Annotated in this window: 99 protein-coding genes and 10 pseudogenes (1 of these 109 running past the window's edge); 44 read left to right on the forward strand and 65 right to left on the reverse strand. The window is 69.7% G+C overall.

The annotated features are described in order from the left end of the window. Positions 1–524 precede the first annotated feature (524 nt). From OG933_RS00005 to OG933_RS00040, 8 genes are all read left to right on the forward strand, one after another. Positions 525–2,918: a Helicase associated domain protein gene (locus OG933_RS00005; RefSeq protein WP_405624693.1), complete on the forward strand. Its 2,394-nt coding sequence runs from the start codon at positions 525–527 to the stop codon at positions 2,916–2,918. Then, positions 2,915–3,418, forward strand: coding sequence for a hypothetical protein (locus OG933_RS00010; protein ID WP_405624694.1), 504 nt, complete (start codon positions 2,915–2,917; stop codon positions 3,416–3,418). The genes OG933_RS00005 and OG933_RS00010 overlap by 4 nt, the downstream gene beginning before the upstream one ends. A gap of 137 nt (positions 3,419–3,555) precedes the next feature. Continuing rightward, entirely contained in the window at positions 3,556–5,652 is a 2,097-nt protein-coding gene (gene tap / locus OG933_RS00015; protein ID WP_405624695.1) for a telomere-associated protein Tap, read from the forward strand. A 3-nt stretch (positions 5,653–5,655) separates the two neighbouring features. Then, positions 5,656–6,216: a telomere-protecting terminal protein Tpg gene (gene tpg, locus OG933_RS00020; protein ID WP_362533219.1), complete on the forward strand. Its 561-nt coding sequence runs from the start codon at positions 5,656–5,658 to the stop codon at positions 6,214–6,216. A 673-nt stretch (positions 6,217–6,889) separates the two neighbouring features. Continuing rightward, positions 6,890–7,471: a hypothetical protein gene (locus tag OG933_RS00025; protein ID WP_331739654.1), complete on the forward strand. Its 582-nt coding sequence runs from the start codon at positions 6,890–6,892 to the stop codon at positions 7,469–7,471. 387 nt (positions 7,472–7,858) lie between these two features. Beyond that, positions 7,859–7,987, forward strand: a complete 129-nt coding sequence (locus OG933_RS00030) for a helicase associated domain-containing protein (protein ID WP_405624696.1) — start codon at positions 7,859–7,861, stop codon at positions 7,985–7,987. A gap of 2 nt (positions 7,988–7,989) precedes the next feature. Further along, positions 7,990–8,292 carry a hypothetical protein gene (locus OG933_RS00035; protein ID WP_331739657.1) on the forward strand — a complete coding sequence of 101 codons (303 nt, stop codon included), beginning with the start codon at positions 7,990–7,992 and terminating at the stop codon, positions 8,290–8,292. Beyond that, entirely contained in the window at positions 8,289–9,059 is a 771-nt protein-coding gene (locus OG933_RS00040; protein ID WP_405624697.1) for a maleylpyruvate isomerase family mycothiol-dependent enzyme, read from the forward strand. Before OG933_RS00035 ends, OG933_RS00040 begins: the two co-directional genes overlap by 4 nt. Positions 9,060–9,700: 641 nt before the next feature. Here the strand turns inward: OG933_RS00040 and OG933_RS00045 are convergent. The 3 genes and pseudogenes from OG933_RS00045 to OG933_RS00055 all read right to left on the reverse strand — a co-directional run bounded on the left by OG933_RS00045 (position 9,701) and on the right by OG933_RS00055 (position 14,684). Then, positions 9,701–12,871, reverse strand: a complete 3,171-nt coding sequence (locus tag OG933_RS00045; protein ID WP_405624698.1) for an NACHT domain-containing protein — start codon at positions 12,869–12,871, stop codon at positions 9,701–9,703. A 149-nt stretch (positions 12,872–13,020) separates the two neighbouring features. Then, positions 13,021–13,170, reverse strand: a pseudogene (locus tag OG933_RS00050) (SAM-dependent methyltransferase); the annotation flags it as partial. Between the two features lie 485 nt (positions 13,171–13,655). After that, positions 13,656–14,684 (reverse strand): SDR family oxidoreductase, encoded by a 1,029-nt coding sequence (locus OG933_RS00055; protein WP_405624699.1) that lies wholly within the window; start codon positions 14,682–14,684, stop codon positions 13,656–13,658. 226 nt (positions 14,685–14,910) lie between these two features. Here OG933_RS00055 and OG933_RS00060 point away from each other — a divergent pair, with 226 nt between their 5' ends. Both OG933_RS00060 and OG933_RS00065 read left to right on the forward strand, forming a co-directional pair. After that, a complete protein-coding gene (locus OG933_RS00060; RefSeq protein WP_331739663.1) occupies positions 14,911–15,066 on the forward strand; it encodes a hypothetical protein in 156 nt (51 codons plus the stop codon). Positions 15,067–15,258: 192 nt separating this feature from the next. Then, complete coding sequence (locus OG933_RS00065; protein ID WP_331740754.1) at positions 15,259–16,041, forward strand: sulfite exporter TauE/SafE family protein; 783 nt, start codon at positions 15,259–15,261, stop codon at positions 16,039–16,041. A gap of 84 nt (positions 16,042–16,125) precedes the next feature. Here OG933_RS00065 and OG933_RS00070 read toward each other — a convergent pair. Further along, positions 16,126–16,718: pseudogene (locus tag OG933_RS00070) on the reverse strand (hypothetical protein); the annotation flags it as partial. Between the two features lie 38 nt (positions 16,719–16,756). Beyond that, positions 16,757–17,107 (reverse strand): hypothetical protein, encoded by a 351-nt coding sequence (locus OG933_RS00075; RefSeq protein ID WP_331739665.1) that lies wholly within the window; start codon positions 17,105–17,107, stop codon positions 16,757–16,759. Positions 17,108–18,090: 983 nt separating this feature from the next. Here OG933_RS00075 and OG933_RS00080 point away from each other — a divergent pair. From OG933_RS00080 to OG933_RS00095, 4 genes are all read left to right on the forward strand, one after another. Beyond that, positions 18,091–18,540 carry a sortase gene (locus tag OG933_RS00080; protein WP_405624700.1) on the forward strand — a complete coding sequence of 150 codons (450 nt, stop codon included), beginning with the start codon at positions 18,091–18,093 and terminating at the stop codon, positions 18,538–18,540. A 114-nt stretch (positions 18,541–18,654) separates the two neighbouring features. After that, the gene (locus tag OG933_RS00085; RefSeq protein ID WP_405624701.1) at positions 18,655–19,329 is read left to right on the forward strand and encodes a class F sortase; all 675 of its coding nucleotides are present in this window, start codon (positions 18,655–18,657) and stop codon (positions 19,327–19,329) included. Between the two features lie 203 nt (positions 19,330–19,532). Next, positions 19,533–20,042 (forward strand): hypothetical protein, encoded by a 510-nt coding sequence (locus tag OG933_RS00090; protein ID WP_405624702.1) that lies wholly within the window; start codon positions 19,533–19,535, stop codon positions 20,040–20,042. Positions 20,043–20,415: 373 nt separating this feature from the next. Next, positions 20,416–20,832: a hypothetical protein gene (locus tag OG933_RS00095; protein WP_405624703.1), complete on the forward strand. Its 417-nt coding sequence runs from the start codon at positions 20,416–20,418 to the stop codon at positions 20,830–20,832. Here OG933_RS00095 and OG933_RS00100 read toward each other — a convergent pair. From OG933_RS00100 to OG933_RS00115, 4 genes are all read right to left on the reverse strand, one after another. Further along, positions 20,826–21,239: a DUF6262 family protein gene (locus OG933_RS00100; protein WP_362533170.1), complete on the reverse strand. Its 414-nt coding sequence runs from the start codon at positions 21,237–21,239 to the stop codon at positions 20,826–20,828. The two genes, OG933_RS00095 and OG933_RS00100, sit on opposite strands and share 7 nt — an antisense overlap. Further along, entirely contained in the window at positions 21,239–22,594 is a 1,356-nt protein-coding gene (locus OG933_RS00105) for a tyrosine-type recombinase/integrase (RefSeq protein ID WP_405624704.1), read from the reverse strand. The genes OG933_RS00100 and OG933_RS00105 overlap by 1 nt, the downstream gene beginning before the upstream one ends. A gap of 375 nt (positions 22,595–22,969) precedes the next feature. Next, positions 22,970–24,436, reverse strand: coding sequence for a sensor histidine kinase (locus OG933_RS00110; RefSeq protein ID WP_405624705.1), 1,467 nt, complete (start codon positions 24,434–24,436; stop codon positions 22,970–22,972). Then, entirely contained in the window at positions 24,423–25,103 is a 681-nt protein-coding gene (locus OG933_RS00115) for a response regulator transcription factor (protein WP_327187359.1), read from the reverse strand. The genes OG933_RS00110 and OG933_RS00115 overlap by 14 nt, the downstream gene beginning before the upstream one ends. Before the next feature lie 128 nt (positions 25,104–25,231). Here OG933_RS00115 and OG933_RS00120 point away from each other — a divergent pair, with 128 nt between their 5' ends. Next, the gene (locus OG933_RS00120; RefSeq protein ID WP_405624706.1) at positions 25,232–26,758 is read left to right on the forward strand and encodes a hypothetical protein; all 1,527 of its coding nucleotides are present in this window, start codon (positions 25,232–25,234) and stop codon (positions 26,756–26,758) included. A 228-nt stretch (positions 26,759–26,986) separates the two neighbouring features. On the opposite strand, the gene OG933_RS00125 is transcribed toward OG933_RS00120, so the two are convergent. From OG933_RS00125 to OG933_RS00160, 8 genes and pseudogenes are all read right to left on the reverse strand, one after another. Further along, positions 26,987–27,826 (reverse strand): transposase family protein, encoded by an 840-nt coding sequence (locus OG933_RS00125; protein WP_405624707.1) that lies wholly within the window; start codon positions 27,824–27,826, stop codon positions 26,987–26,989. Positions 27,827–27,879: 53 nt separating this feature from the next. Then, the gene (locus OG933_RS00130) at positions 27,880–28,203 is read right to left on the reverse strand and encodes a hypothetical protein (protein WP_405624708.1); all 324 of its coding nucleotides are present in this window, start codon (positions 28,201–28,203) and stop codon (positions 27,880–27,882) included. After that, entirely contained in the window at positions 28,200–28,325 is a 126-nt protein-coding gene (locus OG933_RS00135) for a hypothetical protein (protein WP_405624709.1), read from the reverse strand. Before OG933_RS00135 ends, OG933_RS00130 begins: the two co-directional genes overlap by 4 nt. 522 nt (positions 28,326–28,847) lie before the next feature. Next, a pseudogene (locus OG933_RS00140) lies at positions 28,848–29,143 on the reverse strand (transposase); the annotation flags it as partial. A gap of 9 nt (positions 29,144–29,152) precedes the next feature. Continuing rightward, positions 29,153–30,832: a CocE/NonD family hydrolase gene (locus tag OG933_RS00145; RefSeq protein ID WP_405624710.1), complete on the reverse strand. Its 1,680-nt coding sequence runs from the start codon at positions 30,830–30,832 to the stop codon at positions 29,153–29,155. 86 nt (positions 30,833–30,918) lie between these two features. Then, entirely contained in the window at positions 30,919–31,797 is an 879-nt protein-coding gene (locus OG933_RS00150; protein WP_405624711.1) for an alpha/beta fold hydrolase, read from the reverse strand. 29 nt (positions 31,798–31,826) lie between these two features. Further along, positions 31,827–32,528, reverse strand: coding sequence for an SDR family oxidoreductase (locus OG933_RS00155; RefSeq protein ID WP_327180882.1), 702 nt, complete (start codon positions 32,526–32,528; stop codon positions 31,827–31,829). Between the two features lie 936 nt (positions 32,529–33,464). Further along, positions 33,465–33,626 carry a DUF6230 family protein gene (locus OG933_RS00160; RefSeq protein WP_405624712.1) on the reverse strand — a complete coding sequence of 54 codons (162 nt, stop codon included), beginning with the start codon at positions 33,624–33,626 and terminating at the stop codon, positions 33,465–33,467. An 11-nt stretch (positions 33,627–33,637) separates the two neighbouring features. On the opposite strand from OG933_RS00160, the pseudogene OG933_RS00165 reads away from it, so the two are divergent. Then, positions 33,638–33,979, forward strand: a pseudogene (locus OG933_RS00165) (DUF3533 domain-containing protein); the annotation flags it as partial. A gap of 186 nt (positions 33,980–34,165) precedes the next feature. Continuing rightward, positions 34,166–34,735 carry a TetR/AcrR family transcriptional regulator gene (locus OG933_RS00170; protein WP_405624713.1) on the forward strand — a complete coding sequence of 190 codons (570 nt, stop codon included), beginning with the start codon at positions 34,166–34,168 and terminating at the stop codon, positions 34,733–34,735. Positions 34,736–34,759: 24 nt separating this feature from the next. Here the strand turns inward: OG933_RS00170 and OG933_RS00175 are convergent, their stop codons facing one another. After that, positions 34,760–35,083 carry a hypothetical protein gene (locus tag OG933_RS00175; RefSeq protein WP_405624714.1) on the reverse strand — a complete coding sequence of 108 codons (324 nt, stop codon included), beginning with the start codon at positions 35,081–35,083 and terminating at the stop codon, positions 34,760–34,762. A gap of 1,687 nt (positions 35,084–36,770) precedes the next feature. Between OG933_RS00175 and OG933_RS00180 the strand changes: the two genes are divergently transcribed. Beyond that, positions 36,771–37,010, forward strand: a complete 240-nt coding sequence (locus OG933_RS00180; RefSeq protein WP_405624715.1) for a hypothetical protein — start codon at positions 36,771–36,773, stop codon at positions 37,008–37,010. Between the two features lie 217 nt (positions 37,011–37,227). Here the strand turns inward: OG933_RS00180 and OG933_RS00185 are convergent, their stop codons facing one another. Both OG933_RS00185 and OG933_RS00190 read right to left on the reverse strand, forming a co-directional pair. Beyond that, on the reverse strand, positions 37,228–37,968 hold the full coding sequence (locus OG933_RS00185; protein ID WP_405624716.1) for a VWA domain-containing protein: 741 nt from the start codon (positions 37,966–37,968) through the stop codon (positions 37,228–37,230). 211 nt (positions 37,969–38,179) lie between these two features. Next, positions 38,180–38,677 (reverse strand): SbcC/MukB-like Walker B domain-containing protein, encoded by a 498-nt coding sequence (locus OG933_RS00190; protein WP_405624717.1) that lies wholly within the window; start codon positions 38,675–38,677, stop codon positions 38,180–38,182. Between the two features lie 664 nt (positions 38,678–39,341). Here OG933_RS00190 and OG933_RS00195 point away from each other — a divergent pair. Then, entirely contained in the window at positions 39,342–41,063 is a 1,722-nt protein-coding gene (locus OG933_RS00195) for a BTAD domain-containing putative transcriptional regulator (RefSeq protein WP_362534053.1), read from the forward strand. A 74-nt stretch (positions 41,064–41,137) separates the two neighbouring features. Here OG933_RS00195 and OG933_RS00200 read toward each other — a convergent pair whose 3' ends face one another. From OG933_RS00200 to OG933_RS00225, 6 genes and pseudogenes are all read right to left on the reverse strand, one after another. After that, positions 41,138–41,689, reverse strand: a complete 552-nt coding sequence (locus OG933_RS00200; protein ID WP_405624718.1) for a GAF domain-containing protein — start codon at positions 41,687–41,689, stop codon at positions 41,138–41,140. 208 nt (positions 41,690–41,897) lie between these two features. Beyond that, positions 41,898–42,647: pseudogene (locus tag OG933_RS00205) on the reverse strand (S8 family peptidase); the annotation flags it as partial. A 65-nt stretch (positions 42,648–42,712) separates the two neighbouring features. Then, positions 42,713–45,832, reverse strand: a complete 3,120-nt coding sequence (locus OG933_RS00210) for an adenylate/guanylate cyclase domain-containing protein (protein WP_405624719.1) — start codon at positions 45,830–45,832, stop codon at positions 42,713–42,715. Between the two features lie 107 nt (positions 45,833–45,939). After that, positions 45,940–46,185 (reverse strand): aroma-sacti cluster domain-containing protein, encoded by a 246-nt coding sequence (locus OG933_RS00215; protein WP_362534060.1) that lies wholly within the window; start codon positions 46,183–46,185, stop codon positions 45,940–45,942. Between the two features lies 1 nt (position 46,186). Further along, on the reverse strand, positions 46,187–46,939 hold the full coding sequence (locus OG933_RS00220; RefSeq protein WP_362534063.1) for an iron-containing redox enzyme family protein: 753 nt from the start codon (positions 46,937–46,939) through the stop codon (positions 46,187–46,189). Then, positions 46,936–48,069: a radical SAM protein gene (locus OG933_RS00225; protein ID WP_362534066.1), complete on the reverse strand. Its 1,134-nt coding sequence runs from the start codon at positions 48,067–48,069 to the stop codon at positions 46,936–46,938. The genes OG933_RS00220 and OG933_RS00225 overlap by 4 nt, the downstream gene beginning before the upstream one ends. Positions 48,070–48,331: 262 nt before the next feature. On the opposite strand from OG933_RS00225, the gene OG933_RS00230 reads away from it, so the two are divergent. From OG933_RS00230 to OG933_RS00270, 9 genes are all read left to right on the forward strand, one after another. Then, positions 48,332–48,544 (forward strand): hypothetical protein, encoded by a 213-nt coding sequence (locus OG933_RS00230; protein WP_362534068.1) that lies wholly within the window; start codon positions 48,332–48,334, stop codon positions 48,542–48,544. A 96-nt stretch (positions 48,545–48,640) separates the two neighbouring features. Next, the gene (locus OG933_RS00235; protein WP_362534070.1) at positions 48,641–48,832 is read left to right on the forward strand and encodes a hypothetical protein; all 192 of its coding nucleotides are present in this window, start codon (positions 48,641–48,643) and stop codon (positions 48,830–48,832) included. 111 nt (positions 48,833–48,943) lie between these two features. Continuing rightward, positions 48,944–51,745, forward strand: coding sequence for a class III lanthionine synthetase LanKC (gene lanKC, locus OG933_RS00240; protein ID WP_405624720.1), 2,802 nt, complete (start codon positions 48,944–48,946; stop codon positions 51,743–51,745). Continuing rightward, positions 51,745–53,196 carry an MFS transporter gene (locus OG933_RS00245; protein ID WP_405624721.1) on the forward strand — a complete coding sequence of 484 codons (1,452 nt, stop codon included), beginning with the start codon at positions 51,745–51,747 and terminating at the stop codon, positions 53,194–53,196. The genes lanKC and OG933_RS00245 overlap by 1 nt, the downstream gene beginning before the upstream one ends. 38 nt (positions 53,197–53,234) lie before the next feature. Beyond that, positions 53,235–54,281, forward strand: a complete 1,047-nt coding sequence (locus OG933_RS00250) for an MsnO8 family LLM class oxidoreductase (protein ID WP_405624722.1) — start codon at positions 53,235–53,237, stop codon at positions 54,279–54,281. Positions 54,282–55,318: 1,037 nt separating this feature from the next. Beyond that, positions 55,319–58,078 carry an AAA family ATPase gene (locus tag OG933_RS00255; RefSeq protein ID WP_405624723.1) on the forward strand — a complete coding sequence of 920 codons (2,760 nt, stop codon included), beginning with the start codon at positions 55,319–55,321 and terminating at the stop codon, positions 58,076–58,078. A gap of 173 nt (positions 58,079–58,251) precedes the next feature. Next, the gene (locus OG933_RS00260) at positions 58,252–59,118 is read left to right on the forward strand and encodes a response regulator (RefSeq protein WP_405624724.1); all 867 of its coding nucleotides are present in this window, start codon (positions 58,252–58,254) and stop codon (positions 59,116–59,118) included. Then, on the forward strand, positions 59,093–59,515 hold the full coding sequence (locus OG933_RS00265; RefSeq protein ID WP_362534087.1) for a hypothetical protein: 423 nt from the start codon (positions 59,093–59,095) through the stop codon (positions 59,513–59,515). Before OG933_RS00260 ends, OG933_RS00265 begins: the two co-directional genes overlap by 26 nt. A gap of 19 nt (positions 59,516–59,534) precedes the next feature. Further along, a complete protein-coding gene (locus OG933_RS00270) occupies positions 59,535–60,737 on the forward strand; it encodes a heparin lyase I family protein (RefSeq protein WP_405624725.1) in 1,203 nt (400 codons plus the stop codon). A gap of 318 nt (positions 60,738–61,055) precedes the next feature. On the opposite strand, the gene OG933_RS00275 is transcribed toward OG933_RS00270, so the two are convergent. The 3 genes from OG933_RS00275 to OG933_RS00285 form a co-directional block, all read right to left on the reverse strand. Further along, on the reverse strand, positions 61,056–61,553 hold the full coding sequence (locus tag OG933_RS00275) for an HAD domain-containing protein (protein WP_405624726.1): 498 nt from the start codon (positions 61,551–61,553) through the stop codon (positions 61,056–61,058). A gap of 317 nt (positions 61,554–61,870) precedes the next feature. Next, on the reverse strand, positions 61,871–62,884 hold the full coding sequence (locus OG933_RS00280; RefSeq protein ID WP_405624727.1) for an HNH endonuclease: 1,014 nt from the start codon (positions 62,882–62,884) through the stop codon (positions 61,871–61,873). Further along, entirely contained in the window at positions 62,881–63,537 is a 657-nt protein-coding gene (locus OG933_RS00285) for a class I SAM-dependent methyltransferase (protein WP_362534098.1), read from the reverse strand. The genes OG933_RS00280 and OG933_RS00285 overlap by 4 nt, the downstream gene beginning before the upstream one ends. A gap of 937 nt (positions 63,538–64,474) precedes the next feature. Between OG933_RS00285 and OG933_RS00290 the strand changes: the two genes are divergently transcribed. Continuing rightward, positions 64,475–65,116 carry a hypothetical protein gene (locus tag OG933_RS00290; RefSeq protein ID WP_362534101.1) on the forward strand — a complete coding sequence of 214 codons (642 nt, stop codon included), beginning with the start codon at positions 64,475–64,477 and terminating at the stop codon, positions 65,114–65,116. Between the two features lie 275 nt (positions 65,117–65,391). Here the strand turns inward: OG933_RS00290 and OG933_RS00295 are convergent, their stop codons facing one another. The 6 genes and pseudogenes from OG933_RS00295 to OG933_RS00320 all read right to left on the reverse strand — a co-directional run bounded on the left by OG933_RS00295 (position 65,392) and on the right by OG933_RS00320 (position 71,687). Then, positions 65,392–65,682 carry a hypothetical protein gene (locus tag OG933_RS00295; RefSeq protein WP_405624728.1) on the reverse strand — a complete coding sequence of 97 codons (291 nt, stop codon included), beginning with the start codon at positions 65,680–65,682 and terminating at the stop codon, positions 65,392–65,394. A 564-nt stretch (positions 65,683–66,246) separates the two neighbouring features. After that, positions 66,247–66,858, reverse strand: a complete 612-nt coding sequence (locus OG933_RS00300) for a hypothetical protein (RefSeq protein ID WP_405624729.1) — start codon at positions 66,856–66,858, stop codon at positions 66,247–66,249. Between the two features lie 345 nt (positions 66,859–67,203). Next, positions 67,204–67,629: a hypothetical protein gene (locus OG933_RS00305; RefSeq protein WP_405624730.1), complete on the reverse strand. Its 426-nt coding sequence runs from the start codon at positions 67,627–67,629 to the stop codon at positions 67,204–67,206. 191 nt (positions 67,630–67,820) lie between these two features. Further along, the gene (locus OG933_RS00310; RefSeq protein WP_405624731.1) at positions 67,821–68,252 is read right to left on the reverse strand and encodes a cupin domain-containing protein; all 432 of its coding nucleotides are present in this window, start codon (positions 68,250–68,252) and stop codon (positions 67,821–67,823) included. A 1,290-nt stretch (positions 68,253–69,542) separates the two neighbouring features. Continuing rightward, positions 69,543–70,261, reverse strand: a pseudogene (locus OG933_RS00315) (response regulator); the annotation flags it as partial. Between the two features lie 1,033 nt (positions 70,262–71,294). Further along, on the reverse strand, positions 71,295–71,687 hold the full coding sequence (locus tag OG933_RS00320) for a hypothetical protein (protein ID WP_405624732.1): 393 nt from the start codon (positions 71,685–71,687) through the stop codon (positions 71,295–71,297). A gap of 251 nt (positions 71,688–71,938) precedes the next feature. Here OG933_RS00320 and OG933_RS00325 point away from each other — a divergent pair, with 251 nt between their 5' ends. Next, positions 71,939–72,133 carry a hypothetical protein gene (locus OG933_RS00325; RefSeq protein WP_405624733.1) on the forward strand — a complete coding sequence of 65 codons (195 nt, stop codon included), beginning with the start codon at positions 71,939–71,941 and terminating at the stop codon, positions 72,131–72,133. Between the two features lie 533 nt (positions 72,134–72,666). On the opposite strand, the gene OG933_RS00330 is transcribed toward OG933_RS00325, so the two are convergent. The 6 genes from OG933_RS00330 to OG933_RS00355 form a co-directional block, all read right to left on the reverse strand. Continuing rightward, positions 72,667–73,863: a hypothetical protein gene (locus OG933_RS00330; protein ID WP_405624734.1), complete on the reverse strand. Its 1,197-nt coding sequence runs from the start codon at positions 73,861–73,863 to the stop codon at positions 72,667–72,669. A gap of 568 nt (positions 73,864–74,431) precedes the next feature. Next, a complete protein-coding gene (locus OG933_RS00335) occupies positions 74,432–75,265 on the reverse strand; it encodes an NAD(P)H-binding protein (protein ID WP_405624735.1) in 834 nt (277 codons plus the stop codon). Positions 75,266–75,420: 155 nt separating this feature from the next. Then, positions 75,421–76,341, reverse strand: a complete 921-nt coding sequence (locus OG933_RS00340; RefSeq protein WP_405624736.1) for an RNA polymerase sigma-70 factor — start codon at positions 76,339–76,341, stop codon at positions 75,421–75,423. Positions 76,342–76,524: 183 nt separating this feature from the next. Then, complete coding sequence (locus tag OG933_RS00345; RefSeq protein WP_389061096.1) at positions 76,525–76,998, reverse strand: carboxymuconolactone decarboxylase family protein; 474 nt, start codon at positions 76,996–76,998, stop codon at positions 76,525–76,527. A gap of 992 nt (positions 76,999–77,990) precedes the next feature. Beyond that, the gene (locus tag OG933_RS00350) at positions 77,991–78,479 is read right to left on the reverse strand and encodes a hypothetical protein (protein WP_405624737.1); all 489 of its coding nucleotides are present in this window, start codon (positions 78,477–78,479) and stop codon (positions 77,991–77,993) included. A gap of 391 nt (positions 78,480–78,870) precedes the next feature. Then, positions 78,871–79,434, reverse strand: a complete 564-nt coding sequence (locus tag OG933_RS00355) for a tellurite resistance TerB family protein (protein ID WP_057604975.1) — start codon at positions 79,432–79,434, stop codon at positions 78,871–78,873. A 107-nt stretch (positions 79,435–79,541) separates the two neighbouring features. On the opposite strand from OG933_RS00355, the gene OG933_RS00360 reads away from it, so the two are divergent. Then, complete coding sequence (locus OG933_RS00360; RefSeq protein WP_405624738.1) at positions 79,542–80,072, forward strand: GNAT family N-acetyltransferase; 531 nt, start codon at positions 79,542–79,544, stop codon at positions 80,070–80,072. A gap of 299 nt (positions 80,073–80,371) precedes the next feature. Here the strand turns inward: OG933_RS00360 and OG933_RS00365 are convergent, their stop codons facing one another. The 3 genes from OG933_RS00365 to OG933_RS00375 all read right to left on the reverse strand — a co-directional run bounded on the left by OG933_RS00365 (position 80,372) and on the right by OG933_RS00375 (position 82,337). Next, positions 80,372–81,430 carry a hypothetical protein gene (locus OG933_RS00365; RefSeq protein WP_405624739.1) on the reverse strand — a complete coding sequence of 353 codons (1,059 nt, stop codon included), beginning with the start codon at positions 81,428–81,430 and terminating at the stop codon, positions 80,372–80,374. Further along, positions 81,427–81,777, reverse strand: a complete 351-nt coding sequence (locus OG933_RS00370; RefSeq protein WP_405624740.1) for a hypothetical protein — start codon at positions 81,775–81,777, stop codon at positions 81,427–81,429. The genes OG933_RS00365 and OG933_RS00370 overlap by 4 nt, the downstream gene beginning before the upstream one ends. Positions 81,778–82,058: 281 nt before the next feature. Next, a complete protein-coding gene (locus tag OG933_RS00375; RefSeq protein WP_362533539.1) occupies positions 82,059–82,337 on the reverse strand; it encodes a hypothetical protein in 279 nt (92 codons plus the stop codon). Between the two features lie 97 nt (positions 82,338–82,434). On the opposite strand from OG933_RS00375, the gene OG933_RS00380 reads away from it, so the two are divergent. From OG933_RS00380 to OG933_RS00390, 3 genes are all read left to right on the forward strand, one after another. Further along, positions 82,435–83,493, forward strand: coding sequence for a hypothetical protein (locus tag OG933_RS00380; protein WP_405624741.1), 1,059 nt, complete (start codon positions 82,435–82,437; stop codon positions 83,491–83,493). A gap of 1,604 nt (positions 83,494–85,097) precedes the next feature. Beyond that, positions 85,098–86,858 (forward strand): S8 family peptidase, encoded by a 1,761-nt coding sequence (locus tag OG933_RS00385; protein ID WP_405624742.1) that lies wholly within the window; start codon positions 85,098–85,100, stop codon positions 86,856–86,858. A 366-nt stretch (positions 86,859–87,224) separates the two neighbouring features. Continuing rightward, a complete protein-coding gene (locus tag OG933_RS00390; protein WP_405624743.1) occupies positions 87,225–87,638 on the forward strand; it encodes a hypothetical protein in 414 nt (137 codons plus the stop codon). A 206-nt stretch (positions 87,639–87,844) separates the two neighbouring features. Here the strand turns inward: OG933_RS00390 and OG933_RS00395 are convergent. From OG933_RS00395 to OG933_RS00410, 4 genes and pseudogenes are all read right to left on the reverse strand, one after another. Beyond that, positions 87,845–88,523: pseudogene (locus OG933_RS00395) on the reverse strand (IS5 family transposase); the annotation flags it as partial. 369 nt (positions 88,524–88,892) lie between these two features. Further along, positions 88,893–89,339 (reverse strand): hypothetical protein, encoded by a 447-nt coding sequence (locus OG933_RS00400; RefSeq protein ID WP_362533528.1) that lies wholly within the window; start codon positions 89,337–89,339, stop codon positions 88,893–88,895. Between the two features lie 253 nt (positions 89,340–89,592). After that, positions 89,593–90,237: an FMN-dependent NADH-azoreductase gene (locus OG933_RS00405; RefSeq protein WP_405624744.1), complete on the reverse strand. Its 645-nt coding sequence runs from the start codon at positions 90,235–90,237 to the stop codon at positions 89,593–89,595. A gap of 14 nt (positions 90,238–90,251) precedes the next feature. Next, positions 90,252–90,998 (reverse strand): DsbA family protein, encoded by a 747-nt coding sequence (locus OG933_RS00410; protein ID WP_405624746.1) that lies wholly within the window; start codon positions 90,996–90,998, stop codon positions 90,252–90,254. A 97-nt stretch (positions 90,999–91,095) separates the two neighbouring features. On the opposite strand from OG933_RS00410, the gene OG933_RS00415 reads away from it, so the two are divergent. After that, positions 91,096–91,512, forward strand: a complete 417-nt coding sequence (locus OG933_RS00415) for a helix-turn-helix domain-containing protein (protein ID WP_362533519.1) — start codon at positions 91,096–91,098, stop codon at positions 91,510–91,512. 325 nt (positions 91,513–91,837) lie between these two features. On the opposite strand, the gene OG933_RS00420 is transcribed toward OG933_RS00415, so the two are convergent. Further along, positions 91,838–91,993 carry a hypothetical protein gene (locus tag OG933_RS00420; protein ID WP_362533516.1) on the reverse strand — a complete coding sequence of 52 codons (156 nt, stop codon included), beginning with the start codon at positions 91,991–91,993 and terminating at the stop codon, positions 91,838–91,840. A 273-nt stretch (positions 91,994–92,266) separates the two neighbouring features. Between OG933_RS00420 and OG933_RS00425 the strand changes: the two genes are divergently transcribed. Beyond that, positions 92,267–92,554 carry an STAS domain-containing protein gene (locus tag OG933_RS00425; protein WP_405633176.1) on the forward strand — a complete coding sequence of 96 codons (288 nt, stop codon included), beginning with the start codon at positions 92,267–92,269 and terminating at the stop codon, positions 92,552–92,554. A gap of 5 nt (positions 92,555–92,559) precedes the next feature. Here OG933_RS00425 and OG933_RS00430 read toward each other — a convergent pair whose 3' ends face one another. Next, positions 92,560–92,904 carry an ANTAR domain-containing protein gene (locus OG933_RS00430; RefSeq protein ID WP_405624748.1) on the reverse strand — a complete coding sequence of 115 codons (345 nt, stop codon included), beginning with the start codon at positions 92,902–92,904 and terminating at the stop codon, positions 92,560–92,562. A gap of 730 nt (positions 92,905–93,634) precedes the next feature. Here OG933_RS00430 and OG933_RS00435 point away from each other — a divergent pair. The 3 genes and pseudogenes from OG933_RS00435 (at position 93,635) to OG933_RS00445 (ending at position 96,006) form a co-directional block, all read left to right on the forward strand. After that, positions 93,635–94,447: an amidohydrolase family protein gene (locus OG933_RS00435; RefSeq protein WP_405624749.1), complete on the forward strand. Its 813-nt coding sequence runs from the start codon at positions 93,635–93,637 to the stop codon at positions 94,445–94,447. Between the two features lie 279 nt (positions 94,448–94,726). Beyond that, a pseudogene (locus OG933_RS00440) lies at positions 94,727–95,640 on the forward strand (NADP-dependent oxidoreductase). 36 nt (positions 95,641–95,676) lie between these two features. Beyond that, positions 95,677–96,006, forward strand: coding sequence for a hypothetical protein (locus tag OG933_RS00445; RefSeq protein ID WP_405624750.1), 330 nt, complete (start codon positions 95,677–95,679; stop codon positions 96,004–96,006). A gap of 198 nt (positions 96,007–96,204) precedes the next feature. On the opposite strand, the gene OG933_RS00450 is transcribed toward OG933_RS00445, so the two are convergent. Then, a complete protein-coding gene (locus OG933_RS00450) occupies positions 96,205–96,345 on the reverse strand; it encodes a hypothetical protein (RefSeq protein ID WP_405624751.1) in 141 nt (46 codons plus the stop codon). Between the two features lie 105 nt (positions 96,346–96,450). On the opposite strand from OG933_RS00450, the gene OG933_RS00455 reads away from it, so the two are divergent. Next, entirely contained in the window at positions 96,451–96,858 is a 408-nt protein-coding gene (locus OG933_RS00455) for a gas vesicle structural protein GvpA (protein ID WP_405624752.1), read from the forward strand. A 306-nt stretch (positions 96,859–97,164) separates the two neighbouring features. Continuing rightward, positions 97,165–97,356 (forward strand): annotated as a pseudogene (locus OG933_RS00460) (fatty acid desaturase); the annotation flags it as partial. Between the two features lie 96 nt (positions 97,357–97,452). On the opposite strand, the gene OG933_RS00465 reads toward OG933_RS00460, so the two are convergent. The 8 genes from OG933_RS00465 to OG933_RS00500 form a co-directional block, all read right to left on the reverse strand. Next, positions 97,453–98,034 carry a hypothetical protein gene (locus OG933_RS00465; protein ID WP_405624754.1) on the reverse strand — a complete coding sequence of 194 codons (582 nt, stop codon included), beginning with the start codon at positions 98,032–98,034 and terminating at the stop codon, positions 97,453–97,455. A gap of 262 nt (positions 98,035–98,296) precedes the next feature. Then, positions 98,297–99,535 (reverse strand): PP2C family protein-serine/threonine phosphatase, encoded by a 1,239-nt coding sequence (locus tag OG933_RS00470; RefSeq protein WP_405633178.1) that lies wholly within the window; start codon positions 99,533–99,535, stop codon positions 98,297–98,299. A 261-nt stretch (positions 99,536–99,796) separates the two neighbouring features. Beyond that, a complete protein-coding gene (locus OG933_RS00475) occupies positions 99,797–100,069 on the reverse strand; it encodes a hemolysin III family protein (protein ID WP_405624755.1) in 273 nt (90 codons plus the stop codon). 134 nt (positions 100,070–100,203) lie between these two features. After that, a complete protein-coding gene (locus OG933_RS00480) occupies positions 100,204–100,536 on the reverse strand; it encodes a MerR family transcriptional regulator (protein ID WP_362523084.1) in 333 nt (110 codons plus the stop codon). A 1,325-nt stretch (positions 100,537–101,861) separates the two neighbouring features. Further along, positions 101,862–102,404, reverse strand: coding sequence for a DUF1360 domain-containing protein (locus tag OG933_RS00485; RefSeq protein WP_405624757.1), 543 nt, complete (start codon positions 102,402–102,404; stop codon positions 101,862–101,864). Further along, positions 102,388–103,311, reverse strand: coding sequence for a Rieske 2Fe-2S domain-containing protein (locus OG933_RS00490; RefSeq protein ID WP_405624758.1), 924 nt, complete (start codon positions 103,309–103,311; stop codon positions 102,388–102,390). Before OG933_RS00490 ends, OG933_RS00485 begins: the two co-directional genes overlap by 17 nt. A gap of 300 nt (positions 103,312–103,611) precedes the next feature. Next, entirely contained in the window at positions 103,612–104,286 is a 675-nt protein-coding gene (locus tag OG933_RS00495; protein ID WP_405624759.1) for a DUF3618 domain-containing protein, read from the reverse strand. Further along, positions 104,262–104,627, reverse strand: a complete 366-nt coding sequence (locus tag OG933_RS00500; RefSeq protein WP_405624760.1) for a phage holin family protein — start codon at positions 104,625–104,627, stop codon at positions 104,262–104,264. Before OG933_RS00500 ends, OG933_RS00495 begins: the two co-directional genes overlap by 25 nt. Before the next feature lie 265 nt (positions 104,628–104,892). Between OG933_RS00500 and ctaD the strand changes: the two genes are divergently transcribed. Further along, positions 104,893–106,599 carry a cytochrome c oxidase subunit I gene (gene ctaD, locus OG933_RS00505; protein WP_405624761.1) on the forward strand — a complete coding sequence of 569 codons (1,707 nt, stop codon included), beginning with the start codon at positions 104,893–104,895 and terminating at the stop codon, positions 106,597–106,599. A gap of 16 nt (positions 106,600–106,615) precedes the next feature. Beyond that, positions 106,616–106,960: a cytochrome C oxidase subunit I gene (locus OG933_RS00510; protein WP_405624762.1), complete on the forward strand. Its 345-nt coding sequence runs from the start codon at positions 106,616–106,618 to the stop codon at positions 106,958–106,960. Positions 106,961–107,175: 215 nt separating this feature from the next. Here OG933_RS00510 and OG933_RS00515 read toward each other — a convergent pair. Together OG933_RS00515 and OG933_RS00520 are read right to left on the reverse strand one after the other, a co-directional pair. Continuing rightward, positions 107,176–107,423: pseudogene (locus OG933_RS00515) on the reverse strand (hypothetical protein); the annotation flags it as partial. A 449-nt stretch (positions 107,424–107,872) separates the two neighbouring features. After that, the gene (locus OG933_RS00520) at positions 107,873–108,343 is read right to left on the reverse strand and encodes an SPW repeat protein (protein ID WP_405624763.1); all 471 of its coding nucleotides are present in this window, start codon (positions 108,341–108,343) and stop codon (positions 107,873–107,875) included. Between the two features lie 310 nt (positions 108,344–108,653). Here OG933_RS00520 and OG933_RS00525 point away from each other — a divergent pair, with 310 nt between their 5' ends. Continuing rightward, positions 108,654–109,079 (forward strand): SRPBCC family protein, encoded by a 426-nt coding sequence (locus tag OG933_RS00525; protein ID WP_405624765.1) that lies wholly within the window; start codon positions 108,654–108,656, stop codon positions 109,077–109,079. Positions 109,080–109,402: 323 nt separating this feature from the next. Here the strand turns inward: OG933_RS00525 and OG933_RS00530 are convergent, their stop codons facing one another. From OG933_RS00530 to OG933_RS00545, 4 genes are all read right to left on the reverse strand, one after another. Continuing rightward, the gene (locus OG933_RS00530; protein ID WP_405624766.1) at positions 109,403–110,275 is read right to left on the reverse strand and encodes an SDR family oxidoreductase; all 873 of its coding nucleotides are present in this window, start codon (positions 110,273–110,275) and stop codon (positions 109,403–109,405) included. Further along, positions 110,275–110,778 carry a DUF5133 domain-containing protein gene (locus OG933_RS00535; RefSeq protein ID WP_405624768.1) on the reverse strand — a complete coding sequence of 168 codons (504 nt, stop codon included), beginning with the start codon at positions 110,776–110,778 and terminating at the stop codon, positions 110,275–110,277. Before OG933_RS00535 ends, OG933_RS00530 begins: the two co-directional genes overlap by 1 nt. Beyond that, positions 110,775–111,614, reverse strand: a complete 840-nt coding sequence (locus OG933_RS00540; protein WP_405624770.1) for a SigB/SigF/SigG family RNA polymerase sigma factor — start codon at positions 111,612–111,614, stop codon at positions 110,775–110,777. Before OG933_RS00540 ends, OG933_RS00535 begins: the two co-directional genes overlap by 4 nt. A gap of 448 nt (positions 111,615–112,062) precedes the next feature. Then, positions 112,063–114,086: the 3' portion of a catalase gene (locus tag OG933_RS00545; protein WP_362533426.1), read on the reverse strand. It continues 250 nt past the right edge of the window; only the last 2,024 of its 2,274 coding nucleotides appear in the window; the start codon falls outside the window, past its right edge — the gene reads right to left on this strand; it ends in the stop codon at positions 112,063–112,065.

Consider the following 114,086-nt stretch of genomic DNA (forward strand, 5'->3'; position numbering starts at 1 on the left):
CGGCTCCGCTGACGCTCCGCCAGATTCCCGCGCAAGCGTGGAATCGAATTCCGCAAGCGGAATTCTAGGTGTGTGCCATTCGCGCAAGCGCGAATTGGGGGAATCCCGCAAGCGGGATTCCTGGGGCTGGCAGTAGGGGGGGTGCATCGCGCGCGGGACTGTGTAAGGCTTGGGATTCCCAGCCATCATCCCTGTAAAGGATGTGACGGACCGTCGACTGACGGGGTGCCGGCCTCGTTGTAGTGACGGGTTCCGCTGCGCTCCACCCTGAACCCCTCCCCCATCGTCTGACCGTCCCGGCATGTCCGCCAATGGCCTGTCAGCATACAGGGAAACGGCCGTTCGTGAGTGAGATTGAGTCACTGTGTCACCCTCGGGTGCGAAGTTGGTGTGCGGGTGATGCATCACAAGTTGTGACTGTGTAGAGTCTGGGATCAGATGCTACACCCCTAGCGCTGCGCACCTTACGCCTGGATTCCATTTTTTATTACGCGCTGCATTCCGCGAAAAGGAGAACATGGGGCATGGCCGTGAAGCTGCGTGATCACCAGATCGAGGCCGTTGCCGCCATTGTGCGGGGTCTTGATGTTCCGCCGGGTGGTATTCCCTGGAATGGTCTTCGTGGACAAGTGCACGCCGCGTGTGGGACGGGGAAAACCATCATGGCTGCCGCGTCGGCGAAACGGCTTGTGCCCAGGGGGCGTGTGCTCGTGCTGGTGCCGACGCTGGATCTGCTGGCGCAGACGGTGAGGGCGTGGCACGAGGCCGGGCACAAGGGGCCGGCGGTGGCCGTGTGTTCTCTCCAGGACGACCCGGAGCTGTGGTCGTTGAAGGTGCGCTCCACGACGAACCCGATCCAGTTGGCGCTGTGGCACGGCTCCGGGCCCGTGACCATCTACGCCACCTACGCGTCGCTGGGGGTGCTGGCGGAGGCGTTCGAGGGTGTCTACGGTCAGAAGCTTGATCCAGTAGACCTCGCGGTGGTTGATGAGGCCCACAGGACAAGTGGGTCGATGGGTAAGGCGTGGGCGGATATCCATGACCAGACCGTCATCCCGGCGTACAGGCGGCTGTACCTGACGGCGACGCCGCGAATCTGGGAGGAGCGGCTCAGCCGGGAGGTTGCTGAGGGGGTGCGGGATGCGCTGCCGAGGGAGATGGCGGCCTCCATGGATGACGAGAAGGTCTTCGGCCCCGTCCTGTACAAGCTCTCGCTCGCCTCTGCCGTCTCCCGAGGCTTGCTGGCGCGGTATCAGATCATCGTCCTGGAGCTGAAGGACCCCGTGGTCACCCCCGAACGGCTGATGGGCGAGGAGCGGCGCAGCGAAGAGGTACGCGGTCAGCGGCTGGGAGCCTTGCAGGCCGCGCTCCTGCACACCATGAGCCAGCACAACCTGCAGACGTGCATCACGTTCCATCATCGGACGATCGAGGCGCAGGCGTACGCGGAGGGCCTGGAGCGCGTCGCGGCGAAACTGCACGCCGACCAGCCCGAGACGTACCCCTCTCGGATTTGGGCGGACTGGCTGTGCGGCGAACACGTCCCCGAGCGCCGGCGGGAGGTCCTGGGTTCGTTCGGGTCGACGGCGCAGCGAGCTGTGCTGTCGAACTGTCGTGTTTTGGGCGAGGGTGTCGATATTCGAAGCGTGGATTCGGTTGCCCTACTTGACCCCAAGGGAGCGCCGCACGACATCGTCCAGGCCATCGGCCGGGCACTCCGGCAGAAGCCCGGACAAGGCAAGCTCGCCTCCCTGATCGTGCCCGTCTTCCTACAGCCCGGAGAGCAGCCTGAGGACATGTTCACCTCCGGCTCCTACCGGCCCCTGGTGAAAGTCCTGGAGGGCCTGCGCGCGCACGACGAAGAAGCCGTCGAATTGCTCGCGATCCCGCAGGAGCCGCAGAAAGACGTCGCACAGCCGTCCGTGAACATCGGTGTCGCGCCGGAGGAGGGCGAGGAAGAATCACGTTTGCTGCTCCGTTTTGCCGCCCCCAGGGATCCGGTGATGGTCGCGGAGTGGGTGTCGTTCAATGTGATCGACACCGAACGCCAGGACTGGGCACGCGGCTACGCGGCGCTGCGGCGGTACGTGGAGCGGGTCGGGAACGCTCGGGTGCCCTACGAGCACCGGGAGGGCGCGACACCGCTCGGGCAGTGGGTGGCAGAACAGCGACGGGCGTACGGAGCCGGGCAGATGACCTGCCAGCGCGCCCGCCGGCTCGAGCAACTCGGGATGGTGTGGTCGCCGGCCGATGAACGCTTCCAGGAGAACCTGGCGGCCGCGCGGGTCTACTACGAGCAGGCGTTCAGTCTCTGTGCTCCGCGGACAGCCACGGTGCTGGACCGGCCGTTGGGAATGTGGCTGGCGAACCTCCGACGGCCCGGGGCGCTGGACGGGCACCCGGAATGGGCGGCCGCGCTCGAGGCGATCGACCCGGACTGGAACCCCGCCTGGCCGGCCGACTGGCACCGCCACTACGCCGCCGTGCGCGAGCTGCTGCGCGACGAGACCGGAACGAAGCTCCTGCCGGGCGTCACCGTGGGAGGACAGGACGTCGGACGGTGGCTCCTTCGGCAGCGCCAACCGGGCGTGTGGGCAGGACTCATGGATGGCCAGCGCGAGCTCCTGGAGGAGCTCGGCATCACGCCGCTGGCGCTTGAGCCGGAGACGCCCGGCAAGGCCCCTCGCGGCGGTTCTGACGCCTTTGAGCGGGGTCTGGCGGCGCTGACTCAGTACAAGGACCGCACGGGCACGGTGGGGCCGATCAGCCGCTCCCACATCGAACGGATCGTGATCGACGGTGAGGAACACCCGATCAAGCTGGGAGTGTGGATCATGAACCTCAAGGGGCGCAGGGCGAAACTGCCCGGAGACCGGCTCGCGCAGCTTGCCGCGCTCGGACTCGACTGGGCCACGTGACCTCTGGTCTCCCAATTCGATTGCCGTCGGCGGACGGTGTCCGCCGATACTTCGGCATGAGCAGATTCGCGCAGGTCATCGTGTTGGCTCCGTACGCCGACGAGGTGATGAAACCACTGACACAGCCGGATGACTCGCGCAGCTGGGAGGGTCACTTCGAGCAGCTGGACCTGTTTGTTGGCGCGTGGGTGATCGAGTTCGAGCGGGTGCGTCCGCGTTCAGGTCTGCTCCGGCACCTGGAGTCCCTGGCGTGGCCGTATCCGGAGAGCGTGCAGGTGCTGATCCATGACGAGGACGACCACTGCTTCGGGCTGTGGATGATGCGCGACGGTGTACTGGCCGAACAGCCTGTGCCTGGCCACCGGCGCCTGCACGGGCCGGTGCTGACCATCGGTGAGTACCCGCCGTGCCCGCCGGACCCAGGTGTGCTGTGGCGGACGGAATCGCCTATGCCCACCGGCTTCTCCACTGCCCGCCAGGACATACGCCCCGCCTGGTAGACCCACCAGTCACCGGCCGGAGCTGCCGGCGTGTGGACCATGAATCTCAAGGGACACACCGCCGACAGCTCCAGAATGGGCGCATAAGGGTTAAGGAGTGGGATAAGTTTGTGGTTACGTGGAGTGGAGGTGCAGGGATGGCAACTGAGGAAGAGCTGTTCGCGTCCGTTGATGCTCTGCTGAACGAGGAGCCGCATCTGCCGCCTCCGGCGGAGCGTGCCCGACTGCGTGAGGCTGCCGGCATCACCCAGGCCCGTTTGGCCACCGCGCTGAAGACGACGACCCAGTCGGTGAAGAACTGGGAGAACGGCCGCAGCGAGCCGAAGTCGCCGCGTCTGGATGCCTACCAGCGGCTGCTGGACGGGTGGGCTGCGAAGTACCCGGCCCACGGTGTCGCCGCCGCTGCCGCGACGGCGCCGGCAGCCTCTGGTGAACCGACCGGATCCGCGACAGCAAACGCCCAGCAGACTCACGCCGTTGTGGCTGCGGAAGCACCGCATCCCGCCGCCCCCCGGCCCGCCGCGGCGTCGCGTCGCCCAGGCGTGAAGAAGGCGGCGAGGCCCGCGCTGGACCCGGGTTTCCCGCACGGGCCGCTCGCCGTGCTGGACGGTGACGGCTCCGCCTACGGCATCGACGGGATCGTGCTCGACTGCCCGGCGACAAGCGTGGTGGAGCTGGTGGAGTGGACGTTGCACGAGTCCGGCCTCGGCGCGCCGCGCCTGCACCGCAACGGCAAGGACAGCGACCCGCTGATCGTCCTCACCGGCGCGGCTGCCGTGAAACTCGGACTCCCGGAACGCCTGGAAGGCCACGAGCAGCGCCGATCGCTGCGTCTTCCCGAGGATCATCTGGTGGTCAAGCAGGTGGTGAAGGCGAAGTGGCGGCTCACCCAGCGCGGGTTCGGGCCGTGGGCAAGGATCTACCGCAAAGTCCAGGGGCGCGAGCGGCAGTGCGTGCAGTTGGCGATCCTGTCGTGGGACGCCCTCGATGAGCGGTCCTGGCCCGGGGTGGCGGAGATGGAGCCGGCCGACGTCGCCCGCGTCCTCGGTGTGTACGCGACCCGCGTCATCACCCCGCGCGGGTCGACGGCCGTCTCCGGGCTGGAGCTGATGACGGCGCTGCGCCCGCCCACCCGGGCCATGCGGGACGAAGCAAGCGGTAACTGGGTGCCCGGCCACAACCCCGGCTCGCTGGGGACGGAACCGATGGACCCGGCGCCGCCGGAGGCCACCCCCGAGCACCCCGTCGTCGTCGACAGCGGCTGGAGCGGCGGGTTCCTGAACGAGGAGGCGTACCAGTGGGTGCGCGACGTCAGCCTGCTGACGGATGAGGAATGCACGCTGCCGTACGCGGTGGGCCTGGACCTCAACACCGCGTTCCTTGCCGCCGCGGCCCGCCTGGTCGTCGGCCTTTCCGCCCCGGACCACTTCCACGCCCCGGCGTTCAACCCGAAGATCCCCGGGAGCTGGCTGGTCGACCTGTCCCACATCGAGGTGGACCCGCGCCTGCCCTCGCCGTTCACGCCGGACGGCACCCGGCCGACGGGACCTGCCTGGTATCAGACGCACACCGTCGCCTACGCCCAGGAACTCGGCTCCAACGTGACGCCGATCGAGGCGTATCTGCGCCGGGAGACCGGCGCGTACCTGGACCCGTGGCACGACCGTCTGAAGAACGCCTACGTCGACACCCTCGCCGACCTCGGCGTCACCAAGGACCTGGACGACCGCGCCTTCCTCACCGCGATGGAGCGGCACAAGGACGCCGACCCCGCGATGGCGGCCGTCCTCGCCGCCATCAAGGCCACCGTCAAGGGCGGCATCGGCAAACTCCGCGAGCGCCCCCAGGGCAAGAAGTACAAGGAGGGCGAACGGTGGCCGGCCCTCCAGCGCCCCACCTGGCGCCCCGACATCCGTGCCGCCGTCATCTCCAAGGCGCGGGTCAACATGCACCGCAAGCTCACCAACATGGCCAGGATGACGGGCCTGTACCCGCTCGCCGTGCTCTCCGACTGCGTCGTCTACCCCTCCCCCGGCGCCTCGCCACTGGACTTCCTGCCGTACGCCGCGTCGGGCAAGCCGCAGCCCGGAGGGTTCCGCCTCGGGCCCACGCCCGGCCTGGCCAAGTTGGAAGGCGTCCAGACGATGCTGTGGGCGGTCGACCTGATGGAGCAGGGCCACAACCCCGCCCGCCACATCAAGGGCGGCGACGCCGTCCTGGACGAAGGAGAGTAGGCCGTGGCCGGAGAGATCGACGACGCGATCGAACGGGCCGACCGGGAATCGTTCACCCGCCAGCCGCCGAAGACGCTGAAGGGTCAGATCGGCTACCTGATCAAGCAGTTGGGCAGTGCGAAGGCCGTCGCGCAGGAGATCGGGGTCACCGCCGACTCGGTGAACCGCTACCGGCGCGGTGCCCGCAAGCACGCCCGTGCCGACGTCGCCGCGAAGATCGACGACGCGGTACGGCAACGCTGGCAGCCACTGGTGCGCAAACGCCGACAGAAGCAGGCCGCCACTACCGGTGGGGTGACGGTGGAGACGCGGGCCCGGTTCGGCTACACCGCACCGGTCGGCACCACCGACGACGGACGCTTCCGACGGCTCACCGTGCACCTTCCCCCTGCGTACGCACAACGCCTGTTCGACGCCCGCAACACAGGCGCCAGCGACCGGGAGATGCGAGGGATCATCGCCGAGGGATTCAAAGAGATCTACTTCCAGGACGGCGGAGGCCGCGCCATGGGACTCTCCGACGTCACCCTCAACGACATCGACTACCTCGACCTCGACTACTAACCCCCACACCAACCGGGAGGCCGGACCTGCTCGTCGGGCTCCCGTTCCTCGTCTGTCCGCCCTGCTTGGCGAAAGAGCCGAGGCAGCAGCTTGCGAAGGGGACAGCCCTCTCCCAACCCTCCCGGGGATCCGGTGTGCTTGATCCGCTGGGCATCTGTTGCGAAGGCGCCCGCCCGGGACGGCGAACACGAGACCGTGAGGGAGTGACACATCACCTCGGCCTCCTGCGGCCCGCTCCCCTGCAGGGGGAGACGACCGCGTCGCTGGCGGACCGGGGGCGCGGTCGCCGGGCCGGTGTCGTTCGGCTGCCGCCTGTGCACGGACGTGCGGCTTCTGCCGGAGGTGACCGCTGCGCAGCGGCAGTGGACCGGGGTGGCGCGACGGGCGGTACGGGCCGGGGCCGAGCCGGAGAGGGTGTTCGCGCTGGCGCACGCGGTGGTGGCCCGGTGGTGGGAGCAGGCCCTCAACTGGATCGGGAGGCCGCGGCGCCTGCACCAGGTCGCGGGCGGTAACGCCAGCGGGGATCTGGAGCGGTGGCGGATCGTGGGGCGGGACGCGGTCGTCTTCCCCGAGGTCGTGGCCGTCGCCGGCGCGCTGCTGGACCCGGCCATGTGCCCAGCTGGCGTGGACCGACAGCGGGGCCGGGCGGCCGCGGCCGCTGCCCTCCGACGGGATGTTCTGCCGCCGGCTCGGCGAGCGGGTGGACCGCCCGTGGCTGGGGCCGCTGGCCGCGATCGACTACGGCGGCCCGCTGACCTCCTGGATGGGCAGCGTCATCCGCATCCGCCGCGGCGCCGGCGGACCACCCGGATACGGCAACGCCCCCTGGTGGCTGCGCCAGGAAAACCAGCCCTCCACGATGGCCGGACAACTGCGCGTGCTGGGCAAGGAGAAGAAAGCGCCGGGTTCGGGGACGATGTGGCGCTCGACCGTGCCCGCCGAGCAGCGCGCCCAGATCACCAGTCTCGTCGACGGCGCTCAGGAGCAGCTCATCCAGCTGCGCGGGGCGCAGACCGGTTCGAGTGCGGACGTGGCCCAGCATCTGTTGCGCATCCTCAGCCACAGCGCCGCCCTGCTCGAGAAGGCCCTGCAGCACACTGTCGTGGCGGCCGTGAACGCCGGAGTGCCGCCGCGGGATGTGGCCCCGCCCCCGGCCCGTTGGCGGACCCCTACACCGCCGACACCCAGACACCAGCCCAGGCCTATGACCAGCACAACACCCCTGACCAGCCAAAACACACCCCGGGACCATTAGACGCAGAAGCTACCCACACCCCGGAAATTCGGTGGCAGCGGTGCTTCCACCTGGTCCGGATGCGCCTGGACGCGGGTGAGGCGCTGCCCACCACGGCGGGCGAGGTTCTGCGCCAGGGCGAGGATCTCGGGCGGTGGGTGACGTCGGTGCGGCTCGGGTGGGCTCAGCTCACGACCGTGCAGCAGTGGATGTGCGAGCAGGTCCTCGGGATCAAGCCCGCCAGCGAGGACGAGAAGCCGAGACCTCGCCGTACGCAGGCCGGCAAGTGGGCGGTGAACTACGAGGCCGCCAAGCAGTTCCACGAGCGCGAGGGGCACCTTCAGGTCCCGAGGAAGCACGTCGAGCGGATCGTCGGCGAGGACCAGGAGGAGCGGGAGCTCAAGCTGGGTGGGCGAGGACCAGGAGGAGCGGGAGCTCAAGCTGGGTGCCTGGATCGGGAATCAGCGGAGCAGGGCCGCGACGCTGACGCCGGAGCGGATGGAGCAGCTGGCCGCCATCGGGATGCGGTGGTCCTGACGATGGGCGCGAACGTCTTGGTGGTTGCCGTCGCGGCGCTCGTGGTGGGCTACCTGGTGGGCCGGGTGCGGCCGTGGCTGCGGCTGGGCGACTGGGCTGAGGGTCAGGTGCGGTTCACCGGCGCGTGGGTGCGGGGCGGCGCGGCCCGCCAGGCCGTCGTCGTCCTGGTCCACGTCCTTGTCCGGCCGCGGCCCTTGTCCGGCCGCGCACAGCTGGCGCGGCCCGGGAAGCTGTGTACGGGCGGGGAGCGGGGTCGGCAGGGCACTGGACAGCAGGTCCGAGCACCGACACGATCGCGTTCATGACACCCGGGGATGCCATTGTCGTTACTGCCGACCGGATCGCGGAGCTGCTGGTGGGGGCCGACCCACGCACGCCGCTGCCGGGCGCGGAGTGGACGGTGGGAGAGGCGGCGGCGCACCTCGCGCTGGCGGGGAAACTGATGGCGGACATCGGGGCGGGCGAGGAGCGCCCCTACGGCGATGGGACGCCGAGCGGTCTCGCGGCGGCCAACCGTGCGGCTCTGGCCGTCTTCCCGCAGCGGGATCCGGCGGTCCTCGGTGCGCAGATCGCGGATACCGCCCGAGCCTTCGTTGTGGCCGCGGCCGGCCGCAGTTCGCGCGAGGCGTTGCTGACGCCGATGGGGCCGATGAACCTGGCCGCCCTGGGCTCGTACCTGCTCACGCACCTGCTCGGGCACGGATACGACATCGCGGTCGCGCTGCGCGGGCCCCACATGGTCAACCGGGAAGTGGTCGCGTTCACGCTGCCCTTCATGCGACTGGCCATGCCGCGTGCAGTGAACGCCGGCGCGGCCGGCCACCACGCGTGTTATCTGTTGCGGGTCGGCCGCGACCGCTTCGCCGTCACCTTCGCGGACGGCGTGCCCACGGTCTCCGACACCCCGCCCCGGCGGCCCGACTGCACGATAGCCATCGACCCCGTCGCCTTCCTCCTCCTCGCCCTGGGCCGCTGGACCGCCCCCACCGCCATGGCCCGCGCCAAGGTCGTCGTCTGGGGCCGCAAACCGTGGCTGGGCCTGCGCTTCCCGTTGCTCTTCACAGCGCCGTAGACGAGCGAGCAGGCTGCCGCCGGACGGCCTCTTTGACTCGTCCCCGGGCAAGACGTGACATGCGGCTTCGGGAGGCCGCCAAGGCCGGGAGCATGTCTGCGCTCTGCGACGCGAATCGCTCGGTCGGCTGCTGGATCGTGGTGGTGGCCGGCTTGTCACGGGCCACGTCGTCCCGCACTCCCGCACTCGTTGAGAAACCGATCAGGCTCCCTCGCTGTCAGTTCTGCGCCTGCTCGGCGCCGTCCGCGCCGCCGGGATGCGCGTACGGGTCACCGATCACCGCCGTGGCGGCGTCCAGGACCAGCACGTGGTCGCCACCATCCGCGTCGGCGAGCGGCGGCCGGATCAGCCGGGCGGACAGGGCCGTCCGGCTGATCCGGCCTCGACCGCGCCCTCTACGACCAGGTCGCGCACGGCATGGACGTCTCGATCGTGGCGCCGGAGACGGCATCGCCGACGAACGGCTCTGGGGCGTCCTCGACGACCCTGCTTGGGTGCGCCCGCAGCACTCCGGCGCGGTGCGCTCCCTGGAATCCTCGTCACGGTGCCGAGGGCCGCTCCACGCCGCGCGTCACCTTCCCGGGAGCAAGGGGATCGTCCGGGTGGCCAGCCGACTGCTCGCTGACCGCCACCTCGTCTGCTCACTCCGGCGGGCCGGTGGCCGGATCGTGGTGGCGTGCGATCAGGGCCCAGTTTTCCGTTGATACGAGGGCGCGCACCAAGGGTCGGTGGGACGCCAGCGCATGGGACAGTGCATCGGAGACGGTCACCGGCAATGGCTGTACCCTCTCGCTGTCACCGAACATGAGCTGAATGAGCTGTGTGAGAAACAGCAGGACGCCGTCGTGTGCGTCGCCGGGGACTCGCCGTCTGTCCTGGCCGAAGGCCGTGAGAAGGGCGTGCACGGCCGACACCAGCTGGGGGTGGCGCATGTCCATCAGCAGTCGCGTTCCCCGGAGCGCCCGGTTGTAGAGATCGCCGAGCTCCCTGTCGCTCATGGTCGTGCGATCGGCCAGCAGCAGTTCGAGCAGGTCGTGCGCGAGCGATGAGGCCGGAGCACCGTCGACCGGGCTGAACACAGTCACGGCTTGGCCGAGCCACCGGAATACCGGGTCCAGGGCGTGCCGCATCACCGAGTCATTGGTTCCGCCGGACACGGCTGTCTTGTGCCACAGCTCATCCCAGTACGACCGTGACCAGCCTGTGCCTTCGCTGCCTCGCGGGTAGCGGAAGTGCCAGTTCATGTCGAGCGGCTGCGGTGGGGTGCCTGGCTCGGAGCGAAGCGATATCTCCAGGGCCCGGCCCTCGTCGTCCCACGTGTGATGCACGTCGACGGAGAGAGCGAAGTCCGTCCACTGGCTCTCGTTCATCGCCGAGCGCCACAGCAGGCAGTGCCGGTGCCAGGCACCCGGCGGGTCAGCGGAGTCTGGGAACAGCTCGGCGGCGGTGCAACGCTCGGCGAACAGCACCGTCAGGAGGACGAGGTTGGAGCCGTACAGGCCGTGGCGTGTCGTGGTGCGCAGTAGGGCGGGCCGGTAGGTCGGGTACTGGTCTGCGGTGCGCGTCGTGTGCTGGGTCAGGGCCTGGATGAGGGTCCGGGTCAGCCGGCGCCGTTCCGGCGCGGACAGTCTGCCGGTGAGCGACCGCGCGAAGCGCAGCATCTGCCGGGACGCCAGGGAGGTGTAGGAGAGCAGTGCGTAGGCGAGGTCGTCGTCGATGCGGGTGTCCCCGAGGGAAAGCGTGGGGCGGGGTGCGAGCAGGTCGGTGAGCAGGTGCAGGGTGAGGCGTATGGCCAGATACTCGCCGAAGGTCGCGTGCAGGAACTCGTAGGTGGCCAGTACCTGGCCGTCGCGTACGGACTGGGCTCGCTGGACGAAGAAGAAGCGGCCGAGGGCCGTTTCGGCGGCGGTGAGCGGGGTGCGGAATCCCGGTGGTCGCACGGGCTGTCTGCCCAGTACGGCGTTGAGGTCCTGTTCGAGTTCGTCGGCCGACACCCACTGGCGGCCCCGGTTCAGCTGGGCGAAGGCCACGAGTGACAGACGTTGCAGTTCCTGCTCGACGAGGGCGGCCGTGTCCGCGTCGGGGAGGGCATGGAGTGTCGTCTTTCCGACCTCGCGCCGGGCGAAGGAGGACAGCAGCTGCTCGTACAACTCGGTGACGTCGAAGTCGTCGGCGCGCCGCAGAGCGCCCTCGGCTGCGTCGTACAGTGCGAGCATCGTCAACAGCAGTGGCTGGATGGCGAGTTCGGCGTGCCGTTCGAGGTGCTGCCAGGTGAGCGGGCCGCGGCGGTGCGCCGAGAATCCGACCGTGTTGGCTTCGTTCCACACGGCCAGCCAGGTCGTGATCTGCTCGGTGCGGAAGGGTTCCAGGCGTAGGACGACCATGCCGGTGGGGTATCGGGCGCGGTCGGCCACGGAGGTCCGGCTCGTCACCAACGCGAGCACGGGCCGCCCCTGATCCGCCTCACGCTGCTGGAACTGGGAGACGCGTTCCAGGAAGTTGGTCTGGTGGACGCCGGTCGTCTGCAGCAACTCGTCGAAGCCGTCCAGGAGCAGAACGGGGGTACTGCCGCCCGCCGCGCGCACCAATTCCGGCCAGCTGACCCGTTCGCCGGTGGAGGCGCGGATCGCCTGTTCGATCTGGTCCTGCAGTTCGTCCTCCACCCGGACGTCCCGCAGCGGCACGCGCACGGGGAGGAAACCGACGGAGGGGAGCCGTGCGGCGAGCACCCGGGTGAGGGCTGATTTGCCGGCGCCGGGCTGGCCCAGGATCAGCAGGGGGGCCTCGGCGAGGTGGGGAGAGGTGAGGGCCCCCGCCAGGTAGCGGGTGAGGTCTCGGCGGAGGGGCAATCGGCCCCACCATTCGTGGTCGGCGGGTGCGGCCTGTCCGGAGACGGCACTGACACGGAAGTCCGGGTCGAGGTAGAGGTCCTGAAGGGTGGGGATCCTGATGCCGTCCGGCGCCGACGCGGCGTCCAGCACTGGGTGAGCGAGCGCCGCCCGGTGTGCGCGCGCCAGCGCGGAGGCCACGTCGACCGGCGGGCGCAGCGCCTCGGCGGTGCGGGTGAGGAGGGTCTCGATCCCGGACAGGGCACGGCCGACGTCTGTGTGGATCGCCTGCTGCGCCACGTGTGTGACCCAGAAGCCGAATTCGGGCGCCGCCTTGGCAAGCTCGACGTAGAGACTCTGGTATCGGGCAAGAGCTGCGTGCGGCAGGTCATCGATGAGAGCCGCATGGGTCCGAAGGCGCTGCACCGCGTCCAGGTGCTCCCAAAGAGCAAGGCCTTGCAGGAAGTCGAAGAACCTGCGGGCGTACTCCGCGTAACTCCCGAGCAGCATCGCGGTGAGTGCGGAGGGCCGTATGTGCGGTGCCGGGCAGGGCAGGTCCGTGGCGAGCAGCAATGACACCAGGTCCGGCATCCGCGGGGTCGAGCCTGATTCCGTTCGGGCGAGGGCGAGTTGCTCGTCGCGGGTCAATCGCACCTCGGCGAGGGTGAACGGAAGCTCCACCTCCTCCATCGCCTCGAAGAAGGCCACCACGACGATGACCGTGTGCGCCGCGCGCAGCACATCGGTCCGCTCCGCACGTGCCTGGGTACGGTGCAGACGGGCGCCGACGCCGCGGAGCGCGTCGCGTCCGAGGCCGAGGAGGCGTCCGTTGGCGTCGGCCATGCCGATCACCGTGCCGCTGACCCCGGCGGTCGCCAGATTCAACGCCCCACCGAGCGCCCGATCCAACGCCGCCAGCCGCGGCGGCTCGGCACCGAGAAGCACCAGCGCGTCGGCGAACGCCAGGAGTCTGCGTGCCACCATTCCCTCACTCCCGTTTCTGTACAGGCTCGGCCGCGGCTGACGCTACCGTGCGCCGTTGGTCCCGTCGGGGGGATTGCACAGGACGCGGAGGACCGCGAAGCGGGGTGCTCAGCATTGGCTGCGGCGTCCACCGTCCGAGCACATCGGCACTGCAGGACGAAGAACAGGAAGCACAGGAAGCGCGGCTCGGTCGCCATAGCTGCTTCGGGGAGCAGCTCGCGGGCGGCTACGTCAGGCTCCGGCTCGCTGATGACCGTGATCCGGAAACCACCGGCCCCGGTGAATACCTCGTCCACGGCCACGCACCATAGCGCTCGCCTCCGACAGCCTCTCCGCCGTCACCGCCGTGTCCCACCGGTCCACGTCCGACCGGTACTCCTGCTGCCCGACTCGGCCGGGCCAGTCTTCCTGTCGGGAAGCAGGGCTCGCCGATTCGACGGGCCGGAAAGCTGGAGCCGGGCGGCCGCAGACGAGTCCCTGAACGCGATCGACACCGTCGCCGGGGCGCTGTCCGCGCGTCGGGCCGGGCGTCGCGGCCGCCCTCGCGCCGGTGACGGCTGGCGCCGCCAATGCACGCCGACAGCTCGGACTCGGCAACGACGAAAGCGCGGCGGCCACGGTGGAGGTGCCGGGCCTCCCTGCGTTCCGCACAGCGTTCCCGGCGGCGGGGGATGGGGTCTGGGGTCTGGGGGATCCGTACGGACGGCTGGCCGGAGGCGCGCAAGGTTGTTCATCGCGTGCATGGGCGCAGGCGGACAGGAGGATTCGGGTGGGCGCCGGGCGCTCAGCCCACCTTGCGCCCCCGCATCGGCTCGGTGGCCTCGCCCTCACCGGCCCGCAGTCCCAGGAGGAACTCTTCCAGCACCTCCGGCGCCGTGTGCTGCGGATGCCAGCCCAGCTCGACGCGGGCACGCGTGCAGTCCATCAGAGGGAGCCTGAGCACCGCGTCGAAGAGGTGCGGGGAGGACGGGAGGAGGCGCAGACCCCAGGCGGCAGCAATCGCCGATCGGGCCACCGTCCGGGGCAGGCGCACCGGACGGGCGTCGAACATCTCGCCGAGCAGCTCCGCGTCGAGGGCCGGCTCGGCGGCCAGGTTGAAGGGGCCGCGCACCTCGGTACGCAGCGCGAGCCGGTACGCCTCGGCCGCGTCGTCGGTGTGCAGCGCCTGGACGCGCAGTCCCGGAATGTCCGGCAGGAACGGCAGCAGTTCGGGGCGGGCGACCGGGCCGGGCAGGAACCGGCCGCCGAAGATGCGCCGCTGCTCGCTCGCCGACTGCCGCTTGAACAGGAACGCGGGCCGCATCCGCACCACCCGGATCCCGGGGTGGTCGCGCTCGAAGGTGTCCAGGGTCCGCTCGAGGTAGGCCTTCTCCCGGCAGTACGCGGCGTCCGGCCAGCCGTGCGTGGGCCAGGACTCGTCCACCGCGTGGTCCTTCGGTCCCGGCGAGTACGCGCCCACCGAGGACGCGTGCACGAGGACGGGCACCCGCGCGGCGGCCACGGCCTCGAAGACCCGGATGCTGCCCAAAACGTTCGTACGCCAGGTCGCCGCCGGATCGTGGGTCGGCTGGAACGCCCAGGCCAGGTGCACGACCGCGTCCGCGTCGACGAAGGCGGCGGCGAGATCGGCCCGGTCCGAGGCCAGGTCGACGGCCGTCCACTCGGTCTTCCGCGGCGACCAGTCCGGGATCCGCCGGGAGAGACCCCTTACCGAGGCCACGTCCGGGTCCTCCGAGAGAAGCCGCACCACGCTCGTGCCGACATTTCCGGTGGCACCCGTGACGACGACCTTGCTGCCCGTTGCGCTGCTCACCCTCGGCTCCTCTCGCCGGTCCTCGCAGGGACCGGCCGAGTACCCCGGCCCCGCCGGGCGCACGCGGGGCCCGCCCGGTGCGCCGGCCTGCGCGGCTGGGCCGCGCAGGGTGTTCACACCGGTCAGCCGTGCCGACAGCCCCCACAGCCGGGCCGCCTGATCCGGGTCCGTCGCCCAGTCCCTTCACGCCGGCCCGCTCGCCGTCCGTCGGGGCGGGCTCGGCGACGTGTCCGAGGAGGAGATCAAGGGCGCGCTCGCCCTGATGGAGTCGATGTCCCGCGACGACCTCGAAGGGGACGACTTCAAGGACCCCTACACCGAAGCCATGGACAAGATCATCGAAGCAAAACGGGGCAATCGGCGAGCAGGGCGCCGACTGTGACGCGGCCGCTCCTGCGGCTACGACAGCAGGACGGTGATCTCGCCGGACGGCCTTGCGGGCGGTGCGGCCGACACTGAGGAGGCTGGCCGACGCTGGGCCGGTCCAGTCGAGATGTGATCGCCGTGTTTCACGTTGGCTGTGCCGGGGCGCGCGCACCGATACTGGCTCGGACGATCTCAGGCGGGGGCAGTGGTGGAGTGGTGGCTTGGGCTGGGCGGGCTGACTGCGGGATTGCTGATAGCGGTGGTGACCGCGCCGGTCGGGGTGTCGGGAGCGGTGTTCCTTCTCCCCGTCCAGTTGAGCGTGTTCGCGGTGCCCAGCCCTACTGTCACGCCGACGAACCTTCTCTTCAACGTCGTCGCCGGTCCCGGATCGCTGTGGCGCCACCGCGCAACCGGCGCCGTGCGCGGCCCGCTCACCCGGCGTCTGCTCCTGGGCACCCTGCCGGGTGTGGTCATCGGTGCGGCCGTGCGGGTCTTCGCCCTCCCCGGCCCGGTCGTCTTCCGGTTGCTCATCGCCGGATTCCTGCTCCCTCTCGGGCTGTGGCTGTGTGCCCGCACCCTTTGTCGGCCACACGGCCGGCCCGCCGCCGAACCCTCCGACCGGACGGTCATCGCCCTCGCCGTGGCCGTGGGTGTCGTCGGCGGGATCTACGGCATCGGTGGCGGTTCCCTCCTCGGTCCGGTCCTCGTCGGCCGGGGTATGCCCGTCGCCCGTGTCGCCCCCGCCGCGCTCGCCGCCACCTTCGCGACCTCACTCGTCGGTGCCACCACCTTCGCGCTGCTCTCCCTGACCGGGCGAGGGAACATCTCACCCGACTGGTACCTGGGTGTGTCCTGCGGCCTCGGCGGACTCATCGGCGGATACCTCGGCGCCCGACTCCAGCCTCGCATCCCGGAAACCGCACTGCGCCTCCTGCTGGGCGCGCTGGCCGCCGCCATCGGCACCCTCTACGCCGTCCAGACCCTCACCTGAGCAAAGGGTCGGGGGAACAACCAGCCGTGCACACGTGGGCGCCCGGTCCGGTACCGAGGCCCTGGAGTGAGCGGGAGGGGTCAAGGAGCAGCAGTCGCAGCCGGGACGGCAGCCGCACGCGTCCAGCTCGGCGGACGGCACCGCCGCGGCCGTGGGGCGCAACAGCCCTTGCCCTGCCGGGCGTCGCGGCCCTCCTTCACCACGATGGCGGCGATCACGAGGGCGGCGGACGGGTAAGCGCACAGCGGCGTCTGCTTGGAGTCGGCGACCGCGGAGGCAGCGCCGAGTTCGCGTCCGGCCTTGCGTTAAGCGGCAGAGAGAGACGGCGTGATCGCCAGTGACAAGGCGACGACGATGCCGGGGATGGAAGGTTCGGCCTCGGCGGTGCCGGTGAGCGCGCGGACGGCGTCGACGGCGACAGGGGCGGCGAGCGCGAAGAACGACACCGCGATGATCCGCAGGGTGCGCTGCTCGCGTACTTCGCGGACTGTGTGGTCGCGGGCGGAGAACTGCCGGGCGACCGCGGCGGCGGAGGAGACCTCGATGACCGAGTCGAGGCCGAAGCCGATCAGCGCGGTGGAGGAGGCGATCGTGCCGGCAGTGAGGCAGGGCAACGTCACCGACCGCTGGGAGGACACGGCGGGACAACGCCTGCGGCCCCGGCCTGCCGTAGGGATTGCCCACCCATTTCCGGGCTGCGTACTCGGCTCGGCCTCTACTGGTAGGCCTGGTTCAGCGCCCAGATCGCCCAGACGATCACGGCCAGCGACAGCACAACCGCCGCCCCGCCGAGTGCGACTCCCACCCGCGCCCAGGAGGGCGCCGCCTCCTCCTGGCCCCGCGCCCTGTGCAGCACGACGAGGCCGGAGACGACCGCACCGATCCCCGTGGGCACGATGAAGTACACGGGAAAGAAGCGGAACCAGGGCGGGACCCAGGCAGGCAGAAACGGGCACATCATCATCGCGACGGCGGCAGCGCCCAGCACAAACGATGTCGCACCCCGCTCCTGCTGACGCTCCGTCAGCCCTTCACTCGACCCGACTGTCTGCTCAACAGAACTCATGCTCCGGATGCTAGGCAGCGGGCACCGTGCTCCGCTTGGGCGCGAGTACCTAGATCGTCCTGAGTAGCCCGCAGTCGACGATGCCCGGTCAGCGTTGGGCGCACCGGCGTGCGGCGGGCGGGGTTGAGGCCCTGTTCCATCAGGGCGACCGTCGGGGCGTACTCACGGGCGGCTACCCGAGCCAGAGGATGTCCAGGACGGACAGGCGCCGGGTCAGCCGGTTGATCACGTGGACGACGGACAGCTGTCCGATGGAGGCGGCGCGGACGGCCTCACCTTCCGGGTCGCCGGCGTTCCACTGAAGTCAGCCCCACGGGGAACGCCGGGCGAACACGCGGCGAGCGTTGCCGGACAGGCCACAAAGGTGCTCACCCGAGCTCCCCGCGCCCGCCAACGAGATGGTCCGCGACGTCCTGGACATCGCCCCGGTGCGTGCCCGCGGCCTCGACCGTAGGAGCGCCCGCGCAGGGGAGGGAGAGGAAGGTTCATCCATGGATCGGCGGTCTCTGCCTCGTGAAGCAGCCCCGCGCAGCGGATCCGGTGTCGTGGGCGGTGGAGGTGGCGGCGATGGTGACGTCGATGCCGAGGCGGTCGGCGTCGGATAAGGCGACGTCGAGCACGGTAACGGAGCCGCCCGGCGCATCCCTGATGCAGGGGGCCTATCGGTCCGCGGCCGCCTGGAACAGGTGAACACCGATCTGTGTCGATGACCTGCCCCGCCTATCACTAGCCTGTTTGCCGACCTGTGGCGAATCCCCCACCACTCCGGCTCCCATTTCTCTGACCCGCGTGAATGCCCGTTTTCAGGCAATCGATACGCCTGTCCGGGCGAGACATGTGCCGATCCGTCATGTTGCGGAGGTGACACAGCGTCGGTTGCCTCAGCAGTGATGCACAATTCAGGCTTAACGCAATAGAACGGACAATGCTGCGCTGGAGGGGTTCTTGTGGGCAATACACGTGTTGGCCTCAGTATCGGCCTGATGGCCGGTTTCCTAGCTCTTCAGATTCCAGTCGCCGCTGCCGCCGGTGACTCAGGTCTCGACATTCGCCCGCAGCTAACCTCCCACGGCTCCACGGTCACCGTCAGCACCACCGCATGCGGTGCGGACGTGACCTACGGCAAGGGCGAGTCCGAGGCGGCAGGGGCGTTCCACCTGTACGAAGGCGAGAGCAAGGGCGTACTCACCGGCGAGTTCACCGTGCCGGAAGGATCTTCGCCCGGTACCGACACCGTAACCGTCAAATGCCCGCCGCGGACCAGGATCACGGACTCGTACCAGCTCCCAACACGCCAGCCTGACGGTGCCGTCGAGGCCGGTTTCGGAGACACAGGAAGGGAAGCCCCGCAGCTCGCTCTGGGCGCGGCGCTGGTCGCCGCAGCCGCTGCCGGGGGGCTGGTGAGGATGCGCCGCCGCTCGAACCGAAACTGACTGCCTCTGCCCCACCGGCTCCCCCGGCCGGCTCCCGAGGCCTCCCTGGTCCCGGAAGCCGCCGGGAACCGATCGCCTCCCCTCTCCCCCGCTGCAGGCAAAGAACCCACCGCGATGGCCTCCAGGCGTACCACCGACTCTCCCTCATCCCCGTTCATCCCTTCGGCCAGGTCTTTGGCCTGGACGCTCGTGGCGGGGACCTTGCTGTTGGCCGGCGCGGTACACGACGAGCAGCCACCACAGCCTTCCGCCGGCCAGGCACTCTCTCCACTGCCAGGTGCCTCGGTCCACCGCACCGCCGCCCCAGCCGGCCCCGCCGTGTCCCCGCTCCCGCCCGCGGAACCGCTCTGGCTCCGGATCCCCGCCATCAACGTGAACACCCCCGTCACCAAGCTGCACCTCGACTCATCGGGGGCGCTCGAGCCCCCGCCCGCCGACGACCCCAACCGCGCCGGCTGGTACAGCGAGGGCACGGCACCAGGATCTGCCGGGACAGCCGTCACCGCGGGCCACGTGGACCTGCCCACCGGCAACGCGGGCGTCTTCTACGAACTCGGCGCCCTGACCAAGGGCAACACCATCGAGATCGACCGGGCGGACCGGCGCACAGCCGTATTCACCGTCGACGCCCTCGAGGTCTACGACAAGGAACGCTTCCCGAGCAAGAAGGTGTACGGCATCTCCGAGCGCGCCGAACTACGGGTGATCACCTGCGGCGGGGGCTACGCCAAGCACACCGGATACCAGGGCAACCTCGTGGTCTACGCGACACTCACCGCGGTCAGATGAGGCCATCGCTCGGCGTCAGTCCGGCACAGCCGCTGCCTCCTGAGCTGCTCCACCAGCGCCAACCAGGAGCCGACAGGTTGGACACACGCGTCGTTGGACTGCCGGGGGGACTGTCCAATCAACGGCTCTGTCTCACATCCAGTGGCGACGGAAAGTCATGGCGGCGACGAATAGACCACGCACCATGAAGGGATCATGGACGAGTGACGTCGACCGAAGCAGCAGCAATCGCTCTACAGGACCATGCCGCTCTCTGGAGCATGGGGGAAATCCGCGCGAGCGACGTGGTGAATGCCGCCTGTGATGCGCTCGTCGCCGGACTCGACGCCCCCGGCCTTCGAATGCTCGCCGCCTGCACGCGCGCCGAGGCGGATTACGACGTCCACGGCCTGCTTCCCGCAGCACTCGGAGAACTCGGCCTCTCCTTCTATCCAGTCGGCGGCGAGGCCGGTCAGGAAGCCGCCGCCCGAGCCCTCGCACGCCGCATGCTCGCCGGAGAGCTCACGCCTCGGGAGTTCACCTTCCGGATTCATCAGCGCCACGGACATGAGCTGCCCCTGACCGAGCGCCTCGCTGAGCTCGACGACGAGTACGGCATCCTCGAATACGGCGATAGGACCGTGGACCAGGTCAATGCCGAGGTCACCGCCGAAGCCCGCCGCCTCGCAGCCCACCCCACGGTTCCCGCCGAACCCACGGATTCGCCCAGCTGATGCACACCGACCGACCCGCGAGTTCCCGCTGAACAGACTCGGTTTCCCTGAACCCACGGGCCTCCATCGCTGGTAGGAACATCGGTACAGCGGTTATCGGTGAGAATGATCATGTCCGTGTAGCACAGTGATCCATTTCGCCGCTGGGGTTCGGTGAAACGCTTCCGGGCTTGCTCCGGGGCTGACTACGGTCCGGCTCGTACCGGTGGAATTTTTGAGCGATGAACAGGCCGTTATCTGGATTTCTTACGCTCGGCTGGCGTGATGAGCTGGTCCTTTGTGTGGCTGACAGTGTCAGCAACCTCTCCTAGAGTTGCTCAGTGTCACCGGAGCCGATCCGGCTGGCACTGCACGCATGGGAGGCCCCACCCGCATGACCACCTCGTCGTCCGAGCGACCCCTCACCTACGCTGAAGACCTCCGGCCCGAGGACGTTCACGCCCTGGAGACATTCCTCAACGTCCAGTTGGGGCGGGTGTACGAGGAGGTCGGCGAGACTGGTGAGACGTCCTTCGCGATGCGGTCTCTGCTCATCCTGGTCTGCGACTCGGCCGGGCTCCTGCACACGCTGCTCGCGGTGGAGCAGCCGGAGATGTGGCAGCGGGCCGCGATCGTGCGCGAGTGGCAGCGGCTACGCAGTACGGCCCACGAGTTCAACCACTGCGAGGGCTATGACCATGACCGCTGGTGGAACCAGGTACGGCACTTCGACGCCGCCGACGAGACCGCCGAACAGGACCGGATTCGCCGCTTCGCCGATGTCGGGCCTTACCCCGAGTCTGGTCACTGACCGCGTGGGGCGGGGATGCCTCGGCGAAGGTCGCGGAGCTGACCGAGAGCCATGGCGAGTTCGTTGCGGAGCCGTTCGTTCTCTTCGTTCAGTTTCCGGTTGGAGTCGCGCAGCGCTCGCACCACCGTCTCGTGGGACTTGGTGGTGATCCGCTGGTGGTCTGGCAGAGCGGGTCGGCCCGTGGCGGGTTGCTTGCTCGCGAGGTCGCGCAGCCTGGCCAGCAGCAAGGCCTGGGCTTCGTCGTAGAGAAAAGTGCGGGATACACCGGCCCGGGAGGCGACCCCGGCGACGGTGACCGGGCCGCCGTCGCGCTCCAGGCTGTTCAGGACTGCTTGGACGCGTTCAATGCAGTCCAGACGGCGCTGTTGAGCGGCTTCGGCCAGATGGGCCGAGTTGTCAGCCCGCATCAGATGTCCTCTCGGTCTCGTGGCGGACGGCTTCGCTGCCGGCCGGTGGCGGGGAACAGCTCGTCGTGTTCCTGGTCGGTGATGCTCGCGATGACATGCTCGACGGCGGTGGCGAGTCGCTCGTTGATGCCGGCAGCGCGAGGACGCTCCGCTGCCGTGGCGCTGATCTGCAGTTCGCGTGTGCGGGCGAGGGTGTCGCGGTGGATCGGCAGGAACTGCCGATCGGTTTGGAAGTCTTCGCAGAAGTAGCAGCCGTCGGCGGCGGTCTTCGGGCAGGGACGCGCGATGTGCCGTCCGCACCAGCCGCCGGCCACCGCGTGGAGCCGACGCCCGATCTTCTCGGCGAGCCACTCGACGCCGGCCAGGTCGGCGTCGCGGTGGACCTTGACAGCCTCGCCCTTGAGGTTGAAGCGGACCTCGTACTTCTCCTCGTACTCACGGCGAAGCGTGTCGTCCGCGATGCGCGAGTAGTGCTCCTGCATCGCCCACGAGGTGTGACCGAGGACCTCGCGGATGGTGCGTCCGGACACGCCCGCGTTCGCCATTCTGGTGCCCAGGGTGTGCCGGAACTGATGCCAGTTCACGATGGCGGCGTCGCCGTGGGAGTCGATGAGGCGAATGCGCTTCCGCCAGGCGTCGAAGCGGGTGTCGACCGTGCCGTAGGGCATCGGATACTTCCCGTCCGGGTTGCCGCTGACCTTGGGGAACAGCCAGTGGCAGCCGTCGCGGAAGCGTTCCCGGACGCGTCCGTGCTGCCCGCGGATAGCGTCCACCACCACGCGTGAGGCGGGGATGGCGCGGAAGCTCTTGTCCTTGTTCTTGTAGTGGACCAGGGCCCATCGGCCCGACGGGGTCTTCTTCAGACAGTCGGTCTTCAAAGTGAGTGCCTCGCCGATGCGGAGCCCCTCGTCGCGGCAGATCAACACCAGCGTGCGGGTCTCGGGATCGAGTAAGGCGAGGTTCTCCTCGGACTCGATCTGCTCCATCAGGTACTCGTCGATGAAGTTGGCCTTCAGCCCGCGCTGGCGCGGGTACTCGTCCCGATGGATCCGGGCATCGGGTGGCAGCACGGGCTGCCAGCCGTAGCGGCGCCACGTTTCGAGCATGGTGGAGATCACCGACAGCAGGCGGATGCGGCTGCCGGGGCTCACCGGCTGCCCGTAGTGGGGTCCCTTCTTCTCCACCGTCCTGCGGCCGACCCAGCCGATGTACGACTCCAGCAGTGCACGGTCCAGGACTGCCGGGTCGTTCTGCTGGGCGGGGCGGCTTTCGGCGATGAACCGGGAGAAAACAACGACGTCGTGGATGTTGCGCGCGACCGAGCGCAGTTCCGTGCGCGCGAGCCGCAGCCGCATGTACCCCTTGGTCCTCTCCCGTAGCCAGGGCTGGGTGATGCCGGTGAAGTCCAGTGAGTTGTGTTCATCTTGAACGTGCAGGTCACGGGGGTGGCATGGGTGGGTGAGGTCATGCTCGTGCTGGTCGGCGGCGGTTGTCTGCGGTGAAGATCGTCGGTCAGCGGGCGATCTCGTGCCAGTTGACGACCATCAGCGCGCGGACGAGCCGGGTTGCCCTTGAAAAGGGATTAGTTCTTCAGGTGTGCGAAGGCGTGTTCGCAGACGGCTCGTTCTGCGGCGATCAGCTGGTTGACCTGCTTCTTCGCGGGCGGGAGCTTCTTGGGCGTGGTCATCTGGTGGTCTTCCGGTTCCGAAGGGCTGCCGCGGTGAAGCGCGTCATTCCTCGGCCGGGGTGGAGGCTCGGGGAAGGCGTAGCTGGAAGCATGCTCCGAGGGGCCGGGGGGTGAGGGTGAGGGTGCCTCGGTGACGGTGGGCCAGGTCGCGGGCGATGGCGAGGCCCAGGCCGGTGCCGCCGTGGTCGCGGGAGCGGGCGTCGTCGAGCCGGACGAAGCGTTCGAAGATGCGCTCGGCGTCCTCGGTGGGCACGCCCGGTCCGTCGTCGTGCACCGTGAGGACGACCCAGGCGTCCTGGTTTCGGATGGTGATCTGGATGCGGTGTGCGGCGTGGCGGGCGGCGTTGTCGATGAGGTTGCGCAGCAGTCGTTCGTATTCGTCCGGGTTTCCGCGTGCGTGTGCGGGGGCGGTGCTGTCGCAGGTGAGGGTCAACGGCCGTTCGGTGAGGGGGTATTGCTCGGTCAGCCGGGAGGCGAGGGCTGTCAGGTCGACGGTTTCGGGGCCGGCTATGAGGGTGCGGGTGTCTAGGCGGGCCAGGAGCAGCAGGTCTTCGGCGAGGGCCTGGAGGCGGCGGGTCTGTCGTGCGGCGGTGGTGGCCGCGGCGGGCCAGTCGGTGCGTTCCGGGTAGGCGAGCGCGACTTCCAGGCTGGCCAGCAGTGTGGTGAGGGGGCTGCGTAGTTCGTGGGCGGCGTCCGCGACGAAGCGGCGTTGCTGGGCGGCGGCGTCGTCGAGGCGCTGGAGGGTGCTGTTGATGGTGGTGGCCAGGGCGGTGATCTCGTGTCCCGTGGCGGGGACGGTGACGCGTTCGCGGGGGTCGCTCGCGGTGACCGAGGCGGTGAGGACGCGGATGGCTTCGACCGGCCGCAGCGCGATTCGGACGGCGAAGTAGGCGGCGGCGATCAGTACGAGGCTCACGAGCCCGGCCCGCAGCAGCAGGAGGTCGGTGGTCTCGGTGATTGCCTCGGCTGTGTGCGGGAGCACCACCACATATACCCGCAGGTTGGCGTCGGCGGTGACGCCCAGAGCAGCGGCTTTGTCATCGCCCAGAACATCGGCCGGGATATTGGCCGTGATGACCTGATTGGTCCCGCCGGCCACAGAGGATTTGTCATGGGGGTCGTAGTCGGGGTTCGCAGGCAGGCGAACGGTAGTAATGAGCTCGGCCCTCAAGGCTTTCGGCGGGGCGGGCATCACGTGGTGGGTGCCGGGAGCGAAGTCGTCCATGCCTCCGCCGTAGGCGACAGCGGTGCGCCGACCGGTCGCGACGACCTCGTACGGCACAGTGCTTATGGAGTCAGGAATGACACCCTGTTGCAACTTGTCACAGAGAGACCAGAGTTGTTCCTTGGCTTGGTCTTCGGCGATCTGCGTGCTCTGGCGGTAGACGTCGTGGTGCAGCCACCAGCCGATGCCGACCAGGATGACGGCGGCGGCCGAGGCAGCGGCCAGGGCCGCGCGGGCCCGTACCGAACGCGGCCACCAACGGCGCCGCGGCTCAGTCGCGTTCACGGTCGTCCACCAGCCGGTAACCGGTACCCCGTACGGTCTGCAGGGACCGTCGGCCGAACGCGGAGTCCACCTTCTTGCGCAGTGCGCTGACGCGAGCCTCCACCAGGTTGGGATCCAGGGCTTCCTCGGGCCACGCGTGATAGAGCAGATCCGATTTGGAGACCGCCTGACCCGCCCGGCGGGCCAGCAGCTCCAGCACGGCGAACTCCCTGGGCGTGAGTTCCACCCGGGCCCCGGCCCGGCGGCAGACCCGGCCGGCGACATCCAACGAGAGGTCGCCCACAGCAAGGACGGGCGGGGCGACCGTGGCGGCCCGTCTGACCAGCGCTCGCAGCCGTGCGACGAGCACCACGTAGGAGAAGGGTTTGGCCAGGTAGTCGTCGGCCCCCGTGTCCAGGGCCTCTGCCTGATCCCACTCCCCGTCCTTGGCGGTGAGTACCAGGATGGGGGTCGCGTTGCCCTCCCGGCGCAACTGGGCGCAGACCTTGTAGCCGTTGAGTCCGGGCAGCATCAAGTCCAGTACGACAAGGGCGTATTCGCCGGTCCGGGCCATCCACAGTCCCTGCCGGCCGTCATGGGCGAGGTCGACGCTGTAGCCCTCGGCGGTCAGACCGGTGTGCAGGGTGTGGGCAAGGTCCACCTCGTCTTCGACCACCAGGATGCGCATGCGGTGCAGCCTCGCACAGCGCCGGCCCGCCTTCCTGATCGGCTGGTCAGGTTGGGTCAGCCTCCGGTCAACGAGGTCCGGGCACGCTGGCGGAGTTTCTTCGCCACTGCTGAAAGGCCCTGTCGCCGATGTCCGTTGATGAACGTGTCCCCGTCGCGGCCCAGACGGTTTCCCCTCCTGTGCCCGCCCGTCGACAAACACCGGGCCCGGCCAAGGCCGTTGTCGTCCTCGCGCCCTTGGCACTGACCATCGCTCTGGGGCTCTGGGGTATCCGCAGGAAGAACACCATGTGGGGGGACGAGTCCGTCACCTATCAGCTCGCGCACCGCGATCTTTCGCAGATATGGCTCACCGCCCAGCATGTTGATCTGGTTCATGCCCTCTACTACGCCGTGATGCACGAGATCTTCGGTCTCTTCGGCGGAGGGCTGCTGACGTTGCGGCTGCCGTCCGTGCTGGCGATGTCCGTGGCGGCGAGCGGAGTCGGGCTTCTGGCGCTACGCCTAGCGGGACCCCGTGCCGGGCTGGTGGCCGGGCTGGTGTTCCCGCTCCTTCCCCAGGTACAGAAGTACGCGCAGGAAGGCCGCTCGTATGCCATGGTCTGTGCCCTGCTCACTTGGGCCACCTATGCGCTCGTGGTCAGCGTCCCGCATCGCGCCCGGTGGCGGTGGGCGGTCTATGGCTCCACCATGCTGCTGGCCTGTCTGCTCCATGAGTTCGCGGTCCTCGCCCTGGTTGCACACGGCGTCACACTGGTCGTGTCCCGTGTTCCACGACCGGTGCTGAGGGCGTGGAGTGTGGCTGCCGCGGGCGTTGTGGCCGGGCTGTTGCCGCTGGCAATCTGCAGTGCGGGGCAGTCGGAGCAGGTGTCCTGGATCGGCGGACCGGTGCGGCCTGGTTATTTCCTGGTGGTGGCGGTCGTGGGCGTGGCGTGTGCCCTGGCGCCCCTGAGGGTGAGGGGGCCTGTGCGGCTTTCCGCGCTGGCTGTGCCGATTCTTGCGCTTCCGGGCCTTCTGCTGCTGATCGCCTCACTGGTCAAGCCCCTTTTCGTCGACCGGTATGTGCTCTACAGCAATATCGGAGTCGCCTTGCTGCTGGGTGCCTGGATGGATTACTTCCTCCGGCGGCAGCGGTCTTCCCGCTACGTGTGGATCGCGGCGGTTGCCGTACTGGCCGCGCTCGTCCAGCCGAGCCTTTCGCTGAGGACGCCCCAGGGCCGGAGCAATGACGTCACCGCCATCGGCGCCACCGTACGCAAGGAAGGCCGTCCCGGCGACGGGCTGCTCTATCTCTCCGGCCAGCACCGGATCTTGACTGCGGCCAACCCCGAGGACACCCGTTTCCTGACAGATCTCGCCCTGGCACAGGACCCCGTTTCGTCGAACACACTTGCAGGTGTCGAGTTTCCCGCCCAGGAAATTGCGGCACGCATGCTGGAATTCGACCGGATCGTCGTGGTCCGCGCGGCGGGTACGCACTCGACCAACCCGCAGGAGGAAGCGAAAACAAGCACCCTGCGGCGCCACTTCCGCGCGTACGGAACAACCCACGTCAACGGGGCGCGAGTCACCGTCTATGTCCGAGACCACGACCCGTCTCGGAAGGCCGGTCCTGGGTCCAACAGCCCGAGAGAGAGCGGTGGGGTGATGAGGTGACCGCGACTGGTGCCGGCCGGCCAGCACCACCGCCGTCACGCTGTCCCGACCCGGAAGCCATAGACCTCGGCTTGCCGATCGCTGCTGCCGTGGGAGGCTGCGGCTGTTCTCCGCCGCTGCCCAACGGGGAGGTGCGCAAGCTGAAGTTGCTGGTCACAGGGCTGGTGTGCGTGGGCATCGGGATGCTCGTGCTGGTCGCTGGCAGGTGACTTTGGTGAAGATCGTCGGTCATCGGGCGACTTCGCGGTTCGTGAGGACCAGCAAGGCCCTGACCAGGGAGGTCGCCCAGGAGGGGTCGGTGCGCACCTTGCCGAGGACGCGCCAGTTCTTGAGGTGGGCAAAGCCGTGCTCGACGGGTGCCCGGACGGCCGCCAGTGCCGTGTTGGACAGCTTCTGGCCTCGCGTCAGGGGCCGGTTCCGGGCGGCCTTGTAGCCGGTGATCACCGCCGGTTCGGCGTCGGGGCCGCCGTCGTCGAGGCCGACGAATCCCAGGTCGGCGATGGCGCCGAGCCCGACTTCCCGCAGTTTCCGGGTGAGCTGGTCGTGCCGGCAGGCGGTGATCTCCGAGGTGCGCCCTGGGCGGGCCGCCGAGATCCACAGCAGCCGGCCCTGGTCGTCGGTGAGGGCGATCACGAGCAGGCCGTGGCACTTGTTCTTGCCGGAGTAGTTCTTCCGGTTCTCCTTCCCGGTTCTGCGCCGGGTGCGGACCACCGATCCGTCCAGCAGTACCATGCCGCCACCCATTCGGGCGATCTTCTTCAGGGCCCGGTCCAGGCGTGGGGCGCGGGCGGCGAGCAAGCCGATGACCTCGCGGACCCACCGGGTAACGGTGGTGCGGTGTACTCCGTTGCCGCCGGCCAGGTCGCCGGGCCGCTGGTCACAGCGCAGCACTGCCAGCACGATGGTGGCGATCTTCCCTGCGGGCAGGGCGCGCCACCTGGAGCCGATCTTCTTGAGGTGGCCGCGTATTAGGTCGGCGAGCCAGTTCAGAGTGGCACTCGACAGCGGCAGGCGGGCAGTGTAGACGAGGCCGTCAGGGCCCTCGACGGAACTGTTGTTTTTCTTCACACCAAACTCAACTGCCGCCAAAGAGCCGTCAGTTACGCCCCCGCCCCGCACAGTTATGGGCGTGCGGTGAACTGCCCGTCAGGGCGTTTGTGCAGCCAGCCGCGGTCGGCGAGCTTGGTCATCTTTGCCCGCAGAGGCTCCAGCTTGCCGCGCACCGAGGCGTCCAGGCCCAGCCGCTCGCCGACCGCCCTGACCTGCACCGGGCCGTCGGCCTCCCGCACGATCGCCAGGATCTTGCGGTAGTCGCCGGGCAGCGCGCTCTCGTCGGCCGCGTCGCTGCGGTGCGGGATGAGCAGGACCGCCCGCCCGGCCACCTTCACCGACACCGGAGCGACAGCCCCGGCATCGGCCTGGGCCTGCTCGGCCAGGCGGTTCAACACCCGCTCCGCGATCGCCAGTTCATCCCGCTGTCCTGGACCTCCTGAAGCTGCTTGGCCAACTCCTCGGCGAGAGCGTCCAGTTCGCTCCGGCGGGCCGTGATCCACTGCCGCTCCTGCATCCCCGCGCCCCCCGCGCTCTCACAGCGTGTCGACCTGCTGACGGATCGTAGGCGGGGGCCGGTCGTGGGCGCAGCCGAACCCGGCATCCTGCCGGAGCCGAACCCGCCCGATGATCTACGCCATGGTCATCGGCCGCCGACCGGCACGAGTACCCAACTCGCCATTCACACCAGACCCGTGACCTGCGACTTCACGATGCACACCGCTCATTGAGTGCCATCGGGTCGGCGCGGTCGGCGGCCATGGCCTATGCGCACTCGGCCGAGGCGGTCGTCGCGGGTGTCCTCGTGCTGGACGAGCCGTTCAACGCGGCCGCCGCTGGGAGTAGCGCCGATCCGGCCGGGCAGCGCGCCGGCGGTCCGTCGGTCCTGTCATCAACTCCGGCTCAGCCGCCGCGCGATGGCCTCTAGCAGCTCATCCAGCGCGGCCTCGTGCATCCGCCCCTGAGGCCGGGCCAGCCCCACCCGGCTCGGTGAGACCCCGCGGACCGGACGGAACACCACGTCCGGGTGGGAGTAGAAACGGGCCGTAAGCCAGGCTCGGATGGCCTTGGAGCTGTAGCCCTTGTCGCCCAGGACGTGGTCGGGCCGGTTCCGTGGCCGTCCCGGGCCGAGGCGGGGCACCCGTATAGCGTCCATCACGGCGGTGAACTGGGTGCAGTCGTTGGTGTTCCCGCCCGTGACGGTGAAGCCGAGTGGTCGGCCGATGGCGTCGCAGGCTAGGTGGATCTTGCTGGTCAGACCACCTCGGGAGCGTCCGAGTCCGGGGCTGCGGAGCCCCCTTTTCGCGCCCCGGCGGCATGCTGGTGGGCGCGGACGACTGGTGCCTACGCTTCTTGGCGGGCCGGTACCACCGGCAGCACGATGCGGGAGGGCCGGGCGGGGGCGTGGAAGACCTGCTGGCGGGCCACTTGGGCCGTGGTCGCGCTCTCCTCGGGTTCGCCTGTGTTGAGGTTGCGGTCCCAGCGGGGGAAGTTGCTGAAGGTGACCTGGACCCGTATGCGGTGCCCTGCCCGGAAGACGATGCTGGTCGACCACAGGTCCACGACGTGCTCGGCCGGCTCACCCGGGGTCGCCCGTACCCGCACGATGCCGTCGGTCACATTGCGGGAGACGCCGTGCTCGTCGACGTCACACAGCCGTGCCACCCAGTCGGTCGAGGGCCCGTCCGTGGCGGCGAAGAGCACGGCCTTGACGCGGCCGGTCACCTCGATGTCCTCGGTGAGGGGTTCGGTGGTGAAGACCAGGACGTCCTCACGAGCCTCCACGTCCCTCTGGTCGAGAGGCCCGGGACGGAACTCGTCGGACATCAGCAACGCGCCGCCGGTGGTGGGCACCGGGTCCATGGGGTCGTAGGTGAACTCCTCGGCCTGCTCGGCGACAGCGGGCGGCTCCCGCGTCAGGCGCCCGTCGGCGCGCAGGTGGAAGTCCGTGTCCACGGCCCGCGACAGGGGCCATTCCGTCTCCTCGCGCCACTGGTTGACGCCCATGACGAACAGCAGCACCCTGCCCGTGTCCGGCTCCAGCGCCTCACCGTCGCCGATCGTACGCTGGAACCAGTCGAGCTGGAGGCCGTGCAGGGGTCCGCGCATGCCCATGAAGGCGGAGTTCGCGCCGAACCCGAAGTTGACGTCGCCGATGACGTGCTGCTGGTTGGCGTGACTCCACGGACCCATGATCAGCGTGGCGGGCCGGCCGGCGCGGCGCATGGCGGTGAAGTTGTCCAGCGTGCCCTGGCTGAAGATGTCGTACCAGCCGCCGACCTGGAAGGTGGGCAGGTCGACCTCGTCGTGCCGGCCCGCGACACGGGAGGAACGCGCCCAGTCGGGCTCCCGTCGGGAACGCTCGTAGCCCAGCTCGGGCAGGTCGTGCCGGGCGAACGCGGGAAATCGCCCGGCGGGCAGTTCGCCGTAGCCGCCGTCGGCCAGGCCGTCGAGATCCTGCACGAGCCTGCCGAGGCTGCCGCCGAGCGTGGCCGGGTCGGTGCTGTGACGGCGCAGCAGCGCGTCGGCGCCCATCATGAGGGACCAGGGCGCGGTGATGCCGAGTTCGATCGCGCCGCCGCGCGTCCACAGTCCGTCGTCCGGGTCGGACCACGTGACCATCGGCGCGATCGCCTTCAGCTCGGGCGGCTTGGACAGCGCCGCCGTCCACTGGGTGTTGCCGAAGTAGCTGGCGCCGATCATGCCGACGGAGCCGTTCGCTCCGGGAAGGGCAGCGGCCCACCGTACGGTGTCGTACCCGTCGCTCTCCTCGTACGTCAACGGCTCCCACTCCCCATCGGAGGCGAACCGGCCACGGGTGTCCTGGAGGACCACCATGAAGCCACGCCGAGCCGCCGCCAGAGGATCGAGGAGGGCGATCGCCAGGGCCGTCTGCTTGCCGTACGGCAGTCGGCTCAGCACCGGCCACGGCCCCGTGCCCCCGGGCCGGTAGACATCGGCGCGCAGAACGGTGCCGTCACGCACCTCGGCCGGAACATCGAACTCGATCTGAATCTCTGCCATGTGTTGCGCTGTCGGGGACATGGTCGAACCTGGTCCCGTCCCGCACTACACCCGAACGGGGGTGGCTACGGCGCTCCTCGGGGCGGTCACGCCACCGCGTTCAGCAGGTCGGCCAGCAGGTCGGGCCGTTCCAGGGCGATGAAGTGGCCTGCTCCCGGCACCTGCGTAAAGTCGGCGCCCGGCAGCAGCTCCTTGTCGGCTTGCCGGTCCGAAGGACGGGACCAGTCCTTCTCGCCGTAGACGAGGTGGACGGGTGCCTTGACCTCCGGGTAGCGCGAGCGGGCGGCGATGAGACTGGGCATGCTCTGGTATACGGCCCGGGCGACGTTCGGGTAGCCGGGGCGGCGGCCCACCTGGAGGAGTTCGTCGAGGTAGTCCTCCCGCAGCGCGGCCTTGTCGACCAGCCCGCCCTGCAAGATCCTGCGGACGACGGGCTTGGGCTCCACCCCGGCGACCACCGGGCCCACCCCCGGAGTGAGGACACCGCCGACCACCACACGGGCGAGAAGACTGGACCGGGCGATCCCGCCGCGGAAGTCGTACGCGTTCACCGCGACGACGCGCCGGACCCGCTCGGGCAGGTCGGCCGCGGCGGTCAGGGCGAGCACCGCCCCCATGGACTCCCCGACCAACGTCACGTCGTGGAGGTCGAGTTCGGTCAGGAGCCGCTCGACGCCCGCGCGCATGGCCGGCTCGTCGTACGACGCCCCGGGCACGATCTCCGAGTAGCCCATCCCCGGCAGGTCGAGCGCATACACGGTGTACTGGTCCGCGATCAGCGGGATGAGGACGCGGAAGTGCTCGGCCTGGGTGCGCACGGTGTGCAGCAGGACCAGGGGGGCGCCGGTGCCCGCCCTGAGGTAACGCAGGGTTCCCTCGCGGCCGGCGAGCCCCGCGCGCGGGGCGAGGGTGTGGCTGGTGGTTCCCGGAACGTGGATCGTGGGACGTGACTCGTGGCTGGGCATCTCGCCGACTCCTCGGGGTGTAAAGGGGGTTACTTCGCCAGCTGGGCGTACAGGCCGGCCAGCTCGCCGGCCAGGCCGGCCTTGACCTGCCGCGAGATGTCATCGGCGAGCACCTCGTACGCGCCCGTCTCGACGCCGTCGAGGGCGAGTGCGGCGACGTCACGCGGGTCGGACTTGGGCGCCTCGACGTCCGCCGCCAGGTCCGTGTCGACGTAGCCGACGTGAAGTCCGGTGACGGCGATGCCGCGCGGCTGCAGCTCCAGGCGCAGGGAGTTGGTCTGCGACCACAGGGCGGCCTTGGATGCGCTGTAGGAGCCGCCGAGGGCCAGCCAGGAGAGCACAGAGTGCACGTTGAGGAGGTGGCCGCCGCCGTTGCGCTCGATGAGGGGCACGAAGGCGCGTGTGAGAAGCAGCGGGCCGTAGAAGTTGGTCTCGAACTCCCGGCGTACGTCGTCGACCGGGGAGTCGAGGAACGACGCGCCGACCGAGGCACCGGCGTTGTTGATCAGCACAGTCACGTCTTGCGCCTGCGCGGCGGCGGCCGCCACGGAGGCCGGGTCGGTGACCTCCAGCGCCACCGGGACCGCGTCGGGGTGCGTCACCGTGCGCGGGTCGCGGGCCGTGGCGTAGACCTTGCCGGCACCGCGCGCGTACAGCTCTTCCACCAGGGCCTTGCCGATGCCTCGGCTGCCGCCGGTGACGAAGACGTTGGCGCCCTTGAGTGCGGTCATGACTGCCTCCACAGAATGAGAAACCGATCGGTTTCCATCACGGTAAACCGATCGGTTCCAAGACGCAAGCCCAACCGGATCCCCGGACTCACCGGGCGTTCCGTACCCGTGGATCCCCGGGATGACGAGCCCGCCACCTGTCTGACCGGCCTGGTCGATGTCGGCGTCGTCCAAGCCGAGTCGGAGCTTGAGGCCGAGGTTTCCGACCGTGTCGTAGAGCCACTCCGGGACGGTGTCGGGCGTGAGATGGAGGCGGAGGACTGGCGGCAGGGGGATGCCTTCGACGCCGGAGAGGGTGCCCGTCAGGCTCTCGACGTACATGGTGATGCGTCGCCTCGCAGCCTGGACGTCGAGCCGGGCGCTCCATCGATGTGCTGGATCTGCGGGCCGGGTGCCGGACTCCGCTGCTCGGTGTCGCCCTGGAGGAGGGAACCGAGGATGTCCGCGAGGCCGGGGGCGGCGGTCGGGCTCGGTGAGGCCGTCGGAGCCGGGACCAGGCCCGTTTCCTCGTCGGCCACGTGCTCCGACGGCTCGACGGGCTCGCCGCTCGTGGGGGCACTGGGCGTGCCGGGAGCAGCGGAGGAAGTGGGGGGCGTGGCAGGAGGTGCCGTGGCTGGGGCTGCTGTGTCGTCGGGGCGGGCACAGTCGACGCCGCCGGCGGGCGCCTCTTCGGGAGCGGAATGAGCCGCGGTGGCAGTCGCGTCGGCTGCGGGCGGACGCTGACTCGCCCGGACGAGGACGGTCGGCAGCGCAGTCAGTGCGAGAGCCTTCCCGAGCAGCAGGCGCAGGCGGGTCAGCGCGGACGTACGGGGAACGGCGTGGCAACCTTTCGTCGGCCGCGCGTAGTGGGGTCCCACGACCTCGCCGCGGAGGTCGGGCGACTGGTCGGTCATTCCCCGGCCCTCCCCGACGGCCCCTCAGTGTCATCGGGCGTGCTCACCGGGCCCCACGCCAGGGCCAGGAGTCCACCCTCGCCTGGAGATCGGTCATGTCGATGTACAGGTCCTTGGCCTTGACCGGCGTACCCGATCCGCCGGCCTTGAGCGTCATCGTGTAGGTCCCGAGGACGGGTATGTCCACCGGGACGGACTGGCACATGTCAGTGACCGCTCGCGGTCTTCGGTACGCCCGGCATGCTGGTGGCCACGCTGGTCTTCATCGGGATGGCGGTACCCACGACCGGCGCCACCACCTCCATCGAGGCGCTGCCCGGCTTCTACCGCTTCCTCGCGGAGTTCGAGCCGCTGCGGCAGATCACCGGCGGCATCCGCTCGATCCTCTACTACGACGCCCAGGGCGACGCGGGTCTGACCCGGTGCTGGGTCATGATGGCGGCCGCACTCGTGGCGGCCGCACTGTTCGGCTTCGGCGTACTGGGGTGGTACGACCGCGAGGAACTGCACCGCATCCCGGCGGAGACGAAGCCCGAGAAGACCGCCGTCCCGGCGTGACGGCAGGTCACCTAAGACGGGCCATTACTCGGAGTGGCCCCGGTGTGTCGCCCTGCCGTGGACGACAGGCGCGCACACCATCATGGCTCGGCGACGGACCTTCCCCAGGCCGTCGCCGAGCCTCTCTCCCGGACCCCCGGAAACCGATCGGTTTCTATTTCGTCCGCTTCGGGTTAACCTCGCGGTATGACCACCGAAGTGAAACTGAGCCCCAGGGAGCGGCTGCTGGAGGCGGCGGCCACGCTCACCTACCGAGACGGCGTCAGCATCGGCGTCGAGGCGCTGTGCAAGGCGGCGGGGGTGTCGAAGCGCTCCATGTACCAGCTGTTCGAGAGCAAGGACGAACTCCTGGCAGCAAGCCTGAAGGAGCGTTCCTCCGCCTACGTGGCGACCCTCCTGCCTGCGGCGGACGACAACCGTTCACCCCGCGAGCGGATCCTGCACGTCTTCGAGCAGGTGGAATCACAGTCCGGCACCCCCGAGTTCCACGGCTGCCGGTACCTGGCCGTACAGGTCGAACTCAAGGACCAGAGCCACCCGGCGAGCCGGGTCGCCCATCAGGTCAAGGCGAACCTGACCGCCTTCTTCCGCACCGAGGCCGAACAGGGCGGGGCGGGCGATCCCGATCTGCTGGCCCGGCAGCTCAGCCTGGTCTTCGACGGCGCGAGCGCCCGCGCGGGGATTCAGGCCGACAACCTGACCGGGCTCGTCGCGCCCACTGTGACGACCCTGCTCGACGCGGCAGGCGTGCGCTGACGCATCGCCGCCCAGAAGAATCCCTCACCTCCCGGCACCCACGGGAAGCCCGATGGCCGTAAGCGTGTTGCCGAGCATGCCGCAGGCGAAAGAGCTTGCGGTCTCGTCGGCATCAGCGCCCAGCGGCAGGTGCACGGTGTCCCAGATCCTCATCCAGCCGGCCCGGACTACCTCACCGATCAGGTCATCGCCCTGCGCCACGGCGGCATATCCCTGCATCTGCATCAGGAGCGTTTCGGGGCGCGTCGAGATCAGCCGCGCGTAAGCGGTCGTCATGGCCTGAAGAGCCCGCTCGCCGCCCTCCACCCCGTCGGCCGCCCTCTCGAAAGCCAGGCGGGTGTCCTCCATGCTCCGCACCAGAGCGGCGACGAAGATCGCCTTCTTGTCCGGGAAGAGCCGGAAGAGATAGGGCTGCGCCGCCTCGCACCCGCCGGGGTCTTCGACAAGCAGATCCGCAAGATGAACCAGCTGGCCGACTGACGCGCAGGCGCCGCCTGCGCACCAGGCTGCTCCCGATGGGGACCAAAGTCAGCATCACCGCCGAGGCTTTTTGTGACCTTCAGGACTCGGGCGCGGAAGGGGCCAGCCATCCATGTGCACACGCAACGGCTCCGCGCAGTCGGCCCTTGCACGGACCGACCCCGTGCAGAAAGTGGCCACTTCAGCGCGGCACCCGCCCGTCCTGGAGCGCCGTGCCCATAGCGTGCCCTTCAGAGCGGACAACCACGGTCAACAACAGGGCCATCAAGCCCCCACACCAGCGGCGGCCGAACGGATCTGTGCAGGTCAGACGGCGTAAGGCTCCCAAGCGCCGTCGCTTCCCAAGCTCAGAGCGCGAGTTCGATTCTCGTCACCCGCTCCAATATGAACCCCCAGGTCATTGACCCGGGGGTTGTTCTGGCGGGCGGGGAGCGCACCACATGCGCACCATAAGCCAGCCGGGAGGCGACGTGGGGAGTGCCTGCGAGGTGACAGTGGACATGTCCGGCAGGCCGTTTTGTCACGCCTCGGCAAACCTAGCAAAAGGAAGTGATGACTGTGTCGGGCACCTCTTGCTCCGTGCCGCGTCCGCCGAGCACGCACCTGGTCACCGGGAATGCCTCGAAGCGCGGTGAACTCCAGCCTCTGGCGGGCCGCGGACCGGGTCCGCTCCGCTCGGGGCGTGCGCCGGCGCTACGGGGCGGTGGGACGCGGGGCGGGTGAGGGCAAAGAGGTAGCCGCGTTCGTCGTCGAGACGCAGGGCGTGGGGGACGGAGGCCAGGACGGCTTCGGAGAGGTACGGGTGGCGGCGCAACCAGCCACTCGCGGCCGAGGTGCAGCAGCACGTCATGACGCTCTTCGAGCTTCTGGCCGGCCCGGCGCGCTGTCCGGTGACGGCGACCCGGCCGCATCGCTGCGTGTCCGACTAGCCATCACCGCACTGCACCTGGCCGGCGACGAGGCCGATCGAGCGGAAAACGGAGGCCCGGAGCTGATCGATGCGGCGCTCAGCATCGCCTGCGACTTGATCGATCCGCCGTCTCCCCGGCCAGCCGCCTAGTACCGTAGTTGCGGTGCTCCGCCCGTCCTGGTCAACAACCTGGCCTCGATTCTGATGGCTGAAGGACCTTGATGCCGACAGAGCCCGCCGCAGCACGAGGGCCAGGCACGGCGACGGCCGACCCTAGGTCGAGGCGCTTGTCCATGTCCAGGCGGAAGGTGCCGTACGGGTTGACGATGTCGCCGGGGTGGAGGCGGTGGGGGCCCAGGTGCCCGGTCCCAGCGATGTGTAGGCTCCCGCTCTTCTGAGGGCAAGTTCCTGGGTGTTTCAGTCCCCAACGGAGCACGCTGGCAAGCCACTCGCTGAGCGGGCCATGGACCGGATCACCGGCACCACCGTCTCGCCGTCGGAGCCGGCCCGCCGCCCGCTCAGCAGGGCCGTTGTCACAGGCAGCGGTTACCTTGCAGTTCGAGCTGTAGACCGGTCGGGGGCGCCGGGACGGGAGAGCAGGAACAGATGCCGGGGAGAGCTGTGGCAGCAGGGGTGTTACGGACCGTGCCACTGGCCGGGGAGCGGACCGCGTCACTGATCAGCCGGGCCGCAGCCCGCTACGGTCTGCCGGCCGCCGGCGTGCTGCGGCTGTGGACGTGCCGCAACTCCCCCGCCCGGAACGACGGCGGCGGCGTGCGGGCCGACGCGGAGATCGTCCTCAACGAAGCCGGGCGGGCGGTGCTCGCCGAGCGGATGTCTCCACGTCCACGACCGCCCACCCGGCAGCCCCGGACACGGCGTTGAGCACGTCATCGGCAAGCAGCACCCCGATTCATGCCGGTCAGATCCTTTGTCTCGCCCTATCGCTAAAATCGCCGGGCTGCGGCCATCAGCCCGGTGGGCCAGGCGGCTGCGCGGCGCGATCCGGGCCGTGCCCGAGAGGCAGACCGGGAGAACACTTTCCCCGCTCGCCCCGAAGCAAGGGATTTCGCTTCTCCGGGGGCCTGCCCAGTTCACGTATTCACTGCAGGACCTGAGCGGTGCGAGCCGACAACAGCCAGTCGGGGAACTCCTGCAGAAGCCGGTCGTAGAGGAGATCGTCGGGTATGGCGCGCGGATCGCGGCCGGCGTGGAAGAAGCCTGCGTTGTCGACGACGCGATGTGCCGGGACGGCCAGGGTGTCGAGACGACGGAGAAAGGCGAACTCGTTGTCATCCGGGTCGCCAAATCCGATGAACTGCCAGAACAGCGGCAGGCGGGCAGCTTTACACAGGTACCGTTCGGCGGCGAACTTGCTGGTGGGCCCGCCGTCGGTCTGGAAGATCACCAGTGCCGGGTCGTCACTGCCGGAAGCCAGGTAGTGGTCGATGACGTCGTCCATGGCCCAGTGGTAGTTCGTCCGCCCCATGTGACCGAGGTTCTCGTGCAGCTTGTTGATACGGCCACGGTGACCTCCGAGTTTGAGGTCGGTGGATCCGTCGACATCGGTGGAGAAGAACACCACCGGCACGATGCCGTCGTCGTCGAGGTGAGCGGACAAGGAGAGGACCTGCTCACCAAGGTATTGCATGGTGCCGTCCTTGTAGTAGGGCCGCATCGAGCCGGAGCGGTCCAGCACGAGATACACCGCAGCGTGCACCCCCTCGAGACCGTGCGCGCGCACGCTGGACCCAGCCGCCTTGTAGAGGCTCACCAGATCCGGGGCTTGCGCCTGCATCTTGGACAGACTGATTGCCGGGGCCTCGTTGTGGAGCCTGTCCATGGTCACCCCTCCTGTATCACGTGACATTCTCATCCTCGCGGTCGCGGTGGTACCACGAGGAGCAGCTCTCCTACGGGTCCTGATCACTGCTCTTCGGTGAATGGCACGGCCGACCCGATGGGGTAGCCGTGGGCAGTGGACGTTCGGGTCTGCTGCCTGCCCGGTTCGGCGCCCGCCCGCAGGTGCCGAACCGGTCAGGTCTCTTTCACAGCTATTCGGCTGCTGCCGTCAGGTGAGCGAAGGCCGATCCAGTGGGGTCTTTGCGGACGTGGAGGCGGTGGGTGATGCGGCGGCGCAGTTCGGGGACGTGACTGATGACCCCGACGGTACGGTCGTGGGCGCGCAAGGAGTCCAGGACGTCGAGGACCTTATGGAGGGTGTCTTCGTCGAGGGCGCCGAAGCCTTCGTCGATGAAGAGGGTGTCCAGAGGGTTGCCGCCGGCTTCGTGGGTGACGACGTCGGCCAGTCCGAGAGCCAGGGACAGGGAGGCGAAGAAGGATTCGCCTCCGGAGAGTGTGTCGGTCTTGCGGGGGCGGCCGGTCCAGGAGTCGGTGATCTGGAGGCCCAGGCCGGAGCGGGCGCCGCGGGCCGCTTGGTGGTCGGAGTGGGAGAGGGTGTAGCGGCCCTCGGACATGAGGTGCAGGCGGGTGTTGGCGGCGGTGACGACTTCTTCCAGGCGGGCGGCCAGGACGTAGGACTCCAGCTGCATGCGTACCCGGGCGCTGGGTGAGTTGCCGGTGACGAGTTCGGCTGGGTGGCGGGCGGTGAGGTGCGCTTGTTCGAGCGGTTGCAGACGTTGGACGGCGGCATCAAGGTCGGTTGCCAGGGCGGTGAGGGCGGCGCTGCGGGTGTGAGCGGCACTGGCGGCGGCGGCCGCCTCGGCGTGCTGGTCATCCGCGGCAGCCCGTGCAGCCGTGGCTGTGTCTAGGTCGGCGCGGGGCTGCGCGGCGGCTTGCTGCAGTGTCGGATTGTCGAGGACTGCGGTGTGTGCTGCGCAGGCCTCGCGCCACTGGGTGATCTCTTCTTCGATGGCGCGCAGGGGTGATCGTGACAGCTCGTTCAGGGCTCCCCGGGGCCGTTGCCCGCGGGAAGTGCCGGAGGACCGCTGCCCCGTGCCCTGCCCCGAGGTGAGGGAATGCGGCGTTCCGATATGGACAAAACGTGTGTGACGCCTTCATTCCTGATGTGTCTTTCGGGCGTAGTGGTGTCCGTGTCCGTCCTTCGCGGCTCCGCAGTCGCAGCATCGCAAAGCCGCTGCCGGTACGCGGCGGCTGAAGCGGTCTCGGCGTGCGCCGGGGTCATGCGTCTAAACAGCAGGAACTTGCTGGTCGGACCCTCCTGCGGGGAAGAAGGGCCTGTGGCAATGTCGATACATGAATCGGTTGATCACTGCATTCGGGGAATTATGCGTGCGGGGCGACGGGGGCGGGAGAGCCGATCTCGGCGGGCCGAAACCGCGTCTGTTACTGGCTGTTCTCGTCAGCCAGGCCAACAATGTGTTACCGGTCGGCGGCCTCATCGACGCCCTGTGGGACGGCCGGCCCCCGCGGACCGCGAGGAAGAACCTTCAGGTCTACGTCTCCCGTCTACGCCGCGTGCTGGGCGGCCGGCTGACTCACACGCCGGGCGGATATCTGCTGCGGCTCGACCCGTCGGAGTGCGATCTGCTGCGGTTCGAGGAACTGGCCCGGATCGGCAGGCGGCGCACTCGTGACGGGGACACGGACTCGGCGTGCGACGCGCTCGCCGAGGCCCTCGAACTCTGGCAGGGCCGGCCGCTGAGGGAGTTCGGTGACGTGCCGTATCTGACCGCAGCGGTCGACCGGCTCCAGGAGATGCAGGTGTCGGCGCTGGAGGAATGGGCCGAGCTGGAGAACGGCCGTGCCCGCCACGCGTTCGTGCTGGACCGGCTCCAGGAGCACGTCGTGTGCCATCTCCTGCGCGAGCGGCTCGCCGCCGCGTGGATCACGGCGCTCGCGGCGACCGGCCGGCAGAGCGAGGCCGCGGCGCACTTCGACACCGTACGGCGGGCGCTGGCAGGGGAGTTGGGCGTGACGCCGGGGCCGGCGCTGGCGGCGCTGCACCGTCGTCTCCTGGAGGCTCCCGCGCCCGAGCGCCGTCCAGGACCGGGCAATCAGCTGCCGCGTGATCTGCCGGACTTCGTGGGCCGTGCCGACGAGGTGCAGCGGGCGCTCGGGTACTTCCGTGCCCGCCGGGAGGGCGGGGTGATGGTCGTGTCCGGGCCGGTGGGGGTGGGCAAGTCCGCGCTGGCCGTCCGTGTGGCCCATCTTCTCGCCGACGCCTTCCCGGACGGGCTGATCATGACCGAGCTGGGCAACCGCTCGCTGGGGTCGGTGCTGCGGGCGCTGCTGGACAGTGTCGGTCTGCCCGGGACGCAGAATGTCGCGCAGGCTCTGGCCCGGTGGCGGACCTGGGTGGCGGGCCGGCGGATTCTGCTCGTGCTGGACGACGCCGTGGGGCAGCAGACCGTCCTGGCACTGCTGCCCGGGTCCGGTGCCAGCTGCACTCTCGTGACCAGCCGGTACCGGCTCAGCGGGCTGGAGGCGGTGGCGCGGGTGGAGCTTCCCCCGTTCCAGGGGGCGGAGGCGACCGAACTGCTGGGTCGGATCGTCGGGTTCGGGCGGGTGATGAGCGACCAGGCGTCGGCGCGGCGGATCGTCCAGTGCTGCGAGGGGCTTCCGCTGGCCATCCGTATCATCGCCGCGAAACTCGATTCGCTGCGCCATGTGCGGCTGGCCGACTACGCCGACCGGCTGAGCGTGGCACCTTCCCTGCTGGACGAGATGGCGGTCGGTGAACTCGTGCTGCGGGAACGGTACGAGTCGTTCTGGCGCGATCTGCCGCAGCAGCAGCGGCTGGCCTATCGGAGGCTGGCGTCGCTCACTCCGCCGTTCCGGTACGACCAGGTGATCTCCGAGGTGGAGGAGTTGCACGAGTGCAATCTGCTGATGCCGCCCGCCGGGGAGGTCAGTGCCCATATCGCCGCGTACGGCATGTCCGGGTTCACCCACGAGTTCGGCCGCCGGGTCACCGGCCCGGCGGCCGCGGATCTGCCGCCGGTGGCGGGCACGTGAGCGGCTTACGGCGTGCTGTCGTCCCGGACACCACCACTTGTCATGATCATGATTACGGTTCGCCGGGTTCGCGGTCAGCGGGAACGATCGCGCAGGAAGGCGCGGAAGGCGTCCGTCAGCTGCTCGTCGGTGGCGCCCCAGGCCGTTGTGCCGGCGCCGGGCGCGGAGCGGCCCGCGACCCGCAGGGCGATGGCCGCCTGCCCGGCGAACAGGGAGAGCAGGTCGAGGTCTTCGAGGCCCGCCCGGGGCCGGGGCGAGGGGTCGAGCACCTCCAGGACGCCCAGGACCCGCTGCTGCGACAGCAGCGGCGCGGCCATGAGGGCGTTGGGGACGTAGCCGGTGGACTCGGCGAGGTCCCGGGCGAAGGTCCGGGTCTTCGCCAGGTCGTCGGCGATCATCGCCTGGCCCGAGGAGGCCACCCAGCCGGCGATGCCCCGGTGGGCCGGGAACCGGGTGCCGACGAGCAGGTCCTCGCCTTCTCCGGAGACGGCCTCGAAGACCAGTTCGCCGGCCGTGTCGTCCAGCAGGAACACCGAGCTCGCGGCGGCGGCGAAGATGGCCCGGGCCACGTCGACCACGGACTGCAGCAGCGCGTGGGTGTCGTCAGAAGGAAGAATCGGGGACACCGCGGACCTCACTTCTCCGGTTGGGTTTCGGGGGCGGGGGCGATCCGGGCCGGCCGTCGGGGCGTTGCCCGTCATCCCCCGAGGCCTGCCGGCCGGCACCGTGCGCGGATACGAGGCCGTCACCCACCGGGTCCGCGCCGGACTCGGGCCGGGGCGGGGGTGCGGGGGTGATCACGGGAGCGGCGGGCATGTGCGTGGCCCCGTGGGCCGGGTCCGTCGCGCGGACGTTGGCCGACGTCAGGTAGAGCACCGTCTTGAGCTGGAAGACGGTCAGCGCCGGGTGCTTGGCCAAAATCAGCGCGCACAGTCCCGCGATGCGCGGGGTGGCGAAGCTGTTGCCCGTCGTGCGGGTGACGCAGTTGTCCAGCCACGCCACGCGTACGTCTTGGCCCTTGGCGTAGAACTCCACCGGCGGAGCCGGGTTGTACAGGTGCAGTCCGGTGTCGTCCTCCTGGTGGCTTCCGACCGACACGACGGAGCTGAACCGCCAGGGGAAGCTGACCACAGGGCTGTTGTGCGCCGACGCGACGATGACGGACCGGCGGAAATACGCCTCGTCGGCCAGTTCGTGCAGCTCGCGGATGAAGCGTTCGTGGGTGGTCGACAGGCTCATGTTGATGACGTCGAAGCCCTGCTCCACCGCCCACCGCAGACCGGCCAGCAGGAAGTCGCCGGTGCCGGTGAACCGTTCCCCGAGCACCTGCACGCTGTGCAGCTCGCAGTCGGGGGCGACCTCGCGGACGATCCCCGCGCAGGCGGTCCCGTGGCCGCACACGTCGCCGCTGCCGGAGGGCACCGTACGCGGGCGGCCGTCGTCCCCCTCGACGACCACGTGCGCCGATGCCACCCGCCCGACCATGGGGTGGTCGCGCTCCACCCCGCTGTCGACGATGCACACCCGTACGCTGCGGCCGGTGGAGCCGCCCCACGCCCATGCGGGGGTGACGGCGCCGCCCATGGCCGCCGCCGGGACCTGGATGTCGTCCGGCCGCCGGTCCCCCAGCCCCCAGCTCAGCGCGCGCGTCACCGGCCGTCCCCGCTCGCCGCGGTGCGGCCCCGGGCCGTCTCGGCTGCCCGGGCGGCCAGTTGCCCCGCGGCCGTCGCTCCCACGGCATGGCCCTTGGCCCGGAACAGACGACCCGCCCGGCCTGCGCTTCGGGCGGCGGCGTTCGGCCGTCCCGTCCTGTACAGGACCTGCGCCATGTCGAGCCGGGCGGTCGCGCGGCCGATCGGTGAATCCGTGGTGTCCGCCGCCGCCACCGCGCGGCGGGCCAGCCGCAGCGCGTTCACGCCATCCCCGGCCGCGGCGGCGGCCAGGGCACGCACCCCGAAGTCGTCGGCCGCGTCCGCCGGGGGCAGCGCCGCTGCCGGCGCCGGGACAGCCGTGCCGTGCCGGCCCGCATCGGCGGGCTCCAGGCCCGACGTCACGTCACGGACGTCGGCCGACGCCGCGTGCCAGGGCAGCCCGCGGGCGAGCAGCACCCGTGCGAGGTCCCGGCAGGCGGCCGCGTGCAGCTGCGGACCGCCCACCGTGCGGAACGTCTCCACGGCCTGCCGCAACAGCCGCTCCGCCTCCCGCGTCGATCCCGCGAGGACCTCCACCCCGGCGGCGAACAGCGGCCCGAACGCGGCCACTTCCGCGTAGCCGAGCCCGGCGGCGAACCGCTCCGCGTCCGTCAGGCAGCCGCGGGCCTCGCCGGTGCGGCCGCACAGGGCGAGCAGATTCGCCAGCGGGTAGTTCAGCGCGACCACCACGACGGGGTTGCCGGGGCCGTGCTCGGCGAGCAGGGCTCGGCAGCGCTCGATCGCTTCGCCGGCCGGGGTGGGTCCGTGCCACAGGGAGATGCCGAGCGCTCCGAGCGCCATCGCCCGCTCCGGGGCCGCCTCAGCGGCCAGTGCGTGGCCCAGCGCGACGGCCAGCAGATCGCTCGCGGCGCGATGCCGTCCGGCGTACTGCTGCTCCTGCGCGAGCCGCACATGGGCGCGCGCCAGGCCCAGCCGGTCGTCGAACTCCCCGAACACCGCGAGTGCGGCGCGTGCCGCGTCGGCAGCCGTCGTCGGCGAGGTATCGGGGTCCAGGGAGGCCAGTTGCAGGCCGGCGTGGGCGCCGGCGAGCCGGTCCTCGGCCGCGGACGCCGCGTCACGCACCTGTCTGAGCAGGTCGCCGCCCTCGCCCGTCCGGCCGAGTGCCAGCCAGGTCTCCCCCAGTCCCTGCGCGGCATGGCGCCACCGGGCCTCGCCGGGGGCGCAGCGGGACAGGGCACGGGCGTGCAGCTCCGCCGACCATGACAGGTCGGCGCGGGCGAGCGCGTACCGGCCTGCGCGGCTGAGTGCGTCGGCGGCCCGGCCCCGCAGGCCTTCGACGTGTTCGCCCCGCAGCCCGAGGTCGCGCCGGTGCAGGTAGGCCGCTTCCAGGTGGTGCGCGGCCAGGGCGGCCGCGGCGGAGGGGCGGGTCGCCAGTTGCTCGTGCCAGGCGGCCCGCCGGCTCTTGCTCAGGGACCGGTAGGTGACGTCGTGCAGCAGTCCGGAGCTGAACTGGTGGGTCGCCGGGGCCCCGGGAGCCGGTTCGACGAGGCCGCGTCGTACGAGGTCGTGCATCGCGCCTGTCACGAGCGCGTGCTCCGGGCAGGCGGTGTCGGCGGGCGGGTCGTCGAGGAGCCGGCGGACCTCCGCGACGGCGAACCGGCGGCCGATCACCGCGCCCGCGTCGAGCACCGCTCGTTGCGGCTGCGGCAGGACGTCGATGCGGGCGGCGAGAACGGCGGTGACGGTCACCGGCAGCCCGCCCGGGTCGGCGCCGTCCCTGACCATGGTCAGCAGCTGTTCCAGATGCAGTGGGTTGCCCTCGGCGCGCTCCACGACCGTGTGCAGTACGCCGTCGTCGAGGTCGCCGGCGGCCAGGGCGCGGGCCAGGCGCAGCGAGTCGGCGTGGGACAGCGGGCGCAGACGGATCTCGTCGGCGGTGGCGGGCTGCTCGTCCTCGCCGGTGCGCTGTGAGCAGATCAGCAGTACCGGTGATCCGGCCAGGATGTCGGTCAACCGGGCGATGCCTTCGAGGAGTTGAGGCCGGGCCCACTGGAGTTCGTCCAGGACGAGCGCGACCGGTCCTACGGCGGCCAGGCCGCGCAGCACCGCCGCGGCGGCCGCCCAGGTCGTCTCGGCGGACGGGCTCGGCGTGCCGTCCGCGAGCAGTCCGCCGCGCAGCACCTCGTACGCGGCACCGTCCCACGGCCGGGCCGGGGCGGGGCCCTGCGGTGGCCCGGAGCGTGCGGATGCCGGCGTCGTGCGGGCGGTCGCGGTGTCCAGCACTTCCCGGATCGCGGCCGCCAGGGGTGCCAGGCTGGCCTCGTCGCGGTAGGAGTGGCAGCGACCGGTGCCGACGAGGGAGCCCTCGGCGGACCGGACCGCGAGCCATTCGCGCAGCAGGCGTGTCTTGCCGATGCCGGCGTCGCCGGTGAGCCGGATCAGGCGGCCGGTGCCGTCCCGCGAAGCCCGCGTCCACGCCGTCGCGAGCCGGTCGTACTCCCGCGTCCGTGCGACGAGGGCGGCCGCGGGCCGCGCTGCTCCCGGCGGCCCGTCCTGGGCTGCCAGGCTCAGCAGCCGGAACGCGTCGACGGGGTCGCGCTTGCCCTTGAGGGTGAGCGGGCCGACGGCTTCGACGACCGCCGCGGGGCCCAGGAGCGTGCGGGTGGCGGGGCCGATGAGGATGTGTCCGGGCTGCGCCGCCTGTTCGAGCCGGGCGGCGACGTTGACCACCTCGCCGGAGACGACCGTGCCGTCCCCCTCCAGGTCCTGCGAGGTCACGGCCTCCCCGCTGTTCAGGCCGATGCGGACCGCGAGGGTGCTGCCGAAGTCCCGGTCGAGCTCGGCGTTGAGCCCGTCCAGGGCGGCGATCATCTCCAGGGCCGCCGAGGCGGCCCGGTGCGCGTCGTCCTCATGCACGTGCGGCACGCCGAACACCGCCATCACGGCGTCCCCGATGAACTTCTCCACCGTCCCCCCGTGCGACTCGATCCCGCCGCGCATCGCGTCGAAGTAGCGCAGTACCACGGAGCGCAGCGTCTCCGGCTCCAGCGCCCCCGACAGTTCGGTGGATCCGACCAGATCGCAGAAGAGCGCGGTGATCACCTTGCGTTGCTGCATGAGCGGTCCCCTCGCTACTCGCCGTCGGACGTCGTCGCAGGTACGGCCGGTCGTGTGCGGCCGGCCGGTCGTACGGCCCGTGGTGCACAGCCGCTCGTGCGAGCCGCTCAGAACAGCGCCGCGCCCGCGACGACGGTGTGCGCCTGCACTTCCGGCTCCACGGCGTCGAGGCGCGCCTTCAGGTCGAGGATCAGTTCGAGCTCCTGCGGTGTGAGCCCGGCGAAGACGGCACACTGCTCGCCGGTGAACGCCCGCACCGGGAAGCCGGCCTGCTCCAGGGCCCTCAATACGGATCCGGCGCCGCGCTCCCCCGCGCCGTCGACGGCGCCTTCCTCACCGCTGTCCGGTGTCATGTCAGTGGTCCTCTCGCTCCGGAGGACCGCCGGTGCGGTCCGTCACGTCGGTCAGGGAGTTCAGTACGTCGGCGAGCGCCTTCACGGTGTGCAGTGCGCTCAGCCTGACCGCCGCCCGTACCTGTGGCACCGCCGCACTCTCGTCGAGGGTGCTCAGCACTGCCGTACTGTGTCCGGCGTCGATCTCCGCGTGCAGGCGCAGGGTGTCGAAGGCGGCCGGGGGCAGACCCGTGCGGTCGGCCAGCAGGGGGATCAACGGCGCTGCGGGAGCGTTGAGTTCGAGTACCGCCACATAGCCGAGCAGGCACAGCGGGTGGAAGTGGTCGATCCAGTAGTACTGGGCGCCGACCAGCCGGGCGACCTCCGGCGAGGGGGGCCGGGCGAGTTCGTGGCCGGGGTGGAGTCCGGCGGCCTCCATGTCCCGCAGCAGCCAGGTGTCGTGGTGGCGTTCGCGCGGGATGTGCGCGGACAGGTAGCTGCCCAGCGGCCGGGCCGCCGAGTCGGTGGCGGGCGCGTCGCGGCAGTGGGCCCGGGCCCGTTCCATCAGCGGTACGGAGGCCCGGATGACCGTGTGCATCGTGACGAGGTAGCGCAGATAGCGTGCCCGCAGGCCCTGCGGCTGCCACAGCCGGGCGGCGCTGTGGTGCAGGACGGGGGCCACCAGACCGAGGACGGTGCGCAGCTCTGCTCCGAGGGGTGCCTGGGCGTGCCGCACGCCGGGTGCGGGGGCGAGGGGGCCGGATGGCGCCGTCACGGCGTGTGCTCCTGCCGGGGGCGGACGGCCGGGCCCTGGCCCGGGTCGACGAGGTGTGCGTGGCGCGCGGGGCCGTGGCGGGCCACGAGCGCCGCGGGGCCGCCCGTCTCGCCCCTGTGGACCGCGGCCGACTGGAGCAGCTCACCGGCCGGGCCGGTGCCCGCGCGGTCGGTCCAGTCCCGGGCGGCGTCCGAGCCGTCGAGGCGGTGGCAGGTGGCGCAGTAGCCGCCGGCGGGGAGGCCGGCGCGGGTGGCGATGTGGACGGGGCCCACCGTGCGGATCATCCGCAGCATCGGGCTGGCCTGCGCGCGCTCGCGCACGGTCTGCCAGGTCGTCGTACGGATGTCGCCGAGGCCGAGGTGGCCGGGGCGCACCCGGCGGTCGGCGACGTCCTGGTTGCAGCAGGCGGTGACGGTGCCGTCGGTGGTGACGACCGGCCAGGCGGCCATGTCGCAGGGGGCGGCCGCCCACGGGTCGGGGCCGGCCGGCGGGCGGGGAAGCGGGCGCAGTGTGCCGCCGCGGCCCACCGGGCGCACCTGCCCGACGAGCATCGGTACGTCCGTCCCGAAGCGGCGCCGGACCTGCGCGCCGACCTCGTCGGGGTAGGGGTCCGCCGGGCCGTCCGCGAGGAGATGCAGGCTGACCGCGACGCCGGTGCCGAGCAGCGCGTCGAGCACGTCGAACACGTTCCGGCGCGGGACCTGACGCTCGTGGAACGCGTCCAGGCTGAGCGAGAAGTGGTCGACGGCGCGGGCGACTTCACAGACGGTGGGCGGCAGCGAGCCGCCGTCGGCGAAGAACGCGCCGGAGAGCACCGCCGTGCGGGTGCCGCGGGCGCGGGCGGCGACGGCCGCCTCGATCACCAGACCGGGACGGAGCAGGGGCTCGCCGCCGGTCAGCATCAGCACGTCCGGGCGGTCCGCGGGCGTGAAGGTACGCAGGAAGCCGAGCAGCGCGGCGCTGTCGAGGTCGCGGCCGCGGCGGGTGGCGGCCGTGGAGCAGTGGGCGCAGCTCAGCGGGCAGCGCTCGGTGAGCGAGACCAGGGCGCCCGCCACGATCCTCTGGCGCAGCGCCATCAGCTCGGCCAGCCGCATGGCCACCCCCTTCTCGGTGAGGCCGTGGTCCGGCACGGATCGTCCTTCACCGGCCGAGTGTCGAACCTGTGGCTGCGAAGGGGTTCGAAAACGGTATATGTGCAGGTCAGGGCTGTGAAATGCGTGACGGTGGCGGCCGGTGCACGTCCGGATAAACCCTTCGGTGTCCCGCCGCAGGGGGCCGGAGCTGCGTATTCACCGTCCGTCAACCGCTCTTGTGGCAGGCGTTCCTACCGTCTGGGGCCAGCCGGACCGGAAGGGACGGACCGGCCTCATGCTCACGAGGGAGGGAGATCCCATGACGGAAGCGGACCAGGTACCCGTGCAGGGCGACGACGACTCCACCAAGGTCGAGAAGGCGGCCGAGGTGGCCCGCGCGGCGGAGGTGGCCGCCCACTCGCTCGCCGACGCCGTCCTGCAGTTGCAGCGGCTCGACCCGGAGAAGGAGGCCTCCATCGTCAGCGACCCCGCGGGAAGCGGGGGCTCCTGCCACAACATCAGCTGTTTCTAGAGGCCCGATGACCGGCGCCGGCTGTCCAGGGCCTGGCGGCCGGAGAACCACGGCAACGCCGTACACCCCGTACCCGTCGATGTGAGGAGTGACGCCATGTCCGAGGAGATCCGTCCCGACGCCGAGCCCGTCGAGGCCGCGGAGGCCGACGGCGACGTGGAGGCGCACCTGGCGGCCGGCCAGGACGCCGTCCTGGGTCTGCAAAAGCTCACCCCCGAGAGGGAGGCCTCCATCATCAGCGACCCCGCGGGAAGCGGGGGCTCCTGCCACAACATCAGCTGCTTCTGACAGCTGGCGTTCACGCGATCACGGCGTTCGGCCGGGCCGGGGACAGCGGTTCCCCGGCCCGGCCGGACGGCGCGTCATCAACTTCCGGTCTCGGCAGAGGGGATGGGCGGAATGCAGCTCGAGTGGGAAATCATCCAGACCTATATGACACACCACCCGCGCTGGTTCGAGGACTTCGAGCGCCGCGCGCCCGGCGGGGAGCATCTGCGCGAGTACCGGGCGGTGATGCCCGCGTCCTGGCTGCTGTGGCGGCGGGGTTACTGGCTGCTGACCGCTCCGCCGCAGGTGCCGGCCGTCGCCCAGGGGTGGAAGCTGCATGTGTCGGCAACCTCCGCGACGAGCGCCGCCACGCTGCGTGCCCTGCTGCCGCTGCTGCGTGACGCCGGCGTGCACTTCAAGTTCCTGATGGACCCGGTGGCGATGCTCGAGTCCAACGGCAAGTCTTTCCCCAGGGGCTCGAGCGGGAAGTTCATCACCGTGTACCCGGCCGACGAGCGGGAGTTCCGGGCGGTCGGCGACGCGCTGACCGAGGCCTTGGCCGGCTTCGACGGCCCGCACATCCTCTCCGACCGGCGCTATCCCGGATCGCGGGTGGTCCACTACCGTTACGGCGGCTTCGTGTCGATCTCCCGGATGCGGCCCTCCGGGATGAAGGAACTGCTGATCCGCACCCCGGACGGCGAGCCGGTCGTGGACATCCGGCACCCGTACTTCCATCTCCCGGCCTGGGTCACGGACCCCTTCACCGGGGAGTCCGCCCCGGAGCAGCCCGCGGCACCGGACACGGCCGGCGCCGAACCCGCGGGGACAAACGGGTCCGCCGGCGGTGACACCGGCATCACCCTCGCCGACGGGCGCTTCACGATCGTCAGCGCGATGAAGTTCTGCAACCGCGGCGGCATCTACCGCGGCATCGACAACGACACGGGCGCGGACGTGGTCATCCGCGAGGCGCGGCCGGGCGTGCAGATCGGACCGGAGGGAACGGACGCCGTCCAGCTGCTGCGGCACGAGTACGACATCCTCACGGAACTCGCCGACACAGGCCTGTTCGTGCGCCCGATCGCGTTCTTCACCGACTGGGAACACTCCTTCCTCGTCGAGGAGTTCATCGAGGGCACCCATCTCGGGCACCTCGGCATCGTCGAGAACCCCGTCTACAACCTCGACCTGAGCGCCGAGCGCCTCACCGACTACTACGAGCGGTTCCGCACCCTGTGGCTCCACGTCGCGGACGCGATCGCCGTCTGCCACGAACGCGGCATCGTGATGGGCGACCTGTCGCTGACGAACGTCATGGTCACCGGCGACGACCGGGTCGTGGTCATCGACATGGAGTCCGCCTTCCACGAGGACGCTCCCGCGGGCCCGGCGCGCGGGGCGCGGCTGTACACGCCCGGCATGGTGACCCGCCGCGCGAGGCTCGCCGCGCAGGGCGACCGGCGCACCGACCACTACGCCCTCGGCGGCCTGATCCTGGGCTGCGTCCTGCTCTGCCACCAGACCGACTTCATCGACTCCACGATGCCGCGCAGACTGCTGGCCGAAGCGGCCGCCGACCTCGAACTCCCGACGGAACTCGTCCGGTTGATCACCGACCTGTACGACGAGGACGCCGACCTGCCCGACCCTGCCGCCCTGCGTCGGCGGATCGAGGCGCTGCCCTTCGCGGACGCCTGGCGGCAGCCGCCCCCGCTGGGACTGCCCCCGGTGACGGACGCGACGGCACGCGCCGAGCTGCACAAGCGGGTGGAGGCCACCCTCCACGGTGTCGCCGACTTCTGGGCCAAGACCGCCGACCTCGACCGTCAGGACCGGCTCTTCCCGGCCGACGTCGCGGTGTTCCGGACCAATCCGCTCTCGCTCGCCCACGGGGCGTACGGTCCGCTGTACGTGCTGCACCGGCTGCGGGGCACGGTGCCCGACGATCTGCACGCCTGGGCGCTGCGGCACTCCACCGCGCACGACGTGATGCCGGCCGGCCTGTATTTCGGCGCGGCGGGCGTGGCCTGGGCGCAGTCGGCCATCGGCCACCTGGACATAGCCGTGCGGACGCTCCGGGACGCGCACGGCCACCCGCAGTCGCTGTCCGAGCCCGGTGTACTGACCGGGGCGGCCGGCTACGGCATGGCGTGCCTGCGGCTGTGGCGCGACTCAGGGCTCACGGAGTTCCTCGACCGTGCCGTCGCCGTCGGCGGTCACCTGACCGAAGCGGCGCACCGCGAGGACGGTCTGGCCCACTGGCCCGACGCGAGCCGGCCGACCCCGGTCGGCTACGCGGACGGTGCCTCCGGCATCGCCCTGTTCCTGCTCTCCCTGCACTGCGCCACCGGGGATCCGGCGGCGCTGGAACTGGGCCGGGCCGCACTGGACTTCGACCTGGCCCAGGTGGTCGCCGGGGCCGGCGGCCGGCTGTCGCTCCCGGCGACGGTGGCCACGGACGACAAACCCGTCATGGTCGTACGGCACTACTGGGACCACGGCACCGCCGGCGTCCTCACCACACTGCTGCGCTACCACCACGTCACCGGCGATCCCGTGCTGCGCGAGCGGATCACCGCGCTGCTGCCCGACGTCCGCCGCAAGTACACGGTGTTCCCGCAGCTGTTCCACGGGACGAGCGGGCTGGGCAACGTCCTGCTCGATGCCTACGAGTTCCTCGGCGACGCCGAGTTGCTGGCGGAGGCGGAGCGGGTGGCCGAGTCCGTGCTGTGCATGGCGATCGAGCGGCCCGAGGGCATCGTCTTCCCCGGTGAGCAGACCGTGCGGGAGAGCTGCGACCTCGCGAGCGGGTCGGCCGGGGTGGCGCTGTTCCTGGACCGCCTGCGCACGGCCCGCCCCGGCGGCCGTACCAACGGCAACTTCCTGCTGGACGACCTGCTGCCCGCCGCCGCGGGCCGGACCGGTGTGTGATGGAGGCGACCACGGCCGCCTCCCAGGCGGCTGTCGACGCCGTACCGCTGCGGGCCAACCGGGAGTTCCGGCTGCTGTGGGTGGGGCAGGCGCTGTCCGACTTCGGTACGTCCATGACCGCGCTGGTGCTGCCGCTCGCCCTGCTGAGCAGCGGGTACTCGACGTCGGCCACCAGCACCATCGGCACCGCCGTACTGGTGACCGCGATGGTGCTGCGGATGCCGGCCGGGTACCTCACCGATCACTACAGCCACCGGCGCCTGATGCTCGTAGCCGACCTGGCCCGCCTGGTCACGGTCGCCACCGTCGCCGTGTGGACGTACCTGGACCGGCTGCCGATTGCGCTGGCCGTGGTCACGGTGGTCGTGGCGCAGGTGGGGGTGGAACTGTTCCGGCCGAGTCAGAACGCCACCGTCCGCCGGGTCGTGCCAGCCGCGCAGCTGGGCACGGCCATCTCCCTGAACCAGGCGCGGGCCTACGCCGCCGGGATCATCGCCCCGGCCGTGGCCGGTGTGCTCATCGCGGCTTCGCTGTGGCTGCCGTTCGCCATCGACGCCGTCACCTACGCGGTGTCCGCGCTGTGCGTGCTGGCCCTGTACCGGCCGCTGCGCCGAGCCGAGGCCGCTCGGTCCGCCCGGCCCGACGCCGGCGCGGGCCGGACGGCCGGGCGGGCCGGGGCGCAGGAGGCGGAGGCAGACGGCGGGGCGAAGAAGGCAGAGGCGGGCGGCGGGGCGAAGAAGGCAGAGGCGGGCGGCGGGGCGAAGAAGGCAGAGGCGGGCGGCGGGGCGGAGGAGCCGGAGGCGGGCGGCGGGGCGAAGGCCGCGCCGCGCGAGCGCTTTCTGCACCGTCTGACCGCGGGGCTGCGCCATGTGGTCCGCGACCCCTTCCTGCGTACGCTCGCCGGGCTGGCCGCGGGCGACAACTTCGCGTTCCAGGCCCTCGCCTACGCCCTGTTGCTGGGCATCGGGCGGGAGCACAACGGCGCCGCGGCCGTGGGTCTCGCGATGAGCGCGGCGGCGGTGACCGGGTTGACCGGTTCGCTGATCGCGCCCTTCCTCCAGCACAGGCTGCGCATGCAGACGGTGATGGCGGCCGGTCCCGCGCTCGCCGGCGTCATGCTCGCCCTCGCCTGGTACACCGGCAGCGGCATCGCGTTCGCCGCCGGATACTCCGCGCTGTGCCTGCTGACTCCGGTCAACGGGGCTGTGTTCGGGACCATTCTGGCCACGACGGTGCCGGAGAACATCTACGGCCGCACCACGACGGCTCTGGGGTTCATCACGGAAATCCTCCAGCCGCTCGGCCCGCTGACGGCGGGCCTGCTGCTGACGTACCTGTCTCTGTCGGGCGCCGCCGCCGTGTTCGCCTTGGCCTTCACCGTGCTCGCGGTCGTCGCGCTGCTGATGCCGTCACCCCCGGCCGTGCCGGACACCGAAAAGGCCACGGCCTGACACCCACGAACGCCGCCCGACCCCTTCAGGGAGGTTCCATGGTTTCGCTGTCCGTGCTGGACGTCGCGCTGGTCGCGCCCGGCTGCACCGCCCGGCAGGCACTGCACGACGTCGTGCGCACGGCGGTGGCCGCCGACGCCTGCGGCTACCACCGCTTCTGGGTGGCAGAGCATCACAACTCCCCCCGGTGCGCCGGCAGTTCACCGGCGGTGCTGATCTCGCACATCGCGGCGGTGACGCACCGCATCCGGGTCGGCTCCGGCGGGGTGATGCTGACCAACCACGCGCCGCTCACCATCGCGGAGCAGTTCGCCGTGCTCCAGTCGCTGCACGACGACCGGATCGACCTCGGCGTCGGCCGCGCGACCGGTGGCACGGACAGCAGCACCCTCCTCGACCGTGCCCTGCGCCGGCCGCCGCAGGCACGCGCGGAGTTCCCTCTGCTGCTCGACGAACTCGTCGGTTTCCTCTACGGCCGCTGGCCGGGCGGGCACGCCTTCCAGGACCTGGAGCTCTCCCCCGCGCTGCCGGTGCCGCCCGGCGTGTTCGTCCTCGGCGCCTCGGAGAACGGCGCCCGCACCGCCGCCGCGCGCGGGCTGCCCTTCGCCTACGGCGCCCACCTCGGGCCCAAGTCACGCCCCGCGGCCCTGGACCGCTACCGGTCGGCCTTCTCCCCCGGCCCGCTCGGCACGAGTCCCCATGTCATCGCGTCCGTCAACGTCCAGTGCGCGGAGACCGACGAAGAGGCCGAGCGACTCGCCCACGACACCGCCGCCGCACGGTTCCGCCAAAAGCACACGGCGACGTCCCCGGGGGTCGCTCTGCCCGAGCCGCGGGAGCGGTACCTGATCGGCAGGATGCTGGAGGACCTGCAGCTCGTGCGCGGCGGCCCGGCCACCGTCTCCGCCGGCCTGCGGCGGCTGGCCGCCACGCTGGGCGCCGACGAGATCATGCTCGTCCCCTACGACATCACCGCCGCCGGCCGCGAGCGCACCCTGCGCCTGACAGCCGCGGCCTGGACTCCTCCCGCACAGCATGACCGGCCCCGCGCCGCCGGCAGACAGGGCCGGCCCGCAGTCTCCTGAGACGAGACCCGGACAACTGGTGAAGCCGCCGGCCTGACGCCGAGCGGGTTCGGCGGCGGTCGCGATCACACCGTCGTCCGATCCGCGAGCGGGGCATCGTCACCGCGCCGATGTGGCGCATCAGTTTGAAGGGCTGGGCTTGACTCGCCCTGTGGTAGAGCCCGCCCGGAACCTGACGGGGAGGCCGCCCGTGGCGTCGTAGTGGGAGTGGGAGCGGGAGGATCGTCGGAGGGGTGCATACTCCTCTCGACCGGGGGCAGCAGGCGAACATGAGCTCGACGCAGCGCCGTCCCCCCGGCGTTCGAGCGCATGCCGGCCCCACCCCCCTCCCCCCGGGGCAGTGGGGCCGGCATATCTCCCCCTCGCAGATCGAGCCGTTGATGCCGGTCGCGCGCGGGAATGCTTGCCGGCGGGTGTCCGGCCGGAGCCCCGGCGGTCGGCGGCCGGTCGGCGCGGGGTGGGGTGGGGTGGGGTGATCGGCTTGCGCGGAATGGTGCGTCCACGTCGGTCACGTCGTCGGGCTGGGCGGATTCCCGCCCCCGGCCGCTGATGCGAGCCGCAGCGGTGAGGCTTCCGCCGAATCCGGGGCTGCTGCGGGGGTAGGCAAGGATCGCTCTTTCGGGCCCCGCCAGGCCCTCACCCGGAGGAGCCGATCACCGCCCGCGATCAGTCCACTTTCTTCGCCGCCCGCAGCTTTTCCACCAGGACCGGGTGCAGTTCGTTCCAGAGGCCGGCCTCGTTCCACACGACCAGCCGCTCACTGAAAGCAGCCGGTTAATCCGGTACTTGGCCGCTTTAGCTGAAAAGAGATGGTCTTGTCCCCGGTTTTGATCTTCTCGCGCCCCGGTGGGTGTGGTTCGCCACCATGGTCGGACAGGACAGCAACAGGGGAGGCGGCATGCGGCACGAAGGGACAGCAGGAGTTCCCGCCGAGCTCTGGCGGCCAGTCGACGACCAGGCGAAACGGCCTCGCCGGATGGCGGGTGCGTGCTGGCGGGTGATCCCGCCGCAGTCGGGTTGCCCGGGGATGGAGGCTTGTGTCTGAGGCGCCCTTCTTCGGTCGGGCAGGCGCACTGGAGGAGCTGGGCGATCGGTTGGCCAGAGCCGCCCGGAGCGAGCCCCAGATCGTTCTCGTCGACGGGCCTGCGGGCATCGGCAAGACCTCGCTGGTCCGGCGCTTCCTCGCCTCAGCGCATGCGGGCTGCCAGGTCCTGCGTGCCAGCGGTGAGGAGATGGAGATGGACCTGCCGTACGGGGTGGCCGCCCAACTGCTGCTCCACGCGCGACGGGTGGTCGACGTCCCCGAGGGAGAGCTCGAGCACACCACACGCTCCGGCGGTCCTGTGCCGGACCCGATCGCGGTGGGCTCCTGCCTGCTGGACGCGCTGGGCCGGATCCAGGACCACGCCACGGGCGTCATGGTGATCGACGACGTCCACTGGGCCGACACCCCCTCCCTGCACGCACTCACGTTCGTACTGCGGCGCCTGCGGTTCGACCGGGTCCTCACGCTGCTGGTGACCCGCGACGCCGCCGACACCCGGCTGCCGCCAGGGCTGCGCCGGATCCTCCACGCCGACACCACGCTCGAAGTAACGCTGGCCGGCCTCGGTTTGCCGGAGCTCACGGCTCTCAACGCCGCCGTGGGGCCCTCTGCGCTTCCCCGCTGGGCCATCGCCCGCCTGAGAGAGCACACGGACGGCAATCCCTTGCACACCAGGGCGCTGCTCCAGCAGCTTCCCGCCGAGGTACTCGGCGGGGGCGGCGTGTCCCTTCCCGCACCGCGTGCCTACGAGCGGCTCATCGCCGAACGGTTGGAAGCCTGCGCGCCCGATACCCGCCGACTGGTCGGTGCCGTCAGCGTCCTGGGCACGTCCAGCCCAGTGCACCTGGCGGCACAGATTGGCACCGTGCCCGATCCCCTGGAGGCCCTGTCGGAGGCGATGGCGCGTGAGCTGCTGGAGGAGGGAACGGTCGGCTCCGTACCAAGGGCTGTCTTCCCTCATCCGCTACTGCGGGCCGCCGTGTACCACGCTCTCGAACCGGCCGAACGCTCCCGTCTGCATGGCCTGGCCGCGGGGGGCGTGCACGAGCCGGACATCGCACTGGGACACCGGGTGCATGCTGCTGTCGGACCCGACGAGGAGCTCGCGGACGACTTGGTCCGGTTCGCCGCCGGTCAGTGTGAGAAGGGGGCCTGGTCCACGGCTGCCTCCGCCTCCATGGCCGCCGCCCGCCTGTCTGCGGCCCCCTCCCGCGGAGCGCAGCAAACGCTGCGGGCCGTCGAATACCTGCTGCTCGCCGGCGACGTCAGCCAGGCCGCCGAACTGGAGCAGACCGTGCGGGAGATGCCGCCCGGCGCCGAACAGCACTACGTCCTCGGCCATCAGGCCCTCACTTCCGGCCGGCTTGACGAGGCGCGCCATGAACTGAACGCGTGCTGGGAGAGCGGCGGCGCTGCAACCGAAACGCTGCGCAGTGCCGCCGAGCAGATGGCCTGGCTGTGTCTCATCCAGGGTGATGCGCGAGGCATCGTGCACTGGGCGCGCCGCGGACTCGGCCTGCCGCCCGGCAAGCGGTCATCGTTCCTTCGGGACTCCCTGGCAATCGGACTGGCGATTTCCGGCGACTACGGGGAGGGCATGGCGTCCCTCGCCCACCTGCCCGGGTGCGGTCCCCGCAACAGCCCGGAGCAGCTGGACGGTCTGCTCGCGCGCGGCATGTTGCACCTGTGGAACGGGCAGCTCAGTGATGCCCGGCGAGATCTGGAGGACGCCTTCACCTCTCACCGGCGCGGCGGACTGCCTTACGCGGCTCTCGTGGCGCTGGGCTTCCTCACCGATGCCGAGTACCGCTCCGGCCGGTGGGACGAGGCGATCGCGCATGGCACGCAGGCGGTGTCGCTGGCCGAGGACACCGACCAGATCTCCATTCTTGCCGTCGTGCACGCCTTGGCTGCCTGTCCCCTCGCCGGCCGTGGCGACTTCCGCGCAGCCGAGAACCATGCCACCGCAGCGGCGGAGCACGCGCGCGTACTGGGGGATGTCAATGACGCCGCGTTCGCGGCCACGGCGCTCGCCTTGGTGCACACGGCGCGGGGCCACCACGAAGGGACGGTTGCCGCGCTCAGCCGGTTTCTGAGGCAGGACATTGTGCACCGGCACGGCATCGACGAAGTGGGGCTCGTTGCGTGGCGGCCCCTGCTCGTTGAGGCCCTGGTACGTACCGGTTGTATTGACACGGCGGAAGAGGTGCTGGTCCCGTACGAAGCCGGGGCCGCCGCTCGCCGGCGCTGGCTCGACCAAGCGGCGGCCGCCCGTTGCCGCGGCGTCCTGGAGGGGGCCCGCGGTGACGTTCAGGCCGCCGAACGCGCCTTTCGGACGGGGCTCGGCTACTGCGACCGTGGGGAGCCGTGCTGGGAGCAGGCACTGTTGCGCCTGTCCTACGGGGCGTTCCTGCGCCGCGCCGGAAGGCGCAGCAGCGCGGTGGCGGAGCTCGAAGCAGCCTGGGGGACCTTCCATCGTCTCCGGGCGGCTCCGTATCTGGAGCGGTGCGCCGCTGAGCTGGCGGCCTGCGGCCGTGTGTCCGCCCGCCCCCGGGAGGTAGTCCACCCGCTGTTGACCGCTCAGGAGCTCACCGTGGCCCAGATGGCAGCCCGCGGGCTGACCAATCGCCACATCGCACGGGAGCTGGTGCTCAGCGTCAAAACGATCGAGTACCACCTCGGCAACACCTACGCCAAGCTCGGCATCTCCTCCCGCACAGACCTGGTCGACAAGCTCGGCCCAAACGACTGATTACTCGTCATGTCAGCTGCTCCACCCCGTCCGTAGCCACACCTACCTTGTGTCCCGCCAGTGGCGTGCCTCGGGTACCACCCCAGGGCTGTCCCCGGGTCCGTCCCTGGGGCGCCTGGCACTGCCCCGGCCGTAGCGTCGGCAGCGAGCCGAATGAGCCAAGGGGGCGGCCCATGATGAATCCCATCCGACTGGTCCTGGTCGATGACCACCAGGTGTTCCGCAAAGGTCTGCGCGACTGCGCGGAGGCCGTCGGCATGCAGGTGGTGGCAGAGGCGGGCAACGGCCATGAAGCTCTCGCCGTCATCGCAGGCGTTCAGCCCGACGTGGTGGTGCTCGAACCGCAGACTTCAGACGGCGGAGGCCTCGGCAGCGTCCGTGCCGTGGCGGACAGCCAGCCCCGTACTCCCGTCCTGCTTGTCTCGGCGTGTGACGACGCGGCACTGGTGAGCGAGGCCTTGTGTGTCGGCGCGAGCGGCTACGCGTCGAAGAGGTGCTCTGCTGAGGCTCTGCTGGCCGCGATCACCGCCACCGCCCACGGGCTGACCGTCCTTGACGAACGCGTCCAGAACCATGTGCGAACCGCCGTCGCCGACTCCGCCGCCCGTCTGCTGGTGGACACGATTCCCTTCCCGTCACTGAGCAGGCGCGAACGCCAGGTCCTCGAACTGCTCGCCTGCGGCATGGGGCCCGCGCGCATTGCCCGCGAACTCACCCTGGAGCGCCACACCGTGCACAACTACGTGTCCTGCGTCGTACGAAAGCTCGGCGCGGAAAACCGCGAGAAAGCAGTGGCCCTGGCGCGCAGTCATGGTCTCGGACACCGCCCTCCCGACTGGCCACCCCAGGGTGCAGGACGATCCAGGAGCCGTTGGGCAGTGTTCCCGGGACACCTGGGAGATCAGCATGAAAAGCCACGGCCCGAGGGAGCCACCGCGGGGGCGAACACGGCTGCGGATGAGTCCCTTGGGCTTCGCGACATGGACCGCTTCACTGATCCGCGAAGGAGTCACCATGAACAAGCGATCGATCCGGCGTGACGCCGCGGCCATGGCCCTGGCCGTCGCCCTTGCGGGCGTCATGGGGGCCGGCATTGCCGGCCCCGCCCAAGCATCCACGCACCCCGCAGGATCCGTCGCCGCGCAAGGCGCACGGCCCGGCGTGCCTCTGCGGGCCGCTGTCACCGGACCGGCGGAGCTGCGCACCTACGGCAGCAGCGCGGACTTCCCCACCTGGGTCTTCGGCGGGACCCAGCTGTGCGTGAAGAACCAGGGCACGCAGTACGGCGAGGCACGCGTCCAGACCCGCCTGGGTGCGTCGCCCGAGTACATCCCCGTGCAGGCCGGCACGACACGATGCATCAACCGCTGGTGGGGCGGGGTTCCGATCAACGTCAGGAACAACGCGTACTCGCCGTTGTCCGTCACCGCGCGCTGAGCAAGGCGGGAGCTGAGACATGACACTCAAACGGCACAGGGCCCGAGCCATACTGGTTGCCGTGGCGCTGCTGGCGGCCGGCGCCGTGGGGGCGTCAGCCCCCACCGTGAGCGCGGACCCCGCAGGAGTGCAGCGCACGCTCGACTGGGAGAACTCGGCCGACCGAACCCTGCCGGCAGCGGCACCCAGCGGCTTCGGCAAGCAGTGGGCCACCTCCTACGGCGCCACGACCACCACCGCCCCGGTGCGTGATGGCTCCTACGCCGCGCGCTTCGAACTGCACAAGAGCGACCCGGTGGTGTCCAGCAGCAAACGGGCGGAGATCACCCAGCGCGACGATCAGCCCCTCAATGCCGAGCGCTGGTACGGCTTCAGCATCAACCTGCCGTCGTCCTGGACCTACGACAGGTCAGCCGAAATCGTCAGTCAGTGGCACCAGTGTGACACTCAGTGCCCCTCCGGTTCCCCTCCCCTGGCCCTGCTCACGGACGAGGGGCGGTGGAAGATCGACTTCAAGGGTCAGATCACGGACCTCGGTCCCTACACCACTGGCGCCTGGACCGACTGGGTCTTCCACGTCACGTGGCGTACCGACAGCACGGGCGTGCTCGAAGTCTGGCGGGACGGCGAACAGGTCATGCACCGTACCGGAGCCACGCACAGCGGCGGTCCACGATCGCCGTACTTCAAGTTCGGCATCTACAAATGGGACTGGAACACCGGGGCGCCCTCCGACACAACCCAGCGCGTGATGCACTACGACGCACTGCGGCTGGGAGACGAGCGGGCCACCTACGCGGACGTCAGCCCCGTACGCGCGTGCGGGAGGGCCATCTCACCGGCTGGCGTGACGGCGACAACCTATGAGCCGGCGAATCCACCGGGGAACGCCGTCGACGGCAACCTCACCACGCGCTGGTCGGGGCAGGGCCTGGGAGCCTCACTGATCCTCGACCTGGGCGTCCAGCGTCATCTATGCGCAGCCACGGTGGCCTGGCACCGCGGCGACCTGCGATGGAACGACTACACCGTCTACGTGTCCCAGGACAGCATCACCTACAGCAAGGTGTGGGAGGGGCGCAGTTCGGGAACCACGACCGCGCCCGAGAAGAAACTGTTCACCAGCGGGCCACGCGACGCCCGCTACGTCAAGATCACCTTCCGGGGCAACCCCGAGAACGACTGGGCGAGCATCACCGAAGCCACAGTCCTGGGCCTGTGAGACGGATGGCGGGAGGTCCGTGCAGGGCACCCCGCCATCCGCCATGACGGCTAGGACCTGTTCGATGCGTCGGGTAACCATCTGTCGGCCGGTCGGGGCCGTCCGGTGTGGGGCGGGGTGATCCTTCTGATGTCGAGACAGTCAGCCAGACTCTCTTCGGATTGACCGGCATCCGGGCGGCGGCGGTCTCCGTCGTGACGACCAGGGTGCCCTCTCGTGTCCCGGTGCGGCCGTTGTCGCGAGCAAAACGGTTGGCCTTGAGCGTAGGTCGGTATGTCTGGAGTAACTGTCAAATCCTGTGGATCATCGCGGAGAACCTCAGGCCAGCTGTAGCCATTGATCGAGGACTGCGAAGTCCTGGTCGGTAAGGCCGCGGGATGACGCGACGCGATGGAGCATCGCCTGGGCCGGGTGGTGGGTGGATACCCAGTCTCGGTCGGCGTCGGTGATCTCGTCGTCGACCCAGGCGAACGGGCGTCCGTCCGCCCACGCGACGAGGGTTCGGGTCTTCCAGTGGAGCCCGAACCACTGGTCTTCGCGTTCGTGGGCGGCTGAGGGCACTGGCCAGTTCACGACCGGCAGCTGCGGCAGGCCGAGTCGCGGTGCCAGCTCGATATTGGCCTCTTCTTCCCAGGTGGTGGCCCAGACCAGGTCGCATGGCAGCGCCGCGAGCCGCGGCCCGATCTGCGGGTTGAGCCGCGCCATGTGCGAGTTGGATGCGGTGCCCGCCAGATCGCGCTGCGGGCCGTCACCGAACGGCAGGAGCGGTCCGTCGACGTCCAGGAAGAGCAGTGGGCGGTTCCCGTGCCTGGTCATGCTGCGCTCACCTCGGGACGCTCGACTAGGTAGCCGTTGTGGAATGTGGCGCCGTTGCCAGGGTGATCACCGAACCAAGCAGCGTGCCGACGACGGCTATGCCGTTGGCGATGATGGTCTCCACCTCCTCAGTGGATGACGCAACGCCGCTTTGTGTAACCCGGCTCCGGGACGGCGCACTTGGCAACTGTGTCAGGCGTCGCAGGGAGTTGCGTTGACGGACGTTCGCCTGCCGGGTGGTCACGCCAAAGCGCTTCGGTCGGAGAGGGGCGAGGTCGCGGTGCGGCGTTGGTGCGGGGCTGTGAAGGGCGTGTGGTTCAGAGTGTCATCTGCACTGCCTGCAGGAACGTTACCCAGGACGATGCGCGCCCTGTGGTCGAGGTGCTGTCCAGGCTGATGTGCAGGGTGCGGCGTAGTGGGTGGGGGGAGGTCATGATGGCCTCGTTGCGAGCGGCCAGGCGGGCGAGTTCGGCTTGTGTGGGCAGCCGGTCGCTCTTGGCCAGGTTGCAGGCGGCATGAGCTGGGGCGAGATTCCACAGCGCGTCAAGGTCGGGGCCTTGCCAGGAGCCGATGCTGGCGTAGCGGTGCATGAGGGAGAACGGGAAGACGTGGTCGACAGCTGTGGCATCGGTGGGGGCAAGGATGTCGTCACAGATCAGGCAGCGGCCGTGCTGGAAGCCGATCGTGGCCTGGGTGAGGCCGGTGACCGGGCGGCGCCGCCGCTTGTCGGTGATCTTCAGGGTGTCCCAGTCGACGGTGACGCCTTCCTCGATCAGGCTGCGGCCCACTCCGGTGGCGAAGGAGCTTTCCACGATGCTCCAGCGGGCGTCCAGTTCGGCGGCCAGGCCGGCGGCCTGCTGTGAATGTGCCAGCGCGAGGGCGTCGGGTGCAAGGCGCACCGCGCGCTGCCGCCCGTTTCCGGTGAGCTGGTAGAAGGTGTGGGGTACTGCTGTGTTGCCGCGCAGGTTGTGGAATTTCTGCATCACCATGGCCGGCATCGAACGTACAGCTGCCGCCACCAGCCGCTCGGTGGGGTGGTCTGCGTCCAGGGTGGCGGCGCCTTCCTGATGGGCGATGGCGAGGAAGTCGTTGTCGCCGAGTTGTGTGGTCTGCGGCGCCTGCGGGCTCGTGGCCATGCGACGCACGATGCTCAGGCTGTAGGGGACGGCGAACTCGGCGAGCGGGACCGATCGGCGCCCGGCCCCTGCAAACTCCAGCAGGGCCTGGCCCAAGGCGAACTTGTAGGTGCGGGAGTTGGCGCCCATCAGCACCGCCAGCCGCCACGAGGCACGCGCCGAGGCGTCCTGGGCGTAGAACGCGCGCCCGTTCACTGCTGTCCCTTGCGCAGTGCGACGCTCTGCCACCACACCTCGGAGCGCCCGAGCCGGTCGGTGCCTTCCTCCACGACCCGGATCAGCTCCAGCCCCGCACGCTGTCCGTCGCCCGCGACTTCCTGTGCGGGCACGTCGAACATCACCCGGTCCGCCGGCGGCTCCCCGCGCCGCAGCGAGATCGCCAGGAGACCGCCCGGAGCCAGCAGCTCGGCCAGCCTCCGCATCGCCGGCCTGCGTTCGGCCAGCGGCAGGTGCATCCACACCGCCGACAGCAGCACCAGGTCGAAGGCTCCTTCCAGCCGCCCCAGGTCCGGCAGGGCGTCCTGCACCCACCGGACCCGCTCGTGAGGATTCAGCTCCTGTGCGACGTCTCGCAGTTCGCGCACGGGCTCGACTGCCACCACCTCGTAGCCGCGCCGTGCGAGCGCGTGGGCGTCGCGTCCGGTACCGGCGCCCACGTCCAGCGCCCGCGCCGGAGGCAGCGGCAACAAGTCCGCTACTCCCCCGTGCACCTCATCGAAAGAGACACTCCCGTATCGCTCCCCGAGCTGCTCGGCGTTGCGCGCGTAGTACGCCTGAACGCCCACAGCATGCTGCTCCGCCCCGGAGCCCGCGCCCGGGCAGGAAGAGTTCTCGCCTGCTTCGACCATGCCCTTCACGCTACGGGCATCCACTGACAATGCAGGAGGACGCAGGCTACGAACTGCGCTCACCGTCGCTGGATGGTTGGGTGACAGCAGGGGTGACGCGATGTGTGCGCAAGCGCGGTTGATGCCAGCAGACGTCGAACTGTGCGGGCTGGGGGTGTAGTTGGCCGTGTGGTCACTGTTCTGCTCGCCGGCCCCGGTCGGGCGCCCTCTCGGGCCGGCTGGGCAGGGCCGGAGCGGGCACCTTGGGCAGCCGACGGGCCCCGGGCGCGTCGGTGGTGAGGATGTAGGTGAACGGTCGGCGAACCGGGGGCCGGGCACCGGGATCTCCACACCGGGATGGCAGGCGTAGCCGCGGGTGACGGCGTTGGCGACGTAGTTGGTGATGGCGTCGGCCCGGTGGGGCAGACGTTCCGGTCCGGGGTGCTCAGGCTGCTCAGTATGCGCAAGACGGTGAGGACGGAGGCGTCGAAGCGGCAGTCGTTGTAGGGCGGGAGCCACCCCGTGCTGCGCCTGACTGCCCTGGTGCTGGCGGCACACCTGTCCAGCCGCGGCAGTCCCAACACTGGCATGGCCGTCCCAGCCCGCCTGTGCGGCCATTCCCCTCACCAGACAGGAGAGCTCCTGGACCGGCTGGTGGCTCAAGGCACGCTGGCCCCTGGCACCGGAACCAGGAGACCGATGAGGTGGTCTGGCAACTGCCCCCACAGCGCGCTCTCCCCCGGCCTGCCCTTCTGTGAAACAGGCCGCCGGATCACTGAAGACGGTTCACAGACATGCCCGAATGGAACAAGCAGCTCCGGATATCCGTACTATCCCTATGACAGGGCACTGCGCACTGGACGTTGCTGCCGCCCGCAGGCATCAGCCACCGGGCAGACACACATGTGTGGCAGGCCCTTCAACTCCGGCCCCAGGTCGAGGAAAGGCTGTGCACCTCATGTCTGAGAACACTACCGAACTGACATCGCAGTACACCGCCCAAGTAGGTGCCGACCTCGAACGCAACGCCAAAGAGCAGGAGCGGATCGGCGCGGAAATCGCCGCTCTGCAGGAGCAGTTGGCCGCGCATCAGCGTGACCGCGCCGTGCTGGTCGGCATCCAGCAGGCGATCGCCGCAGCACCGGCTGCGGCAGAGTCTTCGGTCCTGCCGGACAGCGCCGCTGTACCCGCCCCTCGAGCGGCAAGGAAGCAGGCTGAGCCCAGCGCGGGCAAGCATGCACGGCCGAAGAAGACCGCTCCCGCGCCGCGTCGGAGCGCTGCTGGCAAGCCGGCCGCCAAGAAGGCCTCCACCAAGTCCGACAAGGCTGAACCGGCGACAACCGCGCAGCCGACACTGGTCGACCTGATCCGTGGCCATCTCACCGAGCAGAGCGAGCCGCGCTCGGCGGCGGAGATCGCCGCAGCCCTCGGCAAGGCCCATCCCGACCGCAGCGTCAAGACGACCGTGGTACGCACCACGCTCGAGGGGCTAGTGGCCAAAAGCCAGGCGCAGCGCAGCAAGCAGGGCTCGTCCGTCTTCTACACGGCTACCGCAGTGCCGGAGCAGGCTGAGGAGCAGCCCGCAGCGGCCGGTGCATGACTCCGCTTCGGCACACCCGCCGCTGCGCCCCTACTGCTGTGCGACTGCCAGCGCATCGCAATGTCCTCTATGTCACCGCGCTTGTCGGTGGCTGCCGGTTCGCCCTTCGCTGTAAGGGGAGCGGCAAAGGAGGAGAAACTCATGGCAGATATCCACGAATCGGTCATGCGCGGATCTTACGAGGGTGCCCAGAACGATCGGCCACGTCTGAGGCGATGCGTGCCGTGATGCGATGGGCCAGCCTGTCCCCGGAGCAGGTCGCTTCGTGAGCATCCTCAGTGCTCACGGATCCTTGACCACCACCAGCCGCCCACCGTGAAGGCGTTCACCGGCCCAGGAATCGGCAGAGTGCGACGCTCGAACTCATCATCGATGCGAGCAATCAGCCGGCCGAGATCGCGCTGGGCACCGCGCGGGAGGTGAAGCATGACCTCTTCCAGATCGTCGCGGGCATACTCCACCTCCAGTCCGGGCTGCCAGACCTGGGATGCATTCAGATAACGGCCAGGTTGCCGGAACGCCCACTCGAAACGGGCGAGCGCGTCAGCAACCGCGCCAGGCCACATCCGCTCATCCTCGACGCGACGGACAGCTGCACGAGTCCTCGCGGAAACGCCCCCGATCCGCCGAACTACAACATGTCTGCGAGGCCGCCACAGCTCAGCACGGACGGCCTTCGGGCGCCTACGCGGCATCGCCCTTTCTGATCAACATGCCGTCATCCTGCCACGAACACAGCCGACATCGCACGCACGATCGATCCCCCGCCACCCGACGGTGCTCCTACTTCTCACCAACATTCACGCGCTCATCGGTCACTGCGTGATGCCGAAACCCACCAACAAGTGCTCTCGCTTGAAACCTACGCAGCCAATCGGGGCGATGTCCGCTGCGACACATGCCTGCAAGGCCGCCGTCCGTCCCACGTGGGACGGACGGCGGCCTTGCAGGATGCGGTCACACGGCGGGGCACCACTTCGGTGCCCCGCCGCCGGGACACATCAGTTCACGCACCGCTCCCCGCCCTTGGTGATGCCGTCGCTCTCGGCACAGGCACCTGCGGCGAAGCAGCGGTCGAGCGCCCTTTCTGCGATGGCGTGTGAGCACACCGCGTCCGAGCGGCGATCCGGTCAGCCCGCCCAGCGGGAGTCGAGCGCGATGGTCTGCAGGCGGTCGAGCGTGAGCGGGGGCTTCGGCCGCGTCACCGGGCCGCCCTCGGCGTAGGAGTTCACTTCCTGGACGATGACCCGGCGGCCGTCGGGGTGGAGGGTGTCGACCAGCCACACCACGGCGGAGCCGCCCTTCTCCGATGCACGCTTGGCCCGCTTCACCTGGGTGCCGTCGGCCAGGGTCAGGGCCTGGCACGCGATGTACTCGCCCTCGCAGCCCATGAGCCCGTCCATGACGTCGCCCATGTCGTGCTGGGCGTTCACCCCGATCATGCTCTTTCCGCGGCCGTCGTCCCAGACCAGGGCGGCGTAGCCTTCCTGGCTCTGCTCGTCGGAGATCTTCGCGCCCTTGGGCAGCAGGGACTTCAGCACCCGGACCATCTGGCGGCCGGACAGCGGCGCGCCCGAGTCGGACAGCGCGGTGGACGGGGCAGAAGCACTGACCGGGGCGCCGGCGGCTTGCGGAGCGGCGGAGGCCTGCGCCGCCGCACCGAGCCCGAGGGCCAGGACCAGGCCGGCGGCGACGGCCACCCGGCGGGCCGGACGACGGCGTGCGGGAGTGTTCCTCTTCATGTGGTGGCTTCCTTCTCAGATTCAGAGCGCGGGTGTTCCTGCGTCGTGGGGCGGCGGGTGGTGCGAGGCGCCGCACGCCGCCGGGCACAGGAGTGTCCCGGTGCACAAGCGCAGGGCGGTGGTCGTCGTGCTGCCGGCCGGGCGGTCGTGCCGCCTCGGCCGGTGCGACATCCACAGATTCCAGGACGCCGCAGACCTCCGGCAACAGCTGCCCCCATACCCGGGACAGTGGGACCGTCCCACCTGCGTTGACCTGCGCAAACAGGGAGGCCCGGGATGCCGTTCCGGGACGCGGGACGACCCGCGCCGCGCCGGCCGGCCATCGGATGCGGCCGACGTCGCCCGTCAGCCGCCGGTTTCCGCCTCGCCGTCGGCGGCGGTGGTCATGGGGACCCAGCCGGCGGGGCCGCGGTACCAGTAGTGGGGCAGCCCCTTGATGCTGGTGGTACGGAACGGGCGGCCGTGGTCGTCGATGCGCACCGTGCCGCTGCGGCCCTGCGAGGACCATTCGAGTTCGAGGTACCAGTCGCAGGTGCAGGACTCGGTGCCCGCCGAGACCAGCAGGACCTCCGGCTCCTGCAGGGACACCCGGTAGGGGAAGTCGACCGCGAAGCTCGGTGAGTCCGGGCGGCCGGCCCGCACGGCACGGGGCCGAGGTCGGTGCGCGTCGAGGTCGATGGAGAAGTAGCGGGGCTGGAGGGTGGCGCCGCAGCCATCGGCCGTGGAGTAGGCGATGCCCCGGCGGGTGGCGGGGACGGCGCGGCCGACCACGGGCTCCCCCTCAGCTCCTTGACCGGCGGCCTCAGCGGGATCGGCGGCGCCGGCGCTCCCTCCTGAGCAGTCACCCTGCGTGTGAAGAGGCCCCCGCCAGAATCTGGCGGGGGCCTCTCGACCGGTGTCCCGTCATGCTTCGCGCCGGTGCGGGACCGGGGCCATCCCAGGAAGGGGGTGCCGCTTGCGGCTCAGCCCGCCCCCACCGCCACAGGGCCGACCCGGTCCTCCAGCCACGCCGGCAGGTCCAGCAGCCGGACCCCCTCCTGTTCGTTCGGGTCGGTCCGCGCCACCAGGCACACCATCTCCTGCGTGCCGCTGTTCACCGGCATGTGCGGGACGTCCGCCGGGATGTGGATGTAGTCGCCCGCGCGCAGCACCACATGCTCGGCAAGCCCCTCCCCGTGCCACACCTCGACCTGTCCGGACTGGATGAAAATGGCCGATTCGTGACCCTCATGCAGGTGAGGCCGGCCCCGGCTGCCCGCGGCCATCACCAGCCGGTGCAGACACAACCCCTCCGCCCCCGCCGACTGCGCGCTGATGCCCGCCCCGAAGACACCGCCCTGAGCTCCCTCGTAATGCCCGGTCCGAACCACCGAGCACCGCTTCTGATCTGCCATAAACGCAGTACAACAGCGCGAACAAGACCGTTCGAGCGGTTCACGCCAGCCCCCATCCCACCGCATGCCGGCGAATCACGCGGCGCAGAGGAGTGCCCACTCGGCCGACGTCACCGAAAGGGAAAGGGAACATAGAAGGTGTTCACCTGCCGCCGTCGGCGGTCGCGACGGACAGGACGACCTTGCGCAGTACCGGGCCCGAACAGGCTCTGTGACAACCCTCAGGTGGAAACCGTGATGGTCGATGGTGCGGAGCACTGAAGCTGGAGGCCTTTCTCCCGAACAGCCGTTTTATGCAAGGGAGCTCACCGCTGAACGGCTCGCTGCACTCGCAGCTCCCGGACTGGACTGGGCAAGGCCATGAGCCTCCAAGGCGGGCGTGAACCTGGCCCTCAGGCCGTGGGCACCGGCTCTGCGGAGTGGGTGCTCCGCCACAGTCGCACCAGGGCGTCCCTCTCCTCCCCGGACGCCGCGGATCTGCCGACGCAGATCCGCACGGCGCCTGTGCAGCGCTGATCCGAGATAGGTCACCAGCCAGGCGGGGTGGGTTCTGCCCCGGCGCTGGGTTGTCGAACGCTCCCACACCTGGGTCATGCACGCCCGCCGGCACGCACGCGACGACGTCGGCGGGGTCGCGGCCTGGCTGGAGCTCCGGGGCCTCCGGGTGCGGCTGCTTGCCGTTGCGCATCCGGGTGACGGCACGCTTGAACTCCCAGCGGTCCTTCTCCACCTCCAGCAGGCGCGTGAGCAGGTCACGTTGAAAATCGATCCCGGCCTCCACCGACTCGCAGGCGCGGAGCTGTTGGATGAGCTGGACCAGGACCGGCTGCATCGCCTGATGGCGAGGGGTGCATCATCATGTCGTCGGGGCTGTAGGAGTCGGCGTGGAACAGGCTCATCCTGCAAGTGTGGCGATCACTGCGTTCCCCTGTTGTCGTTTTCCGAGCCGCCGAAACCATGTTCGAAAACCCTGAGCACCGAGTCCAGTTCGGCTGCCACGCTGCACAGGGAGCACAGCCGGGTCCCGGGGTGCTCCGCGGCGTCCAGCGCCTGGTCCAGGGTCAGCTTCGGCGCCCGGCTGGTGCTTCCTCGCAGTCGACGGCGTGGATGGCGCTGCGGCCGGAACCGCGACCGCCGTCCATCTCGAGCCAGTGGCGGCAAGGCATTCCAGACGTCCGGCTGTCAGACCTGGAAGCGACTTAGCTGAGTCCGCGACGAGGGGACCAATCCCGGAAGCCGAAAGCAAGACCACGTCCTGCACAGATCCGGTCCCAGCCCCGACTCGGTCCTCTAGCAGGTACTGATCTTGGCCAGGGCATCCACGATCCTGATCTGTACTTCGGGGCTGGTCGCCCGTTCGGCGAGGAAGAGGACCGTATCTCCCGACGCCAGCCGCGGCAGGTCCGCTAAGTCGACGGCGGCCGTGTAGACGACCAGCGGGGTGCGTTTGAGCTGGCCGTTCGCCCGCAGCCAGTCGAGAATCCCTGCCTGATGAAGGCGTACCTGCATCAGGTCCATCACGACCAGGTTGGGTCGCAGCTGCCCGGCGAGCGTGACGGCGTCCGCGTCGCTGGCCGCCCGCGCCACCTGCATCCCGCGCCGCTCCATCGTGGACGTCAGGGCGAGGGCGATCTCGGCGTGCTCCTCGATGAGCAGCACCCGCGGGGATGCTGTTCGCTGTCGCGCGGCGCGAGCGCCTTCAGCAGGACGGCGGGATCGGCGCCTACCGGGTTCTCGCGCGTCGTCTGTCCGAGCCCGGCGGTGACCAGCACCGGAATCTCGGCGGCCACCGCGGCCGTGCGCAGCGACTGCAACGCGGTACGGGTGATCGGCCCGGTCAGCGGGTCCACGAACAGCGCGGCCGGGAAGGCGGCGATCTGCGCGTCGACCTCCTCGCTCGAGCGCACGATCACCGGCCGGTAGCCGCGGTCGCTGAGCGCCTGCTGCGTACCGACGTCCGGCGCCGGCCAGACCAGCAGCCGACGCGGATCGTCCAGCGGCTCGGGCTCCTTTGCGGCGTTCCTCTCTGCATATAGGGCGTCCCACCCGCCCATCAGTTGCGTGAGCGGTATCTGCTGGGCAGGCAGGGGCTGTTCGGCTGTCGGGGAGGAGCTCGCTGCGCGTTCCGAAGCTGCGGGGGCGGTGTGCGTGGCAGCCCCCTCGGCAGGCAATGGCTGCACGCCCTGGGAGGTGACGTCCTGCGGCGGGGCCTGCGTAGGGGCCGACTGGCTGGCAGCCGCACGAAAACTTGCGACAACGGGCTGGTCCGGGGCAGTTTGCCCCATCGTCCGCTTCTGCGCCCCGAACCACACGGCTGGTGTCCAGGCAGGCTCGATGTCGTAGACGGGCCGTACTTCAAGCTGCTTCCCGGTCTGCACTGCCAGCTGCCCGCCGCCCTCCCAAAATGGCTGCGCAGAGGCCATGAGACGGGCATACAAGGTGCATTCCTTCGCACGAGGATCGGGCTGCTCCCCGTCAGCCTTGGTGGGAAGGGGTCCAGCCTTCCCGGTACGGGGCAGGGGGAAGCCGAGCCGTGTACTGGAAGCCTGCCGCCGGGCACGCTCAAGCGTCTGCCGGGCCGACTCGAGCATCTGCGCGACTTCTACTTCAGCCTCACCGCGCGCCTGCCTGATCTCCTCATCACACCGCTCACGAGCCTCCTCCGACTCCCGCGCAGCCTCCGCCCGCATCAACTTCGCCTGCGTCTGCGCCTGCTGCAGCTCAACCTGTGCCCTCAGCCGCAAGATGCTGGTCTGCTGTGCCTCGTGAAGGATCTGACGGGCCGATTCGTCGCGCTGCGTCTGAAGCTGTTGCTCTGCTTCCGCGGTCTCAAGGGCAAGTTGCCGCGCCTGGGTGGCGTGGAGGGCGGCGGCATCGTCCTTGGCCATGGCGGTGATGTCAGCGCTCCGGTCACGGGCATCGAGCAGCCGCTCAACGACGTCGGCACGCGCCCCGGCAACCAGAGCGTCTGCCTCCCGGTGGGCAGCCGAAACAAGATCCTCTGCCCGTTCGCGCTGCTGCTGCAGCTTGGCGGCGGCCTGGTCAGCTTCCCGCTTTTGCTTTTTGAGGTACGCAGCGGCCTGCTTTTTCTGGAATGCGAGTTTCTGCCATTTTTCCTCCCATTCCTTCCATAATTTTTTGTAGTCGCCGACTTCGGGACGGACTTGGACGCTGCATGATCAGCGCGGACAGGAACTCGTTGCCAGGAAACACGTGCCCATGGAGCACGGCGGACAGAGTGCTGGGGTTCAGGCGGAACTTGTCGTTTTGCTTCTTGGCGGCGTGCTTCGCCGCCGCATCGACCAAGGATTTCTGGGTGGGGTTGCCGCACTTGATGAGCAGGACCGTCAGATCCTCTGCGAACTCCTTGCGGGACCGCTCGAAGCGGGCTGCCGGGTCGGCCGGCTCGGCAGGGTCTGCTGCTTCGTCCGGCACTGGTCCCCCTGGATGTCGCTCACCGAGGAACGAATTCTAGCGATGGAGCACGAAGAAATGTGAAAGATCCGCACATCGCAGATCTTCACGAGCCTTCCATGATCATCTCTTTCTGACCTGCATATTCAACGGCTTACGAGTTAGCACCCGATTCCTGGAAGCACCCCCGGTGCAACCGGAACATGGACACCCAGCGCATCCCTGCCTGGCCGTTCCGGGCTCACCCAGGGGCGCTCGAGAAGGGGCAAGACGTGAGCGAGCAGCAGACCACCACGACCACCACGTCGGCGTCGGCGACCTGGCAGTTGAACCTGGGCCGGAAGGGCCTGCAGATCCACGCCGGCCGACACCTCAGCCTGAGCCTGTCGCTCCCCGTACTGGCATGGGGCGCCAGCGTCAGCGGTCTGATCAGCACCGCCGGCCACTGGATTCAATTCATCCCGTAGCCCACCCGCCGTGGCAGATGCTCCACCTCAGTCGCACCACCGAGGAATCCACAGCAGCCGAACAACAACTGCGCCCCCAACAGGCCGCGGGAGAGGAGCTGCCGGAGCAGTGTTGAGCCGGGAAGGCCCCGCGCGACACCGTCCGGCACCTGGACGACGGTCAGGCCGTCGTCCAGGTGCCGGAGAAGACAGCGGAGAAAGCGGGAGCCCCGGCTCAGCCGTCGGCCGGGTTCCCGTACGGGAAAGATTCGGAGCACGTGGCGTAGGTGTGGGCGGCGTGGCATGCCGAAGTGCGGCAGGTCGCCGCGCCGCTGGACCATCCGGCCATGTACAACCCGGTGCACTACACCGAGGGCAGGGCATCGCATGGGCCTCCCGAGAAGCTGTCGCTTCTGGAGAGGGAGACCACCTTGCGCCGCAAGGGAGGGCACCCCCTCGCCGGCGAGGGGGTGCCGGCGGGGCTACCCAGTGTCTGGTGCAGGGGCGTAGGCCCGCTGCCGCGACGGCAGCGGGCTGTATTCCCGGGGCCCGCTCTACTGCCTGCGCGCGGACGGAGGCAGTGCCATGTTCATCAGGCTCTCGGCGGTGCTGCGGCCGAGGCCGCTGTCGTTGAGGAATGACCTCCTGAGCATCTCTCCGACGCGTTCAGGGCCGATGTCGAAGCGTGTGCGTGCTTCCAGGCAGATTTCTCCAAGGATGCCCGCGGTGCGGTCAGGCTGATGGCGGAAGAACCAGACCAGCATGGTCACCGTGCTTTTGGGCAGCCACGTGAGAACTTTGGCTCCGTGCTCGCGTTGGGCGTCTTCCGCGAGGTGACCGAGAACTGCGTCCACCAGGACTTCGTGCAGAGCGCTGTGAGGAACCAGGCCGGAGTCGGAGCCGTACATCAGGCTGCTCGCGGCGGTCCATGCAAGGTCGTCGGCGGCTTGCCGGGCGTCCTCTCCCTTCAGGAAGGGCTTGCGACGCGTCCCGCTGGGCTTGGTGAGGTCTTCCAGGAAGTTGCCGCGGAGCCTGTTGTGGCTGTCGGTGAGGCCGGCCGGCTGTGTGGTGTTGTACGAGGTGGTCGCCGACAACAGGATCCTGGGGCCGTTCTTCTGGTGGAAGTTCTCAGCCCAGTCACGCGCGACGGGCAGCGACCAGCGCATCGCCTGGCCTGTTCCTTCCTGGGGTTCGGGAAGTTCCTTGGCGCCGCCGTAGCGGAGGTCGGGCATGTCGTCGGCAGGTACGGCGGTGATCTTCGTCAGCCCCGCCATGTCGACGAACGTGTCGGCTTCCAGCTCGGGTGCGTGCAGGTCGACGACGCAGGCCTCCAACGGCCGACTCCCACTGCCGGAGGAACGACGCTGTGCCCACAGGGCCAGGTGGTCCTGCCAGTTGGCGACCGGCGCCTCGGGAGCGGTGAAGCTGGCGATCGTGGCGATGCTGGCGTTATGCGCTTGGCAGGGGGATCGGAGCACATCGGCTGCGGTGATGGTGACCTGGCGTTCGACAGGGCGCTTGTCGCAGCGCTCGTAGGCGCCATCCCAGACCAGCGCGGGACGGTTCCACCGCTCACCGTCCCACCAGTATCCGCCGTGGCGGTACAAGATGCCCTTGGGCTCGTACATCCATGCGTGATGGAGACCGCCCAGATCGTCGTCGTGGATCAGCAGCACGGTCCGGCCGTGCACCGGGTCGTAGTGCACCGCCCAGGCGAAGTCGGAATTCTTGGGCTCGGTGGTGAACGCCACCCACCCCCCGCCCTGAAGCGGATCCGTCCTGCCCCACAACCCGTCGCCCTGCTTGCGTCCGGTCCGCTCGATCGCGTCAGGGTTGTCCAGGGGAAGACGACCGTCGTTGACGAACGGAAGCCCAGGGCTGGGATGGTCGGTACGGGTGCCGTTGGCCACCGGACGGATCCTGAACACGGAAGTCCCCCTCAACACCGATCGGGCAGATCGCAGGAACGCTAGCCAGCCTGGCATGGACCTACGCGTCGAAAATCAGCCCACATCGGAGAGAGCCGGGAGCCAGTCGCCGTGCCCGCGAACTTGTCCGCGCATGCGCGTTCGGCAGCGGCGACCTGCCCGCCCCGCATCGCGCTCAACTGCTCCGAGCCCTCCGGCTCAGTGACGAGGTGATCCGCGCGAGCATGGCACCTCCCTCACCCAGTCGAGGAAGCGGCCCAAGGCCAAGGCATAACGCCTGACACGGTGACTTCGTCTACACGACAGGTCAGGCATTGCTCCGCCTGTGACCGGCCTGCAGATGTGCGCGGCCGGGCCACCGTCAAGCAACTGATGCAGGAGGGACGGCATTTCATCGGGTTCCTCCTGCAGTGAAGGCGGCGCGGTGGTCCTGCGCCCAGGTGGCGTACGTACGTGCCGGGCGGCCCAGCAGCCGCCGTACGGTGTCGGTGGTGGGCCCGGCTTCGCGGGCGTAGTCGGCCAGCGAGCCGAGCAGCCGGTCGGGCACCTCGTCGGGCAGGCCGGCGGCGAGCATGCCGCGGCGGATCTCGTCCGGTGCGGCCTCGACGAAGGACAGTGACCGGTCGAGCGCCGCGCCGAGCGCGGCGACCTTCTCCGGCTGGCTCAGCGACTGCTCTCCGGTGAGCAGGTAGGTCTGACCGTGGTGCTGAGGGTGAGTCAGGGCAAGGGCGGCCACCGCGGCGATGTCCCGCTCGTCGACAGTCGAGGTCCTCGCGTGCGGGTACGCCCCCCGGACGGTCCCGGTCGCCTGGATCTGCCCGGCCCAGGCCAGGGTGTTCGCGGCGAAATCGGCGCAGCGCAGGATCGTCCAGTCCAGGCCGCTTTCCTGGGCGACCTTCTCAACAGCGTGGAACTGCTGCCGGAAGCGTGCGTGCCCAGCCGGGTACTGCACGGTGACGGCGGACAGTACGACTGCTCTTGCCGCGCCCGTCTCGCGGGCGCGGGCCAACAGGTCGACAGCGGTGGATCCGGCGGCACGCGGGCTGAGCAGAATGGCCTCCACGCCGCCGAGGGTGGGAACCTTCGTGGGGTGGACGAGCTGTGTACCGGCGGGGAATTCGGCGTGCGGGTCGCGGGTGACCGCGGCGACTTTCGCTCCCCCCTCGACCAGGAGGCGGACGGTTTCCCGGCCGACGACGCCGGTGGCTCCGGTAATCAGGATCATGACTGAACCCCCAGTGGGTGTGTCGATAATCGATCTTGCGCAGTGGATGATCACGGTTCGTATCGTGGGAAGACGTCACGGGCGAGCCGTGCGCCAGGGTCATCGGCATGCGGCACTGAAACCTCCGGTCCTGCCCTGTCAGGCTGGTCGGGAGATCACTGGGTTTTACGGGTCTGCTTCACTTCCCGGTCGACGGCCCAGGCGTCGGCGACCGGGCCGAGGTGGCTGAGCTTGTCGGGGTTGATGACCGCGCGGATCGTCTGGATCTGCCCGTCGAGTGTGTCGAGGGCGAGGATGTGGAGGATTTTGCCGTCGCGGTCGCGGAAGAGCGCGCCCGGCTGGCCGTTGACCTCGTGCGGTTCGAACGTGATGTCGATCCGGGCCATGAGCGGGTAGACGGTGGCGAGCAGCCTGGCCACGTTCTCGGCGCCGGTGACGGCCCTGGCCAGCTGCGGTGCCTTGCCACCGCCGTCCCCGATGAGCTGGGCGTCGGCGGACAGCAGATTCTGCAGTCCGTCCACGTCTCCCTGCGTCAGTGCCTCGAAGAACCGCCTCGCCAGCTCCTGCCGCTCCTGGCGGTCCGCTTCGAACCGGGGCCGTCCCTCGTGCATGTGGCGGCGTGCCCGTACGAGCAGCTGTCGGCACGCGGCCTCCGAGCGCCCCACCGCGGCGGCGATCTCGGCGAAGCCGAAGGCGAAGACCTCCCGCAGCACGAACACCGACCGCTCGAGCGGACTGAGCCGCTCCAGGAGCAGCAGCGCCGCCATCGACACCGAGTCGGCCAGCTCCGCCGCGCGGGCCGGGTCCTCGTACGGATCGTCCAGCAGCGGCTCGGGCAACCACGGTCCGACGTACTTCTCCCGCCGCACCCGGGCGGAGCGCAGCACGTCGATCGCGATCCGGGTCACCGTGGCTGACAAGAACGCCTTGGCCGACGCGGGCCGGGTTCTTGAGGCGTCGTAGCGGAGCCAGGTCTCCTGTACCGCGTCCTCCGCCTCACCCACGCTGCCCAGGATCCGGTACGCGATCGAGAACAGCAGCGGCCGCAGCTCCTCGAACTCCTCGACCTTGCCCACGCCGACTCCCCCCCCCTTTGCGGACTGTGTGCCCGGCCGGACCCGTGCCGACGAGGCATCTTTCGAAGATCATCCGATGTGTGAGCGGACCTGACAACGCCCGCGCCCGCGGACGACCTCATGGCCTTGAGCATGGCGTCCCGGTCCCGGCAGGCCTGACCCGGCCGGGGCGCGGTGGCGGGTTCAGTGGAACTGGCCGACCTGGTAATCGCCGGCCGGCTGCTGGGTGATGATGTTCAGCCGGTTCACCGTGTTCATGAACGAGACCAGCAGCACGAGGGCCGTGAGTTGCTCCTCGTCATAGTGCTGGGCGGCACGCGCCCAGACCTCGTCGCTGACCCCGGTGGCCGCGTCCGCGACCCGGGTCCCCTGCTCCGCCAATGCGAGCGCGGCGCGTTCAGCCTCGGTGAAGACCGTTGCTTCCCGCCAAGCCGCGATCAAGTTCAGCCGCACCGGGCTCTCACCGGCCGCGGCGGCTTCCTTGGTGTGCATGTCGATGCAGACCGCGCAGCCGTTGATCTGGCTCACGCGCAGCGCTACCAACTCCTGCGTCGTAGCCGGCAGCGGCGATTCCTTCAGCACCCGGCCGACCGACATGAAGTACTTGAGCGCCTTGCCGGCGGTCGGGCTGGCGAAGTAGTTCAATCGCGCGTCCATCGTGTGCTCCTCCACGTTCGTCGATGCCTTCACCCCCGAGACGAGGCGGCCCTCACGCCTGTGACACGACGCGGTGTGACCCACGTCTCTCCGCTGACCGGACTCGGGATGTCACAGGCCGAGTCGCTGGCAGCGACCCGTTCACCGCGCTGCTCACCGAAGAGCACGACGCGCACGTGCTGTGGCTTCCGGTGGCCGAACCGGTCAGCACGGTCGGCCCGACCGTGCTGACCGGAGGCCGCGTGCTCGCCGTGGGCGGCAGACCATCCGCTGGCCGAGCGCGGCACACCGCGTCGCTGGAAGACCTCGGCGACAACCATGTCGTCGACTTCGGCCCCGACGCCCCGACGCCCCGAATACTGGGTCACGGCGATGGTCCCCACGCGTACGCCGCTCGACCGCCGAATCCCGCGCAGGCCCGCCGCGCGGACGTTCCACGAGATTCTCTCTCCGGTCGCCTCCGGACAGTGTGTCCACCCGCTGGGCGAGATCGCCGCCCGCTACAACCATCCCCCCGGCATCAGATGAGGTCGGCGAGCTCTTGGTCGACCATGCCGGGCAGCTCACCGCCGTAGTGAAAGGTGCCCGCGTCGATCACCTCGTCGGTGATGCGGTGAATGGTGTCCCGCAACGCGACCACCCGACGGGCATGCCCCTCGGTCGGGATCCCCGACGACCGGTGTGCGGCTGGGCAGCATGCTGTTGCCCCCCGTTGCCCCCCGGCGCACAGCCCTCATCCCTTCAGCGGAGCGCACCGGAAACGACCTGAGGCACTCCCTCGCGCCCGAAGCGACCAGCCCCTGCGGAGCTTCGGCCAAGTCGGCGACGGTGACTGCTGATCACCGAGCCCCGGCGCAGCGGCGGAGCTCGCCGCCGACAGGCGCGCCGCACTGGCGGCCCCGTCTGGGTGGCGCAGCTATAGCTGTGCCACCGGGCGGGGCCAGGGCGATCTCCCTGGCCCCGCCCGGCGGGGGGCGCTTTTCAGGTCGCCGCTACAGGACGGCGACGGTGAAGGGGAAGTCGCTGAGGTTGTTGTTGTAGTCGGTCGTCACGACGGTGATGGTGCGGGTGTAGCTGTTGCTGTTGCTGTTGCTGTTGCTGTTGCTGTTGCTGTTGCTGTTGCTGTTGCTGTTGCTGTTGCTGTTGCTGTTGCTGTTGCTGTTGCTGTTGCTGTTGCTGTTGCTGTTCGGGATGGTGGTGATCATGGTGCGGCGGTTGTTGATCGTGGCGAGGACGGCGGCGTTGCGCAGGTCGATGGTGGGGTCGGAGACCCCCACGCGGTAGTAGCCCGCGGGCTGCCCGTTGAACCGCTCCGATGACGCGACGTTCTTGGTGGCCAGGAGAGTTCCGTCCGCGCCGACCTTGGCGGCAGCCCGGGCGTAGGGGGCGTTGAGGTCCGCCGGGGCCGCCGAGGCGGTGCCGGCCAGGACCGTCATGGAGGCGACTGCGGCGGTGACGAGGGTGAGGAGTCGAGTGCGCATGGTGTTTCCCCGGCACGCCGGTGATCTGGCGGCGGGAGGTGACGCCCCCGCCGCCACATGACCGCTACCGCGATTGGGGTGTTATTGAGGTCGCCTTCAGACCGGCCCCATCGCTGGCGACCTGCTGGCCGCCTACCAGGGGCGACGAGGCTTAGCGCAGGGTCCCCTGAACTCGCGCGCCGGCCGGGGCCGCGGCCGCGCGGGATGAAGCGGGCCAATCTCCTGGCAGGCAGCGCCGGCGCGGGTGTTCTGGCCCCTTGCCGTACAACGGCAGCACGTTCCAGGCCGAGTGCCAGCCGTACTTCGACAACGACTCGGACAGCGGCCCGTCGACGCACTCCCCCTGCGTCGGCGGCCGCTTCCCTGTCAGAGCTGTCGAGCTGTCGAGCTGTCAGAGCTGGAACTCCGCGGGGTTCAGCCCCAGTGCCACGCAGGCCTCCTGGAGGACCATTTGCTCCGCCTGTGAGAAGTGCCCGTCGGCGCCGGCGATGACGATGCCGGTCTGGATCACCGCGCGGGCCTCGGTCGGCTTCTTGGCGGCCTTGGCGATGTCCTGCATCACCTCGGCCTTCCCCTGCGGGAAGTTACGGGTGAGCTGTTCCACGTGCTTGTGGAAGCGCTGACGCAGTTGCTCCGGCGGGAAGTTCTGCAGCACCTCGTTGCTGAGGATCATCGACTCCATCTGCTGCATCTCGGACGCGTCCACATGGCCGTCGGCCGCCGCGACCAGCGCGCACATCGCCATGCTCGCGTCCCGGTACGCACCGCTCTTCAGCTCGGTCTTGATCGAGCCGAGCTGGTTCTTCAGCAAGCCGACCAGCTGGGCGCGGGATCCACCGTGCGAGCCCGTCCGCGAACCGCTCTGCGAACCATGTCCCCCGGTCGTGCCGCGCCCGCCCTGCGCCTGCTGCTGCAAGCTCTTGGCCTGGTCCTTGAGCCGGTCGAACAGTGCCATTTGCCGTCACCTCGGTACTCGTCTGATCGATCTCACCCCGGAAACGGCCCCGCCCCGGAAAAGGTTCCACAGCGGGCCCCGGCATAGATTGCCCTCCATGACCTCCGGTGCTTGAGCGGTTCCTGACAGATCCGGAGGCGACCGGGCCCTTCCAGTGGCTGGGCTGGTCAGATCCGGGGCGCTGGCGGCGGCGCTGGGCGCAGGACGGCCTGCTGAGCGATGAGGGCGGTCAGCTGATGGTGGTAACCGGCGCCGACCGGCTCGGCTTCGTGGCATGGCGGAAGGTCGTGACCTCGAGGAGCTCCTACTGCTGGAACATCGGAGCCCAGCTGCTGTCAGAAGCCCGGGGCCGGGGTGTCGGCACGCAGGCCCAGCGGCTGCTGACGCGGTACCTGTTCGCGCACACACCGGTGGTCAGACTCGAGGCGGACACCGAGATGGGGAACATCGCTGAGCAGCGCGCACTGGAGAAGTCCGGCTTCACCCGCGAGGGCGTGCTGCGCAGCACCGTGTTCCGGGACGGGCAGTGGCGGGACGTCGTGCGCTACAGCCTGCTCCGCGACGACATCGCCTCAGCCAGGAGCCCTGCCTCAGACCGGCCCAGCGCCGGAGGAGCCGGAGGAGAGCGAACGGCCTGACCCGGACTCATCCCAGCGCGTCGAAGGAGCAGCGAGGCCGGTGACAACAACCCTGCCGGTTCTGTCGTTGGTGACAAGCAGCGGGTCGTTTCGGTGACGACTACAGTGCCTCAACGCTGGGAGGGCCGCAGCTCGGTCGACCTCCCTGGTGCCAACTGTCGTGCTTCGGCACACCTCAGCGACCTCAAAGCCGGCTGACAGCCCCAGCCAGTCGGCGCCGCCGTACCCTGCTGAGCTCCGTGCAACGCCACACGGAGCCCGGCACAGACGTTGCAGGCGTTGGCCGGCCTGCCGCCACGTCATCGCCCTCTGCGCCGCCGACGGCGCTTCGCCGGCGCACGCGTCGTCTGCCCCTGCAGTGTGGTTCTCGTATGCCAGGGAGGCGGGGGCGGGCCAGAGGCCGGAGGTGCTTCAAAGCGCCCGGCGCGGGCCGCGTCTGGCAAATACACCCGCGGCGGCGGGAGTTGGTCAAGAGTGTGCTCCATGAGTGCTTGCATCGGGCTTGTGAGACTGCCCTCGGGCTTCACACGGGGCTGCCGCCGCGCTGGTGCTGTGGCACCAAGCCTGTACGCGGCCTGCCTGTCGTTGAACCACCTGTAGAGCTCCCTAAGGCGCCGCCTTGCCGTCGTGTCCATGCTGTAGCTGGCGGTGTCGAAGAAGAGCGGGGGCAGCCCGAACCTGCCTGCGGAGCGGAAGGAGTACGGCAGGGGCTTGGCCCGGGACACCGCCAAGGCCGGAAGGGCCGGCCGCATGGCGGCGTAGCGGATGCGGCGCTGGATGTAGGTGAAGAACCAGCCCTGCTCTCGGCGTGGTGCTGGAAGTTCGGGCAACTCGTCGTACTGGCGCAGCAGGTAGCCGCGGCGCTGTGCTTCGGTTCGGGGACGGTGACGGGTGGCTGCGGTGGAGGGTGTCTGTTCGGTGTTGCGTCGCTCCCGGTAGGCCGCCTGCTTGCACCGGTTGCTGCAAAAGCGGCGGGCCCGGCCGGTGGCACGCTGGGTGAACGGCGGCTCGGTGCACCCCGTCCTCGCGCAGCGGTGCACGGGTACTTCCTTGCGGCCTTCCCACAGCAGCTCGGAAAAGCGGGGCCCGCTGCCTGATCGCAGTTCCTCCAGCAGCGCCGGACCGTAGGGGGATGTCTTGATGCGGTGAAGCAGGGCCGACACCAGGCGCAGGACGTCGTCTTCACGGATGCCCAGGCGTCGCCCTACCTGGTCGGGCGGAGCTCCCCAGAGGCAGTCGGTCAGCAGGCGTATCTCGTTGGGCTTGAGCACTTTGCGCAGCGCCCGGTCGATCCAGGGCTCGCCGACATGGCGGGCAACCGGATCCCGGTCAGGCCCGTAGAGCCTGCTGCGCGTCACTGGATCACCCCCTGCGCACCGGCGCTGCCTTCCGCAGCCGCCGTGCCGGCGGGTGCGCCATCCAGAGCGCCCGTTGCACCCTGATCAGCCGGCGCAGCAGCCGACGGCGTCGTTGAGGCAGGTGACGGCAGGCCTGAGGGGAGTCTCATCTGCCGGATGCCGCGGCCCATCACGCCCACCAGGCCCGACTGCGTGCGTCCAATGGTCTCCAGCACCTTCGGAAGGTCCTCCGTCCGGCTGCGGTCCACCACCTTGTTCGCTGTGTGGGCGAACGCCACGATCCCCACGATGACGACGACCGCCAGCACCGCCACCGCACCAGCAATCACCATGACCACGATATTCATTCGAGCGTGTTCCTCCGCCGTCAACGCCGAAGGCCCCGACACCATCGGTGCCGGGGCCTTCGGACAGGACAACCAAAAAACCCCGCACGAGGCGGGGTTGATGTACGGGCAGGTTTCTGCCCGTCCGCAGCAGACTGTAGCCACACAATGGGCCACTTGCTGCCTTCCACCACTGCACCCGGCTTATCCGCAGGTCAGCGAGCTGGCGCTCCAGCCGGCAGCAGCTCAAGTTTCGTAACACCCCCCGTTGGGTGCCCGATGGCCGCTGGTCCAGGCTGTCCTCAGCCGCCGGGCGCTGCCAGGCCGAGGGAGGCGCGAGGCGGGCTGACCGGCTGGAGCTTTTCCAGGAGACGGCGGCCTGTCAGGGGAGCCAGTCCGTCCGGATGGGCCAGGCATTTGTCCAGGGCCTGGGCCCACAAGTGGTGGCGCCGTTCGTGTTCTTCGCACGCTTTGAGAAAGCCGTGGAGCTGGCGCCAGGTCGTCGGAACGCTGCGGGCTTTGATGATGCGGTGCGCGGTGCGGTGGGGCAGCGCGCCCCAGTCGCCGGCCCTCTTCTCCATCCCTGCGGCCGGTGGAAGAACGAAACGGCCGAAAAGTGCAGCGTCAGCTGATGGACGGGCGGAAAGGGATGTCCCGGTCATCGCGAAGGGAGAGCGCGTGGCACGACGAGACATCGAAAAGATCATCGGCGAGCTGGGGGAAATCCGCCGGATGCTCGCCGATCCCAACACCGGGATCACTGCGCTGTATCAGGTGCAGGAGAGCCGGCACAGCAAGGTGCTGGAACACGTCACCTACAGCACCACCGGCGTGCGGGAGGAAAACCGCGAACTGCGCCGCCGGCAGGAGCGGATGCTCGGCGACCTCGGCGAGGTCCGCTCCGCGATGGAAGGCCTGCGCCGCGAAATCGCCCAGGCCTGGGCCCACACCCTGGGCCTGCCCCACATCCCCGGTACCGCGGTGGCCGGGCAGGTGCACGACGCGCAGCAGCAGACGCCGGCGCTCGAGCCGGGCGGCGACCTGGACGACGAGCGGAAGGGCGGCGCATCCGTGTCCGAACGGCCCGAGCCTGACGCCAGCGGTGAGCGTGCGGACGGACAGCCGCCCGCCGAGGCAGCGCAGGCACACCCGCAGCCCGACGTGCCGGACGACGAGGAGAGAGTCCTGGTCGCTGCGCAGCCGCTACCTGCCGTTTCAGACCCGCACGTCAACGGGGCGGCCGGCGTTCCTGCGGCCGCATCCGGTGCCGGGCAGGCCCAGCCCGTCGCGCCCGGGATATCACCGGACGGCGGGAAGGACAGCGACACCGCCGACACCGCCGATGACCGCTACAGGGAACATCTGCGCGGTCTGCTGGCCGCGGCCGCCGTCTCCTCCGCACGGCTGGTCTGCCCCAAGGACACCTGGGCCTTCCTCGTCGAACAGAGCCTGCGGCACGCCCACTTCCGGCTGCCCGACCGCATCACCGACACCGACGACGGACAGATCGACACCCGCCTGTCCGGCCGCTCCCTGCTGGCCGTGCTGGTCACCACCCAGCACATCCTCGACCAGCCCGCCACAGACGACCTGGCCGCCTGGGCCCTGGCCCACGCCATCAACCAGCGCACCCGAGAAGCCGTCACCGCCGCCTCCAGTGCCCCAGGGGGCCGATCCGGGGACACCGACGTCACCACCATCGTCCTGGACGACCGCCCCTCCCCCAGCCACGCCTGAACACCGCCAATCCGGCGACCGGGAGGAGGGGACAGGGACAGGGACGTTTCCCGGCTGCTCCTTCGAGTCACGGCTTGCCAGGGGTCGGTACCGGCCGACACCGGCGCTCGTTCGCCTTGCCGCGGCCGCAAGCACAGCGGACCGGCGCCGGCCCGCAGGGACCTCGGTCACCGCGACCGGTGAACGAAAGGCAGTCGGGATGGAGGCAGTCCTGCACGTGGCACCTGTTGCGGGTGAGACGACGTGGTCGTTCCTGCACCGGGTGGCGGCCGTCTACCGGCTGCAGACCGGCGATCTGACGGCCTGGTGGCGCTGGGTGAACCCGGTACGCCACCGGCACGGCGGGCGCCCGGACGGCGAGGTACTGCTCGACGCGGTGGCGCAGGAGCAGCTGGCCGGGTGGTGCCGCGTGCCGGCTGGCCATCTGGCGCGGGCGCTGCCGTCCTGGACGGCCGGGCCCCAGGCGCTGGCCGGGCACGGACGGGGCGGGGACGGACCGGGGCAGGACGGACCGGGGCAGGACGGGCAGGGGTGGGCGCGGTGGCGGCTGGGTGCGGTGGCGGCTGGGTGCGGTGGCGGCTGGGTGCGCCGCAGTGGGGCCGGTGGTCTTCGGCTGCCGGCTGTGTGCGGCCCGGCGCGAGGCGGGGGGCGGGCAGGTGTGGGTGTGCCGGCCGTCGCGGCGGCGGCTGGGTGCGCCGCACGGGCGGTGGCTGCTCGATGTGGGGTGAGGGGCATCCGCTTCAGTTCGCCGATGTCGCCTCTCTCGTCGGGGAGTTGGGCCGGGCGCAGCGCCGGTGGGTGCGGGTGGCCCGGGCGGCGGGGGCGGCCGGCGTAGTGCCGGGTGAGGTGTTCGCGCTGGCGCGTGCGGTGGTGTGCGGGTGGTGGGAACGGGAGGATTTCTGGGCGCGGGAGATGGTGTGGGGGCCGCGGCTGGAGCAGGTGGTCGCGGCCGCGCGCGGGCGGGGTGCCCGGCCGGCGGGCTGGGGGGAGCGGCAGTGGAAGCTGCTGGCGCGGGATGCGGTGGTGTTCCCCGAGGCAGCGAGACCTGGGCAAATGCGAAGAGCGAGTCAACACGGATGTCCTGGCCGTCCTTCAGAAGGATCCCGAAGACCACGCGGAGCGTGCCGAAGTCGTCGAGCAGGCGGTGGTCCGGCGTGTGCGCGGCGACCTGGTCAAGGGATTTGGTCCGTACTTCAAGGTCGCTGCGCAGCGTCTCGGGTCCGTCGTAGGTGATGTGGATGCGGGCCGCAGGCCCTTCGTACAGAACGGCCTCGAGGCGGCGACGGCCGGGGAGTGCCTCGGGTCGGGTCCGGCTCTGGTGCGGGCAGCACGGCCGGCGCCAGGTCGGCGGCTATGCCAGGGCGCGGTCGGCGTCGCCGAGCTCCCGAGGGGTCTCGACCCCTTGATGCCCGGAGTGTGTCTCTTTTCAGCCATGCCCCTATGACGTCCCTGCGCGGAAAGGTACTTCCGTACAGGAGCATGCACCTGACATCTTGCATCCACCATTCGTTTCGTGCGGCCCCGCCGGTGCCCTCAGCGCGGCCGGGCCGTCTCCGGAGGACGCATTGATACCCCCCATATCCGGCCGACCTAGACGCACTCTGGTGCTGGCGGCCACGCTCGGCGCCGTCCTCGCGTTCGGCGCCCCGGGCGCCCTCGCGGGCACGCTCCCCGTCGCCCCCTCCACCGCGACGGCCGCCAAGGCCCACGCTCCGGCCGCCGTGCCGGCTTCCCTGAGTGCGACCTGGGTGGCCGGCACGCGTGCCTACCTCGTGATCACCGCCCCCGGTGACAGCTCGGCGGTCCGTTCCGCGATCGCGGCCAACGGCGGCACCGTCTTCTCGAACTTCGACGCCATCGGCGTGATCGTCGCCCACTCGGCGTCCAGCGGGTTCGCCGCCACCATGCGCGGCGTCGCCGGCGTGCAGCAGGTCGGCGCCACGCGCACCTCGGACGTCCCGGCCGACGCCTACAACCCGGCGCTCCCGGCCGATCCGGCCCAGGCCTCGACCCCGGCCGGAGAACCGGTCCGGGCCGACATGAGCCAGATCAAGGCCGACCAGGCCTGGGCCGTGAACCCGGGCTCCGCCTCCGTCAAGGTCGGCATCCTGGACACCGGTGTGGACGACCGGCACCAGGACCTGGCGCCCAACTTCGACGCGGCCGACTCGGTCTCCTGCGCCTACGGCAAGCCCGACACCCGTGCCGGCGCCTGGCGGGACGTCGACACGCACGGCACCCACGTAGCGGGCACCATCGCCGCGGCCAAGAACGGCAAGGGCGTCGTCGGCGTGGCCCCCGGGGTGAGGATCTCCGCGGTCCGGGTCGCCGAGCCGGGCAACTCCTTCTTCTTCGCCGAGAACACCATCTGCGGCTTCGTCTGGGCCGGTGACCACGGCTTCAAGGTCACCAACAACAGCTATTACACGGACCCGTGGCAGTTCAACTGCCCGGACAACATCGACCAGGCCGCCATCATCGAGGGCGTCAAGCGCGCCCAGGAGTACGCCGAGGGCAAGGGCTCCCTCCAGATCGCCGCGGCGGGCAACGAGAACTACGACCTCGCCCACAAGACGACCGACTCCGCGAGCCCGAACGACTCGACGCCGGTCACCCGCACCATCACCAACGCCTGCCTCGACATCCCGACCGAGCTGCCGGGCGTGGTCACGGTCGCGGCCAACGGCACGGGCGTCACCAAGGCCTCGTTCTCCAACTACGGGCAGGGCGTCATCGACGTCGCGGCGCCGGGCAGCAACGTGTACTCCACCGTTCCCGGCGGCGGCTACGGCAGCAAGAGCGGCACCTCGATGGCCACTCCGCACGTGGTCGGCGTGGCGGCACTCATCGCCAGCGCCGACCCGGGCATCACCCCGGCGCAGATCCGCGCCAAGCTGGCCGCCCAGGCCAACGACATCGCCTGCCCCTCGGACAGCCGCTGCACGGGCACGACGGCCAGCAACTCGTTCTTCGGCGAAGGACAGGTCGACGCCCTCAAGGCCGTCGGGACCACCCCGCCGCCCGGCAAGTACTTCGAGAACCTCGCGGACTTCGCCGTCAACGACAACGCAACCGTGGAGAGCCCGATCGCCGTGACCGGCGTGACAGGCAACGCCCCGGCCACCCTCAAGGTGGGTGTGGACATCAAGCACACCTACATCGGCGACCTGAAGGTCGACCTGGTGGCGCCGGACGGCACCGTCTACACGCTGCACAACCACGCCGGCGGCAGCGCCGACAACATCGCCCAGAGCTACACCGTGAACGCCTCCTCGGAGGTCGCGAACGGCACCTGGAAACTGCGCGTCAACGACAACGCCGCCTCCGACACAGGCAAGATCGACGCCTGGAACCTGACCTTCTGACGCAGGGCCCGGCAACGCCCGCGTCGGCACGCTGTGCGCCGACGGCAGCTCCCTGTCCGCGGCCGCGGACGAGGCGGGCTGCGGTCGGCCACGGCTGGAACCGCTGCGCGGCAGAGGGCACAGGGGCCTCGGCGGCGGTGAACGCCGCGGCCGGGGCCGCCGTGCCGGAGGCGTCCGGGAAGGCCGATGCCGCAAGCAGGACCCGCGGCGTAGCAGGCTCGGCAGTCTCCTGTGCGTCACGGCCCTACCAGCCGGAGGGCGGCGCCACAACCCGGCAGCTGCCAGAAGGCAGCCGACCGTGCGCGTCCTAGGCTCCCGGACTGACAGAGCCCTTCGGGAACAGGGAGATTTCAGGTGCGAACTCGTATGACGGGCCGCCTTCTTGGAGGTCTGCTCGCGGCCGGCCTGGTGATGGGTACGGCAGGCACGGGGCATGCCGCACCAGCGGATTCCCGCACAGCGGCGGCCGCCTCGGTTCAGACATCCGCAACGGCGGCCAAGGCCGCCACGTACCCCCAGGTGTACCTCAACACGGTGGTCAATCAGTGGACGCACTGGGCCCCGGACTACTACGACTCCACTCACGCGGGGTGGCTGTACGCGGGATCGAACTACTTCTACTGCATCAAGGAGGGCGTCTACTACTCCGACAACGGGCGCCGGAGCCGCTACTGGCTTCTCACGGACGACGACAGCGGCAACCGCAACGTCTACGTCAGCGAGGTCTACCTCGACCAGTGGGGCTGGGACAACGTCTACAGCCTGCTCGACTACTGCTGACGCGTCGCTGCTCCCGGTCACGCGCGGTCCCCGAAGCCCGGCGCTCCCACCCCACGCCGGCCGATGCCGCAGCTGCGGACCCGCCTGACGACGGGATCGTGCTCGCGGTTCCTGCCACCTCAGGCTGTGAGACTAGGGGGTGTTTCGAAAGCCCCGCACAGCACTCACGGCGCCCGGCACGCACTCTCGCCGCACCGGCCGTAATCCCACCGTCTCGGAATCGGGGTGAATCCCCTGCTCCCAGGGGTGCGTTGGACGATTTCCAGGTCGATGCCGAGGGTCGCTGCGTGCTCGGTGAAGTGCTTGCGGTACCCGCCGTCGACCCCAGACCTCGCGCAGGGCTGGAGTGGTCGGCGGCGGCCTGTTGAAGGAGAACACGGCCAGCCGTGGAGTCCTGGACGCCGGCCGCAGTGACCAGCACCGCCAGCAGCAGGCCGAGGGTGTCGGTGATGACGCTGCGTTTGCGACCCACGATCTTCTTGGCCACGTCGATGCCCTGGCTCCTCGCGGGCACGGACGTGGAGGTCTTGACGCTCTGCGCGTCGATCACACAGGCCGAGGGCTCGCTGTTCTTGCCCTCCTGCTGGCGTACCAACTCCCATAGCAGGCCGTTGAGCTGGGCAAAGACGCCGTCCCTCTGCCATTCGGCGAAGTAGCCGTAGACGCTCTGATGCGGCGGGAAGTCGTGCGGGACGTAGGCCCACTGGCAGCCGGTGCGGTCCACGTACAGGATCGCGTTCATGATCTCGCGCAGGTCATGCTTGGGTGGCCGGCCGAAGTCCAGAGCCCGGCCGCGGCGTTCGAGCGCCAGGCGGACAGTACTGGTTCGATCAGCTCCCAGCGGGCATCGGACAGATCACTTGGATACGCGCGACGTTCCGTCATGACCCGGGCATACCGCCGCCCGGGGGCGTACGCCCAGGCGTTGCATCCTGCCGCGTGGAAGCACGGTACAGACCTGGGCTGACCTGTGCCAGTGAACGTTGATCATTTGCCACTCAAAGATGATCAACGCTGGTTTGTGCCACCGAAGGGTTAATCAATTGGCGTACGAGCAGGTGCGGGCGCTCGCGAGGCGCCGGAGGGGCCCTGGTAGCGGCGCTACCTGGGCATTTCGGCAACGCCGCGAGCGTGCGTGCCGAACACCGCACGCCGGGCGATCCATTCTGCTAGGGGTTCTCAGCGGTTGCGGCGAAGTCACATGCTGCTCCTCGGCGGGTGAGCGCGAGCTGATCACCTGGGAACTGTGCGTGATCAGCGTCCGCTGGGGCGTGGTCCGCTGTCGGATTGGGGCGTCATGGCCGCCCGGCAGCCGCGTACCCAGTCATCCCGGTACTTCGCCGGAAGGCTGCTGGTGTACTCGGATACCGAGGCGTAGTAGTCGCAGATCTCCCGGTCGTCCGCCTCACCCAACTCGCCGACCGAACGTGCGCTGAGCGTGACCGCATCCCTCTGCATCTCGGTCACGCGGCTCGGCGACGGTGTGGGCGGCGTGGGCGTGGGGTTGAGCCTCGTTGTCGGGTCAGGTTCTGCCTCGGTGCGGGTCTTCACCCACTCGTAGCCCTGCTCATACGCTTCCTTGACTTTGGGATCGTCCCTTGCGGGGAAGGCCGAGGACTCGAGAACGGTCGTGGCGACGGCCGAGACAGTGATGGCGGCGGCCAGAGATATGAGCGCGGTGCGGGGCTTGGGCTTGCGCATCGCGTCAGCCTGTCACATCCCAGCAAGGGACCAGCAGCGCACCGCAGCCGCTAAGCACCTCCAGCGGTCATCCTCCACTGACACAAATCCTCAGACAGTCGACGTCGGCCGGAGCCTGTACCGCTTCGGGGCTGCGCACCAGGGCGCGGACACGGTGGCCGCGGGCAGTGGCCTGCTGGAGTAGGTGTTTCCGGTGCGGCCGCTGCCGCCGAGAACAAGCAGGTGGGACAGGGGGATCACCTGGAGAGATGCGTCAGGCGGCTCGCGGCGTGCCCAAGGTCGTGGCGAGCGTGCGGGCCTTGTCGTGGGCGGCCGTCATGGACGCCTCGTGCAGGGGAAGGAGCGGGGCGAGGGCCGGAGCCATGGGGGCCATGGTCAGCTCGGGTGTCACGGTGGTGACGTCCAGGCCGAGGAGGTTGTCGTGGCCCAGGACGGCCTCCAGGGTGGGCACCACGTAGTCGAGGCCCTCGTTGGGGGTGCCGGGGCCGTAGCCGCCGCCCCGGGCGGAGACCAGCACGGCCGGACGGCCCGCGACCGGGGAGGTGCCGTTGAAGATCAGGGTGCGGTCCGTGACGATGATCTGGTCCAGCCATGCCTTGAACACCGACGGCATGGAGAGGTTGTACATCGGCACCGTGAACAGGTACGCGCCGGCGCCGAGGAACTCCTCGATCAGCTCGTCCTGGAGCGCGGCGGCCTTGGCCTGCTCGGGGGTGTGCTGGGCCGGGTCGGTGATGCGGGCGGTGATGCCCGCGGCGCTCAGGTGCGGCACGGGCGAGGCGGCGAGGTCGCGGTGGACGACCGGGCCCTGCCACTGGTCGCGGAAGGACTGGGCGACCTGATGGGAGACGGACGCCTCGCCGAGCGAGGAGGAGTCGATGTGCAGCAGGTACGACATGGCTGTTGTGCCTTTCACAGAGATGGGGGTGGGGAGGGGGTGACGGGTCGGGGACGGGCCGGGACGGCGCAGCCATCGGGGCCGCAGCCCGGGGCGTCTCCTGCGGGGGCGAGGGTGACCGGGTGGGTTTCGTCCCAGGTGGTACGCAGCAGGTCGAGCAGGGTGTCGCTGTCCTGCGCACCGGGGACGCCGTAGCGGCCGTCGACGACGATGAACGGGGCGCCGGTGGCGCCGAGGCGCTGAGCGCGGCGGGCGTCGTCCTGGACCTGGGTGCGGTAGCGGCGCTCGGTGAGCACCTGGCGCGTCAGGTCACGGTCCAGGCCCAGCTCGTCGGAGAGCCGGAGCAGATCGTCCAGAGCGAAGACGGGCTCGGCCTTGCCGAAGTACGTACGGAAGATCGTGTCCCAGGCTTCGCGGTTCTTGTCCTGCACGGAGGCGTGGGCGAGGAACTCGTGGGCCAGTTCGGTGTCGCCGACGACGTTGTCCAGCACTCGGTAGGGGCTCAGTCCCTCGGAGGCGGCCAGCGTCTCGATCTGCCGGGTCGCCGCCTCTGCCTGCCCGCCGCTGATGTCGTGCTTGCTCAGCAGGGCCTCGCGGACGCTGACCGTGCGGTCGGCGGGGAAGCCTGCGCCCAGCGGGAAGGAGTGGTGGACCACCTCCACTTGGTCGCTGTGCTCGAACCGCTCTACGGCCCGGTCCACACGGTGGCTGCCGAGCCCGCACCAGGGGCAGGTAACCTCGGCCCAGATCTCTATTTTCACGGCCTGAGCTCCAATTCCTCTCATTTGTTCGTAACGCCATGATGCGCCAGTATGGAAGTCGTTACAAAAGGCACATCGGTGTGCGCGACGGAGAGGAATGGGCGCCATGCAGGACAGCACTGGTATGGAGATGGCGGCTGCGATCGGGCCGTGCGCGAGCATCCCCGTCGACCACATGGCCTTCATCCGGCAGGTACTGGACCGGGTCGGCGACAAGTGGAGCATGCTGATAATCGCCGTCCTGGAGAACGGCCCACTGCGCTACACCGACCTGCAGCGCCAGATCCCGGGCATCTCGCAGCGCATGCTCACCCGCACACTGCGCCAGCTCCTGGAGGACGGCCTGATCACGCGCACCGCCTACGCCGAGGTGCCGCCGCGTGTGGAGTACGCCCTCACCCCGCTCGGCCGCGGCCTGCACGAGATCGTCATGCAGCTGATCGGCTGGGCCGCCGACCACCACGACGAGATCCGCGCCAACCGCGCCCGGACGGGCACCGCCGCCTCCTCCTGAGCCGCGGTGTCCACCGACACACGGGGGCGAGCTGGTCCTCCTGTCCCGTCCGGTACCCCTGCATGATCTGGCCGCGCTTGCCGTGGCAGATGTCGCGGGCGAGCTTGTGCCGCGCACCGATGGAGCTCACTAGCGCGGGCCGCCACCGCCTTTTCTGCCAGAACCGCCACGTAATCGCCCTCGGCGGCGCTGGCCGCGGCTTCCAACTGGTCTGCTGCACGCTGCGCCGCGCGGTGGGCGGTACGAGCGGCCGATATCGCGGCCGCGGCTGCAGTGCGCGTTCGCTGGTGGAGGTCGACGACTTGCTGGCGGGTAGCCTGCAAACTCAGCGCACGATGCTCTGGGGCTTCACGTCCAGTGCTTCCAGGGCGGCCCCGCACAGCCCGGCGGCCGTCGTGGGAGCCTCGGTGACCCGGGCGACGTGCGCGGTGCGCAGGCTTTCAGGCAGCGTGCATGGCCAACTGGTGGTCAGAGGCCGCACCGGGCCCGACCCCCGGACGGGCACAGCGGTTCTCAGCGTTCGCCTGGAGTCCAGGTCATGGGCGAGGGTCTCGGGCCGGACCCGCATCTCCGCGACGCGCTGACCCGCCACGTATTGGTCGAGCGCCTCCGAGGCCTTCCGCCGGCCCAGCAGCGCTGCAGCGCCCAGGTCTCGGACGCGGACGGTAAAGACCAGAAGTGTGTGACCGCCTGCCTGGTCCCCGGACCAGGCGCGGCGTGCCGCAGACGCGGCCTCGGCCAGGTCGGCGAGCGCCTGAAGGGCGAGATCGACCACGACGTCAAAGAGCTGCTCAGCGCAGCCCTGCTGTCCGCGGACAGTGCGGCTCCGCCGTCGCGGATCGTGGCGGACCTCAGCGGCGTGACCTTCATGGACTCCAGCGGCATCAACGTCTTCGTCACCGCCCACAAAGCCGTCAGCAGGAGCGAGGGGTGGCTGCGTATCGCCGCCGCGCAGACACCCGTGCTGCATGTCCTGCGACTGGTCGGCATCGACACATTCATCACCTGCCACCCCACCCTCGAGCAGGCCCTCGAACCCTGACCGCCCTACTGCGGCCGGCCCGGGACATCGCCCTGACCCGAGCGGCGCCGCACGGCCTGGCCCAGCTCCCGCTCCACCCTCTCCGGCAATGACTGCCCCAGCGCCCAGCCGATCACCATCTCGGCGACCGTGTGCAGCTTGACGTTGGTGTGCTGGGAGACCTCACGCAGCCCCTCGAACCCGGCGGCCGGCGCAATCCGGTGGACCGCGACGAGGACACCGATCGCCTGGTCGACCACCGCATGAGAGTCGACGGCCTGCCGTAGCTGGGCATTCTCCTGTTCCAGACGGGCCACCGCGGCATCACGCGTTCCGTCGGGTAGGGGCCGCTGCACGCGGGAGATCGTCATTCCGGGGCTCCATAGGGGCGACGTTTCCAGTACGCCTGCCCCGGACCGGAACGGCAAGACACCCTCAGCGCCACGCGAAGATCACATGGGGCGGGAAGAGGACTCTTCGCTGACGACGGCGAAGAGCCCGAGAGGCTGACTGCCCGACCCCTGCTCGCGCGAGCCTCGCTCGGCCACTCACACCTGCTCCCACCCGGCGGCCACCACAAAGCGAGTGCTGACGCCGTCACGGGGATACGTACACGGCATCAGCACCGCACACAGAGTGTGGCAGGTGCCTCTCGTGCCCGAAAGGTGGCAGATGCGCCATGCGCTGCCTCACGGCGTCGGTCCAAAGTCAGCGCCGGCCGAGGTTTCGGGTTCCTTGAGAGCGCGCACTTGAGCCTTCGGGGCGGGGGAGATCTACTCCTCGTCGTGCCCGGTCGGCGTCAGCGGGTGCTGGCGCCGTGTCTGCCAGGAGGGCCCTCGTGACGGCGGCCGCGAAGACGCGCGAGCTGGTCGTCATGGACTGCGTTCCGGACCTGCCGGGGCATCGCGGGCAGGGACCCGATCCGCTCCGCAAGTACCCGGCCCGCCCGCTCCGGATCGCAGGGCACCGCTCTGTCCAACGACTCCACGGAACCTTCTACTGGCGGGTAGTTATTGTTGCCCCTCACCGCCAGCCTCCCGGTCAGCGATCGCTGAGGAGACTGTGGGCAGGGCCTGCGCGGCTGGGAGAGGAGCGGGAATCATGTCCGTCGTCGACGCATGGATGCAGCACCCCACGTTGCGCCATTCCAACCACGAGATGTTCGAATCGCTGCGCCGCTGGACCGGCCGCGGCCCGCTGGAGAAGCAGCTGCCCGTTGCCGTCACGGTGTCCGCGCTGGAGGCCGCCGGTGTCGAGATCGGTCTGTCGGCTGCCTGGTACGGGCCGCACGGGGCGCTGATCAGCAACGATGAGGTGGCCGGGTTCGTCGCCGAGTCGGGCGGTCGGCTGCGCGGGGTGGCCGGCGCCGATCTGACGCGGCCGGTGCGGGCGGTGCGGGAGCTGCGGCGAGCGGTCGAGGAGCTGGGATTCGTCGCGCTTCGGGTGGTGCCGTGGCTGTGGGAGCTGCCGCCGACCGACCGGCTGTACTACCCGCTGTACGCGGCCTGCGTGGAACTGGGCGTGCCCTTCTGCACCCAGGTCGGACACACCGGCCCGCTCAAGCCCTCGGAGACCGGACGCCCCATCCCCTACATCGACCAGGTGGCGCTGGACTTCCCCGAACTGACCATCGTCTGCGGGCACATCGGCTATCCGTGGACGACGGAGATGATCGCGGTCGCGGACAAACACGAGAACGTCCACATCGACACCAGCGCCTACACCGCCCGCCGCTACCCGGCGGAACTGGTGCAGTATCTGCGCGGCCGGGGCCGGGGCAAGGTGCTCTTCGGCACGAACTATCCGATGATCACCCCCGCCCAGGCGCTGGAACACCTCGACCAGCTGGAACTCGACGATGAGGCTCGCGAGCTGTTCCTGTCCGGCAACGCTCGCCGCGTGTTCGCCCTGTAGGCGTTCCGGACGTCCGGACGCAAGAGAGACTTCGGGCTCGCCAGGAAGCCAGTGTCGGGCAGCGCCCGACGACGGTCGGCAAAGTGACGCCGCCATCGCCGAGTCGTTGACGGCGCGGTGCGTGTGAGGGGGACCCGGGGATGCCTGATCCCCGGGGCTCCGACCTCGCCGAGATCCCCTCGAAGCAATTACTTGGCTAGCCACACAATCGGTGCTACTTTTATGTGGCTAGCCACGGAAAGTGGTTGGCGCGGCATCCCACTTGAGGAGACCACCGTGATGAAGGCCATCGTTTTCGACGCGTTCGGCGGCACCGAGGTTCTGCACGAGGCGGAGATCGACATTCCTCGGCCCGGCTCCGGCCAGGTCCGTGTGCGGGTACAGGCTGTCGGCGTCAACCCGGTGGACGGCAAGATCCGCTCCGGTGTCATGGAGGCCATCTTCCCCACCCGCTGCCCGCCGTCCCCGGCGGGGAGATCGCCGGTGTGGTCGACGCCGTCGGCGAGGGCGTCGACCACCTGAAGGTGGGGGACGAGGTCCTGGGCTGGTCCGACACCGGCTCCTACGCCCAGTACGCCCTGGCACCCGCGGCCGTCCTCGCGCCCAAGCCGGCCGGCCTGGACTGGACGCACGCCGCCGCCCTGCCCGTGGCGAGCGACGGTGCCGAACGCGTGCTGGACCTGCTCAACGTCACCTCGGGTGAGACGCTGCTGATCCACGGAGCGTCCGGCGCGCTCGGCACCATCGCCGTCCAGCTCGCCGTCGCACGCGGCGCCCGCGTCATCGGCACGGCCGGAGCCGCCAACCAGGAGTACGTCACCTCGCTCGGCGCGACCGCGCTGGTCTACGGGGACAATCTGGTCCAGCGGGTCCGCGAGCTCGCCCCCGAAGGGGTGGACGCCGTCTTCGACGCCGCGGGCAAGGGCGCGCTGGAGGACTCCATCACCTTGCGCGGCGGCACCGACCGGATCGTCACCACCGCCGACTTCCGCGCCCGCGAACTCGGCGTCGTCTTCGCGGAGGGCCCGCAGCGCCGCTCCGCCGCGCGGCTGGCCGAACTGGCCCAGCAGGCCGCCGACGGCACACTGGTGACCACGCTCAGCGCCACCTACCCGCTGGCAGAAGCCGCCAAGGCGCAGCAGGCCGGCGATGCCGGCCACAACCGCGGCAAGATCGTCCTCACCGTCAACTGACCGATCACCCCCACATCTTGTGGGCAGGGAGCAAAAATGTCCGGCATCACCGCATCGGAGCTGCCGGACGCGACGCGCGACGGGCAATTGAGCTATGCCATCTTCCAGCTCGCCCGCGCCCACCGCGGCCACGCCGCCGCCATGCTGCGCGCCCGGGAACCCGCTCCCCACGACCGGCGGGTCATGGTGGTCAGCCTCACCGACGCCGGCCGCGCCCTGCAGGAGCCCATCGCCGACATGTGGCGCACCCTGGAGCAGATCTCCGTGCGCGATCTGATCCCTGACCAGCTCGATACGTTCACCACGTGCGTGCACACCATCGAGAAGTCGCTCAGGGACCACAGCCGGCAGGCACCCGCCGGGTAATCAGGCACGGCCAGGCGGTCCACTCGCCAGGCCGACCGCCCCCTGCCCCGCGCGCAGGTCGATGCCGCCGTAGTCATACAACACCGCGCCACTCCACCCACCGCGGATCGTCCAGGACGGTGTCAGGCATGCGCCCGGCCTACCCGAACCAGCGAAAGCGGCCGTCTCCCTCTAAAGCCCAGCAGGAGAGATCATTCTTCAGGCCGGGCCCATCCCGAAGGCCGTCCGCACCCGGTCCGTGCCCACGCCGTCGAGGGCAGCACCGTCCACCAGACGCAGATGCGGCTCGCGGAAGTCGGTGCGGTATGCGGGCGGCCACGACGCTGAGGACTCACACATCGTTTGGTCGTAGGTGGCAGGGCTACTCGCACCTCGAGCCTTGTCGCGACGAGGGGCAGCGCCGACAGGACCACAGCAGAGACAGATGGCAAGGGGTTGGTCGTGATGACCGTGGCGACACAGCAGGGTGGCGGGGGAGGTTCCAGTGGTCTCTACGACGTGCTGGAACTCATTCTCGACCGAGGGCTGGTGATCGACGCGTTCGTGCGGGTCTCCCTTGTCGGTATCGAGATACTCAAGATCGACATACGGATCGTGGTCGCCAGCGTCGACACCTACCTACGCTTCGCCGAGGCGTGCAACCGTCTCGACCTTGAGGCAGGGCCGCGCAGGCCGGCAGGGCTTACCGAGCTCACCGGGCAAGTCACTGAGTCCGGCACCCGCGGCAAGACCAAGGGAGCCCTGTCCGGCGCCGCGGAGACGGTCTCCGATGCCTTCCATCCGGCCCGTGAAGAGGACCGGGAACGTCAGGGCGCACGGCCCGCCGCCCGCAGGAGGCAGACCGAACGGTGACCACGTTGTTCTGACCTTGCCGGCGTGAACGCAGATGGGACACCTGTTGCGGCGTACAGGTCTGGGTCAAGGGACAGCAGCGTGGCGTCGTCGCCGGACTGGCGGGCCATGGTGAGTGCGGCTGCGGGGTGCAGGATCCGCCGGTCGGCCTGCCGCCCTGCTCCGGCCACCAGCAATGCGCGTGGGTGGTCTGCGATCGTGGTGAACCGCCGACCGAGGACGTCCGCCCCGACGCCGGGCCTGTAACAGTGGCGGACAGTGCCGGGATCACGATGTCGGCGTAGCCGTAGCGGCTTCGGCGTACAGCAAATCGAGCATCACCTGTTTCCCAGCATGCCCAGCCCTAACCTGCGCAAGGCCCATATCCTCGTCCGACGCTATTGCGAGGAACTGAGCGTGGCCTACCTGGAGACCGGGCTGATCGCCTCCTACCGACAGGCGCTCACCAGCCTCCACCAGGCCGGGGCACCCCTCAGGCGCGCCCGCGTCCACGCCTGAGGGCCGCGGGGCGACAAGGTCGGCGCGGCGTAGTGCTACGCCAGTCCGGCTGGCCACCTTTGATCGACTGGTCCGCACCCGCCGCGAGCAGATCCCTCAAGAGTGCTGCGGGATGAAGGGGGTGGCGGCGGAGCGAGCCCGCTCCCACATGCCGGGCAGCTGCTCCTCAGGACGCTGCTGCTCACCGTGCAGGGCGTTGAGCACCACCAGGCATCCGGTCAAGGCCGGCACCGCCCACTGCGCGACGGTCAGGTGCCGCTGGGCCGTGTCGATGTCGATCGGATGCCGGGCAGCCTCTTCGGCGTCCTGCGGGTCGGAGGAAGAGGCCAGCTCGACTTTCTTGCCCAGGACACGGGCGTAGGCAGTGGCGGCCAGGGCCGCAGCGGTGACAAGGGTCTTGGCCGTGGTGGAGGCCCCGACGCCCTTCTGGGCGGCGACCCGGTGAGCGTTCACCGCGAGCAGTCCGCCGCCGCCGAACAGGTGCGCGCCGAGGGCCGCGGCGTTGACCGGCGTCCACTTCGCCCACCCCGACGAGGCGATCCGTGCCCTGGCCTGGGCCGTCTCGCTTTGATCCTTTGCTGCCCCGTTGAGACCGACCGCGCCCATGAGGGAGCCGCCGAACCAGGCTGCCAGACCCACATCGTGCAGGCTGCGGATGAGGGTATTGCGATCGGACATGACAGTGCTCCTCGGAACGGGGGATGGGTGCCGACAGAAAGGTCGAGGACCACCCCACCCTCGCCGGAGCCTGGCCCCGCCGCCATCACGACTGACCCGGACGGATGCAAGTTCCCCAGAGGGAGACGCCAGGGCAGTCTGGTTGCGAAACGGCGGCTACCGAGACCGAAACAGCACACGTTCGTACGGGGAGACGGCGGCTTCGCGCGACACAGCTCCCATGTCTTGCAGTCGTTGCGGCTGCCGGAACACCCACCCAGAGTCATCGCCCAGGGGTGGGCCGTCCCGTCTTTGACGGTCGTGAGGCGTCGGTGAGGTCGGCGCCGGTGGCGGCGTCCCGCTGGGAGTGGTTGGTGCCGTGCCAGTCCAGGCACATGACGGTCGCGTCGTCCTGCAGGTGGCCGTCGTTGGCGTCGATGATCGCCGCGATGAGGGTGCGGGCAGCCTCGCGTGGATGCAGATCGCGGGTGCGCACGATCAGGTCGGACAGGTCGAGGCTGCCTGCGTTGCGCTCCAGCATGCCGTCGGTCAGCATCACCAGCCTGTCGCCCGGCCGCAGGTCCAGCGACTGGACCTGGTAGGTGTGAGGGGCAGGGAAGCCGAACGGCATATCGATCTTCGGGGTGATCTCCCGGACCTGGCCGTCCCGCATGCGCAGCGGCCAGGGGTGCCCGGCATTGATGAACTCGGTTGTGCCGTCGATCAGGCTGATGCGCAGGAGCTGGCCGGTGACGTAGCCCTTGTGGCCGTGCTCGCGCATGGCCTGGTCGGCCTGGCGGGCCTGCTCGGCGAGGTCGCCACCGGCCCGCCGTGCCCGGCGCAGGGCGCCCACCGCAAGGGTGGCCAGCAGCGCGGCGGCGACATCGTGACCCATGGCGTCGGTGACGGAGAGCTGGACGGTGTCCCGGTCGATCACGTAGTCGAAGGTGTCGCCCCCGACGTGATCGGCCGGCTCCAGCGCCCCGGCCACCGCGAACTGCGCCGCCTCGCACGCCAGCGAGGCCGGGAGCAGCCGGTGCTGGATCTCCGCGGCCAGACTCAGCGGGACGGTACGGCGGCCCCACTGGTACACGTCGGTGTAGGACCGGTTGGCGATGACGATGTACGCCAGAGCGTGCGCGGTCTCGCCGATCTCCCGCATCGCCTCCGCGTCCGGCACCGCGGGCAGGAACAGTTCGAGGAGCCCGATGGCGTCCCCGCGGTTGGTCACCGGGGCGACGATGCGCACCAGCGCGCCCTCGCCCCTGCCCTCCACGCTCGGCCGCTGGGTGCGGATCACATCGTCGTACAGCGTGCCCCGCAGCATGATCCGCCGGGCGGGTTCATCGGTGTCGACGCTGCCCGCCACCCCCAGCCGTACGACTGAACTGCCGGTGAAGTCGGTGATCAGGAACGACACCGCCGCGGCCCCGAGGTGCTCCTTGAGCATGCGCGCGACCACGTCTAGCGACTCCACGGGCGCCGCGGCCTCGGCCGCCTCCAACACCCCCGCCAACGTCATCGCCCTGCCCCGGCCACTGTCGCCTCCGGGAAGACGAGCAGCCCGCCCGGCGTCCGGCCCTCGTGCGATCACAGCGGCTCCTTCACTGCTCGATGACGCTCAAGCCTCCGCTCGGGGCGCGCGAAAGAGCTTGCCGAGCCCGATACCGGACAAGTCACATTGCACCACGGGACCCGGGGCACGCCGCGCCCACCAGCCCCTCTCGGGCCGTGTGCGGCCAGGGCCCTCCGAATCCTGCGCTCCGGCATGCCTCGGCCGCGGTCAGGTGGCTGCCAGGAGGATGGCCGTGTAATGCGCGGTGAAGGTGGCGATGGTCAGGAAGATGTTCGCGTGGTCCAGCCGCCGCAGGATCGCCTCCCCACGCGGGCCCCACGTGCCACGGTGGTAGACCGCGCTGGTACCGAACAGCAGGCAGGCGGACAGCGCGTACACCGAGCAGGCCGCCACCGCCGCCGCCGAGCGCGAGACGGCGGTCAGGACGATCCCGCCGACCAGCGCCAGGGGAAACACACCGGCGTGCAGCCACCCGCGCATCCTGGGCTTCAGCGCAGCCGCCGCGCGCTCCACCGTGCCTTCCAGACCGATGGCGGCACATCGGCTGATCAGTGCGGCCTGGCGCGTCGCTGGGCTGGAGTCTGGGGGGGGGACGTGCTGCTGGCTGCTGCGGGTCAGGTGCCGGCCATGTGCCCGGAGGCGGCGCGGCGGTACTCGGCGTTGATGCGCTGGGCTTCTTCGAGTTGGTCTTCGAGGATGATGATGCGGCAGGCGGCCTCGATGGGAGTCCCGTGGTCGACGAGTTCCCGGGCGCGGGCGGCGATCCGCAACTGGTAGCGGGAGTAGCGGCGATGTCCGCCCTCGGAGCGGAGCGGGGTGATGAGGCGGGCTTCGCCGATGGCGCGGAGGAAGCCCTGCGTGGTGCCGAGCATCTCGGCGGCCCGGCCCATGGTGTAGGCGGGGTAGTCATCGTCGTCGAGACGGTCGTAGGAATCGTCTGCTGTCACTTGCACCTCTCTGTGGAACGCGTAGAGGGAGCACAGGGAGGGCCCTGGCGCCGTACGGCGCCAGGGCCCGAAGGAACTGCTACACCATCGCCGGCCCTTCTACTGCGCCGGCCTTCTGTTTCCGCAGACCCGACCGAGATGCAGTCGGGCGTGCCGGGATCGCGGTTGCTTGACCGGAGACCACCTCACTATCGATGTCCTGCGGTACCCGGGCTCAAGACTTACGCCCGGGCGATCCTGATGGCGTTCGGCTCCTCCGTTCTTCCCTCAGTGATCAATCACTTGTTGAGCGCGGTACTGCGTACTGCTGGTGATGCGAACTACTGGTGGCCTCGCGAAGCGCCACTCTTCGGCAGCCAGCCCCGTCACCTGTCCTGCGTCCGCTCTGGCTTGGAACCCCACTGCCGAACCTCCCGGTGCGCGCGCCCGCAGCCGACGCCTTCACCGAGGTGCTGCTCACTGACTTCACTGCTGGGTACTGCGAACTTTCACTTACGAGTACTGCCACTGCTCATGGCGGCCCCTGATGACTGCGGGCCACCCGGTCCGGTCGTCAGCCCCGTCGCCGTCCTGCAACAACCCTGGCTTCGGAACTCCACCACCGCACCGTCCTGCGCACTGCAACTGCATACTGCTTCCCGGCAGTTCGTGTCTGCCAGGCCCTGCTGTCTCTCTGGGCTACGAGAGAAACCATATCCACGACACCACTCAATGTCTACTCCAGCCAACACAGATTTTCGCGTGTTCGACGGTGAGGTAATCGGCCTCCTCGAGCGGCAACAGAAGGCAAGACCTCGGGCTGACCGTCACGGCAAGGCGGTTCGGCTTACGGGGAGCACGCTGACGGTTACCGGGGGGGCGGCGACCGGTGGCGTGTGCGCTGGGGGCGTCGGACAGGGCGATGCGGACGGTGAAGGAGCTGATGGGTTCATGTGGAGGGCGGCGCGTCGCGTTCTCGAGGATCTGGTCGTTGGTGAGGGCACGACGGTGAACCGGGCTGAGGCGACCGGGCCCCGCACATCCGGCCTGAGCCATGACCGAGCGCAGCACGCCGGGGGGCGGCCTGACCGTCGTGCATGGCCCAGTTGACGGGACATGGCTGTGTGCCGGGGCGTTCGACAGGCGGTGAGGCGCTGGAGGACCCGCGTCGGCACATGGGAGTCGGGCCGGCCAGTGAGGGCCTTCTCGCTGAGGGGCCTCACTACACCGCTGGCGGCGCCGGCGACAAGCCCCTGCCACAGCACGCGCTTGATCACGCCTGCCTCGAGTCCGCGGCTCCGGCATCTTGACCCGTCCGGTTGATCCGTCTGGCATCGCTCGCAGGATCAGCTGTCGGTGGTCTTCTCGACCAGCGCGCTGTACGTCAGCTGCAACGCGTCCGCGCCGGCCAGAGCGGCGAGCGCGCCCATGGCGGTGCGCGTCGCGCGGGGCCACAGCAGTTGCCCGGCGGTCAAGGTCGAGGCTACCCAGACGCTGACGCAGAAGGGGCAGGTCACCAGCTCGCCCATGGTGTTCCTGCCCGCCTCCTCCTGCGCTTCCTCATGAAGCTCGGCCGGCCCCTGCGCACCCACGTAGCGCGTGAAGGGGGCCCGCAGTGGACTGGTCACCGACGCCTTGCTCAGCAGTCGGCTGAGCCGGAACGTGGCCACCGAGGTCAAGACCACGTCCCACGGCTCGGGCCGGTCGGGCAGCGGGCGCCCGCGCAGCCGTACCGCCGACGCCCAGGCAGCCGTGTATGCGCTGAACCCCGCAATGGCCGCGAGATAGCCGCCCAGCGGCCGCTCCTGTCCTGCCGAGTACTCCCGTGCGGTGCGCCGGAAGAACCTGTTCCCGCCTGGTGCGAGCCGGCTGTCAGCTGGTGCTCTCATGGGCCCTGTCCGTTTCGGTCCCGCTCGGTTCCCCGTCCGTGTCCATGCCGCTGCGACGCAGGCGCACCTCGACATGCCCGTCGACGATGCGGGTGTCGAAGGCGGGCTGCGGCGCCGTCGCGGGACCGCGCACGTTCCAGCCGTCCGAGAGCCGGAACACGCTGCCGTGCCATGGACACTGCACGCACCCGTCGGCGATCGTGCCCTGCGACAGCGGACCCGCGAGATGGCTGCACCGGTCGGCCAGCGCATGGATCGTCCCGCCGGGTTCGCGGACCACCAGGACCGGCACGTCGTCCACGACGCGCCGCACGGCCCGCCCGGCCGCGAACTCGGCCACAGCGCCGACCGGATGCCATCCCTCCCGCACGACGTGCGGGACCTCCTCGGCGTGATTGGCTCCCGCTGCCTGGCGGTAGGCCAGGTGGCCGCCGAGCATGCCGCCCATCCCGACCGCCGTCAGCCCCAGGAAGCCGTACGCCCGGCCGGCTCTCGTACGCCCCTTGAGGCGGCAGGTGAGCGAGGTCGCGTACAGGCCCACGGCCGCCCAGTTCGCCATGGCGTGCACCAGCCCCACCCGCGACTGCTCGCGGTGCAGCTCCGCCCAGTCCACGGCGCCCGCCAACGCCGAGGGCACGGCGGCAGCCAGGCCGACACCGATCAGCAGGCCCGCTTCGCGGGAGTGGTTGGACCGTGTGTCCAGCACGGCCGCGGACATCCAGGTGCCGATCGGCACCTGCACCATCAGCGGATGGACCGGGTGCCCCAGCCATCTGCCGTGCAGCAGGTCGCGGCCGCGCCCCAGTGGCAGGGAGCGCACGCCGGCCTGGAGCGCATCGATGACCGGATCGGCCCAGGGCGCCCATTCCAGACCGTCCAGCAGCCACAGCACTCGGTTCTGCTTCATCCGTCGGCGGCGTGGCGTACTTTCCATGCGCCTCTGGGTCCCCACCTGCGCACCCCGCAAACGGGACCGGCCGGGCATCGGTCTGGGGGGCGTCCGTGCGGGTGGATGACGGCGCGTACACAGCCGTCCTTCTCTCTTTGAACGTGCCTGGACAGCGGGTCGGTTCGGGTGCGGTCGTGGCTTGTCCAGGGGAACTTGGTCAAAGTTCCCCAGCACACCGCACCGGTATGCCTGCTTGGGGTGGGCAGGGCCTGCGCGGACGGGCTCAGGCAGCGCACGGCCCTGCCAGGGTTTCGCAGTTCAGCGGGGTCCAGGCTGGTGTCGCGCCTCGTCGGCAACCTGCCTGCCCGATTCACGTGCCTGGTCCGTCACCTGTGTGGCCTGGTCGCGGGCCTCGTCCTGTGTGGTGCGGGCCGCTTCCGCAGCGGTGTCCTTCATCTGCTGCGCCGCGTTCTGTGTGGCCTCCTTGGCGCCTTCCTTCAGGTTCTGCGCGGAGTCGAGGGCGGCTTCCTTCACCGGCTCCAGTGCCCCGCCGTGTGCCATCAGGTCGGCGGCCTTTTCCTGTTCCACCTCGGACGCGGGCAGCAGCGACGACGCCAGCATGCCCGCGCCGAAGGCGATCAGGCCGGCGGCCAGCGGATTGCCCTGTGTCTGGCGCATCGCCTCGTCCGGCGCTTGCCGTATCGCCTCCCCCGCCTGGTCGGCCGCGTCGCGCACCGTGCCGGCCGCTTGCTGGGTGCCCTCCTGCAAGGAACCGGCCGCGGTCTGGGCACCGCCGCTGACCCCGTGGGCGGTGTACGAGGCCGTTCCCATGACCCGCTCACGCATCCCCGAGACAGCGCCGCGCATCCTTCGAGCGCGGCGGCGGACCACCCTTCGGGGGCTGGCCCGGTCCGCGAGCCGGTCCACGTCCGCAGACAGCCGGCCCCGAGTGGCGTCGATCTCGGCCCTCATCCGGTCGGGTGACGTGCCCATTGCGCATTCTCCTTCATCGTCTCGACTGTGTGCTCCGGTTTGGGTGCCACCGTGCGCATGCCTGTCTTGCCCCGCTGATACAGGACGGCTGCGACCACGGCCCACACGGCGGCGACGATCAGGGCGGCCCAGCCCGCGTCGATCACGTTGGCCAGTCCGAACACGGCGGCCAGCGAGAGCAGCAGGACAACCATGTAGCCGGCGAACCCGGCGCCGCCGTACATGCCGGCAGCCTTGCCCGCCTTGGTCGCCTCCTGCCTGACCTCGACTTTCGCCAGTTCGACCTCCTGACGGAACAGTGTCTGGACGTCCGACGTCACGACGGACAGCAGCTCGCCCACCGACCTGTCATCGACGTGCGACACCGCCGAGTGGGACGGAACGAAGGACATCGCTCACACCTCCGGTCCCGGCCGGCCTGCCTTCACCGCAGTGATGAACGGGGTGCGGTCGGCGTCGGCGGTCTGCTCCGTCCGGGTGTATCAGTCACGCGATCGGCCGCTCGGCGGCCGCTCCGGGCGTGGGTGCTGCTCTCGCGCAGCAAGGATGGCGGATGGCTGACGTCATGGCGTGAGCGGACAGCGAGCTTCGAGAGACGGACAACCTGTGAGCATCCTCGACGAACCCCAACCCCACGGCACACAGGCAGCCGAGGACTCCTACCAGAACGAACTGCCGCTCAGGGGCAGGCAGCCCGGCAACGTGGCGGTGAAGTGGCTGACGACCACCGACCACAAGACCATCGGCACCCTGTACCTGACCACATCGTTCGCGTTCTTCCTGATCGGTGGCGTGATGGCGTTGCTCATGCGCGCCGAGCTCGCCCGTCCGGGCATCCAGATCGTCTCGAACGAGCAGTACAACCAGGCGTTCACGATGCACGGCACGGTCATGCTGCTGATGTTCGCGACGCCGCTGTTCGCCGGCTTCACGAACTGGATCATGCCGCTCCAGATCGGCGCGCCGGACGTCGCCTTCCCGCGGCTGAACATGTTCGCCTACTGGCTCTACCTGTTCGGCTCGTCGATCGCTGTAGGCGGCTTCCTCACCCCGCAAGGGGCCGCCGACTTCGGCTGGTTCGCCTACGCCCCGCTGTCGGACGCGGTCCGCACCCCGGGGCTCGGCGCCGACCTGTGGATCATGGGGCTGGCTTTCTCCGGCTTCGGCACCATCCTCGGCTCGGTCAACTTCATCACCACGATCATCTGCATGCGCGCGCCCGGCATGACGATGTTCCGCCTGCCGATCTTCACCTGGAACGTCCTGCTGACCGGTGTCCTGGTCCTGCTGGCCTTCCCGGTCCTGGCGGCCGCGCTGTTCGCCCTGGAGGCGGACCGCAAGTTCGGCGCCCACATCTTCGACGCGGCCAACGGCGGGCCCCTGCTGTGGCAGCACCTGTTCTGGTTCTTCGGCCATCCAGAGGTGTACATCATCGCGCTGCCGTTCTTCGGCATCGTCACCGAGATCATCCCGGTCTTCTCCCGCAAGCCGGTCTTCGGCTACATGGGTCTGGTCGCCGCGACCATCTCGATCGCCGGTCTGTCTGTGACGGTGTGGGCGCACCACATGTTCGTCACCGGCGGGGTGCTGCTGCCGTTCTTCTCCTTCATGACGTTCCTCATCGCCGTGCCGACGGGCGTGAAGTTCTTCAACTGGATCGGAACGATGTGGAAGGGCTCGCTGTCCTTCGAGACACCGATGCTCTGGGCGGCCGGCTTCCTCATCACGTTCCTCTTCGGTGGTCTGACCGGCGTCATCCTGGCCTCGCCGCCGATGGACTTCCACGTGTCCGACTCGTACTTCGTGGTGGCGCACTTCCACTACGTCGTCTTCGGCACCGTCGTCTTCGCGATGTTCGCCGGTTTCCACTTCTGGTGGCCGAAGTTCACCGGCAGGATGCTCGACGAGCGCCTCGGCAAGATCACCTTCTGGACGCTGTTCGTCGGCTTCCACGGCACCTTCCTCGTCCAGCACTGGCTGGGCGCCGAGGGCATGCCGCGTCGGTACGCCGACTACCTGGCCGTCGACGGCTTCACCGCCCTGAACACGATCTCGACGATCAGCTCCTTCATCCTCGGCCTGTCGATGCTGCCGTTCATGTACAACGTGTGGAAGACGAGCCGGTACGGCAAGCCGGTCGGCGTCGACGACCCGTGGGGCTACGGCCGCTCCCTCGAATGGGTGACCTCCTGCCCGCCGCCACGGCACAACTTCCTCACCCTGCCGCGGATCCGCAGCGAGTCCCCCGCGTTCGACCTGCACCATCCCGACATCGCGATCGCCGAGGCCGAGGCCCACGGCGTCCGCGCATGAACGGCCGAGGCACGCGTTGAGCGCTCTGCCGGAGCGGGGAACCGCCGACGAACTCGGCAACACGGTGGAGGGATACCTGCTGTGGCAGGCCCGGGTCGCGGAAGCGGAGCAGCGTGCGCGGGAGTTCGTCCGGCCGATGGAGTGGCTGACGACGTCACAGCGCGCGGAGATCGAAAGCCATTACATTGCCGACAGTCTTTGCCGCGCTCGACGTGACATCGAGCGCATCGCGGCGCGAAGCCTGTCCCTGCGTATCGAGTACGAACACCGCTACCGCCAGTTGCGGCGCCGCTGCCTCGGTCTGGCACTGACTGTCTGCGCAGTTCTCACCACGATGGCCACCCTGCTGTCAGCGCTTTGACCAGGGGCGGCTGCGAGCGGGGCGAGACCGATACGGCGATGGGCCGGCTCCGTTGCACCGGCCCCCCCACCTGAGTCCTGGCCGCCCACAGGAGGCGAAGAGCCAGGGCGACAGTGCCGTGTTTCGGCGTGGATCCCACCCCTGCTCGCGAGCGCCGGCCGGTCTTCCTGGGATCTTGGGGCCGGGGCGCCCGCCTTCGCCACGCGCACACCAGTTTTCTGCTGCTGCGCCTTGATGTACCGGATCCGCGCGAGCTGCCGCTTCACCTCAGGATCGACAGTGTCGCGGGCGAGCTGGTGGCTGAAGAGGATCGCCTCCACTTGATGCCGTTCATCGTGATGATCCGACATCGGGTGTACGGATCACCGTGGTCGGGATCGATCGGCTTCACGTGCAGCTCGCGCCAACTGCGCAGTTGGCGGTCCAGCGGGATACCCCGCTGTTCCAGGGGATTGAAGGCCATGGGCACTCTCTTCATTGAAAGGCCGAGCAGACGGAGTACCCAGTGGCCGCGGTTAAGACCCCGGAAGTCCCGCTCCTGACTCACGACTGACAGATGCCATCCAGCCCTGCCAGAACACCGTGAGGAAGCCGACGACATGGAGATCGACAGGCTCCGGCGTACCGGGGTCAAGGCCGAACGCAGTCGGCACGGCCCCGGTTCGCCCGGCGACCGGGGAGTGCCTTGAGCAAGATTGCGGCGGCAACGGGCGGCGGCCATGCTCGGGCGGGACGTCCTCGTAGCCAACGCATCCGCCCGCCCACCACGGGCCATCCTGTTCGGATGTGAGCCGCGGGAGCCGCGTCAAGGAAGCCCTGGGCTTCTTGATGGACTGCCTCTTGCACGGCAAGGGCCCTCTCCGGCGTGTTAGCGCCGGCTCAACAGCGTCCCGCCGATGCGGTGTGGGGCGATCACCTGTGCGAGGACGAGCGGTCGCCGGACGACTGATCCACCGGGCGGGCAGCTGCGGCGGCCATAAGGGCCATCATGAGCGCGATCACGCCGACGATGACGTTGTTGACGATGGTCCTGGTGGTACTGACGTCGCCTGCCACCACCCAGGGCGCAAAAATCGTCCACACACTGAGCGCGCAAGCGGCCCACGCCATGCTGTGCGACCGCTCGTATGCCCGGCCGAAGCCCCCGCTCATGATCACGGCGTATGCGATGCCGACGATCAGATTGTTGACCGCCAGGGTGGAGAACTCGTTGAAACCCGCGATCCACGGTGAAGCCGCCAGGTAGAGGCCTGTGATCAGGGCCATGGCCTCGACGGCCTGTGCCCTCGGAGTGGTCGCGACACGTTCGGCCATCTCGTGCCGATTGCGCATGGCGAGGATGTCCGGATGTGTTGCCATGTCCGACCGGGGCTGCGTCGTCATGCCGATACCTCCGATTTGACTCTTATGCGTGCATTACGTGAATCGAGTACCCCCCGGTGCCGAGGTAACCGTCGCCGAGCCACCCGGGTCCGAAGAATTGCGCAGGTCTAAGGGACACCTCGCCAGCGCTGAGGGTCGCCGACGGCCGGCACAGGAGTGATGGCGTCCGCCATGGGCGTGACATGCCGAGCCTGCTCTCATCTGTTGCCGCCCTGTCGGATCCGCGTCGTGTGCGCCGCCCCGGCGCGGGTATCCGCTCCGCATCGCAACCGTCGGGCCGGCGCCCAACCAACCGGAGGAGAGGTACCGCATGTCCGCGTCCCTCGTGGAAACGGTCGATATCGAGGCCCCCGTCGCTGTCGCCTGGGAACTGTGGAGCGATGTAGCCCGGTGGCCGTCCTTTCTGAGCCACGTACGCCTGGTGGAGAGGTTGGACGACCGCCGCTTCGCCTGGCAGCTGCAACTGCCCGGCGCCGACAAGAACTTCGTCGCCGAGCTCACCGAGCTGATCCCGCAGGAACGGATCGCCTGGCACACCGTGGAAGGTGTTCACCACGCGGGTGTGGTCACCTTCCATCGGCTCACTGACACGACAAGTCGCGTGACGCTGCAGATCGAGTACGACCCCGAGGGGTTCATCGAGCACGTCGGCGCGCTGACCAATCTGGACTCGACACTGGCCAACTACGACCTCGGCGAATTCCAGAAGCTGGCCGAGACCGCCGCAGCATCGTGACCTCGAACTCGCACGCCGTGGTTCACCGTTGCGGTATTTGACGCGGTTGGCGTCTGGGAGTTGCCGTCAGATCTCGCGCCCACGTCAGAAGCGAAGGATGACGGCTGTCTGGTAGGTCTTGTCGTGGCGGATCGCGATGGCGCGCCGCAGTCGTCAAGCGGACGATCAACCGCCTGCAAAGCGTGCTCGCCGACTCTGGTCCCGAGCATGGCCGGCTGGGCCCGGTTTCAGCGCCCGGAAGGGCGTCGGCAGTCCTTCCGCGATCACATGTTCATGCCGTCTGGCTGATCTGGGTTCCGCAGCCGGGGCGGCAGCCCCAGCTGTCAGGGCAGCGGCGTTCCGCCGGTGGCATTCAGGATCTCAGCCGTGATGAAGCTGGCGCGGTCGGACGCGAGGAACACGTAGGCAGGTGCCATCTCCGCGGGCTGTGCCGGCCGTCCCAGAGGTGTTTGCTTACCGAACTCCTTGGTGTCCGGCATCGTCGCGGGGATCAACGGGGTCCACACAGGGCCGGGAGCCACGGCGTTGACCCGGATGCCGTCGGACGCCACCATCTGGGCCAGCCCCTGGGTGAAGGTGACGATCGCGCCCTTGGTGGTGGCGTAGTCGAGGAGATGAGGACTGGGCTTGTACGCCTGCACGGAGGTGGTGTTGATGATCGATCCACCTGCCGGGATGTGGGGCAGGGCCTTCTTGCACAGCCAGAACATGCCGTAGAGGTTGGTGCGGATGACCCGGTCGAACTGTTCCGTGGTGATCGCCTGAATGCCATCAGGCTGTGACATCTGGTAGGCGGCGTTGTTCACGAGGACGTCGATGCGTCCGAACTCTGCGACGGCGTGCTCGATCAGCCGGTCACACTGTGCTTCCTCACGGATGTCGCACGGCACCGCGATCGCCTTGCTGCCTGCCTCTTCGACGAGCCGCGTGGTCTCGCGAGCGTCCTTGTCCTCCTGTGGAAGGTAGGTGAACAGGACGTCAGCGCCCTCGCGGGCGAAGGCCAGGCACACGGCACGGCCGATGCCCGAGTCTCCTCCGGTGACGACGGCGATGCGCCCCCCGAGCAGGCCGCTGCCTTCGTATGTCTCCTCGCCGTGGTCGGGAGGAGGGTCCATCGGGCCGGTCCAGCCGGGATACTCCTGGTCCTGCTGCGGGAAGTCGGGCTGGGGGTGCTTTTCGGTGGGGTGCTCGCTCATCACAAACCTCTCGTCCGGGTGCGCAGCCGCCTACGCCGGGCCGCGCTGGGTTCGTGGCAGGCGCGAGGCCGCCCAGTGGCTGGCCACGGCTGGCTTGGAGGGGTGCTGGAAGTCGCTGCGGCGCTCCGGTGCGCGGCGGCTGCATCACTGGCCACGACGGATCGACACCCGCGGGAAGAGAGTCTGCGGCTCGGAGCCGGACAGCCGGGCCGGGAACTCGACGGGACCGGGAGATCCGGGAAAGCACTCGCCGGGTACGGGCCGGCCGCGGCACTGTCGAGGCAGGTGCGGGCGACCTGCGATGCGTCAAAGACTTCGCGCCTCCCGGTAGACACGCACAGGGTGTAAGCGAGGTCTCGCAGCCGGGCACTCGACGTGGCGGCTGCGGCGGCGCTCTGATCGGCGGCGAGGGCTTCGTAGTCCTTGACGAGACGGCGCAGTGTCGCGGGCAGAGGCATCAGCATCGGACGGTCTCCTTCAGACCGGGCGGCAGCCGGGGTCATGTGGGAGGGCCGGAGTCGGCCAGGGCGTCGTTGCGGACACTGGCGCAGCTGGTGCTGATGAGCCGGGAGACGTGCATCTGAGAGAGGCCGAGCCGGTCGGCAATGCTGCTCTGCGTCATGTCCTGGAAGAAGCGCATGTAGAGGATGGCCCGCTCCCGTTCCGGCAGCCGGCGCAGCCCCCTTTTCACCGCCTCGCGGTCCACCACCTTGTCGTAGGAGGGGTCCGCGACGCTGAGGGTGTCCGCGAGGCTGGCTCCGCCGCCGTCAGCAGTGAGCTCGGCGTCCAGGGAGAGGGCACTGAAGCTCTCCAGCGCCTCCATGCCTGCTTTGACCTCCTTCTCGGTGAGGCCGGTGTGGGAGGCGAGAGCGGCGGGAGTGGGTTCGGGGCTGCCGGGGTGCTGCATGAGTTCGCGGCGGGCCAGCCGGACCTGGTTGCGCAGGTCCTGTACCCGGCGCGGCACGCGGACGGCCCACATCCGGTCGCGGAAATGCCGTTTCACCTCGCCCGTGATGGTCGGTACCGCGTAGCTCTCGAAGGATCCGACGGCGGGGTCGAACCTGTCGACGGCCTTGACCAGGCCCAGTGCAGCCACTTGGCGCAGGTCTTCGATGGACTCTCCCCGGTCCCGGAAGCGGCCGGCGATCCGGTGCGCCATCGGCAGCCAGGCTTCGACCAGTTCGTCGCGGACGGCATGCCGCTCCGGGCCCTCCCCCAGTTGAGACAGGCGGGTGAACAGGCATGCGGTGTCGGGGCTGTCGTCGTGCGTGCGCCGCGACCGCGGGGCAGAGGTGGTCTCAGGCGCGCCGGGATGGCCTGTCGACATGTTGGTCAGCATGCGGATCGCTCCTGAGCTTTGGTTCTTCGGGCTCAGCCGGCAGTGGTATCCGGCCGGGGCAAAGTCTGGTCAGGGATGCCGCAGCGGGAAGAGCGACCGGAGAAGCCGACAGCCCGGATCCCGCCGGGCGTGCGCCTCCAGTCCGAAGCACGAAGTCCCGTCTGCCCCTCAGTGCCAGTACGAAACACCGCACCCGTGGTCCCCGGGCGCAGCCGAGAGCCCGCGAAGGCCTGTACCGGACGCAGTACGTCGGGATCGGGTCGCCTCAGGCGGCGAACCACGGTAGGCAGTGGCTCACGCCAGCGTGGGTACGTCGTCGTGCGCGTCGGCTGCGGCGAGCAACCTGCGTCCCGACCGCGCACGAAGCACGTGCCTGAAGCCTGCACGTCTCAGAGGACTCGGGCCTGCCGTCCAGGCGACGGCGGGCCCGAACCGTACTGGATGGGGGTCAGACAGCGGTGGGGAAACGGTCCCAGACCCGGTGGCGGGCCAGCAGCGCAGTCATCGCGGTCAGGACCGCCTCGCCGCTGTCGGCAAGCACGACTCCGGGGGCATCGGACGGTACTGCGGCCGCCTGAAGGACGGCTTGCGCGCCGGCCCAGCCGCCGATGACCTTGGCGTGCCGGAATGCCTCGGCAACCAGGAGCAGCAGGCGGGCATCGAACGTCGCCTGGTCTGGTCCGGGTGCGCCGGCCTTGGCGTCCCGGGAGCCGTAGGAGTCGCCGCCCAGAGCGGGTGTTCCGGCGATGACGACGGCGTCGAACTCGACCGAGCGGGCGGTGGCGAAGGTCCGCTGGACGGTGATCGCGTCGCCGTCTGTGCCGAGCTTCCCTCCGGCCGGCGCAATGACCAGCGGGACCATGCCCGCGTGCTGCACGGCCTGGCGCAGGGCCCGTACGCCGTCGGCGTCGGTGGAGCCGTCGGTGACGATGCCGATGACCCGGCCGTCGGCAGGCCATTCCTGGCCGACCTGGGACAGGGCGGGGCTCGGCTGCACATCGGCAAGGGTCTCGGTGGCCTCGGGAACGGGGAGTCCGAGACCTTCGGCAACCCGGGCACACAGCTCGGCGTCGATATGGGCCAGCGCGCGCAACTGCCTTTCCTTGATGGCGTTGCTCCAGCACTTGCCGAGCTCGAAGGTGTAGGCGGCGATGATGTGCTCGCGTTCCACCGCAGACATGCTCAGCCAGAACAGCCGGGGCTGACTGAAGTGGTCGGCGTAGCTGGCCGGGGCGTCGCGGACCTTGCGGCCGGCGGGCACTTCGACCGGTGTCTCGATGAAGGCGCCGCTGTCCGCTCCGGCGAAGAACGGGCAGCCGCCGTCCAGCGAGTTCGGCTTGTACGGCGCCACCCCGGTGTGTACGGCCTGCTGGTGAAAGCCGTCGCGCAGCATGTCGTTGACGGGCGAATGCGGCCTGTTGATCGGGATCTGGTTGAAGTTGGGGCCGGCCAGGCGTGTGATCTGGGTGTCCAGGTAGGAAAAGAGCCTGCCGGCAAGCAGCGGGTCGTCGGTGACGTCGATGCCGGGCACGAGGTGGCCGACGTGGAAGGCGATCTGCTCCGTCTCGGCGAAGAAGTTGCTCGGGTTGCGGTCCAGGGTCAGCAGGCCGATCGGCTGGACCGGGGCCAGTTCCTCGGGGACGATCTTCGTCGAGTCGAGCAGGTCGATGCCTTCGAAGGTCTGCTCCGCGATGTCCGGGAACACCTGGATGCCCAGCTCCCACTGCGGGTAGGCGCCGGTTTCGATTGCGTCGGCGAGGTCGCGGCGATGGAAGTCGGGGTCGACGCCGCTGGTGATCTGGGCTTCCTCCCACACCAGGGAATGCACTCCCAGCTTGGGCTTCCAGTGGAACTTCACCAGCGTCGTGCCACCCTGCGCGTCGACGAGGCGGAAGGTGTGGACACCGAAGCCCTCCATGGTCCGAAACGAGCGGGGGATCCCCCGGTCGGACATATTCCACAAGGTGTGGTGCTGGGCCTCGGTGTGCAAGGAGACGAAGTCCCAGAAGGTGTCGTGGGCGCTCTGGGCCTGCGGGATCTCCCGGTCCGGGTGCGGCTTGCCGGCGTGGATGACGTCGGGGAACTTGATGGCGTCCTGGATGAAGAAGACCGGGATGTTGTTGCCGACGAGGTCGAAGACACCCTCCTCGGTGTAGAACTTGGTGGCGAACCCACGGGTATCACGGACCGTGTCGGCGGATCCGCGGGATCCCAGCACGGTGGAGAAGCGCACGAAGACCGGTGTCTCGGTGTCTTTGCGCAAGAATGCGGCGCGCGTGACGTTCTCGGCGGTGCCGTAGGCCTGGAAGATGCCGTGAGCGCCGGCGCCGCGGGCGTGGACCACGCGCTCGGGGATGCGCTCGTGGTCGAAGTGCATGATCTTCTCGCGCAGGTGGTGGTCCTGCAGAAGAACCGGCCCACGGGCACCCGCCTTGAGTGAGTGATCGGTGTCGTAGAGCCGGGTGCCCTGGG

Origin of the sequence: Streptomyces sp. NBC_00016 (genome assembly GCF_045040885.1) — a bacterium.
Classification (GTDB): Bacteria; Actinomycetota; Actinomycetes; order Streptomycetales; family Streptomycetaceae; genus Streptomyces; species Streptomyces coriariae.

Excerpts from the sequence above, each read along its gene's own strand:
- OG933_RS00520 (WP_405624763.1), bottom strand. The coding sequence starts at position 108,343 with ATGACGACGCAGCCCCGGTCGGACATGGCAACACATCCGGACATCCTC.
- OG933_RS00300 (WP_405624729.1), bottom strand. The coding sequence starts at position 66,858 with ATGAAGAGGAACACTCCCGCACGCCGTCGTCCGGCCCGCCGGGTGGCC.
- OG933_RS00120 (WP_405624706.1), top strand. The coding sequence starts at position 25,232 with ATGTCCGTTGATGAACGTGTCCCCGTCGCGGCCCAGACGGTTTCCCCT.
- OG933_RS00025 (WP_331739654.1), top strand. The coding sequence starts at position 6,890 with ATGTTCTGCCGCCGGCTCGGCGAGCGGGTGGACCGCCCGTGGCTGGGG.
- OG933_RS00435 (WP_405624749.1), top strand. The coding sequence starts at position 93,635 with ATGTCCGTCGTCGACGCATGGATGCAGCACCCCACGTTGCGCCATTCC.
- OG933_RS00235 (WP_362534070.1), top strand. The coding sequence starts at position 48,641 with ATGTCCGAGGAGATCCGTCCCGACGCCGAGCCCGTCGAGGCCGCGGAG.
- OG933_RS00540 (WP_405624770.1), bottom strand. The coding sequence starts at position 111,614 with ATGCTGACCAACATGTCGACAGGCCATCCCGGCGCGCCTGAGACCACC.
- OG933_RS00290 (WP_362534101.1), top strand. The coding sequence starts at position 64,475 with ATGTCTGAGAACACTACCGAACTGACATCGCAGTACACCGCCCAAGTA.
- OG933_RS00100 (WP_362533170.1), bottom strand. The coding sequence starts at position 21,239 with ATGCGGGCTGACAACTCGGCCCATCTGGCCGAAGCCGCTCAACAGCGC.
- OG933_RS00485 (WP_405624757.1), bottom strand. The coding sequence starts at position 102,404 with ATGAGAGCACCAGCTGACAGCCGGCTCGCACCAGGCGGGAACAGGTTC.
- OG933_RS00115 (WP_327187359.1), bottom strand. The coding sequence starts at position 25,103 with ATGCGCATCCTGGTGGTCGAAGACGAGGTGGACCTTGCCCACACCCTG.
- OG933_RS00245 (WP_405624721.1), top strand. The coding sequence starts at position 51,745 with ATGGAGGCGACCACGGCCGCCTCCCAGGCGGCTGTCGACGCCGTACCG.
- OG933_RS00390 (WP_405624743.1), top strand. The coding sequence starts at position 87,225 with ATGACGGGCCGCCTTCTTGGAGGTCTGCTCGCGGCCGGCCTGGTGATG.
- OG933_RS00345 (WP_389061096.1), bottom strand. The coding sequence starts at position 76,998 with ATGGACGCGCGATTGAACTACTTCGCCAGCCCGACCGCCGGCAAGGCG.
- OG933_RS00160 (WP_405624712.1), bottom strand. The coding sequence starts at position 33,626 with ATGTGCCAGTCCGTCCCGGTGGACATACCCGTCCTCGGGACCTACACG.
- OG933_RS00415 (WP_362533519.1), top strand. The coding sequence starts at position 91,096 with ATGGGCGCCATGCAGGACAGCACTGGTATGGAGATGGCGGCTGCGATC.
- OG933_RS00265 (WP_362534087.1), top strand. The coding sequence starts at position 59,093 with ATGAACAAGCGATCGATCCGGCGTGACGCCGCGGCCATGGCCCTGGCC.
- OG933_RS00270 (WP_405624725.1), top strand. The coding sequence starts at position 59,535 with ATGACACTCAAACGGCACAGGGCCCGAGCCATACTGGTTGCCGTGGCG.
- OG933_RS00475 (WP_405624755.1), bottom strand. The coding sequence starts at position 100,069 with ATGCGCGGGTGGCTGCACGCCGGTGTGTTTCCCCTGGCGCTGGTCGGC.
- OG933_RS00155 (WP_327180882.1), bottom strand. The coding sequence starts at position 32,528 with ATGACCGCACTCAAGGGCGCCAACGTCTTCGTCACCGGCGGCAGCCGA.
- OG933_RS00285 (WP_362534098.1), bottom strand. The coding sequence starts at position 63,537 with ATGGTCGAAGCAGGCGAGAACTCTTCCTGCCCGGGCGCGGGCTCCGGG.
- OG933_RS00430 (WP_405624748.1), bottom strand. The coding sequence starts at position 92,904 with ATGACGATCTCCCGCGTGCAGCGGCCCCTACCCGACGGAACGCGTGAT.
- OG933_RS00230 (WP_362534068.1), top strand. The coding sequence starts at position 48,332 with ATGACGGAAGCGGACCAGGTACCCGTGCAGGGCGACGACGACTCCACC.
- OG933_RS00075 (WP_331739665.1), bottom strand. The coding sequence starts at position 17,107 with ATGAGTTCTGTTGAGCAGACAGTCGGGTCGAGTGAAGGGCTGACGGAG.
- OG933_RS00465 (WP_405624754.1), bottom strand. The coding sequence starts at position 98,034 with ATGTCCGATCGCAATACCCTCATCCGCAGCCTGCACGATGTGGGTCTG.
- OG933_RS00375 (WP_362533539.1), bottom strand. The coding sequence starts at position 82,337 with ATGGAGAAGAGGGCCGGCGACTGGGGCGCGCTGCCCCACCGCACCGCG.
- OG933_RS00150 (WP_405624711.1), bottom strand. The coding sequence starts at position 31,797 with ATGCCCAGCCACGAGTCACGTCCCACGATCCACGTTCCGGGAACCACC.
- OG933_RS00350 (WP_405624737.1), bottom strand. The coding sequence starts at position 78,479 with ATGCGCACTCGACTCCTCACCCTCGTCACCGCCGCAGTCGCCTCCATG.
- OG933_RS00525 (WP_405624765.1), top strand. The coding sequence starts at position 108,654 with ATGTCCGCGTCCCTCGTGGAAACGGTCGATATCGAGGCCCCCGTCGCT.
- OG933_RS00295 (WP_405624728.1), bottom strand. The coding sequence starts at position 65,682 with ATGTGGCCTGGCGCGGTTGCTGACGCGCTCGCCCGTTTCGAGTGGGCG.
- OG933_RS00535 (WP_405624768.1), bottom strand. The coding sequence starts at position 110,778 with ATGACCCCGGCTGCCGCCCGGTCTGAAGGAGACCGTCCGATGCTGATG.
- OG933_RS00135 (WP_405624709.1), bottom strand. The coding sequence starts at position 28,325 with ATGCAGGAGCGGCAGTGGATCACGGCCCGCCGGAGCGAACTGGACGCT.
- OG933_RS00040 (WP_405624697.1), top strand. The coding sequence starts at position 8,289 with ATGACACCCGGGGATGCCATTGTCGTTACTGCCGACCGGATCGCGGAG.
- OG933_RS00210 (WP_405624719.1), bottom strand. The coding sequence starts at position 45,832 with ATGCAGCAACGCAAGGTGATCACCGCGCTCTTCTGCGATCTGGTCGGA.
- OG933_RS00170 (WP_405624713.1), top strand. The coding sequence starts at position 34,166 with ATGACCACCGAAGTGAAACTGAGCCCCAGGGAGCGGCTGCTGGAGGCG.
- OG933_RS00260 (WP_405624724.1), top strand. The coding sequence starts at position 58,252 with ATGATGAATCCCATCCGACTGGTCCTGGTCGATGACCACCAGGTGTTC.
- OG933_RS00310 (WP_405624731.1), bottom strand. The coding sequence starts at position 68,252 with ATGGCAGATCAGAAGCGGTGCTCGGTGGTTCGGACCGGGCATTACGAG.
- OG933_RS00335 (WP_405624735.1), bottom strand. The coding sequence starts at position 75,265 with ATGATCCTGATTACCGGAGCCACCGGCGTCGTCGGCCGGGAAACCGTC.
- OG933_RS00005 (WP_405624693.1), top strand. The coding sequence starts at position 525 with ATGGCCGTGAAGCTGCGTGATCACCAGATCGAGGCCGTTGCCGCCATT.
- OG933_RS00450 (WP_405624751.1), bottom strand. The coding sequence starts at position 96,345 with ATGTGTGAGTCCTCAGCGTCGTGGCCGCCCGCATACCGCACCGACTTC.
- OG933_RS00405 (WP_405624744.1), bottom strand. The coding sequence starts at position 90,237 with ATGTCGTACCTGCTGCACATCGACTCCTCCTCGCTCGGCGAGGCGTCC.
- OG933_RS00185 (WP_405624716.1), bottom strand. The coding sequence starts at position 37,968 with ATGGACAGGCTCCACAACGAGGCCCCGGCAATCAGTCTGTCCAAGATG.
- OG933_RS00455 (WP_405624752.1), top strand. The coding sequence starts at position 96,451 with ATGACCGTGGCGACACAGCAGGGTGGCGGGGGAGGTTCCAGTGGTCTC.
- OG933_RS00275 (WP_405624726.1), bottom strand. The coding sequence starts at position 61,553 with ATGACCAGGCACGGGAACCGCCCACTGCTCTTCCTGGACGTCGACGGA.
- OG933_RS00495 (WP_405624759.1), bottom strand. The coding sequence starts at position 104,286 with ATGGGCACGTCACCCGACCGGATGAGGGCCGAGATCGACGCCACTCGG.
- OG933_RS00355 (WP_057604975.1), bottom strand. The coding sequence starts at position 79,434 with ATGGCACTGTTCGACCGGCTCAAGGACCAGGCCAAGAGCTTGCAGCAG.
- OG933_RS00490 (WP_405624758.1), bottom strand. The coding sequence starts at position 103,311 with ATGAAGCAGAACCGAGTGCTGTGGCTGCTGGACGGTCTGGAATGGGCG.
- OG933_RS00175 (WP_405624714.1), bottom strand. The coding sequence starts at position 35,083 with ATGGAGGACACCCGCCTGGCTTTCGAGAGGGCGGCCGACGGGGTGGAG.
- tap (WP_405624695.1), top strand. The coding sequence starts at position 3,556 with ATGGCAACTGAGGAAGAGCTGTTCGCGTCCGTTGATGCTCTGCTGAAC.
- OG933_RS00215 (WP_362534060.1), bottom strand. The coding sequence starts at position 46,185 with ATGACACCGGACAGCGGTGAGGAAGGCGCCGTCGACGGCGCGGGGGAG.
- OG933_RS00250 (WP_405624722.1), top strand. The coding sequence starts at position 53,235 with ATGGTTTCGCTGTCCGTGCTGGACGTCGCGCTGGTCGCGCCCGGCTGC.
- OG933_RS00470 (WP_405633178.1), bottom strand. The coding sequence starts at position 99,535 with ATGACGTTGGCGGGGGTGTTGGAGGCGGCCGAGGCCGCGGCGCCCGTG.
- OG933_RS00445 (WP_405624750.1), top strand. The coding sequence starts at position 95,677 with ATGTCCGGCATCACCGCATCGGAGCTGCCGGACGCGACGCGCGACGGG.
- OG933_RS00045 (WP_405624698.1), bottom strand. The coding sequence starts at position 12,871 with ATGGTGGCACGCAGACTCCTGGCGTTCGCCGACGCGCTGGTGCTTCTC.
- OG933_RS00105 (WP_405624704.1), bottom strand. The coding sequence starts at position 22,594 with ATGCGGCTGCGGCTCGCGCGCACGGAACTGCGCTCGGTCGCGCGCAAC.
- OG933_RS00035 (WP_331739657.1), top strand. The coding sequence starts at position 7,990 with ATGGGCGCGAACGTCTTGGTGGTTGCCGTCGCGGCGCTCGTGGTGGGC.
- OG933_RS00190 (WP_405624717.1), bottom strand. The coding sequence starts at position 38,677 with ATGCAGCTGGAGTCCTACGTCCTGGCCGCCCGCCTGGAAGAAGTCGTC.
- lanKC (WP_405624720.1), top strand. The coding sequence starts at position 48,944 with ATGCAGCTCGAGTGGGAAATCATCCAGACCTATATGACACACCACCCG.
- OG933_RS00080 (WP_405624700.1), top strand. The coding sequence starts at position 18,091 with ATGGCCGGTTTCCTAGCTCTTCAGATTCCAGTCGCCGCTGCCGCCGGT.
- OG933_RS00145 (WP_405624710.1), bottom strand. The coding sequence starts at position 30,832 with ATGGCAGAGATTCAGATCGAGTTCGATGTTCCGGCCGAGGTGCGTGAC.
- OG933_RS00095 (WP_405624703.1), top strand. The coding sequence starts at position 20,416 with ATGACCACCTCGTCGTCCGAGCGACCCCTCACCTACGCTGAAGACCTC.
- OG933_RS00085 (WP_405624701.1), top strand. The coding sequence starts at position 18,655 with ATGGCCTCCAGGCGTACCACCGACTCTCCCTCATCCCCGTTCATCCCT.
- OG933_RS00400 (WP_362533528.1), bottom strand. The coding sequence starts at position 89,339 with ATGCGCAAGCCCAAGCCCCGCACCGCGCTCATATCTCTGGCCGCCGCC.
- OG933_RS00370 (WP_405624740.1), bottom strand. The coding sequence starts at position 81,777 with ATGAATATCGTGGTCATGGTGATTGCTGGTGCGGTGGCGGTGCTGGCG.
- OG933_RS00195 (WP_362534053.1), top strand. The coding sequence starts at position 39,342 with ATGAATCGGTTGATCACTGCATTCGGGGAATTATGCGTGCGGGGCGAC.
- OG933_RS00530 (WP_405624766.1), bottom strand. The coding sequence starts at position 110,275 with ATGAGCGAGCACCCCACCGAAAAGCACCCCCAGCCCGACTTCCCGCAG.